The following is a 115,343-nucleotide window of genomic DNA, read 5'->3' as shown; positions in this document are numbered from 1 at the left end:
TTGTACCGTTCGCCAAAGCCCGTCATCGCGGCGATTAATGGTCATGCGGTGGGGGCGGGGCTGACGATTGCACTGGTGTGCGATTATCGAATTGCAGCGGATGGCGAACACTTTGCGTACGGCTTGACCGAAGCCCGGGCCGGGATTCCTTTTCCAGCTTGTCCGGCGGTGGTGGTGAAGTCCGAGCTCGCACCTCAGGATCTGCGCTACCTGACGTTGTACAGTAAGAACGTCAGTGCCCAAAAAATCCACAGTATGAGAGTTGTAGACGAGATTGTCCCCCATGAGCAGGTCCTGGCGCGAGCCATGGAGGTGGCAGAAGACATGGCCAGCATTCCCGCCGATTCCTATGCCATGGTGAAAGGACAGCTCCGTGGCGATGCCATCCAAGCAATGAACGACATTGTGGAGAACAACAGCGACCCCATGATGAGTAAGTGGGTCAGTGACAGCGGCATGGATGCGGCGGACTCTGTGCTCAGCCAGAAGCCTCAGGTTTGATTGGCTAGTGCGTCTTGAAAACCCTTTATGAGACGCCGTCCTCTCCTGAAGACTGGTTGTCGATAATCGGTAGGGTTTCACCGTTTCCAGTGAGTCTCAGTTGGAAGTATGTGAGTTTCATGGCATGAGATTGGCTGTGACCTGTGAGGGCGCGGCTCTTTGCTTGTGAAGCCGCTTTTTGGCCGTTTGCCCCATTTATCAGTCCCCTTCTTAACGGTAGTTTTCCTTAAATTTATCTCGAAGAGAGGATGTTATGAGAAAAGCTGTACTGCTTGTATTGTGTTTTTTAACGGTTTGTTCTGTGTCAACCGTATGGGCGGATAGTAGAAAGCCTGAACTCAATATCGATCTTTCAACAGTAAAGAGCGCTTCAATAAAGGTGATTGAGAAAGATTATACGCCACCATCTGATCCGGTTTTTGATAGCAAGATGGTCACCGGTGACTCGGTTTCATTGTCTTGGTTAGAGAGCGAGGATGATCATTCGAACGGTAAGGATATCAGCTATCTTATTTACTTATTCGAAGATGGAGATGATGTAAATTTTGATTCCAAGGAAGACTTTAGAACTAAGGGTGAGGTCAGAGCGTATCTGGAAGATTTGCCTGAAAAAACAAGGTTCAATGTGTACATTCTTTCAGAAGATGAATTTGGAAATCGTTCAAACCCGGTTGGGCCGGCGTCGGTGGAAACAGGAGTGGCGCATGATAAAGTCACAATAAGCGAGTCCGAGACGGTATACAACCTTACCCAGATGGGTGTTGGTCATTATATCAGTGACAATAAAGTGTACATTGATGCTGATGAGCTAAATATAACACTCATGGTGGGTGATTATCTGATTAGCTATTCAGAGTATGAGGTTTTTTATCTAAAAGTAGTTGATGTTTCCATGAAAAATGGTCGGTATGAAATTCACACTGAAGATGTTTCCCCATTTGAATTTTTAACTCCAGGTAGAATTTCGATAGGATTTCTCGATGATCACAATCCCTATCCGTCAAAATCAACTGAAAAGACATTCGGCGGTGAGGCTGATGAAGACCTCGATGGGCGAGTTTACTATGGTCGAGAACGAGTTTGCCTATAAATGAGTGATTTGCCTTTGTTTTGTGTTTTTATCAAACACCGGAAGGCCGGCCGCTACGCATCCGGCTCCCGTAATTTTCTAAATGTAGAAGGCGTCTGCCCGGTGGTGCGCCGAAACTGTCGCGTGAACGCGCTCTGATCTCCGTAGCCGCAGTCCATCGCAATGTCGGCAATGGAGTGGTCGCTGTTGAGCAGTAAGCGGCTGGCGTGATCGATACGAATCTTGAGAAGCCATTGCCCGGTGGGCAGGTCGTAGAGCTTCTTCATTCGGCGGTCGAGTTGGTAGATTGACATGCCCGCTACATCGGCCAGTTCCTGTAAGCTGGGAGGGTTGGCGATGCGGTCCTGGGCGTATTCGACGACTTCTGAAATGCGATCAAAATCCTCACTGGTGACATCGGGGAGTTTCAGATCTCGGGATACGCCGACCAGCCCAACAATCTCATTGTTTTTGCCCAGAAGAGGGCGTTTTCCGGTCAGACACCAGCCGACCTCTCGATTCTGATACACGTGCAATTCCAGCTCATCAATCAGGTGTTGGCCGGACTGCAAGACCTTCTGATCCTGCTCCTCATAACCTTTGCCTAAGTGGCTGCCCAGTATCTCCGAGGGGCTGCAACCGATGAGTTCGGCTTTGCTCTTGCGACCGCTTCTCTCGACCAGGGTCTGGTTGACACTGACGTAGCAGCCGGCCTTATTTTTGACAAAAAATACAACATTGGGGATGAGGTCGAACATTTCCTCCGCGGGGAATGGTTCGGCTAGTTCTGCGTATAGCTCGCTTGCTGGGTTGATATCACTCATTTTTAAATTGTGCCAAAAATCAAGTTTGTATTATAGTCATGGTAAAGACAGGATTGGGTTGAATTTATAGCATACGCATATCTTCTGCCCATAGTGAACCCCAAGAGAGAGAATTCTATGTCTGCTATGCAATCTGTATTTACTGGCTGTATTCCAGCCCTGATGACCCCCTGTGATGCCCAGGGCACTCCGGATTTTGCGGCTATGGCTCGCAAAGGTAAGGAGCTGATTGAGGCGGGTATGAGCGCGGTGGTCTACTGCGGCTCAATGGGAGACTGGCCTTTGCTCAGCGACGAGCAACGTATGCAGGGTGTTGAGGCTCTGGTGAATGCTGGTGTGCCGACCATTGTGGGTACAGGTGCCCAGAGCCCGATGCGTGCTGTGGCGTTGGCGGCCCATGCCGAAAAGGTGGGGGCGGCTGGTTTGATGGTGATTCCGCGTGTTTTGTCCCGTGGTATTTCCCCAACGGCTCAACGGGCGCATTTTGCGGCCATTCTTGAGGCGGCGCCGAGCTTGCCTTCGGTTATTTACAACAGCCCATATTACGGCTACGAAACCAAGGCTGATTTGTTCTTCGATCTGCGCAAAGATCACAGCAACTTGGTTGGCTTTAAGGAGTTCGGCGGTGCCGATTCCCTGAGCTATGCCGCTGAGCATATCACCAGTGGTGCTGAAGATCTGACCCTGATGGTGGGTGTGGATACTCAGGTTGTGCATGGTTTCGTTCGTTGTGGGGCTGGTGGCGCCATCACAGGCGTGGGTAACGCCTTCCCGAAAGAGGTGCTGCGTTTGGTTGAGTTGTCTGAGCAGGCGGCGAAAGGGGATGCCACGGCTTATCGTTTGGCTAATGAACTCAATGACGCCATGGCAGTATTGTCCAAGATCGATGAGGGGACTGATCTGGTCTTGTTCTACAAGCAGTTAATGGTGTTGGAAGGCAATGCGGAGTATGAGCACCAACTCAACCCAAGCGACCGTTTAAGCGCTAGCCAAAAAACCTTCCTCGAGGAACAGTGGCAGCAGTTCCGCAACTGGTGGGCCAGCTGGCCCGGCGCTAACTAAGCGTAACGTTGTGAAGACGCCAGGCAATTGCCTGGCGTTTTTGTTTGTGTGGTGTTTGCTTTTCTCCGTTCTCCTTTTCTCTTCTTTCTTCTCTTTTCGCTTCACTCCACTCCCTTTGGAATCTGCCTTGTTGTCGTGGCGTTATCTGTCTGCTTTTTAAAAATCCGCCTGTCGTTGCTTTTAAGCCGGTCATAAATCTGCCAGCAACGTGTCAACTGGTGAGGACTTTAAAGATAATCCGTTGGTCAGAGTAGGGCGCAATGGCGCGTAATAATTTATTTTGGACACACTATGAAACGACACGATACATGGTGATACAAAAGCTTGAATAATGAACAAAACATGATGGTTTTATGGCAATTTTTTAATGAGGGTAAATTTTTTTGTTTATCTTGTTGGCTTACTTTTTTCGTGTCCTAAATGATTGAAATACTTTTTAAGTTTTGTATCGGTTTGTATGTGATTAGTGGTCCTGCCAGAAGGATCGGCTGTACACTTCGCTTGTCAAGATAGTGTCATAATTTGCGTGCTAGAGTGGTGTTTTGGTGAAAGCCAAAAGTGATATAAAAGTTTGGAAGGGCAATGGATAAGTTTTTACAGCGTATTCAAGAGCAACGTTTTGATTCGGGATACTCACTGCTCGGTCTGTTTCTTCTGGTCTTTATTACCTATTCGAGTCAAGCCGTACTTCAGGCTTTTAATGCCGACGATATTATCCAATCACAGTATCCTTCAGATGCTTTGACGTTTCTGGCGCAAGGCCGGTGGGGATACTATCTTGTTTATGCCAAACTCCAACAGGCGTTGCCTTCGCCACTTGTGAGCACTTTTTTGGGGTGTTGCTTGCTGATAGCCAGTGCCTATTTAGCTGCAAGCTTGCTGGGTTTCAAGAAGCAATATCAATTGTACTTGTTTGTGTTGATTGGCAGTGTTTCTCTCTACTACGGAAAATTGTTTTCTTTCGACAGTACCCGCCTGGCCTATCCCTTGGGGAATTTTTTTGCAGTGCTGGGTTTGGTCGCTTGTGTTCGAGGTAGTCGCTCTCTGTTATTGGTGGGCTTGCTGTCGATGTCGATCGCACCTGCATTTTATCCGGCATCAACTGAGTTGGCGGCCACGCTGTTTTTGGCGTTGTTTTTAGTGTCTCTGTCGAGAGGCTTTGAGCCGGTCTCATTTAAGCGTCTGCTGCTTGTTGGTGGCGCACTGCTGGCGTCTTTGCTTGTTTATCTGTTGCTCACCAAAGGTTTGTACCGTGTTACCGGTTGGGTGATGGGGTCGCGAGCCGACATTGATCTGTTGGCGATGTTTAGTCGTTACAATGAGGTCCTGTGTTTGTTCAGTGAACACTCCTGGCCATTTCATTCGTTCGAGCAATGTCAGAAGCCTCAGTTTAAAGGGCATTTGGGGAAATTCGAAAAAGTCAGTATGGCCGCTGTTTTTTTGGCATTTAATGCTGCGTTTATTGTTCGTTATTGGTGTCGTTCCCAAGGAATGTACATTGTCTTGTTCCTGGCCGTTCAGCTGCTGATGTTATTGGCGCCTTTTGCGCTTATTTTCGCCAGCAAAAACTCTGTGTTCCCGATTCGTTCGCTTTACAGCGTGCCCTATATCTACGGGTTTTACCTGGTTGCTTTATTGGGTGAGTTGTTGGGATACCAAAAACGGATACTTAATGGGGTGGCTTTGGTGTTTATGTTGGTGGGTTGCACGTGGGTTTTGAGTGCGATGATTGATGTCTCCAATAAATCGTTTCGGGATTATAAAACCAGTCAGCGAAATTTGTTCGCGGTGAATCGAGTTATTCTCGATATTGAGCGGGTGCTCAGTGCCGAAGGTCGTGGAAGAGAAACCTATGTGCCGATGGTGCTTGTGAACGACAAGCCCAGACTCGGCGGAGTCTTGCATATCCCTTGGTCGCGGGAGCGGGTTTACCATTTACTCGACCCAAGGTATCAGGCGGCATCGGGAGCAGAACGAAAGCGCGTGTTAAAAGCGATTTCCGAAAAGCCGGTTTGGCCAGCAGAAGGTTCTATTTATATGGATCAAAATACTTTAGTGGTGGTGATCAGTCGATGAGCAAACAACAACTCATTTCAATCGTAGCGCCGGCTTATAATGAAGAAGAGGTTTTGCCGGAGTTTGTGAAGCGAACAACGAGCGTTCTGGAGGCCATGAGCGATTTCGATTATGAAATCGTTCTGGTAAACGATGGCAGTAAAGATCGAACTCTTGAGGCTATTAAGCAGCTGAAACTCAGCTACCCGAAGATTACTCTGGTGAATTTGAGCCGGAACTTCGGGAAGGAGATCGCCATGACGGCTGGACTGGCGGAATCCCGAGGGGATGCTCTGATCGTGATCGATACGGATTTGCAAGATCCTCCGGAACTGATTCCCGAACTGGTGGCCAAATGGCAGGGCGGTTTCGATATGGTGTACGCCAAGCGTAAATCCCGAGAAGGGGAAAGCTGGTTGAAAAAAGCCACCGCAGCAGCGTTCTACAAGTTTATGCAAAATATTGGGAGCACGCCGATTCCGCCCAATGTCGGGGATTTTCGGCTGATCAGCCGCCGGGTAAGCGAGGCCTTGTTGCAGCTACCGGAAAAGCATCGTTTTATGAAGGGCCTGTTTGCGTGGGTGGGTTACCCGCAAACCGAGGTGCTTTATGATCGTGATGCTCGCTTCGCAGGTGATACCAAGTGGAACTACTGGAAGCTTTGGAATTTTGCGATTGAGGGGCTGACATCGTTTACCATTGCTCCCTTAAAGATAGCCAGCTATATTGGCGTGCTTACGGCGTTCTCGGCCTTCCTGTACGGCTTGTTTATTCTGGTAAAAGCCTTGATCTGGGGAGACGATGTACAAGGCTTTCCAACCATTATGATCTCGATGTTGTTTTTGGGCGGCGTGCAGTTACTGGTGTTGGGGGTCATTGGTGAATACCTTGGCCGTGCGTTTAATGAAGTGAAGCAGCGCCCCTTATATTTTATTGAATCTGTTGATCCGGCCGGGGTTGGCCGTGTTGTTGAAAAAGAGGCCTTAGGTGAGTCACGCGAATGTAAACCTGAAGAGCGAGCTGCTTAGGATTCTTAAATTTTCCTTTGTGGGGCTTGCGAACACTGCACTGGACTATCTGGTTTTTGTTGCGTGTTTCTACGGCTTGGGTTTTCCCATTCTGCTGGCAAATGTTTGTGCATTCAGCCTGGCGGTTTGCCTGAGCTTCTATTTGAATTCCCGATTTACCTTTGCCGATATGTCGAAGGGAAGGTCCACAGCTCGTTTGGTCAAGTTCTTTGTGGTCGCCTGTACCGCGTTTGTGGTGGCCACTGCCGCGGTTTATTTTCTTTCGGCGTATATGCCCGTCTACCTCGCTAAAATTGCCTCTATTGTGGTGTCCCTTGGTCTGAACTACGGCTTGTCTCGTGTGCTGGTGTTTAGCCGGGGCAATTGATTTTCAGCTTCCGTCTGGCCAGCCTTTCCTGAACGTGATACAACGGTGCTGAGTGCGGTGGCCCTGTGGGCGGCCAGGATTGAAGATCAGTTGGATGACTCTTAATGAACCCAAAGCTTTCTGCTGTTTTACAGGAACGGCCTGAGTTGGAACTGGCCATTGAGGTGAGTGTCTCAGGGCAGTTCTGCGAACTTTTCGGTCGCGATGGAAAGTTACTTCGGCGTTACGCTGTTTCAACAGCGGCCGCTGGGGTGAACGCAAACGAGGGCAGCTTTGGTACGCCTCCCGGTTTGCATCGCATTGCTGAACGTATTGGCGAGGGCGTCGACAAAGGTATGTGTTTTGTTGGGCGGGTGCCCACAGGTGAAATGGCGGATATCGAAGGCTCACCCCCCGATTGCCGCACCGAAGGCGATTTTATTCTCAGTCGTATTTTATGGCTGGAAGGTTTAGAGCCTGGATTAAATCATGGTGAGGGTATCGATTCCCGTCAGCGTTATATTTACTTTCACGGTACCAATGAGGAATACCTGATTGGCAAAGAGGCCTCCCACGGTTGCATTCGGATGAATAACGACGATGTGATCGAGTTGTTTGATCAGGTTGTTGTAGGGACACCCGTATACATTGCCCCGTAGATGAAGGGGACTTCCATAAAAAAGGCGCTCCGGGTGAGCGCCTTTTTTAGATCCTGTGCAGACGTTTAGTTATCTATGCCGCTGGAGCGATATAAATGGTTGATGCTTTCTCTGGCTTTTGGTCATCGTGATCGTCATCCGTGGAGTGAGTGTCCTGCTTAGGCATACGGCGCAGGATTTCTGCGATCACATCGCTATTGTTACGGGTTTTGATAAAGTAGCTGCTCTTGTTTAATTGAATCAGCAGGCCTTTGCTGAAGATGCCCCAATGAAAGATACGACAAGGGAAAGCTTTCCAACTGAATAAGGTTTGGAACAGGTGCTTTTCTTCCACACTGTGAATGTCTTCATAGCGGTAGACATTACTGCGGTAACTTAGGCATTTCACTCGCCAGTGATCTTCTGCGAGCATCAGTTTTCTTGGGACTCTCGCTGGAATATTCAAAATAACAATGGTGGCCAGTGCAGCCAATAACATATCCCAGGCGGTATTGAGCCAGTAGGAATCTACGCTAGACACCAAATGCAGTTGTACATATTGCGCACTGACCGCCATGGCTTGTATCAGTAGAAAGCTGGCGCAGACAAAAGCAATAAAAGCCACAATACTGACTGCTGGGCCGTACAGGACTTTACGAACATAGAGATGTTGATGTAAATCCAACGGCTTGATCAGAAAGTGTCTACCTAAGCTGAAACTCAACAGAATGGTGGCGATCATAATGCCGATGCTGGCGATGGGCCATATCGGGCTGGGGCGCTGGGTTCGGGTAATGCTGAGATCTTCTTGAATGTTGGTTTGCATCCAGTTGGCCAGCTCTTGAGGCGTAGCGGCTTTGGCAAATTGATAGAGGTCGGGAATAGAATCGCCAATCAGGTTTCGGTCATAAAAAATGGAAGATACCCAACTGCTGATGCTCCAAGCCGTTTGATGATCGAGTAACAGGGCATCCATAACTTTTTTGCGCAGGGTTTCAAATTGTGCTTCTGGCATGCGGCCATCGCGCAGCTGCTGGTAGACCTTTTCAATATACGCAAGCGCTTCGACCTCGAAGTCCGGATCAAAGTTGCCGTTGCTGATCAAGCGGCCGTGACCCTGAACAATGTGAAAGCTGACACCAACCCCATAAGTCGCCTGGCGATTTTTGCGCAGTTCGGTATTCAAATCGTTGTGGAGCAGGGCGCGCAAAAACCAAAGCCATTGCACATCGTTGCGATCCAGGTCGGGAATATAGTGTCGCAGCTCATGCACATGGCCGCGGCGGTTTGAAAAGGTAAATTGGCGGCGTTCACCGAAATTGGGTTTGGCGGCGGCGTAGGTTTGGATGTGTTCGCCGTGGGGGGCTACTTTAGCAAAATGCTCATCGATGTAAGCTTTCAGTGCGTCACGAGGAAAATTGCCGGCCAGCATGATGGTCATGTTTTGTGGACCATAGTAACGATCGTAAAACGCCTGGATGTCTTTGGTTTCTGTCGCGTTGACATCATCCCAGGTACCGATGAGGCGCTGGTGGGGAATGTCGAGCCCCAGCATTTGTGTCCATTCGTCTTTCTGGCGTGACCAGTCTGGATTGATAAACCAGCGATTGATCATTTCCAGTGGGGTTTCCGGTTTCAGGTCGCGTTCGAGAATAACGGCTCGGCGTTCTTCATTCACATGCTCATCGATAAACTGATGGTCGAAGAGCAGTTGCCCAAACCAGTCGATACCGAATTCCCATTCCTGGTCGGGCAGCTCCAGCCAGTAATCGGTGCGCTTGACGGTGGTGCTGGCATTGTTTTGTCCGCCCCGCTCATCCACCAGTTTTTCAAATTCGGCCTTGCTGTAGCCTTTGGAGCCGGTAAAGAGCATATGCTCGGTGAAGTGTGCCAGGCCGGTTCGGTTTTCTGGGTCGTGCCAGCCGCCCACGGGCAGGGTCATGCGGAAGGTAACCAGTTCGGACTTGGGCATTGCCTTGAAGTAGACCTGCAATCCGTTGGGGTAACGCCAGCTCTCTATATTGGCGAATGGGCTTTCTGTGTCTTCCAGATTGTGGGTGAGTGTCTGTGCCTCGCTTAAATCTGTGCTGCTGGCCTGAGAGGTGGGAGTGTCGGCAAAGGCCGGCAAGCACAACGCGAGCAACAGCCCCAACAGACCGTCGAAGTATCGCTTTGCGGAAAATGATGAATGGCTAGAGCTATTGGGGCGCATATCCTTATAAAACCTTAATTCGACTTCCACGATAGAGTGTATAGAGCGATATAGTTGCTTATTTGACCTTCTATGCGCCAATAGTTGCAAATCCAACCGCCAAAAGCTCTAAGACTAAAGTGCTAGCTTTGCCTTGGCCATTACCCTTGGTCGAATTTAATAAGCATTTGCTTAATAAATGTACAGTTAAAGTTTGAATCCTGAGGTTTTGTTGCCTGTGATCTTTTGCAGGTCGGCACTGAGTTTGTCGACGTATTGCTGATAAGGGCGGCTCTGCTCTAGGCCATTGGGCAGGTTTTGCAGGCATTGCACCATGAGTTGGTAGGCCTCAACGATGAGTCGTTTATCCTGACACTCTTTATGGAAGTTCTTTAACAGCAAGGCGGCTTGCTTATGGTCGCCCATTTCCTGCAGGTGTTCGGCGAGTTGGAGACGCAAGCTCATTTTCTGGGGGCGGTAGTCAGGAATCAGTGTTTTGATTTGCTGAAAACGACTGCCAATTTTGTAGTGCTGTTCGGTGGCAAACAATTGGGCGAAGTAATCTTCCGAGAATTTGGCCAGACCGTTGAGGTTTCGGGTTTCCAATAACAAATTCAGCAGTCGATCTGCCAGCTCTCGGTCTTTGGGAGTACGACTCAATTGCGCCTGCATGAGATGACTGGCACCCTGGTAATCGCCATCTTTGAGCAACATACCCAATTTTGCATTCAGGCGTTGATGATCGCTTCGTTGGTTCTTTTTGTCTTCCTGCTCCTGTGCTGTGATGCCGAGCTTGTCTTGGTATTGAAAGACGACATAGCCCATTAAATGAAACATGACCACGGAGTAGTAATTGGAAATCAGAGTGGAGCTGATTTGTCCTACGGTTGAGAATTGTTCGCCAATCATCCAGTGGATCAGACCTACTGAGCTCATCATCATGAACAATAAAATCAGCAGTATGAAATACGCTGGGCCGATAGCGCCCATAAGCTCAAGATGACGGCCCGGGTTAATAGCCTGACTGAAATCTTTATTAATCGCCAAAATCATAAACGCCGCAGGGAGAGCGGCGGTGATAAAAATTACCCAGAGAATCGCGGCGGTGGCGCCCAGAAAGTGTGCGAGAGCAATGGTGCTGCCGACAGATAACAGCAACAGGCCGATGATCTGCAACAGGATTTGCAAGCCGCCACTGCTGGCTTTGCTGATATCAGGTGCCGTCATATCGCCATGGGCCGTTTGTTCGAGGCAGAAGAAACAGTATTTATATAAGAAGGCGAGGGCAATCAAACTGACAAACGGAACGTATAAGCCAATCAAACTGATGACTGCAACAATGAGTAACGCCGTGATCGATTCTTTACCCAGTGCGTATTGAAATGCTTTGCCGATTCGTCGCCAGAAAGGCTCGGCAGTATGGGCAGAGCCTAATGACGTTAAAACACCTTTACACAAAAAACACTGAGACGAATGGTCATCAAAACTGTCGCTGTCATTGCTGCAACTCCGGCAGGCATGGTAGTGACACTGCTCACAGTAAAAGGCGGCGGGTTCACAAGGGTGATATCGACAATAACTCATAAGCTGCGCTGCAGTTGTTGTTCAAGGGCTTGTTCAAATTTCTGGGCTTTGCCCGGGTTTTCACATTGGTGATAAAACACCGCAAGACGACCGAGCAGCTTGGTGAGCATCGGCTCTTTACTGTCGTTCTTAAACAGCTCGATCGCGATGAGTTCGGCATTATCGTTGTACTCGGCATCCAACAGTCGCATGGCAAACTGGCTGCGAGACAATTCATCCATTTGGTGGCGTTCCTTATCGCTGAGTCGTTTCCATAATGTGAGTTGTCGGCTGAGAAGTTCCGGGTCGCGCTGGCTGCGTTTCAGGTAGTCGATATTGGCGTTGAGCCAGGCCGGGTCTTTATTGAGTGACATTAAATTAATGGCAATGAAGTCGCTTTCCGCGCAGGTGCCGTGTTCTTTTTGATGCTCAATAACGGCTTTGTGTGCCGCACGGAATTGAATGGCTTCTATTTTTTGCAGGATTGCTTGCAGGCTTTCCCGACGTGGGTCCTGACCGGGTTCTTCCTCCAGGAACTCCTCGTCGATGCTTTCCGGCTTTTGCCATTGGATCAGCGCCAATAGGGCCGCGCCACAAATAAAGCCACCGACATGCGCCATATACGCGACCTGGCTGTTGTCCGAGAAAAAGTACTGCAGTAGTTCTTTGGCAATATACAGTGGCAGAATATACAGCGCTGCGGCTCGAAAATAGCCGATGAAAACAAGTACCCAGTAAAAGAACTCGATTTTTTTTAACCGAAACAGCATGAGGTACATGGCCATGACTCCGGAAATTGCGCCGGATGCCCCAACCAGTGGAACGCCGCCACGGCTGGAGATCACTTCAATACCACTGTAAATCAAACCCGCACCGACACCGCTGACGATATACAACAACAGAAAGCGCAGTGGCCCCAATGCCGCTTCGACTGCAAAGCCACAAATAAACAGGAATAACATATTGCCCAGTAAATGCAGGATGTCGCCATGCAAAAACTGATGGCTGAATACTGTAATCAAGCTGCTGTGTTGTGGAATCAAGCCAAGTTCAATACTGCTGATGCCAGCAATGTTGCGTTCAATGTTCGGGCGCAATTGATCCCAACTGGCTATTTTGTCTTTGGGAATCCATTCGTGGCGGTGCTTGCTGAGATAGGCCAGGAAGTCGCGATCCAGCAATATCACCTGGCTAAGGTTTTCCGGGTCTTTGTCGAATTCGTCACTCAGTTGGTCATACAGCTCTGGGTCGCCTTGCAATATGCCGTTCTGTTTACGGTAGTTCAGGTACGCGGCGGCTTCAAACTGAGCAAACTCATTACGTTCGTAGAGTTCATAGGCGCGCAGGTATTTACTTTGATCGCCGCTTTGATAAAACGCGAAGACGGCGATGTTGATCAAGATGAGGGCTATAACGGCTATTGGGGGGCGGCGCCAGTCAATCGGTTTCTCTGTTGGGATTATTATCATGGCTCGTTTGCTTTTGCTGTGTCCGTCATGGCAAAAGCGCTAGCTTAGCAAGCCATTGACTAAGAAACAAAGTGCAATAAAGGACGATGTTAATCAGCCGGCATTTTAAGCATGAGCGGGAATTGAAGGGAGGGGGTTTACCGTAGAATAGTACTCGAGAATTATCGGGTTGAGCGGGTGCTTAGCAGGTATTGCTTCGGGAATACCTGCTGGTTTGAGTGGGCGATGTTTATTTACATCCGTGTTTCTCTTTCTTTATAGGAGACAGAATTAAAAATCGTCGAAACCGGTAAAGCTGTCGGGCTCGATAGAGGCCAGGGGGTTTCCGCCGTCCATGGGGACCATTACTTCGTCACCGACATAGCTGTCTTCCTGGCTCATTTCATAGCCGGCTGCGGCATCTTCCGGTGCTTCGGCCGGGCCTACCGGCAATTGCTGCCAAGAATCCATATCGTATTCACCCAGTCCGCCGTCGGCGTACTGTATTTCGATGGTTGCCGCGTGTTCATCAATGGCTACCACTTCAAAAATCTGTCCCAAGGCTAGGTCGTTATACCAATCACCAATGATTGGGAGTTGATTTGCCATTGTATATTACCTCCGAACGTACATATTTCTTGCGATTGCTAACGGTTATGGGTAACAAAGCTTTGCTTGATCAAATTCTTATTGCTTGATGCGCAAAATACCACGGTGGGGCGGCTTGTACAGTGTTTGAGGTCATGACTTTAAGCGCCATATTTTGATCTTAATCATGGCATTTGTGATGGCTTGCTCTAATTGATTCATTTTGTTGAAGTTTTAATTGCGGGAAAAAATCGGGCCAACAGTGTTTAAAAATTAACGTTCTATGCAGGAATCTGTACATAATAAGATTGTCTAAAAAATAGGCATTTTGACGTGTGGCGGTTCAAGGGAAATTAAGAATTGCACTTGTGCGCAAGGCGTTTCCTGCGCAACGCGGAGCCCTTGACAAGGGCAGGGCAGCTCAGTATTTTCGACTCCTTGTCTGTCGAAAAACTGGAAAGGCTGAATGGCCCAAAAAGAAACCGTAGAACGCATTCTCGATGCCGCGAGCGTTCTATTTGCCGAGCGGGGCTATGCGGAAACCTCTCTGCGCACCATAACAACAGCCGCTGGCGTCAATCTGGCTTCTGTGAATTATCATTTTGGTTCTAAAAAAGCACTGATCCAGGCGGTCTTTGCGCGTATTTTGGATCCCTTCTGCAAGCAACTGGCCTGCAATCTCGAGGAACTTCAAGGCAATGATCAGGTTGAGGTGGAAGCCCTGTTTCGCTGCTTGTTTAGCACTCTGATGCAGACGGTTGCCGCGAAACCTGGCCTGAATCAGGCGGAGCAGGTGTTGGAGTTACAACGCTTTATGCGGCTGCTGGGGATGGCCTATACCCAATCACAGGGGCATCTGCGCCGGTTTATTGTCAGTCAGTATGGTGATCTGTATCGGCGTTTCCTGAACCTACTGCGTGAAACCCTTCCGGGAATGAATCCGGTGGACTTTTACTGGCAACTCTATTTCCTGCTGGGAGCGACCGTGTTTACACTTTCCAGTATCGATTCCATTCAAGGCATTATTGAAGACAACTTTGCGGAGCACAGTGGCGTTGAACGCGCACTTGAATTGTTAATTCCTACCTTAACCCGAATGATGCAAATTCCGGCTTCACCCGCAAGCCCGGAGGGCATAGCCCCTTAATTCGGTCTACCTATTTTAATGAGATGTTGATTTGACGAAAGCAGCAATGGGCCCCGGTCCTTTAATGATGGATGTCGCCGGACTGGCGCTGACGCAAGAAGATATTCACTTCCTGCAACAGCCCTGTGTTGGCGGCCTGATTTTATTCAAGCGTAATTACGCTGACCGCGCACAACTGTGTCGTCTTGTGGAAAGCATTCGCGAACAGCGACCGGATATTATTATCGCCGTGGACCAGGAAGGTGGGCGCGTTCAGCGTCTGCAAGACGATGGTTTCAATCGTTTGCCACCCATGCAGAGTTTGCGTGACCGCGCACGTTCCTCCGATCATATTGAGCAAGAAGCGGAACAATTGGCGTACCTGATGGCCAGTGAAGTTTTGGCTTGCGGCATCGATATCAGCTTTGCGCCCGTGTTGGATGTGGATGACTGTTTTTCGAGCATCATTGGTGATCGCTCTTTTTCGGATAATCCCGACGAAGTAATCCGTTTGGCGGGTGCCTTTATGCGAGGTATGTCGGCGGCGGGAATGGCGACCACCGGTAAGCATTTTCCGGGACACGGTGCGGTCCAGGAGGACAGCCACTTGACCCTTCCTGTGGACGATCGCCCTTGGGCCGACATCGCTGAGCGCGATTTGGCGCCATTCAAGACGCTGCTAAAACAGCTGGATGCGGTGATGCCTGCCCATATTATTTTCAGTCAGGTCGACGATCAGCCTGTGGGCTTTTCAAAACATTGGCTGCAGCAACGACTGCGCCAGGATCTGGGCTTCGATGGGGTGATTTTCAGCGATGATCTGAGTATGGAAGGGGCTGTGCAGGCGGGCAGTTATGCCGATCGTGCCCACGCTGCGTTGGATGCCGGCTGTGACATGGTACTGGTTTGTAATAATCGGGAGGGTGCCCTGGAGGTTGCCCGCTCTCTGGAAAGCTACGAGTTTAGCGATAAGAGCCGGGCACGCTTGCAGAGAATGCTGGCTCGTCGTCAGTGGCAATGGAATGATTTGAAAGCGGATAAACAATGGCAAGCTGGTGTCAAAGTTGCCGAAGCGCTGTTGGCGTAAGCGGCCGAGTCATCGTCTAAGTACACGGCATTTATCACTATTTAACTCGGGCCCAGGCGAGTGGCCCGAGACAAGACCACATCAAAGGATTAAAGGCTAATGATTCACTCTGCAGTATCCGTCCCGGATTGGCTGTCTGAAATTACCGGGCGGGAGAACACTTGGATTGTTGAAGTATTTATTATTGTTCTCGCGACTCTGTTGGTCGCTTTTGTGGCCCGCATCATTTTCAACCGCCTGATGGCCCAGGCGGCTAAGAGTAAAAACCTGTGGGATGATGCGCTTATCGAAGCTGCGCAGAAACCTGTACGCTGGTTGATTTGGCTGATTGGCTTGTGCTGGGCGATGGAGATTTCTGCCAATCAGTCCGAAGTGAATTTACTGCAAGCGGTCGGCCCAATTCGTGAGGTCGGTGTGGTTGCGGTCATCGCTTGGTTTTTGGTGCGCTTTATCAGTCGTGCCGAGAAAAATCTGACCGATCCGGAATACACACATCAACCTCTCGACCAAACCACCGTTACTGCCATGGGTAAGTTGCTGCGGGTGTCGGTGATCATCACGTCGGTGTTGGTTGTGTTGCAAACCTTGGGTTACAGCGTGTCAGGTGTGTTAGCGTTCGGCGGTATTGGCGGTCTGGCGGTTGGTTTTGCTGCAAAAGATCTTCTGGCCAACTTTTTTGGTGGTTTGATGATTTACATGGATCGCCCCTTTAAGGTGGGTGATTGGGTGCGTTCACCGGACAAAAACATTGAAGGCACAGTGGAAGACATTGGCTGGCGCCTGACGCGCATACGCACTTTTGATAAGCGTCCACTGTATGTGCCCAATTCTACGTTTACCCAGATCTCTTTGGAAAACCCATCGCGCATGTTGAATCGTCGAATCTATGAAACGATAGGGATTCGTTATGACGACGCGGCCAAGGTTACGGTCATCGTAAATGATGTAAAAGCGATGCTGGAGAGTCACGATGAGATCGATCACGATCAAACATTGATGGTGAATTTCAATGCCTTTGCGCCATCGTCTCTGGACTTCTTTGTTTACACCTTCACCAAGACGGTGAATTGGGCGCACTATCATGAAGTTAAGCAGGATGTGCTGCTGAAAATTCTCGATATTATTGCGGACCATGGCGCGGAGTGTGCTTACCCAACCTCAACCATTCATTTAAATGCCATTAGTGCGGAGCCTCCGGTAGGACAGTCTTGATATGAAACTGGTGGATAAAAAGCTGCAGGCGGTTTGGGATAACGCAGAATGCTTGCACAGTGCCGAGGCTCTTGAACAAGGTGTGCAGAGTATGGCCTCGCGTATTCGAAAGACGCTGCACGATCAGAACCCCTTGTTGCTGTGTATTATGAATGGTGGTCTGGTGACTTGTGGGCAGCTGCTGCCGTTGCTGGATTTCCAATTGCAGTTGGAATACGTGAATGCAGCTTCGGGACCGAGTGGCACCCAGGAAACCCGTTGGCCTGCGTTGTCGCAAATTTCAATCGAAGGGCGCAGTGTTCTCTTGCTGGATGATATTTTTGATCTTGGTAACAGTCTGCATTCATTGCAGGAATACTGTGTGGAGCAGGGTGCCAGTCGCGTTATGACTGGGGTTTTGGTTGAGAAGCGCCACTCGCGTGATAAAAAAGACATCGCCATCGACTTTCACGCGGTAACCGTGGGGGATCGATTTATTTTTGGGGCGGGCTTGGACTATCAGGGTTATTTGCGCAACGCCCCTGGTATTTACGCCGTCGCTAAAAGCAAATAAAACCTCGTCTGAATTTCCCTCTGGCAATACACGTAGGTATACCTGTGAGTTTGAATATTGATGCTGAGTTGCTGGCGGCCTGCCGCCAGCAAACCGTACAAAAACCGGAAACCCTGTCCTTGGCTGTCATTGGAGGTTCCGGTCTCGATAATTACCCAGGGGCGGAAACCGTCGCGGAAATCAGCGTGCAGACACCCTATGCCGAAGCGCCCTTGAAGGTTAAGCAAATACGTTTAGCGAAGGCGGGCGGCGCCATTATTTACTTTCTTCCTCGGCATGGCGTCAGCCACACTGTGGCGCCTCATTTAATTAATTACCGTGCGAACATCTGGGCGCTGAAAGCCTTGCAAGTCGAGGAAATAATCGCGGTCAATGCGGTCGGTGGTATTTCAGACGCACTGCCTCCTGGACGCCTGGCGTTGCTCAATGATGTTATTGACTATAGCCATGGACGCGAGGGGACCTTTTTCGATGGGGTTCACTATCCTCTCGATCATATTGATTGTTCTCAATTGTTTCATCGAGGCTTGAATCAGAGTCTGGCCGAGATCAGCGGCCTGTCAACCGACAATTGTTATGCCTGCACTCAGGGGCCCCGTATCGAAACACCGGCTGAAATTCAACGACTCAAACGAGATGGTTGCGATGTGGTGGGTATGACGACGATGCCGGAAGCGGCGCTTGCCGCTGAAGCTGAAATTCCTTACGCCGCGATTGCGATGATCGTGAATTGGGCGTCAGGTCTCAGCGATGAAATGATCACCATGGAAGACATCTATTCACAGTTAATTTCCTGCACTGAGGAAGCTCGCGACATTATTCAGTCCCATTGCGTTAAGTCGCTGAGTTATAGGGCAAAACACCAATAATGAGTACTAGACAATCAATAATAAATAAACTAAAAAGTACTAGTCGCCACAATCCTTGTGGATTTTTACGGGATTTTGGCGCCAGACGGAAGTGTTATCGCCGCCGCAGGGTTGTTTAAGCTCCGTCTTGGCTTGATGTACGATCAGCGTAAAGCTGGCAATGCCAAGGGATACGGCGGAGGTAAAAAGCTAGTTATTATTAGTTTAAAGGAAGGGTGGTTAGGAATGTCTGATCGTGCAAATGGTGTAGTCAAGTGGTTTAACAATGCACGGGGCTATGGCTTTATTACAAGGGGAGAAGGTAGTGACGATGTGTTTGTGCACTACCGGAGTATTCGTGGCGAAGGGTATCGATCTCTAGCTGAAGGTCAAAAAGTGGAATTTGATCTTCAAGATGGCGACAAGGGACTTCAAGCCGAAGACGTTGTTTGCCTCTAAGAATCTCCAGCGGATTCACATCGCGCTATGATCCGCCTCGGCAGTTCATAGCGCTCGAAACGGAGTAAGGCTCTACGCCGGATTCAATGCGGTGGCCGTGGTTTGATCTGCCGCGTTTGGATTGGTTGTAGGTTGCTCAGTGGGTATTGCTTGTTCTGTGGGAATTGCCTGCTCGGCCGGAAGGCTGGGAAGTAGGCTGTTGTCGTAAGGCCAGACAGGCGCGTCAATCGGCGTGAGCTGAATCAGCAAACCGAAAGCTGGGTGGTCAATGTAGTGGATTTCGCCACTGCGCATACGGCGTTTTTGTTTGAGCTGTTCAATACTGCGCACAATGTAGTTATTGCTGGGGTTGCTTGCGTACACACTATCGTTTTGATCTTGCCTGCCGAACTCATTCGTTTCCGGTAAACGATTTTCAATGACGGCTTCTCGAAATGGGGAAGGGCGCTCCGGCAGACTCAACCAGCGACCATAATCTTCTTCCTGAGCAAAACCAAACTGACTCAGCCAGATGTTGGTGTCTATGTGTAGATAGCGAGAGCGGCTCAGCTGAATATAACCTTCCAGTTCCTGTTGCTCACCAAAACGTTCCCCACCGTGAATGACGATATTGTGCTGCTTTTGTTGAGGAGGCAGTTGCAGGTTCCAGCGCTTATGGAACAACACGCGTTGATTCTTGCTGCGTGCCAGACTGCCGGCTTGAGCGTTTAAACCCTGCTCCGCTTTGGGGCTGCTGACCACAAAGCGGCCAGGGATCAATTCTTTTTTGACGACGGGCTCTTGGCTGAGAGCGGTGTTATTCAGCGCGGGATTGTCGGCCACAGAGTTGGCTTGCGCGTCAAGTGTTTGGGCGGCGTTGTTCGGGCCTGCACTCATATCCGCAACCGTTTCAGCGTCGAGAACGGTCATGCTGTTTTTCGGGTAGCTGAGGGCTAAGCGTTCCATATTCAAGGGAAGCTCGTTCTGATTGATTTGCAGGCGCTTAAAGGCGATGACTTCAACGGCATACCAGTGCTCCTGCTCGGTCTCTGCACTTTGGGCAAGCGTCACCTCAGCCAGGCTGAACGCCAAGAGGCAACTTAGGGCTTTGCGGGTTAGCTTCATTGAATGTCATCCTTAGGGATCGTTAATCGTTAGCTTATGACCTTAATCCGGTCGATCAGTTTCGAGTTCGGCGCTTATTACGCCGGCTTCCCACTCAAACTGCTAAGTAACTGTTCTATGGTGTTGATTCGAGTTTCTGTATTGTCCAAGTCCAGGCTGAACCGTAACTGATTGGCCCCATTGAGTTTAAACTTCTGAGGCTGCTGTTGCACCATGTTCACGATGGTAATGGGGTCAACTTGGGTCTGGCTCGCAAATTCGACCAATCCACCTTGACTGCCGGCTTCCAGTTTTTCAATGCCGAGGTCGGTGGCTTTTAACTTCAACTCTGTGACTCGGAACAGATTTTTGATGGCATCCGGTAACAGGCCAAAGCGGTCGATCATTTCAACTTGCAGTTCGCGCAATTGCGCACTGTTTTCCGCACTGGCGATACGTTTGTATAAAATCAAACGGCTGTGTGTGTCAGGCAAATAGTCTTCGGGAATCAGTGCCGGCACGCGGAGGTTGACGTCAACTTGGGTGTCCAAAGGATCTTCAATGTTGGCGGTCTCGCCGCGTTGAATGGCTTTGACAGCACGATCGAGCATATCCATATACAGGGTAAAGCCCACCGCATGCATCTGACCACTTTGATCGTCACCGAGGAGTTCACCCGCGCCGCGAATTTCCAGATCGTGTGTGGCCAGGGTGAAGCCGGCACCCAAATCCTGGGCGTTGGCAATGGCTTCAAGACGTTTTTGAGCGTCTCGGGTCATCGCCTTTTTATTGGGTGTCAGGAGATAGGCATAGGCCTGGTGGTGGGAGCGACCCACGCGGCCACGCAGCTGGTGTAATTGTGCAAGGCCAAATTTGTCGGCACGATCAATGATAATGGTGTTGGCATTGGGGACATCAATGCCGGTTTCAATAATCGTGGTACACAGTAAGACGTTAAAGCGCTTGTGATAAAAGTCGCTCATGACTTGTTCGAGTTGACGTTCGCGCATCTGTCCGTGGCCGATAGCAATGCGAGCTTCGGGAACCGCGGCGGCGAGATCATCAGCGACTTTCTCGATGGTTTTCACTTCGTTATGCAGATAATAGACTTGGCCGCCACGCAGCAATTCTCGAAGAATCGCTTCTTTTACCAAACCTGAATCGCTCTCTCGCACAAAGGTTTTGACCGACAGTCGTTTAGCGGGAGGCGTGGCGATGATGCTCAGGTCGCGGATGCCTGACATGGCCATGTTCAAGGTACGAGGGATGGGTGTGGCGGTCATGGTCAGGATGTCCACCTCGGAGCGCAGGGATTTGAGTTGCTCTTTCTGGCGCACGCCAAAGCGGTGTTCTTCGTCAATAATCAACAGGCCCAGTGATTTGTAGTTCAAGCCGGCTTGCAGAATTTTGTGGGTGCCGATTAAGATATCGACATTGCCATCGGCCAGTTTCTTTTCGACATCCTGGGTTTCTTTGCCGCTGCGAAAACGAGAGATCACTTCGATGTTCACCGGCCAATCGGCAAATCGGTCTTTAAAATTTTCATAATGTTGTTGGGCGAGCAGGGTGGTGGGCACCAGCATAGCCACCTGTTTGCCAGAATGAACAGCGAGAAAAGCAGCGCGCATTGCGACTTCGGTTTTACCGAAGCCTACGTCACCACAAACCAATCGGTCCATGGCTTTTTCTTGGGTCATATCGCTGAATACTGCTTCGATGGCCGCAATCTGATCAGGTGTTTCTTCAAAAGGGAAGCCTGCCGCGAAATCGTCAAAGGCGTCTTTCGGGTCGCGGAATTTAAAACCTTTACGGGCGGCACGGCGTGCGTATATGTCCAGTAGTTCGGCGGCCACGTCGCGGACTTTTTCGGCCGCTTTGCGTTTGGCTTTCTGCCACTGCTCGCTGCCCAGTCGGTGCAACGGCGCCAGAGATTCTTCGGCACCATTGTAGCGAGCAATGAGATGCAGATTGGCTACGGGCACATAGAGCTTGGCTTCGTCGGCGTATTCCAGCATCAGGAATTCATCGCTTTGACCATCGGTGTGAATGGTTTGCAAACCACGATAGCGACCCACACCATGATCGATATGCACCACCGGCGCGCCAATGTTCAGCTCGGCCAGGTTTTTGACAACAAAATCGCTGTGCTCGGTTTGCGCTTTGCGACGTCGTCGGGTTTGTTGAACACGTTGGCCAAACAGTTGGGACTCGCAGATGACGCTGACGTTTTCCTGGCCCAGCACAAGGCCGCGATCCAGTGGTGAAACGATAATGGCGAGATCGGCGTCGCTGTCGACAAATTCCTGCCAGCTTGCCATCTCTTCAGGCTGTAATCGGTTTTTGCGAAGCAGATCCAGTAACGATTCTCGGCGCCCGGCAGACTCGGCACTGAACAGTACACGATTATCGTCTTGCAATAAAAACGCTTCCAGGGCGGTGAGTGGGTTTTCCGCTTTGGCATTGACCGGCAACTCAGGTGGCTGGCGGCAGGCGAATTCAATACTGCTTGATGATTGTTTGTCAGGGTTCAATTCAATGCGAGGGTAGTTTTTTAATTCCGCAAACAATTCCCCAGCACTTAAAAACAGCCGTTGTGGGTTCAATAAAGGGCGTTCAATGTCTCCCCGACGACTCTCATAGCGGTCGCTGATGTCACGCCAGAAGTTTTCACTGGCTTGGTGGCAGGGGCCACTGAGTAAACAGAGGGTGTTGTCCGGCAGGTAGTCGAACAGACTGGCACACTCATCAAAAAACAGAGGCAGATAGTATTCAATACCGGCGGGGGCAATGCCCGCGGCAATGTCTTGATAAATACTGCAGGCTTTGGGGTCGCTATCGCTGAATTCTTCCGTCCAACGTTGGCGGAATTGGCGTAATGAGGCGGCGTCAACAGGAAACTCCTTGGCGGCCAGCAGCTCAACTTTTTCAACTCGATCCTGGCTGCGTTGGGTTTCCGGATCAAAGCTGCGCAGTGAGTCCACTTCGTCATCGAAGAGATCGATACGGTAGGGAACCGGTGAACCCATGGGAAAGATGTCCAATAGCGAGCCCCGTACGGCGAACTCACCGTGCTCGTACACGGTATCCACGCAAAGGTAGCCAGCTTCCTGCAAGAGCTTACGCTGCTGTTCAATGTCAAAGCGTTGCCCGACTTTTATATAGAGGCTGGAGGCGCTTACAAAGCTGGTCGGAGCCAAACGATGCATCAGGGTCGGCATGGCGCAGAGAACAATGCCTTTTTGCAATTGTGGCAGGCGGTAGAGGGCGCTCAGACGCTCGGAAATAATATCCTGATGCGGGGAAAAGTTGTCGTAAGGCAAGGTTTCCCAGTCGCCGAAGTGAATGATGGTTTGTGTAGGCGCGTAGAACGCGATCTCGGCTTCCAGCTGTGCGGCTTCGGCACCACTGTGGCAAATAACCAGAAGGGGGCCACGGTGTTGTTCCGCGCAGCGGCTGATGGCCAGTGCGCCTGCTGAACCGTGCAGGCCCTGCCAATAGAGGCTCTGGGTCTTGCTTGCCTCGATAGGGGGGTGTAGGGGGCTGATGCGTTGGTTCATGCTGGTATCTCTTAACATTCGCTCGCTGCTGACATTGTATTCCCTGCGTGCGCGGTTTGACCTTGGGTGTTTAGAAGGCGCTCGCAAGGCATCGTGGCGCGCTATTGTAACCAGTTTATGAAAAGGGACCAGAGTATCCATTAGAATTATGGCCAGCATTCGCCATTGTCCCTTGCGGAAGAAGCATTGAATCACGATAATAGCGCCCACTCACGAGCCCAGCTGCTGGGGGTGGGACGCCAAAGGATTGGATGTGGCAACTTTGTTCAACCGTCACTGGCGCTGAATGCGCTGGTTCAACTAAAGGTAAGTACCGTGAATCGACCTAAGCCGGACGACTACTTTAAAGATTGGAAAGAGCGCGAAGCGCTGGCCGAGGCCATGATCCCAATGATCGGCCGTTTAAACCGTGAAAAGAACATCGGCATTTATATGTATGGCCGCTCTTTGGTAAACCGCTCTGTCATCGACATCATGAAGTCGCACCGTTTTGTGCGTCAGGTTGAATCCAACGAATTGTCTGAATTTGAAAGCTTCCCGATCCTGGAAGCCGTTTGCGCTATGAATCTGGGCCCTGCCCACATTGATCTGGGTAAGATCACTGTCGCCTACATGAAAGAAGGTGGCCCAATGGAGCAGGGCGTTAGCGCTGCTGATTTTGTTGCGCAGGAATTGTCTGGTCTGGTGGGTTCCAATGAAAAGCCTTTGCCTGAATCACAAGACGTTGTGCTATACGGTTTCGGCCGTATTGGCCGCTTAGTAGCACGTTTGCTGGTCGAAAAGGCCGGCAGTGGTGATGTGATGCGTTTGCGCGCGATCGTTGTGCGTAAGGGCAGTTCTCCCAACGACCTGGTTAAGCGTGCCAGCCTGTTGCGTCGTGACTCGGTTCACGGTTCTTTCAAAGGCACCATCCGTGTTGACGAAGAGAATAAGTCTCTGGTTCTTAACGGTAACGAAGTTAAGGTGATCTACGCTAATTCCCCAAGCGAAGTGGATTACACCGAGTATGGCATCAACAATGCGATCGTGGTTGATAATACCGGGGTATGGCGTGATGAAGATGGTCTGGGTCAGCACGTTGCTTGTAAAGGTGCTTCCAAGGTTATCCTGACCGCACCGGGTAAAGGCAACATCAAGAACATCGTATACGGCATCAATAACCACGATATCAAGCCTGAAGACAAGATTCTGTCTGCGGCTTCCTGTACGACCAATGCCATTGTGCCGGTTCTGAAATCCATGATGGACGGCTTCGGTGTGAAGCACGGCCACGTTGAAACGGTACACGCCTACACCAATGACCAAAACTTGATTGATAACTACCACAAAGGCGATCGTCGCGGTCGTTCGGCGGCACTGAACATGGTGATCACCGAAACTGGTGCGGCAAAAGCGGTTGCCAAGGCGTTGCCAGAATTGGCGGGTAAATTAACCGGTAATGCGATTCGTGTTCCTACGCCGAATGTGTCCATGGCTATTCTGAATCTCCAGCTGGAAAAAGAAACCACGGCTGAAGAGGTGAATGCCCATATGCGTGAAGCGGCGCTGCACTCGCGTTTGCAGCAGCAAATCGACTACACCAACTCACCTGAAGTGGTGTCGACTGATTTTGTCGGCTCACGTCATGCTTCTGTCTTCGATTCAGAAGCCACGATTGTTGATGGTAAGAGTGCGGTGTTGTACTGCTGGTACGACAACGAGTTCGGTTACAGCTGTCAGGTATTGCGTTGCCTGGAAGATATGGCTGGGGTGAACTACAACATGTACCCTAGAACCTGATCTCTCAGGTAATGTAAAAACCGGGGCATGCCCCGGTTTTTTTATGCCTGTAGATAGCTGTTGCTCACCGGGCAGGCGAGTGGTGAAAGGCTTCGTGGCTTTTGTTTGGGTGAATAATGACCGCTTTGTCGAAAATTCGACATTTCCCAGCTATCCCCTTCTTTTTTACTTAAAAAAAGGCGAAAACTTTGCTCTTAAGCTGGCAAGCTACTCGTGGCCTCTTTATAATTGCGCCGTTTTAGTTCTATGCAGCTAAAACCCGCTGAAAAATCAGTATCTTGCTCTGGGAAAATGATGCTTTAGGTGTCATTTTGCTGAAAATGCAAGCATCTCGTGCGAAATATGAGGTTTCTACTAAACTGGTAAGGATTCAATTTGCCCAGCTATGGGAGTTCGCGGGCAATTAGGATGAGATCCTAAGGTATTGGCAAATGTTGGAAGTGGGCTTGAGACCAGACCAAACCGACATTGGTTCCTTAAATTACCGGATTAAATAGAGATTCCACGAGAATAAAAAGAAAGAGTTCGCGACGACAACAAAAGCAACAGTCGCCCAGACCGTCTGAAACAGCCGGTTTGAAACAGAATTTAAAGCAGCAGCCGTTTGATGTAGTAGCCCAGTAGGCTTTTAGTGCTTTTACGTAAAGCATCTTCACTATCACAGACGCGCTTGCCGCCGGTTTGCTTAACGCGCAAACCTTATGCTCAGGGACTGTACGGGTGCCGGGCACAGAATACATAGGCTGAGTTGCGGTCGATGCTTAAAAGGTGTCGCATAAGACGACTTGGCCTATCCACTTTTCTTTTAAGTGATTAGGCAGAGACGTATGATAAATATCCGTCGGGGACTCGATCTACCCATAACTGGGGCTCCCGAGCAGACCATCCATGATGGTCCGTCTATTCGCTCTGTCGCCGTAATTGGACCTGACTATCATGGTATGAAACCCACCATGGCAGTCGCGGTTGGCGACAAAGTGAAGCTTGGGCAGCTGTTATTCACCGATAAAAAGACCGAAGGCGTGCGCTACACAGCGCCGGCTGCTGGTACCGTGGCCGCGATTAATCGCGGAGCACAGCGTATGTTGCAGTCGGTGGTGATCGATGTAGAAGGCGATGAAGCAGAAAGCTTCGCCAGCTACAGCGTTGAGCAATTGTCTTCCCTGACTGAAGAACAGGTGAAAGATAACCTGAACGACAGTGGTCTTTGGGTGGCACTGCGCACCCGTCCATACAGTAAAGTACCTGCATTGGACAGCGCACCCAATTCCATCTTCGTAACGGCTATGGATACTTCTCCATTGTCCGCAAACCCGGAGGTTATCATTCGCTCTCAGCGCGATGATTTCGTTAACGGTTTGACCGTGCTGTCGCGTTTGACCGCAGGCAAGGTTTACGTGTGTAAGGCTTCCGGTGCGGATGTACTGACCGGCAACAGCAGTCGTGTTGAAAGCCATGAATTCTCCGGTGTACACCCCGCGGGTAACGCCGGTACGCACATTCACTTCCTTGATCCGGTGAGCGCCACCAAAACGGTGTGGACGATCGGTTATCAGGACGTTGTTGCCGTAGGTAAGTTGTTCACTTCCGGCCAGATCAGCACCGATCGTGTGATTGCCTTGGCGGGCCCAGGTATTGAGCAGCCACGTTTGATTCGCACCCGTTTGGGCGCCAATACAGACGAGTTGACGGCTGGCCAATTGAAAGCCGGTGAGCAGCGTGTGGTTTCCGGTGGTGTATTCGGCGGTCGAACAGCACGTGGTGCCTACGCCTATTTGGGGCGTTACGCGAACCAGATTGCCGCTTTGCAGGAAGGTGATGGCGAGCGCGAATTCATGCATTACCTTCGCGCCGGTGTGAATAAGCATTCCACTTTGGCGTTGTATATCTCTAATCTGATGAAGGGCAAGTTGTTTGACTTCACCACGTCAGCAAATGGCTCTGAGCGTGCCATGGTGCCTGTTGGTGCGTATGAAAACATCATGCCTCTGGATATCTTGCCGACCCAATTGCTGCGAGCCCTGATTGTGGGTGATACCGATATGGCGCAGAAGCTGGGTGCTTTGGAGCTGGATGAGGAAGACTTGGCGCTGTGTACCTATGTGTGCCCAGGTAAGTACGAGTATGGCCCCATCTTGCGTGACAACTTAACGCTGATTGAGAAGGAGGGTTAAGTATGTTGAAAAAGCTATTAGACGGCATGTCCCCCCATGTACATCCGGGTGGCAAGTACGAAAAGTGGTACGCCCTCTGGGAAGCGGTTGATACCGGCTTCTTCAAACCCAAAGACGTAACCAAAACGACGGCTCACGTGCGTGATCATATCGATCTGAAACGCATCATGATCACCGTATGGATCTGTACCTTCCCAGCGATGATTTGGGGAATGTACAACGTTGGCTTCCAGGCTAACACCATTATGGCCGATATGGGCATTACGGAAGTTGAGGGTTGGCGCGGTGCCTTGATCGCGTTGTTCGCCAGTCACGATGCCGCGAGCATCTGGGACAATTTGGTGCACGGTGCGGCTTACTACTTGCCTATCTACATGACGGTGTTCGTTGTGGGTGGTTTCTGGGAGGTACTGTTCGCAATGGTGCGCAAGCACGAAGTGAACGAAGGCTTCTTCGTAACCTCGGTATTGTTCTCACTGACCTGTCCTCCAAGTTTGCCATTGTGGCAGGCCGCTTTGGGCATCAGCTTTGGTGTGGTTATCGCCAAAGAAGTCTTCGGTGGTACGGGTAAAAACTTCCTTAACCCAGCTCTCGCGGGTCGTGCTTTCCTGTTCTTCGCTTACCCTTCTTATATGTCGGGCGACGCGGTTTGGGTTTCCGTTGACGGTTACACCGGCGCAACTGCACTGTCTGTCATGGCGAGCGGCGGCGTTGAGACTGTTGTAAACAACGGCCTGAGCTGGATGGACGCATTCCTGGGTAAGATGCAGGGTTCCATTGGTGAAACCTCGACCTTGGCCTTGATCATTGGCGGTGGTGCGTTGCTGGTGATGCGAATTGCCGCATGGCGAATCGTGGCGGGTGTGTTGGTTGGCTCATTGATCATGACCATGATCTTTAATGCGATCGGCTCCGACAGCAACCAGATGATGAATGTGCCGTGGCACTGGCATGTGGTCGTCGGTGGCTTTGCCTTTGGTTTGTTCTTTATGGCAACCGACCCGGTATCCGCATCCATGACTAACACTGGTAAGTGGATCTTCGGTGCATTGATTGGTGTGATGGTGATTCTGATTCGTGTGGCAAACCCTGCTTTCCCTGAAGGCATGATGTTGGCCATCCTGTTCTCCAACCTGTTTGCGCCTCTGATCGATCACTTTGTGGTGCAGGCAAATGTTAAGCGGAGGTTGGCACGTGGCTAATAACGATACTATTAAGAAGACGCTTATTGTTGCACTGTCCTTGTGTATTGTTTGTTCGATCGTTGTATCGACAGCGGCGGTGGTATTAAAGCCATCTCAGGATGCCAATAAGCAATTGGACTTCAACAAAAACATTTTAGCGGCAGCCGGTTTGTTAACCGATGGCGCCGATGTTAATGAGTTGATGAAAAAAGTAACGCCTAAGCTGGTTGATCTGAGCACAGGCAAGTTCGTTTCTGCTGACGATGTTGAAGGCATTGTGAGTGTTGATGCTTACGACCAGAACAAAGCTGCGAAAGACCCGGCTCTGTCTGAAGCTCTGAGCGGTGACAACGATCCTGCAAAAATCTTGCGCAAAGAAAAATACGCCAAGGTTTACATGATCAATGGCGACGGCGGTCAGCTGGAAACCATCGTACTGCCAGTGAAGGGCTACGGATTGTGGGGCCAGTTGTATGGCTTCATGGCTCTGGGTTCTGATTTGAATACTGTCGTCGGTGTGGGCTTCTACGACCACAAAGAAACTCCGGGACTGGGCGGCGAAGTTGACAATCCAAACTGGAAAGCCAGTTGGGTTGGCAAAAAAATGTACACCAGTACTGGCGATGTTGCGCTGAGAATTCTGAAGGGTAAAGCACCTTCCGGTTCTGAAAGTGAAATCGACGGTCTTTCCGGTGCCACTCTAACCACTCGCGGTTTGGACAATCTCTACCGCTACTGGTTGGGTGAAAGTGGTTATCGTCCGCTGTTAAACAATTTGCAAAAAGGGGAGGCCTAAGCCATGAAAGCAAAAGAGCTTTTATTTACCCCAATTATCCAGAATAACCCTATTGCTCTGCAGATCCTGGGTATCTGTTCAGCCTTGGCGGTTACGGGTAGTTTGAAAGTAACGCTGGTTATGTGTGTGGCTTTGACCACCGTAACGGCGTTTTCTAACTTGTTTGTGTCTTTGGTGCGTAACCACATTCCAAACAACATTCGAATCATCGTGCAAATGACCATTATTGCTTCTTTGGTAATCGTGGTTGATCAGGTGCTAAAAGCCGTCGCGTATGACGTGTCCAAGCAGCTGTCTGTATTCGTTGGTTTGATCATCACTAACTGTATTGTGATGGGTCGCGCTGAGGCCTTTGCCATGAAAAATGGTGCAGGCGCGAGCTTCCTGGACGGCTTGGGTAACGGTTTGGGCTATTCGGCTCTGCTGATTGCCATCGCTATCCCGCGTGAGCTGTTCGGCGCTGGTAAGCTACTGGGCTTCGAAATTCTGCCATTGGCCACCGAAGGTGGTTGGTACGTTTCAAATGGCCTGTTGCTGTTACCACCGTCCTCATTCTTCATTATCGGTCTGATCATTTGGGGTATCCGTGCTTATGATAAAGCGCAGGTAGAAGAGCCCGACTTTAAGATTTCGCCGAACACGAAGCCTGCGGAGGCCTAATCATGGAACATTTTATCAGTTTGTTTGTTCGCTCGATTTTTATCGAGAACATGGCTTTGGCGGCGTTCCTGGGGATGTGTACCTTCCTGGCGATCTCCAAAAAGGTTGAAGCAGCGATTGGTCTCGGTGTTGCGGTTATCGTTGTACTGGCGATTACTGTACCGGTTAACAACATCCTTTATACCTACTTGCTGTCTGAAGGCGGCCTGTCCTGGTTGGGCGAAGACTACGCCAGTGTCGACCTGAACTTCCTGAGCTTGATCACCTTTATCGGTGTGATTGCGGCGATGGTTCAGATTCTGGAAATGGTGTTGGATAAATTCTTCCCGGCGCTGTACAACGCATTGGGTGTATTCCTGCCACTGATTACGGTGAACTGCGCCATCATGGGTGCAAACCTGTATATGGTTGAGCGTAGCTACAACTTCAGTGAATCCGTTGTATTTGGTGTTGGTTCTGGTGTGGGCTGGGCGTTAGCGATTGCTGCCCTGGCTGGTATTCGCGAGAAAATGAAATACTCCGACGTGCCCGATGGTCTACAAGGCTTGGGTATTACCTTTATCACCGTTGGTTTGATGTCGTTGGGCTTTATGTCCTTCGGCGGTATCAGCTTGTAAGGAGCAGCCAGTATGAATCTGACTATTATACTTGGCGTTGTGATGTTCACCGTGATTGTTATCGCGTTGGTGTTCATCATTCTTGGCGCCCGCGCGAAGCTGGTAAATTCCGGCGATGTAAACATTGAAATTAACGGCGAAAAAACCCTGACAGTGCCAGCGGGCGGCAAATTGCTGCAGACCTTGGCCGGCAACGGTTTGTTCCTGCCGTCTGCCTGTGGTGGCGGTGGTACTTGTGCACAGTGTAAGTGTGTGGTGAATTCCGGTGGTGGCTCTATGTTGCCAACCGAAGAATCACACTTCACCAAGCGTGATGCCGCGGAAGGCTGGCGTTTGTCCTGCCAAACTCCGGTTAAGCAGGACATGGTTATTGAAGTGCCCGAAGATGTGTTTGGTGTGAAGCAGTGGGAATGTACTGTGGAATCCAACCCGAACATGGCGACCTTTATTAAGGAATTGACCTTGAAGTTGCCAGAAGGCGAAAACGTAGACTTCCGTGCCGGTGGTTACGTTCAGCTGGAATGCCCGCCACATCACGTGAAATTTTCTGACTTCGAGATCGAAGACGAATACCGCGGTGACTGGGAGCATTTTGGTTTCTTCAATCTGGAATCCAAAGTGGATGAGCCGGTAATCCGCGCTTACTCCATGGCGAACTACCCAGAAGAGAAAGGCGTTGTGAAGTTCAATATTCGTATTGCAACTCCACCGCCACGTACCGAAGGTTTGCCACCAGGTCAAATGTCTTCCTACGTGTTCAGCCTGAAGCCAGGCGACACCATTACTGTGTACGGTCCATTTGGTGAGTTCTTCGCTAAAGATACCGAAAACGAAATGGTGTTCATCGGTGGTGGTGCGGGTATGGCGCCCATGCGCTCTCACATCTTTGACCAGCTCAAGCGTTTGAAATCCAAGCGTAAGATGAGCTTCTGGTACGGTGCGCGTTCATTGCGTGAGATGTTCTACGACGATGAATACGACATGCTGGCCAATGAAAATGAAAACTTCGAATGGCATGTGGCCTTGTCTGATCCTCAGCCGGAAGACAATTGGGATGGCCTGACGGGCTTCATTCACAATGTGCTTTACGAGCAGTATTTGAAGGATCATCCCGCTCCAGAAGATTGTGAGTACTACATGTGTGGGCCTCCAATGATGAACGCAGCGGTGATTGCCATGCTGAAAGATTTGGGCGTTGAGGATGAGAACATCCTGCTTGATGACTTCGGTGGTTAATCGATGATGGCATTATCCAATGTGGTAAATGCCTACAGGAAGAGGCCAGCATTGCTGGCCTTCTTCTGTTTGGGCTCTGCGCTTTTTCTGTCGTCTTGTGGCCAGAAAAATGAGCCTTGGCGTTACAGTGGTCCAACAATGGGCACTCAGTATCACGTGACTGTGGTACCGAAAGAATCATTGCGGTGTACTCAGGCAGAGATGGACGAGCGTATTCGCCAGAGCCTGGAGCAGACAAACCAGCAAATGTCCCACTATCTCGACAATAGTGAGTTGAATGAATTAAGCCGCTTGTCCGTAGGTGAAAGTGTTACTATCTCTGCGGATATGGAAAAGGTTTTGCGCCTCAGTGAACAGCTGTACACGCTGAGTGATGGTGCTTTTGATATTACCGTTGGCCCTTTGGTGAATCTATGGGGTTTTGGGCCGAAGTCTTCACCGGAAGACGCCGTTCCCAGTGAGGAACAAATTCGCGAGGCTATGGCCCTTGGCGGTGGCGACAGTCTGAAGCTAAGCGGTAGCCAGTTCAGCAAGAGCAAGGCCGTTGAACTGAATTTGTCTGCTGTAGCTAAAGGTTATGGGGCTGACAAGGTGGCTGAGGTTTTGGATGCCTGTGGTTCTCAAGATTATTTGGTGGAAGTGGGTGGCGAGTTGTTCCTGAAGGGATTAAGTCCACGGGGCAGCACCTGGAAAATTGCCATTGAAAGGCCAGGCAACAGTCTGGCCGGGCAAAGCATGCAACGCTTGTTGGAAGTGAGCAACAAAGGCGTAGCAACGTCTGGTGATTACCGAAACTATTTTGAAAAAGACGGTGTGCGTTATTCCCACACCATTGACCCGAGAACCGGCAAACCCATCACTCATGCTTTGGCGTCTGTTACGGTTTTGGCGCCGAGCTCAGCTGAGGCCGATGCCTGGGCGACGGTGATTACCGTGGTTGGGCCGGAAGAGGGAATGCGCTTGGCCGAGCAGGAACAACTGCCGGTGTTTATGTTGGTGAAAACCAAAAGCGGATTCAAAGAACGTTATTCCAGCGCCTTTGCGACCTATGTCCAATAGCGCGACAGCCCACGTTATGGTGGGATAGAAAATGAGGTGAACTATGATTTACTTAGTGGCATTTGGTGCGATAACCCTGTTGGTTATGATGATGTCTATCGGGGTTCTGATGGGACGTAAACCCATTTCAGGTTCCTGTGGTGGCGTTGGCGACGCTCTGAACGATCCAAACTACGTTTGTGATATCTGTGGCGGTGACGAAAGTAAATGCGAAGAGCAAAAAATGGGCAAAGACGAGAGCGATGCCCCCAAAGGTGATTTGTCCTACGACGCGATGAAGAAATAAGGCGTACTTTGACGGACAGTCAGGAGCGCTCTGACGATATTCAGAATCAGTACTTCAGAATCAGTGGCCGGCAATGATGGCGACTGATGCGCTTCCTTTGGCAACATTGAGAAAGACACGAAGTTAGACAGCAGTAACGGAATAGAGAGGTTGTAATCGGCAATGAGCGATTACCATTATGATGTATTAGTCATCGGCACAGGTCCTGCTGGTGAAGGCGCTGCGATGGCAGCGGTTAAGCAGGGCATGCGCGTTGGCGCCATTGAAAATCGCGGTGTTGTCGGGGGCAACTGTTCCCACAAGGGCACCATTCCTTCCAAGGCTCTACGTCATGTAGTGAAACAAATTATTCGTTTTAATCAGAATAATTTGTTCCACCATATGGGAGAGTCTACCCGTGTGAGTTACCCAAAAGTTCTGAAGTCCGCCAAGACCGTGATTCCAAAGCAGGTGGATTTGCACACCGGGTTTTATAATCGCAATCGTGTTTATCTGCATATTGGTGAAGCGAGTTTCAGTGACGACAACGAAGTTCGCGTGCGCTTGCCGGACGGTGCGGTGGAAACGATTCGCGCCAAACATATTGTGGTGGCAACCGGTTCTCGCCCTTATCGTCCAGCGGATGTGAATTTCAATCACCCTCGTGTCTATGACAGCGATACCATTTTGGAAATGAACCACACTCCACGTCATATTGTGATTTATGGCGCGGGTGTCATTGGCAGTGAGTATGCCTCTATCTTTGCGGGCCTCGGTATTAAAGTCGATCTCATCAACAGTCGCGAACGTTTGCTGTCGTTCCTGGATGATGAAATTTCCGATGCTTTGAGTTACCACCTGCGCGACAGCGGTGTGACGGTTCGACATTTGGAGGAGTATGAGAAAGTTGAGGCCAACGAACGCAGCGTCACTTTGCATTTGAAGTCCGGCAAACGTCTGCGCGCCGATGCCTTGCTGTGGTGTAATGGTCGCACAGGTAATACCGATAATTTGAATCTGGATGCTGTCGGCCTTGAGGCGGATCACCGTGGCCAATTGAAAGTGAATGATCGTTATCAAACTGATGTCGAATACGTTTACGCCGCGGGTGACGTGATCGGTTGGCCGAGCCTGGCCAGCGCGTCCTACGACCAGGGGCGTGAAATTGCCATGGCGATCAACGGTGAAGAGTGTCGCTTTGTAACTGATGCGCCGACGGGTATTTATACACTTCCTGAGATCAGTTCACTGGGCAAAACCGAACGTGAATTGACGGAGGCTCGTGTTCCATACGAAGTTGGGCGTGCGTTCTTTAAAAACACTGCGCGAGCGCAAATTTCCGGTGAAGATGTGGGCATGTTGAAACTGCTTTTCCATATCGATACTCATGAAATTCTGGGAATTCACTGCTTCGGGGCCGAAGCCTCGGAGATTATTCACATTGGCCAAGCCATTATGAACCAGGAAGGCGAAGCCAATAACATTAACTATTTTGTGAACACGACGTTCAACTACCCAACCATGGCTGAAGCTTATCGTACTGCGGCTCTTGAGGGCTTGAACCGGGTGAATCGTCTGTAATAGATGTTACTGACCTCTGAACACGCAATGCGTTGCGGTTCTAATGATTGGAAAAAGGCGCCCCATGCTCATGGGGCGCCTTTTTTTATGAGAGTTAACATTGCTTTGCCGCAAAGCCGGTACTTTTATGATCTCATCAAGCATAGGTATACTTAGGGCAGTGCACTATTTTCAATACCTCAGGCAAGAGAGTGTTTATCCATGGAACCTGAAATTCTTGAGCGTCGTCTAAAGTTTTACTACGTCACCGTGATTATCAGTGTGTTTTCGGCTTTTCTGAGTTTTGCTTACAATGCTTGGCGCCTGGAAGTCAGCGAGGACAACAGCACGGTGCGGACGGCCTCTTTTCAAGTGTTTCTGCAGTTGGCTGAGCTCGAGCAAGGAATCTATCGTTTGCATTACGATGGTGACCAAAAGGGGGGCAGCCCGCGAAAAGGCTGGGTGTCTGTCGCCTTGATTCGTGATCTGAGCATGTTAATCGGACCGGATGTGGCAAAAGAATCTGAAACGTTGCACAACAATTGGTCCAAACGTTGGGCGTTAATCGAGACCGAACGTGAGGCGGTGAATGAGACGGTAGAAGATATCGATCGAGTTCGCTCACTGATCACCAAACACCTCGCAGAACTGGATTGATATCTCCACAATTTCTGCTTATTTACGCCGCCTGCACAGGAGAAATGTGCAGAAAAATTGAAGTTTTTCAATTTCAGAAACTCCCGTCATCGTAAGCGATCATAATGGCTAATCATTTATGGGAGGCCTTATGATCCAGCACACTCAAGCACCGAGTATTTCCAAAGCCATTCACCGTCCAGTTGTTTTGCTGTCACTATTATTTCTAGTAGCCTGCAGCAGTCAACCAAAAGGTCCTGACGCCAGCGAGCGGCTGGTAACACACATCAGTGAGGACGGTTCCAAACGTTTTCAGTACGTCATGATCATGCAAAGGAAAAAAGGTTCCGGTCGTGGCGGTTTCAAAGGCAGTGGTAAGGGGATGGGCGGCCGAGGTTCAAAATCCGGCGGTAAAAACCGTACCGACATGATTGCAAAGATGCAGGAAAAAATGAAAGCCCGTGGCCTTGATGCAATGGAAGCCAAACTGGATGAAGCCGAGTTCTGTCAGGACGGCTATATGGTGTTGAATGAGCAGTTTACGATGGCCAAATTGAAAATTAACGGCGAATGTAAGGACTCGGCGACAGAAAAAGACAGAGAGAACTTCCCCAATATATCCGAACATTTTGAACACAGCCATTCGGGCTATTCCATGCCCAGCAGTTTACCTGACTCGCCCTAGGGAGCTCAGTTTGGTGAAAGTCCCTATTTATTCCCCTGGGGCTTTCATCTTTTTTTGATTTATCAGGATAGGCTGGCGCTGATGTATTCACACAGTCGTTGAGCTGCTTCGCTGTGTTCATTGGTTTGCTTAACCATACTGATACCAATCTTACCGAGCTTGGGTAGGCGGGTTGAGTTGGTGATCACCTTTAAACCTTCGGGCACACTGCTCTTGGCTAAAACCGTTACTCCGAGACCTTCTTCAATTGCCGCTTGAATGCCCGAGAGGCTTGGGTTGGTGTAGCTGATTTTCCAGGGGAGGGCGGCTTCGGCCAACATGGTGCTGGCCCGGTTGCGATAAATACAGCCTTCAGGCGCGACAATCAACGGCAATACAGAGCGCATATGGCAGTCGTGGCTGTGGCTGCTGACCCAGACCAGCTCATCCTCCTTGATCAAGGCGCTGCCGGCTTTTTGTGGGTCGTCGTGGAGTACCAGCATCAAGTCATATTGCTTTTGCCCACTGGCATTGAGCAGATTTCGGCTCAGGTCACTCATCACTTCGAGATTCACATTGGGGTAGGTATTGGCGAATCGGCTGAGCACTTTGGGGAGCAGGGTGGTAGCAAACTCACTGGGAATGCCGAGCTTCAATTGGCCACTCACGCTGGTGGCGCCAAAGCTGGCAACGGCTTCATCGTTGAGTGCAAGAATGCGTTTAGCGTAGTAGAACAGTTGCTCGCCAAGCTTGGTGAGCTCGATATTCTGACCGTTTCGGGAAATCAGCTTTTGATCGAGCATCTCTTCTAAGCGCTTGATTTGCAAGCTAATTGCGGGCTGGGAACGCCCTAGAAGATCACCGGCCTGAGTGAAACTGCCCAGTTCGACAATGGTGACAAATGCTCTTAATACCTCAATAGGCAGGTTTTTCATGGTGGTTTCTCCTGCGAAAACGATGAGCTGAATGACCCTTCGGCTATTAGCTATTGTTATGAAGGCATTATAACTATTAATTTAACAAATCGTTAAGCCCTGATTAGTATCAAATCAAACTCCTGTCCGAACTAAGAATTGAGAGAACGCGATGTTTGATTATAACGATAAAATTTCCAGTTTTGATCCTGATCTGTGGGCGGCCCTTGAAGCAGAGGATCGTCGTCAAGAAGAACATATTGAGCTGATTGCTTCTGAAAACTACACCAGTACTCGAGTGATGGAAGCTCAGGGCGCTCAGCTGACCAACAAGTACGCGGAAGGGTATCCTGGTAAGCGTTACTACGGTGGTTGTGAGCATGCCGACGTCGTCGAGCAGCTGGCCATTGATCGTGCCAAAGCTCTATTCGACGCAGACTACGCAAACGTTCAGCCTCATTCCGGGTCCCAGGCCAATGCTGCGGTTTACATGGCTTTGTTGCAGCCAGGCGATACCATTTTGGGCCTGTCTCTGGATCACGGTGGACACCTGACACACGGTGCCAAGCCTAACTTTTCTGGCAAAATTTATAATGCTGTCCAATACGGTTTGAATCCAGAAACGGGTGAGGTGGACTACGATCAGGTCGAAGCCCTGGCTTTAGAGCACAAACCTAAAATGATAGTCGCGGGTTTCTCGGCGTATTCCCTGGTGATGGATTGGCAGCGTTTCCGAGACATCGCAGACAAAGTCGGTGCCTACTTGTTTGTTGATATGGCCCACGTTGCGGGTCTCGTCGCGGCGGGTTTGTATCCGAACCCAGTTCCTGTCGCTGACATTGTTACAACCACAACTCACAAAACCTTGCGCGGCCCGCGTGGTGGTTTAATTGTAGCGCGCTCAAACCCTGAACTTGAGAAGAAACTAAATTCAATGATTTTCCCAGGTATTCAGGGTGGCCCCTTGATGCATGTTATTGCCGCAAAAGCTGTGGCGTTCAAAGAGGCATTGTCCCCAGAATTTACCGAGTATCAGCAGCAGGTTGTTAGCAACGCCAAAGCTATGGCGGCTGCCTTCCAGGCCCGTGGTTATAAAGTTGTTTCCGAGGGTACTGAAAACCATTTGTTCCTGTTGGATCTGATCGATAAAGGCATCACCGGTAAAGCAGCGGACGCTGCATTGGGTGAAGCCAATATTACCGTCAACAAAAATACGGTTCCGAATGATCCACAGTCTCCTTTTGTCACCAGTGGTATTCGCCTGGGTACGCCAGCGGTAACCAGTCGTGGATTTAAAGAAGCGCAGGTTGCTGAGCTGGCAAACTGGATGTGCGATGTGCTGGACGATATTGACAACCGTCAGGTGATCGAGCTTGTGAAGGAAAAAGTATTGCAGTTGTGTGCGCAATTCCCAGTGTATGTGAATAAATAAGCACCTTACTGGGTGATTGATTATGGCAGTCAGTATTTTTGATTTATTTAAAATCGGTATTGGTCCTTCCAGTTCTCATACGGTCGGGCCTATGAAAGCGGCGCAGCAATTTGTTGCGCAGCTGCACAACGACGGACGTTTGCAAGATGTCGTTCGGGTTAAATCCGAGATGTACGGTTCTCTCGGCGCAACCGGAATAGGTCACGGTACACCCAAGGCGGTGTTGCTTGGCCTGGAAGGTGAATTGCCGGAGACGGTCGTAGTGGCGAGCATTCCTGCTCGGGTCAATGCGATTCGTGAGCAACAGACGCTGAAGCTTGCGGGTGTGCATTCAGTAAATTACCACGACAACACCGATTTGATTCTTAATCGCCGGGAAGAGTTACCGTTTCATTCTAATGGCATGAAGTTCACCGCTTATGGTTCGGGTGGCCAGCTTATCGAAGAGCGCTGTTTCTATTCTGTGGGTGGTGGTTTCGTTGTTGATGAAGACGAAGCCGGTAACGATGTACTGGTAGAAGACGCCACTGAGTTAGCTCTGCCGTTCTCAAGCGGTACGGAACTGCTGGAAATCTGTGCTCGAGAAGGGCTCCGAATTTCAGATGTCATGTGGGCCAATGAAACGGCTTGGCGCAATCGTGAAGAGACGCAAACTTATTTAGGCAATATCTGGCGCACTATGCAGGAATGCATCTCCAATGGTATTGCCGCCGAAGGCATCTTGCCGGGTGGATTAAAAGTTAAGCGTCGGGCGCGTGAGTTGTATCAGCAGTTACTGCAGCGTCCGGAAGCATCTTTGCAAGATCCCTTGACCATTCTCGACTGGGTCACGCTGTACGCACTTGCGGTCAATGAAGAAAACGCGGCTGGCGGACGTATTGTTACCGCACCGACCAATGGTGCCGCGGGTATTGTCCCCGCGGTACTGAATTATTACCGCCGTTTTGTTCCCGGTGCTAACGAGGAAGGGGTTGAACGCTTTCTTCTCACGGCGGCAGCAGTGGGCATTTTGTACAAGAAAAATGCGTCCATCAGTGGAGCAGAAGTGGGGTGCCAGGGTGAAGTCGGTTCCGCTTGTTCCATGGCGGCCGCAGGTTTGGCCGAGGTATTGGGGGCAACGCCCCAGCAGGTTGAAAACGCCGCAGAAATCGCTATGGAACACAATTTGGGGCTGACTTGTGACCCGATTGGCGGTCTCGTTCAGGTCCCTTGTATCGAACGCAATGCCATGGCCGCCGTGAAAGCAATTCATGCTGCGCGCATGGCCATTCGTGGCGATGGCTCGCATTTTGTGTCCCTGGATAAAGTGATTCGAACCATGCGGGATACCGGGCGCGATATGCAGGCGAAATACAAAGAAACAGCACGCGGTGGCTTGGCCATCAATGTGGTGGAAGTTCCGGTCAACATTGTTGAATGCTGAGTGAGACTCGGACCTGAATTTCCAATAATAACGATTGAGATAGAGACACTTTCCGATGAGCGAAACGATTCTGAAAACACCATTGTACGATTTACATGTTGAACTTGGCGGCCGAATGGTGCCTTTTGCGGGCTACAGCATGCCAGTTCAGTATCCGTTGGGTATTAAAGGTGAGCATCTTCACTGCCGTGACAATGCCGGTTTGTTTGATGTTTCTCATATGGGGCAACTGGTTATTCGAGGCGAGGGTCTGGCCCAGGCTTTGGAAAAATTGATTCCTGTCGACCTGGAAGCGTTGGCAAAAAACCAACAGACCTACGCGGTGTTGACCAATGAAGAGGGCGGTATTCTGGATGATCTGATCATCTGTAAATGGGATGAAGACTGTTTCTTTCTGGTTGTCAATGCCGCTTGCAAAGAACAGGACATTGCTCACCTCCAGCGTCATTTGGAAGGTTTCGAATTCGATATTTTTGATGATCGTGCTCTGTTGGCATTACAGGGCCTGAAAGCGGCTGATGTGATGAAGCGCTTTGCAGCGCAGGCCTGTGAGTTGACCTTTATGAACGGCTGCCACTGTGAATTTGATGGCATTCCCGTTTATATCACGCGTTCGGGTTATACCGGTGAAGACGGTTTCGAAATTTCCGTGGCAAATGATTCCGCTGAAGCCTTGGCAAAACGTTTACTGGATTGCGACGAAGTTCAACCCATTGGCTTGGGCGCACGAGACTCACTGCGTTTGGAAGCCGGCCTGTGTCTGTATGGCCACGATATGAACACCCAAACCAGCCCTATTGAAGCATCCCTAATCTGGAGCATCAGTAAAAGCCGCCGCCGCGATGGCGCTAAGGCTGCGGGCTTTCTCGGCGCCGAGCGTGTGCTGACGGATATAGAACAGGGCGTATCCCGCAAGCGCGTTGGCTTCCTGGTGGAAGGCCGTTTGCCCGTGCGTGAGGGTGCGGGCATTTTTAATGAAGAAGGCCATCAAGTGGGTGAAATTACCAGTGGAGGCTTTGGCCCGAGTATCAATGCGCCGGTCGCGATGGGGTATGTGCCTCTGTCCCTGGCTAAGCCGGATACCAAACTGATCGCAAAAGTTCGCAATAAGGACATTGTAATTACTGTAGCGAAAACACCTTTTGTACCGCAGCGATATTTTCGTGGTTAACCCCAGCTGCAGTTAATTTTTACGATAACACTAACAATATTTTAATGGTGATGATGATGAGCGATTTGAAATTTACCAAAGACCATGAGTGGCTGCTGATTTCCGGTTCACAGGCGACGGTTGGTATTACCGAGTTTGCCCAGGAGCAGTTGGGCGATGTGGTTTTTGTTGAGCTGCCTGACGTGGGCTCAGAGTACAGCCAGGGTGATGAAGTGGCCGTTATTGAATCTGTGAAGGCTGCCGGTGAAATTGTGGCGCCCCTGGCGGGCACCGTTGTGGAAGTTAATGAGGAACTGGCCGATAACCCGGAGTTGGTGAATGAATCGCCGTTGCAGGACGGTTGGTTTGTCAAAATGCAACTCAGCGACGGTGTCGATCTTTCTGAGTTGATGAGCGAGAGCGAATACCAGGAGTTCACGGCCGAGTAATCGCTGCTGATTTCTGTGCATGCAAGGTTTCCGCGATGGCCTTTGGCGGTTTCAATCTTGTTGAGGTTTGTCTTTCTGGAACGTTTCCCTTTCTGCAAGGAGAGGGGACGTGGAGTCCATTATGTTGCAATCAAAAAAAACCATTAAAGAACTCGAAAATTCAGCGGAATTTATTTCGCGCCATATTGGCGTCAATAGTGACGACCAAAAGCAGATGTTGGCGTACTTGGGTTACGATTCCATGGCGGCTTTTATCCAAGCGGTTGTGCCGGATAACATCCGTTCTAACGGCTTGCCAGGATTGGCCGGGCCAAGCAGTGAATCAGCCGCTTTGGCTGAGTTGAAATCGGTCGCGAATAAAAATCAAGGGTTTCGATCCTTAATCGGCCAGGGCTATTACGACAGTCAACTGCCGAGCGTAATCCTGCGTAATCTGCTGGAAAACCCAGCTTGGTATACGGCTTATACGCCGTATCAGCCGGAAATTTCCCAGGGTCGATTGGAAGCTCTATTTAATTTCCAGACGCTTATTACCGAATTAACAGGCATGGAAATCGCCAACGCATCCATGTTGGATGAAGCCACGGCAGCAGCGGAAGCGATGACATTGTGTCAGCGTATGTCCAAGTCCAAATCCCGTCGTTTTCTGGTGGATGAAGAGTGTTTGCCCCAGACCATTGATATTTTGCAAACTCGCGCTGAGCCCTTGGATATTGAATTGCTGATTGGCGACCCGCTAGAGCTGGGCGCCCATGAAGATGTGTTTGGTGTGTTGTTACAGTACCCAGCAGCAAATGGTGATTTGAGGGATTATTCGAGCCTGATCGACAGTATTCATGAGGCGAAAGGTTTGGTCGCCTTTGCAGCGGACCCGCTCAGTTTAATGTTGTTGAAATCTCCAGGTGAGTTGGGGGCCGATGTCGTGATTGGCTCGGCTCAACGTTTTGGTGTGCCTTTGGGCTTTGGTGGGCCGCATGCGGCCTATATGGCCACCAAGCAGGCATTCAAACGTTCACTGCCGGGGCGTTTGGTGGGTAATTCCGTCGACAGCAATGGTAAGCCAGCTTATCGTCTTGCTTTGCAAACCCGAGAGCAGCATATTCGCCGCGAAAAAGCCACTTCGAATATTTGTACCGCCCAGGTTTTATTGGCGGTGATCGCCAGTATGTATGCGGCGTATCATGGCCCGTCGGGCTTGCGTAAAATTGCAGAGCGAGTTCACCGCTTAAGTACGGTTTTTGCTCTGGGTTTACGCCAACTGGGTTTTGAAGTTAAAAATAAATCCTGGTTCGATACTATTACGGTGTTGAGTAATGGCAGTACAGAAGAGATTGTTCAACGTGCTCGGGATGAGGGGATTAACCTGCGCTTGATTGATGGTCAGCAGCTGGGTTTATCATTTGATGAGTTGAGCAGTCGTAAGGAAGTCTGCAAACTTTGGAAAATTTTCAATCCTGATGTGGATGTGGATTTTGACGAGCTTGATGCGCAATCCTCCTATGTGATCCCGGGTAACCTCCTGCGCAATGACGCTATTTTAAGTCAGGAAGCGTTTAATTCTTATCACAGCGAAACCCAAATGCTGCGTTATCTGCGCGAGCTTTCCGACCGAGACATCGCACTGGATCGTGCAATGATCCCATTGGGTTCTTGTACGATGAAGCTGAATGCCAGCAGTGAAATGTTGCCGATCAGTTGGCCTGAATTTGCCAATGTGCATCCTTTTGTGCCGCTGGATCAAGCTGAAGGCTATCTGCAAATGATCGGTGAGCTGGAAGATATGCTCTGTGAAATTACGGGTTACGATGCAGTGTCTCTGCAACCAAATTCTGGTGCTCAAGGTGAGTACGCAGGTTTGCTGGCGGTGCGTGCCTACCACGAAAGCCGTGGCGAAGGTCAACGCGATGTCTGTTTGATTCCGAGTTCCGCGCATGGCACCAACCCGGCATCTGCACAAATGTGTGGTATGAAAGTGGTCGTGGTGAAATGCGATGACAACGGCAATATCGACATGGTGGATTTGCAGGAAAAAGCTGAGCGTCACAGCGATGATCTGGCTGCAATCATGGTGACTTATCCTTCAACCCACGGTGTGTTTGAAGAGAGCATTGTGGAAGTGGCGGAGCTGATTCATCGCCACGGCGGTCAGGTGTATGTTGACGGCGCCAACCTTAACGCCATGGTGGGTTTGTGTCAGCCGGGTAAATTTGGTGGTGATGTTTCTCATTTGAATTTGCACAAAACGTTCTGTATTCCACACGGTGGCGGTGGTCCCGGTGTTGGTCCTATCGGTGTACGTGAACATTTGGAACCGTTCCTGCCCGGTCATCGTTCGCTGTCGGGCAATGCCCAAGGCGCAGCGGTTTCAGCCGCACCTTGGGGCAGTGCCAGTATTCTGCCCATTACCTGGATGTACATTCGCATGATGGGGGCCAGCGGTTTGCAGCAGGCCACAGAAGCGGCCATTCTCAACGCGAACTACTTGAGCAAGCGTTTGGCAGAACATTATCCGATTCTGTACACCGGCCGAAACGGTTTGGTTGCCCACGAATGCATCGTGGACCTGCGACCGATTAAAGAAAGCTCTGGTATCAGTGTTGACGATATTGCCAAGCGTTTGATCGATTATGGTTTCCACGCACCTACCATGTCCTTCCCGGTGTCCGGTACTTTGATGATCGAACCCACGGAAAGTGAATCAAAGTGGGAACTGGATCGTTTCTGCGAGGCCATGAGCCGGATTCGAGAAGAAATTCACGCCGTAGAAGATGGGGTGTACAGCCTGGAGGACAATCCTCTGGTCAATGCGCCTCATACCGCTGAATCCATGTTGCTGGGTGAATGGCAGCATAGCTATTCACAGGGGCTTGCGGCCTATCCGGTCGATTCATTGTTGCGACAGAAATACTGGCCGCCGGTGGGCCGTGTCGACAATGTTTACGGCGATAAGCATTTGGTTTGTTCCTGCCCGCCGATGAGCGATTACGAGTAAATCAATAAGCGATTGGCACAGACGCCGAGACCTTCTGAGGTCTTGGCGTTTCATCACAGGAGTCTGTGACAATGACGAACACCCGTTCAATACCAGTAAAACGCAGCGAACGCCACAGAGCTGGTGAGAAGCATCGCGATGCGGCAAAGCTGGAACGCATTCCGGTTAAAGTTATTCCGACGGAGGACATACCCCGTAAGCCGGAATGGCTGCGCAGTAAATTGCCGGCCTCGGCCGAGGTCACTCGAATTAAAAAACTGCTGCGGAAAAACAGTCTCTCCAGTGTCTGTGAAGAAGCCTCGTGCCCCAATTTGGGGGAGTGTTTTTCCAATGGCACCGCCACCTTCATGATCATGGGCGATATCTGTACTCGACGTTGTCCTTTCTGCGACGTTGGGCATGGTAAGCCTAAACCTCTGGATCCGGATGAGCCAGGACAGCTGGCGCGTGCAGTTGCGGATATGGCCTTACGGTATGTGGTGATTACCTCGGTTGACCGGGATGATTTGCGAGACGGCGGAGCAGGGCACTTCAGTGAATGCATCGAGCAGATTCGTCGAGCGGTCGACGGCATTCAGGTCGAAATCCTGACGCCGGATTTTCGTGGGCGAATGGCGGTGGCGCTGGATAGACTGTTGGCTACACCGCCCGATGTGTTTAACCACAACCTGGAAACGGTTCCGCGTTTGTATCGCCAGTCCCGTCCGGGCGCGAATTATCAATGGTCGCTTGATTTACTGAAACGCTTCAAAGAGGCCGCGCCTTCTGTACTTAGTAAGTCCGGATTAATGGTGGGGCTCGGTGAAGAAAAAGAGGAAATTTTTCAAGTGATGCAGGATATGCGTGACCACGATGTGGATATGCTCACCATTGGGCAGTATATGCAACCGAGCCGAGATCATTTACCCGTGCAGCGATTTGTGCATCCCGATGAGTTTGCTGAATACGAAAAATTCGGAATGGGTATTGGTTTTAAGCATGTTGCTTCCGGCCCCTTGGTACGATCGTCCTATCACGCGGATAGGCAAGCCAAGTCTGGCAAGGTCATCGACTTCTGATTGTCAGTTTTTTAAGCAAAGCCGCCGACTCGAGATGAGAACGCGGCTTTTTTCTTAGATTGATTTGGTATTAAGAGGGGCTTCCCACCTCTTCGAACCTGGTTTTTAAGGGTTTTTTGGGGAGAAAAGCGCAAATTATTTTCTCGAATGCGTGTTTTCAGAGTGAAATATTGCTTCTAGTAGGAAAGTTATCACGAAATTATCACGGCCTAGTCCCTAACGCTTAACGCATTTAAAAAGTAAATGTGGGCATATTGATTATTAATTTCTACGCCAAAACTTTCTGCGCTAGGATCATATTTCCTCCGAATGACTGCGCATTGAGTGAATCAATTGCAGAATAATTAAATAATGAAGCGATGATGAGGAATTATCGATGGAAATAATAAGCGGTATCGTAAGTACGATTAATGGAGTAGTTTGGGGGCCATATATGTTGGCACTCTTGCTCGGGACGGGCGTCTTTCTCACAGTGGGCTTGAACGTTATGCCCATTCGAAAAATTCCCACGGGCTTTCGTCTGTTGTGGGGTGGTCGTCGCAGCGACCGTTCTGACGCAGGTGAATTATCACCTTTTAATGCTTTGATGACTTCTCTTTCGGCCACCGTGGGTACCGGTAATATTGCCGGTGTTGCAACGGCTGTTGTTCTGGGTGGTCCAGGTGCATTGTTCTGGATGTGGATCACCGCTCTGGTGGGGATGGCAACCAAGTACTCCGAGGCTGTTCTGGCCGTTAAATATCGTGAAGTGGATGAAGAGGGCAATCACTCAGGTGGTCCGATGTACTACATTCGAAACGGTCTGGGTAAAAAGTGGGGCTGGTTAGCCGGTGCTTTTGCCTTCTTCGGTGCTTTCGCCGCCTTTGGTATCGGCAACACCGTACAAAGTAACTCCGTAGCCGATGGCCTGAACAGTGCCTTTGGTGTGCCTAACTGGGTAAGTGGCCTGGTGCTGTTTGTACTGGTGGGTGCGGTTGTTCTGGGTGGTGTAAAGCGTGTCGGTGAAGTTGCCGGTAAGTTGGTCCCACTGATGGGTATTGGTTACTTCATTTGCGGTTTGATTGTGTTGTTTGTTAACGCCGCTGAAATTCCTGCTGCCTTTGCACTGATTGTTGATTCAGCCTTTAACGGCCATGCGGCAACAGGTGGATTCGCAGGTGCTGCCATGGTAGCGGCTATTCGCTTTGGTGTTGCTCGTGGCGTGTTCTCTAATGAAGCAGGTTTGGGCAGTGCGGCGATTGCTCACGCTCACGCTAAAACCAAAGATCCTGTGAAGCAGGGTATGGTGGCTATGTTAGGTACCTTCATCGATACCATCATTGTATGTAGCGTAACGGGTCTGGCGATTGTGTCGACGGGCGTATGGCAAACCGGAGTGAAAGGTGCACCGTTGACCGCCGCAGCATTTGAAGCGAGCTTGCCGGGTGTCGGTGAGTATATGGTAGCGATCAGCCTGGCGATCTTTGCTTTCACCACCATTCTCGGTTGGAGTGTTTACGGTGAGCGTTGTGTCGAGTACTTGTTCGGCAAAGGCGCGATCAAACCATTCCGTTTTATTTGGGTGCTGGTTGTTCCTGTCGGTACTGTGGTTGGTCTGGACTTTGTCTGGCTGTTGGCTGACACCTTCAATGCGCTTATGGCCCTGCCAAACCTGGTAGCTCTACTGCTACTCAGTCCCGTGGTATTCAAGCTGACACGCGAGTATTTCGATAAAAACAAAAACGAAAGCAGTGCAGCCGAGGCCTAAGCCTCAATAAAAAACTCACTATAAAAGACAAGCGGATTTGCCAGCTTTCGAGCTGGCAAGGGGCTCTCTCGGCCTGAAAAAAGCCGCACTACAGGAAAACTTGAGGTAAATCATGAAAACAACTCTGAAAAAAGCCGTTTTATTTTCGTCGCTGGCTTCTATCGCATTTGCAAACTCTGCACTTGCGGACGATGCAAAGATGAAAGCCCTGGAGGACCGTATTGCCCAGCTGGAAAATATGCTGAAACAACAGATGGAAACCCAGAAAAAGCAGTCGGCTAAATTGCAATCGGTCGTTGTGAATGTGGAAGACGTAGAGCAGATGGCCAAAGCCGCCAAGCTGGCTTCGGTTGAAGCGAAGCCGAGTGCATCGAAGTACGGTTTGAATATTTATGGTAGCTTGCGTCCACGTTTAACCTTGCGCGATGAAGGTGATCAGAGCAGCACCGACATCACCGATGCGCTATCCCGTATCGGTATCAAAGGCAGTAAAAAAATCTCGTCCAACCTGACCGCATTTTATCGTGGTGAGTGGGATGTGGATATTGAAGCGAACGGCAACTTTGGTGATGCTCGCCTGGCGTATGTCGGTTTGGAAGGTGACTTTGGCCGCGTAGCGATCGGTAAACAGTGGAGCCCACATTACAATATCGTGGCCGAGCGTTCTGATATCTTCAACCACCGGTCCAGCCCATTTGGTTACGACACGGTTGCACCGTTTCGCACGGCAGAGTTGTTGAGTTACAGCTATTCAAAAGGCGGCCTGCGCATTGATAGCGGTATTCAAATTAATGGTAATCCGGCGATTGCAGGCAACACCGGTGACACGTCCCAGGTATCTGCTCCCAGTCATGTGGATTCCGGGTCCTTTGGTCTGAGCTATGACTTCGGCCAAGCGTATATTGGTGCATCTTTCTTGCAGCAGAAAGGCGACAACGATTACGAGCGTGATTTACTGGGTGTTGCCGGTAGTGTGAATGCGACAGATGATTTGTACTTGGCGTTTACCTACCAGGATATTTCCGTTTCCGAACTCGCGACACCGGAGTTGGATCAGTATACCTATGACCTGGTGGCGTCCTACGCTCTGGGCGAAGGGTATAAATTGAAAGCGGGTGTTTTCGGCTTTGATGATGACATCAGCTCTGCTGATTCCGATACTCACGACGGCTACAACCTGACCTTGGAAAAACAGTTCTCTGACGTGCGTCTGTTTGCCGAGTGGTTAACCCGCGATTTCGATCATAAAGATAAGCGCAATACCTTGAGTGTTGGTGTGCGTTACGACTTTGATCTGGCCCTGTGATGGGTTTGTGTTTCAACCCTTGATGTAGCAGCTCGGGCCAAAATCGTCTTCAAGGTTTTGGCCCATTTCCCCCGTAAGATATGGTTTCGCAGTATGAAACCTGTTCTCGCACCGAGCAACCCATCCTGCGGAGGGTTGCCCATTCTTTCCGGCTCTTCGTGGCCGGTTTTTTTGTTTTTCTCCCGAAACTCGTGTTTGTGCCGTTTTTGTCATTACGCCGTGCTGGCAGAGTCATGGAGCTTAATTCGTTCGTTATTTAATCTGACCCCACATTAAAACGATAATAATCTGGAGTCACATGATGCACGATACATTCAATAGCCTTATAGAAAGCAGGGTAAAACCCCAGTTTGCCAAATCGATAAACCCGGCACCTCTTTCGATGGCGATCAGTCTGGCCTTGGCGGCGACATTGTCGCCGCCTGTTTTCGCCCAAGGCGCCCTGGAAGAAGTGGTGGTTACGGCACAAAAGCGCGAAGAGAGTTTGCAGGATACTCCGATTGCGGTGTCGGCTTTCACTTCGCTTGCCATTGAAAACAAGGGCATTGATAACATTGCTCAAGTTGCAAACTTTGCCCCCAATCTGGTGTTTGATACAACCTCACCGGTCAGTGGTTTGTCATCGGGTGCCGTCGTGTATATCCGAGGCATTGGAAATACAGACTTCAGTTTGACCACCGATCCGGGTGTTGGTACCTATGTTGATGGTGTGTACATGTCACGCTCTGCAGGTGGCGTGTTGGATGTGCTGGATGTTGAACGAATTGAAGTGTTACGTGGTCCGCAGGGCACGTTGTTTGGACGCAATACCATCGGTGGTGCGATCAGTATCACCTCACGTAAGCCCGCGGATGAGTTCCAGGGCAAGTTGGAGCTAACTGCCGGGAATGACCGTCGTCAGGATGTACGCGCGGCAATTGACATTCCTTTCAGTGATTCTCTACGCAGCAGCTGGGCGTTTTCCAGCAAAAAGCGCGATGGCTATGTGTCGCGTGTTAACGTCGGTGACGAGCTGGGTGATGAAGAAAAACTGTCGTTCCGAGGCAATATCATTTATGAACTGAATGAACAGTGGGACTTCGCCCTGAATCTTGATTCCACAAACATTAACGAAGCGAGCGCAGCCTCTTCATTGGTTGGGTTTACACCGGGTGCGGGTACGGTTGGCTATTCACTGGCGAACTTCGGTGATATCCCTACCGGGTTGGCGGATCTGGCCCAGTTTATTCCTGGACGCGCATCGGATATCACATTTGCTACCGGTAAATCAGGTACCAAGCTATCCATTGATGGTTTCGCTTTTGTTGCGAACTACCATGCGGAAAGCTTTGACTTGAAATATACCTATGCCGACCGGGAAACCGAAGGCGAGTTTAATCGCGACCCCGATAACTCTCCCCATGCAATTACTGAAACCCGTAACCCGAATTATCAGCATGAACAGAGCAGTCATGAGTTACAGATAACGGGCAGTTTATTTGATGACCAGCTGCGATATGTGGGTGGCTTGTATTATTTTGAAGAGCAGGGCACTGATGATGTATTTGTCGATGTATTTTTGCCAACGCCGGATTTGAGCGCAGGCTTCCCGGCGACGATTAATAATTACGCCGATGTTGATAACAGTTCCGAAGCGGCGTATCTGCAACTGACTTGGCAGCTGAGCGATGTTTGGAGTGTCACAGGTGGTTTAAGACACACGCGTGATGAAAAATTCTTCCGCTACACGCAATACATTGGTGCCGACGATCAAGGGAATGGTTATCCCTTTTTTCCGGGCGCTGTGAATGAACATGGTGTCTTTACTCCCGGTCTCGCGCCCTTGGTTGGCAATGGCAGCGGTCAGGTCAGCGATGCGTTCGAACAAACCAGCTATAAACTGGGTGTCGACGCAAGCCTTGAGGATGGGACTCTGCTGTATTACAGCTTTTCCCAAGGTTTTAAGAGTGGTGGTTTTGTGCTGCGTTATGTTGAGGCCGTTGACAATGTGCGCACCTTCGAGCCTGAAACGCTGGACAGTCATGAAATCGGTGTGAAATGGCAGGGGTGGGATGATCGCCTGCGTGTCAATGCTGCCGCTTATTGGTCGGATTATGAAGACGTACAGGTGACCTTCTTTGACAATCTAGGCGGCCCAGTAACTGCCAACGCAGGTGTGGTTGACATCAAAGGTCTTGAGCTGGAAGTGAGCGCCATTTTGTTTGAAAACCTGCAGATGGATTTGGCTTACGGTTACACCGACGCAAGTTACGACGCGATCAACCCTATCGAAGGCCTGTCTCTGAGCATTGATGAAAATGCAAAGCTGGTGAACACACCCGAGCATTCATTTAATTTGGGTTTTGAGTACGTAGTGCCATTGGAATCCAATGAGTTGGCGTTTCGTGTGGACTACCGTTACACCGATGAAATCCATAACGATTCCCAAAACTCCCGCTTTCTGTTTGAACAGGCGTATGAGCTTTGGAATGCATCTGTGCGCTATAGCATAGATGAATCCATTGATTTGATGCTGTTTGCAAAAAATTTGAAAGATGAACGCTATATCGAAAGTGGCGATTCCAATTTTGGTCTGGGTTTTCATGAAGCGAATTTTAATCGCCCGAGAGAGTACGGCCTGACGTTTCGGTATCGATTCTGAGTGGCACACAATTCGTAGTTAAACAAAGGCCAGGGCTGGCCTTTAGTAAGGAGTAGATGATGAGCAATACCTTTAAAGCGGCGGCGGTTCAGGCGGCGCCAGAATTCATGAATATTGATGCCGGCGTAGACAAAGCCATTGCCTTGATCGAGCAGGCGGCAGGCCAGGGCGCGTCCATTATTGCTTTCCCGGAATGCTGGTTGCCGGGTTATCCGTGGTGGCTGTGGTTGTCCTGTACCGCACATAATATGAAGTATTTTCAGGCCTACCATGAGAACTGTATTGAAATTGGCGACCGTCATTGCGAACGTTTGACGCAGGCAGCGCGAGAAAACAACATTATGGTATCTATAGGCTTCAGCGAGCGTGACCACGGCTCACTGTACATAGCGCAAATGCTGATCGGGCGAGAGGGTGACCTATTGCAGGCTCGCCGAAAACTCAAGCCTACTCATATGGAACGTACAGTCTTCGGTGAAGGTGACGGCAGTGACCTGGATGTCATTGATTGTGATATCGCTCGAGTGGGGCAGCTGTGTTGCTGGGAACATTTACAACCACTAAGCAAGTACGCCATGTATGGTATGCATGAACAATTGCATATCGCCTCTTGGCCAAGTTTCAGTTGTTACCCTGAGGCCTATGCCCTGGGAGCGGAGCTGAACAATGCACTGTCTCAGGTGTACGCCGCAGAGGGGCAATGCTATGTCCTGGCACCTTGCGGTGTTGTCTCAGAAGCGATGATCGAGATGCTGGTCGAAAACGATGAGCAGGCCGCTTTGATTTCCACCGGGGGCGGTGCTGCGCAAATCTTCGGTCCGGATGGTCGCCCGCTGTGTACGCCATTGGGCTCGGAGGAAGAAGGTTTATTAATCGCCGATATTGATATCGCTGCTATCGCTGTTTCAAAAAGTTTTGCGGATCCTGTTGGGCACTATGCCCGCCCGGATGTGACGCGGCTGGTTTTGAATCGTCAGGCAATGACACCCGTGGCGGACTCCTTGACTGAGTGCGTTGTCAGCGAGGACGATCAGGCTGTCCATCATGAGGATGATGAATAGCTGCGGTGTGTCGGCGCCGTACCGTTCATGTGAAAGACAATTGCTTTTGCCCGAGAATCGGGCAAAGTTGAGCGTTACTGCTGGATCAAACTTAAAGGCGAAAAAAAATGAAAAATAATATGCCCCCCAATTGGCAACCGCCGGCGCCTGCTTGGCAAGCTTTGTGGAAAGACACAACCGCCTTGCGTGTTGCGTATTTTGCGGTTCAGGCGAGCACTCCTGCGCTCTTGGATGTATGGCAGCAGCAAACGCTTATCGCCGACCAGTTTCCTCTCCCTGTTGGGCCCCTGTTGGTGGAAAGGGGCCATTTTGTGGATGCGGCTGGACAGGACAATTTCCTGTTAATCAGTTACTGGCGCGAAACTGAGTATGAGCGCTGGTGGAGCGTGGCGAGTGATCGTTGGTATCAGCTGGCAGAAACCACCGAGCAGGGCCTATGGCGAGAAACCATGAGTCTGCCCCATGAGCATTTTGAAACTCTACTGTCGAGCCCGGATACCCATGGCGTGGCCAGCAGCGGAGATGATCTAGAAGGGCCCATACTGGAACACGGATACCCAGGTGGTATGCGAGACCGGATTGCCTGTTGTGCTCTTGGTGATGTGAGGGGTGGAGCGGCACCTCGCGCGCTCAGTGAGGCGCAGCACGAGTCCATTGTCCGAATACCGGCGCCATCTAATTTGTGCATGATTCGCTCCGGGCAGGACTGGGGCCATTGTAATGAAGAGCAGGCCAATGACTATCTCCGCAACGTGCATCCGGTCTTGCAGAAAGGAATGGACTACCTGCGTGATCAAGGTGAGGAATGCGCTTGTTACAGTATGCGCCTGGTGAATGTGCTTGATGAGCACTGGCAAGCAACACAACAGACTTTTGGTCTGGGTTATGCAAAGGATATTTTTGCTTTTGAGGAATGGGCCAAGAGCCATCCTACGCATTTGGATATTTTTGGAAAGTTTATGGTCATGGCCGAGAAGTACGGCGAAACGCTTCAGCTCCAGCTTTGGCATGAGGTGGCTGTTTGTCCTGACGGTGGCGGAGAATTCGAGTACATACAATGCCATGACAAAACAGGCATTTTACCCTTTGTTTCCGGGGTCTAAGTTTGTACACTGGTTTTAACCCGTGAATACGAGGCGCTTATGAGCTTTCTTTTGCAGCATGGTTATACTCGTTCCACCCTGGATATTCCCACTGCCGATCGTGAGGAATACTGGTGCGATGCAATCTGCCAGGAGTACGTCAAACTGGATTGCAACGTGGGCTCCGAAGATGCCTTTCAGGGCTCTGTGCGTGGCGGTGTTGGTTTGGCTAAACTGCGATTTTCTGAAGTTCTGGCCGATCCTCAGCATGTCAAGCGTGATAAAAAACTGATCGCCCATTCTGCCGAAGAAGATTTCCTGATCAGTTTTCAGTTGAGTCAGGAGGGGTTTGTCCGGCAGGGAGGAAGAGAAGCTCACCTGACGCGTGGCAGTTTTTCTTTGTACGACAGTACTGAGCCCTACACGCTGTCTTTTAACAAACCTTTCCATCAGCTGATTATTCAAATGCCGAAAGATGTGCTGCGCCAGCACCTTTTGGAACCCGAACGTTATACGGCCGTTTCTATTGATGGACAACAGGGCATCGGTGCGGTGTTGTCCAATTTTATTTTGTCGCTTGCTCAAGAACTCAATACTGTGCCTGATATGTGTGAGGACTTAAGTGATAATTTACTGAATATGATTGCAATGGCTTACAGTTCGTCGGTGCGTTTTACTCAGGCGGCGGACAACCGTCTTGTGCAGGAAGGTCTGCGAAAAAAAGTACTGAGGTTTATTGAAAACAACCTGGCAGAACCCGATTTGAATAATCAAAAAATTGCGGATTCTCAAGGAATTTCTTTGCGTTACTTGCAGAAATTATTTGAAAGCCAGGAACAAAGTCTGCACCAGCTGGTGTTGGATAAACGCTTACAGAAAGCCCAGAATATTCTGCTCGATAAACAACAGAGTTTATCGAGCATCGAGCAGATTGCCTATCGCTGTGGTTTCAACAGTTACGCGCATTTTTCTCGCAGCTTTAAAAAGCACTTTGGCGTTTCCCCCAGTGAGTTGCGGGACTAAAGTTACTCGCTGGCACTGTTCTTTTGGGGCTTGGGTTTGCGAACGGCGTGAATCACATAGTCGCCTTCCAGGTACACGACAAACCCATCATAGTGCCACTGGCTGATCGGAGGAGAGCCAACTGGACCGTTGGTTTGCAAGGGCTCGCCGAACTGACTGAGTAACTGTTTGCTGCTGAGTCCTCGATTGGGTAGTTCAACGCTGTTTTCACCCTGGCTGCCAACCGGGATACGAATCTCTTCACTGTGTGTGTAAAGACTGGTCGCGCTGGCACTTGCAAAAAAGACAACGCTTACAAGGCCTTTTATAAGCACGCTGTTGTTCATGGTGTTAACCTTCCTTCCTTAAATTCCGAATGTTGCCGATGGCAATAATATCAGCATCGCCGGGAGCTTAACATTGTTTGGAAAGAACTGATATTCAGACTAAAGCCTTAAACCGAATATCAAGAGGCGGTCAGTAAACGACGCTAGAATGGCGCTGGGGTGGGGTATTCACTGTGGTGATTCTTCGATACCGTGTTTGCGACGATGACTCTGCATTTGTTTTTTGAACACGCGGCGGGTGAGCAGCTTTTGTTGTTCAGCATCGAGATCACAAAACGCGATGGCAATTTGATAACCGCTGGGAACTGCGGGCAAGCTGCGAACAATGCGCCCGTAGAGATAGAGATGCCAGGCGTCTTCTTCCAGGCCCAGTGTGACCGCGACATAGTCACCTACGTTGAGCGCGCTGGCATGTTGAAAGGCCAATCCGCCTTCGCTCAGGTTCAGCTGGACGGTGTGTTGTGCGTTTTGTTCCTGGCACAGCTGCTGGGCGATCAGCTGAGTTTTGCGATTGAGCAGAGACAGGTAAATCGCGATACTTCGATGGTCTTTGGCGATGTCGCGTAGCAGAACCTGGCCTTCTTCCTCCAGTTTGTTTAACTCCTTGAGCAGGGTTCGTTCGCTGGGCTGCGCAAACAATTCGCAGGCTTGCTGCTGGCGAAGGGTTTTGGGGTCCACTGGCTTGAACTCAAAATACAGCTGATCATCCACCCGATAGTGGCAGCGCCGATCGTGGCCGTTGGGCGGTCGATGGCTTACTCCTTGAGGCTTAGTGGTTGCTTGAGGCTTAGCGGTTGCTTGAGTCATAGGACTGATTCATATAGCTGATACAGATGATTGATACGGACCTTGGATCCAGTGCATTGACGAATACCGGTTTACCTCCTCAAGTCTAGCAGTTGCTCAGCGAGATGCTTTGTCTCTTAAATCATTGTTGGAGGCTTTTGGATCGGCGGCGATCAAGGAAGTCGGTGGGTTGTTGGTATTTTGAGCAGGGGCCTCTGGGGGAGAGTCCGCCCGGGAGTCGTGCTTGTTAAAATAAGCTATTAATTTATAAAGGAATTCGGTTTAATAGCGCCATGTCAAATCTTGCGCGATTTATAGGGCTGCGGTACACCAGAGCCAAAAGCAGCCACCAGTTTCTTTCCTTTGTCAGCGGTTTTTCTTTCCTGGGCATGATGCTTGGGGTGATGGCGTTGGTGGTCGTGCTTTCCGTTATGAACGGTTTCGACCGGGAACTGAAACAACGCCTGCTGGCGGTCATTCCTCACGGCTTTATATCGACGACGGCCCACACCACCGATTGGCCAGCCCTGGCTGATTCGGCCAAGCAACACCCTAATGTTGTTGGGGCTGCCCCCTATATAGAAGGCTTTGCCTTGCTGTCTAATGGAGGCTTGAATATGGATTCGAGCCTGATTGCCATTGACCCAGATCGTGAGCGTGAAGTTTCGATCATCGATCAACATATTATTGCCGGCGAGATGGCGGCGTTGAAGCCGGGTGAGTATGGAATGGTTATCGGGCGAATTCTCGCCCAGCGGCTGCGAGTTCGAGTGGGCGACAAAATCACATTGACCTTACCGGAAGTCAGCATTACGCCGGCAGGTGCGTTCCCGCGCAGCAAGCGTTTTACCGTGGTAGCCGTATTTAAGGTGGGAGCCCAGGTGGATCAATCATTGGCGATGATTCATCTGCGGGATGGCCAAAAACTCTTCAAATTGGGGGATAAGGTGCACGGTGTACGCGTGGCCTTTGAGGATATCTATCAGGCTGAAACGGGCCTGAAAGACATTCAGCAATTTCTCGATATGGAAACGGAAGTAAAGAGCTGGGCGCAAACCCAGGGCAGCTTGTTCCAGGCAATGAAAATGGAAAAGATCATGATTGCCATCATGCTCTTTCTGATCGTGGCGGTGGCGGCGTTCAATGTGATTACCTCGCTGGTATTGATGGTTGCCGATAAGCGCGGAGATATCGCCGTGCTTCGCACCATGGGAATGACAGAGCGTCAGGTGATGACCGTGTTTGTGACCCAGGGGATGGCACTGGGTGGCATGGGGATTCTGTTAGGGCTGTTATTAGGTTTGCCCCTGGCGTATTGGATTGGTGATTTGAGTCAGTGGCTGGAATCTCTGAGTGGGCAGCAGTTGTTTGACCCGAATATTTATTTTATTGCTGAACTGCCATCAGAGTTGCGCCTCAAAGATACCTTGGTGGTCAGTGGCATCGCCTTTTTAATTACCTTGTTGGCCACTTTGTACCCGGCGTACCGGGCCAGTCGTATCGAACCCGCTGAAGCCCTTCGTTATGAATAGGCGGCTATCAATAAGGATAAGGACAGAGTAACTATGACCTCCGTTTTGCAATGCGTGGATTTATGCAAGTCTTACGACGAAGGCCCTGAGCCGGTGCATGTCCTTGAAAACATCCATTTCAGTTTGCAGACGGCTGAGCGTGTGGCCATCGTTGGTGCTTCCGGTTCCGGCAAGTCAACCTTGCTGAACCTTTTGGGTGGCTTGGATCAACCAAGCCGTGGGGAAGTACGATTAAGCGACCAGGCATTCTCAAGTTTGAGCCCCAATGCTCGTGGACAAATGCGCAATCGTCATATGGGGTTTGTGTATCAGTTTCACCATTTGTTGCCCGAATTCAGTGCGCTGGAAAACGTTGCCATGCCGCTCATGATTTCCGGCCAAAGTCTGTCAAAGGCAAAAGGGCCTGCCGCGGATATGCTGGACAAAGTGGGTTTGTCCGAACGAATGACTCACCGGCCGAGTGCTTTATCTGGTGGGGAACGGCAGCGTGTCGCTATTGCTCGGGCTTTAGTCAATCGACCTGAGTGTGTGTTAATGGATGAGCCAACGGGCAATCTCGATGCTGAAACGGCCGCGGAAATTGAATCCCTCATGGAACATCTCAATAAGCAGTTGGGCATCAGTTTTGTGCTGGTTACTCACGATCAAGCGTTGGCAAGCCGGATGGATCGAGTATTGAAACTGGAGCGGCGCCAACTGCAACGGGTTGAGACTTTATGATTCGACATTACGCGCCGCTGATAGGCCTGCGCTACGGTGGCAGTCGACGTCGAGGTGCGGGCTCACTCTCCGGGTCGATTTTAGTCAGTTTTATTTCTCGCCTCTCCATGGCTGCCATGATTTTAGGTGTTGCGGTTTTGATTGTGGTGCTGTCCCTCATGAATGGGTTTGAGGCTGAATTACGTCAGCGAATTTTAGGTCTGGTGCCTCAAGTATCAGTGTATCAGCGCGGTGGTATTGAAGATTGGCAAGCACTTGCGGAGCAGTTAAAGGACAAACCTGAAGTGAAGGCGATTGCCCCGTTTGTGGAAATGCAAGGCTTGGCTAACCGTAAAGGCCAAACACAGCCGATTGTTGTGTACGGAATTGAGCCTGAACAGGAATTAACGGTGTCGGTGATTGGGGATTTTATTGCGCCCGAGCGTTTGGCGGAATTATCTCAGCCGGCAGATTCGCCCAAAGTGTTGATCGGTTCTGCACTGGCCGAAAAATTGAAGCTGGAAAAAGGGCAGAGTTTTCGCTTGGTGATTCCGGCGGAGCGACGTGGTCGCGGCGCAAAGATTAAAGTGTTGCGAGTATTGGATACCGTGCATACCGGGACAGAATTGGATCAACATTTGATCCTGGCCGGTTTGCGACAAGCCGCCGCGTTGTCAGCAACACCTGAGCGCGTAACCGGTCTGCGCCTATCGCTGAGTGATTTGGATCTGGCGCCTCAGGTGCGTTTGTTTTTAAGCCAAGAGCTGGGTTATAGCTATTATGTTTCCGACTGGACCCACACCAAGGGGAATCTTTATCACGGTGTGAAAATGTCGAAACGTCTGGTGGGTTTGATTCTGATGTTGATCATTGCCATTGCCGCGTTCAACGTGGTGTCGACTCTGGTAATGGTGGTAATTGAAAAGCAGGGCAGTATTGCCATCTTGAGAACCATGGGGGCGAGCACAGCCGGAATCATGACGATTTTTGTGATTCAGGGGGCGTTGATTGGTTTGGTCGGGGCTGGGTTCGGGGCCTTGCTGGGTTCGGGGCTGGCAGTTGTGTTGCCGGATATGGTTGCCGGCCTGGAGACACTGCTGGGCTTTCAGTTTCTGCAGTCGGATGTGTATCCGATCAGCTACGTTCCCTCGGATTTACGCCTGGAGGATGTGCTGGTGATCAGCCTAAGCGCATTGTCGATGAGTTTGCTGGCGTCCCTCTATCCAGCTTGGCGTGCGGCGAATATCGGTCCTGCCAAAGTTCTGCGCTACGAATAGCATTTCGGGTTTTGCTCTATCTACCTTTCTATTGATGGCCGGTCGGATCAGGGCTTTTTAGCCTGACGTCTGGCGAGCTTTCGCTTTTCCCAATTGCTGACCACATGCCAGCGCCAAAAGCCCTGTATAAACAGATAGCCCAGGCAGCCAAACAGAACGGCGCAGAATAGTGAGCCCGTCAGCAGGGGTATCCAGAGTTTCGGAAACTCTTCACAAACCCAGGCCCAAGAGAGCTCAATACTGAACTCCAGCTCAGGTGCCTGCAGCATCCAGACACCGAGTCGGTAACAGGCGTAGAAAATGGGGGGGATCGTGATGGGGTTACTGATCCATACCAGGCCAACGGAAATTGGGAGGTTGCTGCGAAGGAAGAATGCCATGAGTGCGGCCATCACCATTTGTCCGGGAAGGGGCACAAAGGTGCAAAACAAGCCCACAAAAAAGGCCACCGACACGGAGTGACGATTCAGATGGAATAGGTTGGGGTCATCCAACAGGGAACCAAGTAAATGGAGACCGGGTTGCCGCTTGATCTTATCTGGATCGGGAATCCATCGCTTTAACAACTTCTTTGGCATTCGGTCTGGCGGCCCTGTACATGGCTTATAGAGAGAAGCCGGAATTATGCCTTTTAATTGTTACAACCACTAGAGTCTGTTGACACTTAGTCTCCTCTGGAAAGCTGATTTGGCTTTTTGCAGGGGTATTTTTATAGCGTTGAGTCATATTGTCGACAAAAGTATAGCGGGGGTGGCCTTGACAGGGGGTATCTTGGCCAATAAACTACTTTTTCATTAAAGATTGTCAACAATCTTTATGTTTCAGGGCAAAGCAAAGCTGTATGCTTTCATCAGGAAGCTGCTTTTCTGGCACATTTGTCCAATAGTTGATCAATTGACGGGGTCGCCCTTGGAATCCATTCCGCTTCGCACCATCGCTGACAAGGTCTTTCAAGATCTGGTGACCGCTATTGTTGAAGGCAGCATTCCCGCCGGCAGTAAAATCTCTGAGCCTGAACTGGCAAAATCCCATGGTATCTCCCGAGGACCTCTGCGCGAGGCTATCGCTCGTTTAGAAGCCTGTGGCTTGCTGATACGAAAGCCCAATGTGGGTGCGCGGGTTGTGACTTTGTCTGCCCAGGACATGATTGAAATTTCAGAAGTCCGTGAGCCTCTGGAAGGAATGGCGTGTCGTCTGGCTGCGGAACACCGCAGTGATGAGGACCTGGCTGAGCTCCGACGCTTACTGGATCAGCACATGAGTATGGACGCCCTGCAGAAAGGGCAGTCCTACTATCAGAAAGAAGGGGATCTGGATTTCCACTATAAGATCGTACAGTGCTGCAAAAATCAGAAGTTGATCGGTCTGCTGTGTGATGATCTTTACCACCTTGTGCGCATGTACCGTTATCAATACGGCATGTCCAGCCCCAGGGCACATCGTGCCTTTCGTGAACATACCCAGATTATCGATGCCATCGAAGATCGTGATGGTGAACTGGCTGAGTTTTTAATGCGTCGGCACATTCGTGCCTCGCGCAACAATATTCAAGCACGCCTGCTGCAAGAAGCAGAGGCGCAAGCAAATACTTAACTGGAGGATACTATGAGCGAACGCCTCTCACCGGGTGCGAAATTTCGCAAAGCCCTAATTGACAATAAGCCACTGCAGGTTGTGGGTACGATTAATGCCTATACTGCGATGATGGCTCAACAAAATGGCCACCAGGCTATCTACCTTTCGGGTGGTGGTGTCGCGAACGCCTCTTACGGTCTGCCGGATTTAGGCATGACTTCCCTGAACGATGTGCTGGTTGATGTTTCCCGTATTACCTCAGCTTGTGATTTGCCTCTCCTGGTTGATATTGATACCGGCTGGGGTGGCGCGTTCAACATCGCCAAAACCATTCGTGATATGGAAAAAGCCGGTGCGGCTGCCGTACACATTGAGGATCAGGTCGCACAAAAGCGTTGTGGTCATCGCCCAAATAAAGAAATTGTATCTACCGAGGAAATGGTTGATCGCATTAAAGCGGCTGTTGATGCGCGCACCGATCCGGATTTCTTTATCATGGCTCGCACCGATTCCTTTGCGCAAGAAGGTCTGGAAAAAGCCATCGAACGTGCTAAAGCCTATGTAGCCGCCGGAGCTGACGGTATTTTCGCCGAAGCGGTGAAAACCGAAGAGCATTACCGTGCTTTTTCTGACGCTTTGGATGTACCTATTCTGGCGAACATGACCGAATTTGGTCAGACCGAACTGTGGAGTCGCGAACAGCTGGGCGAGTGGGGCGCTGGTATTATCTTGTACCCTCTGTCGGCATTCCGAGCGATGAACAAGGCTGCTGAGGCGGTTTACCGGGCTCTGTTGGAAGATGGCCATCAGCGCAATGTAATCGACACCATGCAAACTCGCATGGAGTTGTACGATTATCTCGGTTATCACGATTATGAGCAGAAGTTGGATGCTCTTTTTGCGGAAGGCAAAAATAAATAAGCAACATCCATCAATTGATACAAGATGAAGGCCATTTGTCATATTTGGCCTTTAGTTTAGACACGACAGCAAGCGAATTAAAAAACCAAAGTCTGGGAGAAATAAAATGGCTAAAGTACTCAGTGGTGCAGGCCTGCGAGGCCAGGTGGCCGGTAAAACCGCATTGTCTACCGTAGGCAAATCCGGTTCTGGCTTAACTTACCGTGGTTATGATGTAAAAGATCTGGCTGAAAAATGTGAGTTCGAAGAGGTTGCTCACCTGATCTTGAAAGGCAATCTGCCCAACCAGGCTGAACTGGATGCCTACAAAACCAAATTAAAAAGCCTGCGCGGTTTGCCAGCGCCCTTGAAAACCGTGTTGGAAAATATCCCTAAAGACGCCCATCCGATGGATGTTATGCGTACGGGTGTTTCTATGCTGGGTAATCTGGAAACCGAAATGAGTTTTGACGAGCAGGGTGATCAGGCCGATCGTATTCTGGCAACCCTGAGCTCCATGATTTGTTACTGGTATCGCTTCAGCCACGATGGCGTCAAAATTGAAACCGAAACAGATGACGACACTATTGGGGCTCACTTCCTGCATATGTTACGCGGTGAAAAACCCAATGAGTTGCATGAGCGTGTAATGAATGTCTCCTTGATTCTGTACGCAGAGCATGAGTTTAATGCTTCTACATTTACCGCTCGTGTTTGTGCGTCGACTCTGTCCGATATGCACAGTTGTGTAACGGGTGCGATTGGTTCACTCCGTGGTCCCCTGCATGGTGGTGCCAACGAAGCGGCGATGGAAATGATCGAGAACTGGAGTTCTGCGGATGAAGCCGAACGTGAAATGATGGGCATGCTGGAACGCAAAGAAAAGATCATGGGCTTTGGTCATGCAATCTATTCCGAGTCTGATCCACGTAACGCCATTATTAAAGAATGGTCTGAGAAATTGGCCAATGAGGTGGGCGACACGGTTCTGTATCCGGTTTCCGTACGTTGTGAGGAAGTGATGTGGCGCGAGAAGAAGTTGTTCTGTAATGCCGACTTCTTCCATGCGTCTGCGTATCACTTTATGGACATTCCAACCAAATTGTTTACTCCGATTTTTGTGGTATCCCGGGTAACGGGTTGGGCTGCCCACGTTATGGAACAACGTGCAGATAACCGTATTATTCGCCCGTCGGCAGAATACACCGGTGAAGAGCTGCGCCCTGTGCCATCAATCACTGAGCGTTAATGGTTTGAGGTTTTACCCAATGGCCGCTGGCTTCTTGCGGTCGTTGGGCTTTGTTGCAACGGCTCGTCGACTTTGATGTTCTGCGTCAAGATGGCGAGGATGAGTGCAACTGTCTCGAAGTCAATCTAGAAAAAATTCTGTTACAGGTGTTATATGAACACTGAATTCCGTAAACCTTTACCGGGCAGCGATATCGATTTTTTTGATACTCGTGCGGCGGTTGAGGCGATTAAGCCTGGTGCCTACGATAAATTAAATTACACCTCCAAGGTGTTGGCTGAGCAATTGGTTCGCCGTTGCGAGCCCGAAACATTGAATGACTGTTTGACGCAAATTATTGAACATCGTCGTGATCTGGATTTTCCTTGGTATCCGGCTCGAGTCGTATGCCACGATATTCTCGGTCAGACGGCGTTGGTCGATCTTGCCGGCTTGCGCGATGCAATTGCTGAGCAGGGTGGTGATCCTTCCAAAGTGAACCCGGTAGTTCCTACTCAATTGATTGTGGATCACTCTTTGGCGGTAGAGGCGCCGGGTTTTGACCCAGACGCTTTTGAAAAGAACCGGGCGATTGAAGATCGTCGTAATGAAGACCGTTTTCACTTCATCGAGTGGACCAAAACCGCATTTAAAAATGTGGATGTGATTCCGGCCGGTAACGGCATCATGCACCAGATCAATCTGGAAAAAATGTCACCGGTTATTCAAAACCGTGACGGTGTAGCGTATCCCGATACCTGTGTAGGTACGGATTCTCACACCCCTCATGTGGATGCATTGGGTGTGATCGCCATCGGTGTGGGGGGGTTGGAAGCAGAAACGGTTATGTTGGGTCGCCCCTCCATGATGCGCCTTCCGGACATTGTGGGTGTGAAGCTGACGGGCCAGCGCAAGCCCGGTATCACGGCGACTGATATTGTATTGGCGATTACTGAATTCCTGCGTCAGGAGCGCGTCGTTTCGGCTTATTTGGAATTCTTCGGCGACGGTGCAGCGGGCTTAACTATTGGTGATCGTGCGACCATTTCCAATATGACTCCGGAGTACGGTGCCTCAGCTGGTATGTTCTATATCGATGAGCAAACCATTGATTATCTGAAGCTGACCGGGCGTGAACCCGAACAGGTGGCGCTGGTAGAAAATTACGCCAAGCAAACCGGTTTGTGGGCCGATCATATGGTCGAGGCTGAGTACGAGCGCGTACTTGAGTTTGATCTTTCCAGTGTGGGTCGCAATATGGCGGGACCCTCGAACCCCCATCGTCGTTTGCCCACATCAGCGTTGGCTGAGCGTGGTATTGCGGTGGACTTGGACAAGGCCAAAGCAGAGGAAGCCGAGGGCAAAATGCCGGATGGCGCTGTAATTATTGCCGCGATCACCAGTTGTACTAATACCTCCAACCCTCGTAACGTGGTTGCGGCGGGTTTGTTAGCACGCAAAGCGAATGAACTCGGATTGATTCGTAAGCCCTGGGTGAAGTCCTCCTTTGCTCCCGGTTCGAAAGTGGCGAAGCTGTACTTGGAAGAAGCGGGTTTGTTGCCAGAGTTGGAAAAGTTGGGCTTTGGTATTGTGGCCTATGCCTGTACGACCTGTAATGGTATGTCGGGTGCACTTGATCCAGCGATTCAGCAGGAAGTGATTGATCGCGACTTGTATTCTACGGCGGTGCTTTCTGGAAACCGTAACTTTGACGGCCGAATTCACCCTTACGCCAAACAAGCGTTCTTGGCATCCCCACCTTTGGTGGTGGCCTACGCGATTGCCGGAACCGTGCGTTTTGATATTGAGCAAGATGTTCTGGGGCAGGATGCAAATGGAAACGATATCTGTTTGAAGGACATCTGGCCGTCCGATGAAGAAATCGATGCGATCGTGAACAAACACGTAAAACCTGAACAATTCCAGCAGGTTTATATCCCGATGTTTGATCTGGGTGCTGTGGAAGAAGCCGAGTCTCCTCTGTACGACTGGCGTCCGCAAAGCACTTATATCCGCCGACCTCCCTATTGGGAAGGAGCGCTGGCGGGGGAACGTACCTTAACAGGTATGCGTCCTTTGGCGGTGCTTGGTGACAATATCACGACGGATCATTTGTCGCCTTCAAACGCCATTTTGGCCAGCAGTGCGGCGGGTGAGTATCTCGCAAAGATGGGCTTACCAGAAGAGGATTTCAACTCTTATGCTACCCACCGTGGTGATCATCTGACCGCGCAACGCGCGACCTTTGCCAACCCGAAATTGTTGAACGAAATGTGTCGTGACGATAACGGTGAGGTTGTTCAGGGTTCTGTAGCGCGTGTTGAGCCTGAGGGGCAGCAAACCCGTATGTGGGAAGCCATCGAAACTTATATGGATCGCGGTCAGAATCTGATTATTGTGGCCGGCGCTGATTACGGCCAGGGTTCTTCCCGTGACTGGGCGGCGAAAGGTGTTCGCCTGGCAGGTGTTGAAGCTATTGTGGCAGAAGGCTTTGAGCGCATTCACCGTACTAACTTGGTTGGTATGGGTGTTTTGCCGCTTGAGTTTAAAGCGGGTGACACCCGTGAGACCTATGGCATTGATGGTACCGAGACTTTTGATGTGATTGGTGTTCCCGCGCCGCGTGCAGATTTAACGTTGGTGATTAATCGCAGCAGCGGTGAGCGCGTTGAAGTGCCGGTAACGTGTCGCCTGGATACCGCAGCGGAAGTGCATGTGTACGAAGCCGGTGGTGTGTTACAGCGCTTCGCAAAAGATTTTCTTGAAGGCAATGCCTAAGCCTTAGTTTGAAAATCTTATCCCGCCCGGTGTTGTATGCGCACCATTGGGCGGGAGTTTACTTGTCCTGCTTAAACGGGACCATCATATTGAATAAATGTTGATAGGATTTGAGTTATGGCTTTTGCTCCTCAGATGAAAATTCCAGCCACTTATATTCGTGGCGGCACCAGTAAAGGGGTGTTTTTTAAGCGTGACGAACTGCCAGAAGCCTGTCAGCAAGCGGGTGCCGCTCGCGATGCTATGTTATTGCGAGTCATCGGCAGTCCAGACCCTTATGCGAAACAAATTGACGGGATGGGCGGTGCGACTTCCAGTACCTCCAAAACCGTTATTCTCGATAAAAGTAGCCAGGCGGATCATGATGTGGATTATCTGTTTGGTCAGGTCGCCATCGATAAAGCGTTTGTTGATTGGAGTGGCAACTGCGGTAATTTGACCGCAGCAGTTGGTGCTTTTGCGATCAGCAAGGGCATGGTCGATGCGGAGCGCGTTCCTGAAAATGGTATTTGCACTGTGCGTATTTGGCAGGTGAATATCCAGAAGACCATTGTGGCTCACGTACCTGTTTGCAATGGCGAGGTTCAGGAAATGGGTGATTTTGAATTGGATGGCGTTACTTTTCCCGCCGCCGAAGTAGGCATTGAATTTATGGATCCTGCCGATGGTGGGGGGTCGATGTTTCCGACCGGGAATCTTGTGGATGCTCTGGAGGTTCCAGGCGTCGGGACGCTCGATGCAACCATGATCAATGCCGGTATTCCCACTATTTTTGTGAAGGCTGATGCCATTGCCTATACCGGCACAGAATTGCAGGAAGACATTAATGGTGACCGTGCGGCGTTGGAAAAATTTGAAGCCATCCGTGCCCATGGTGCTATTGCGATGGGATTGATTGAGGACGTCAGTGAAGCGGCAGCGCGTCAACATACGCCCAAAATAGCATTTGTTGCGCCCGCAACGACGTACACCTCGTCAAGTGGTAAAGAGGTTCGTGCAGAAGACATCGATCTTTGTGTGCGCGCACTGTCTATGGGCAAACTCCACCACGCCATGATGGGCACGGCGGCAGTTGCCATTGGTACTGCGGCGGCTATTCCGGGAACACTTGTGAACACGGCGGCTGGCGGGGGTGAGCGCCAAGCCGTTCGCTTTGGTCATCCCTCGGGTACCTTGCGTGTGGGTGCAGAGGCTAAGCTGATTGATGGCGAATGGACGGCAACCAAGGCGATTATGAGTCGCAGTGCTCGCGTGTTGATGGAAGGTTGGGTACGGATTCCAGCTGACACCTTTTAATCATACTCCGGAGTTGCGACGCGAGTGTCAACTCCGGTTCCGGTCGGATCCTCTTCTGGATGTTTCGTGTTTGAATCTTTACTGACATTGATTGCTGCAACGGCGCTTCTCTTGGGTTCGCCAGGTCCCGCGCCAATGGCGCTCGCGGCGGTAGGGGCGGGCTTTCCATTGCGTCAGGGTGTGGCGTTTCTCGCGGGCATTCTCTGTGGTCTGGTGTGGGTCATGTCTTTTGCCGCGTTGCTACTTAAAGGACTGCTGACAATCCATGATAAGTTCATGGTGTTTATGCAAGTGATTGCGGCACTGTATATGATCTTTCTGGCGTACAACATTGCGACCGCGTCTGGCGGTTTGAATGAATCTTCTCATACTTCGGCGCCGGGGTTTTGGCAGGGCTTCGTTTTCAATTTGATCAACCCGAAAGCCTACGCCGCTTTTGTCGCGCTGTTTTCCAGTTTTCTTTTGCCACTCGAAAACTCCCTGCATGCCTTATTGCTGACGGCGGTTTGCTGCTTTGTGGTAGCGGTCTTGGTGGACGGGGCCTGGTTGTTGGCAGGGAGATGGTTGCAAGGGATTTTTTCAAAGCCTCGACAGGGACGCTGTCTGCGAGTGTTGTTTGCCTCGTTAATGTTGACCACCTTATTGATCGCCGCAATTCAATCACATTAACGGAATTCGATCGCGCGAAGCCACCTAAGATGGCCGCGAGGATTAACCTTAAGCAATGGACGCCTGTTGGTAATGGAAGATCGCAATTAATTGAGCCAAGCAGGCATGCCATTTGGCTAATATGATATCCATCTGTTGACCGCTTAGGCGTAATGACTGGATTGCTGATTCTGTACAGCGCCGAAGTGTTCCAGACTGCGAATAGCCGCCTGCTCACCATTTTGTTGCAAGTTTTTTGTAAAGTGCTTCGCCGCTTCCTCAAGTGTTGCGATCAGTGTATCGAACGCCGCTTGCCGCTCGCCTCGATCGCCTGGCAGGGAGGAGGGGTCTTGCAGACTCCAATGCACACTGTGACCCTGTTGCAGCCAGCTTGGGCAAGCTTCCTGTGCGGCTGAGTTGCACACCGTGACCGCCAAATGGCAAGGCCATTGTTCAAAATCGTTCCAAGATTGGCTGTTCAAACCCTCCCGCGAAATCTTGTGTCGTTCCAGTGCGTCCAGCGATTCCGGGTGGACGATGCCGGCAGGCTGGCTGCCGGCGGAACGAACCACCAACGAGCTGTTGCTGAGGTTGGCTTGTTGACGAAACACAGCTTCGGCGAGAATGCTGCGACAGCGGTTGTGCGTGCAGATAAATAAAATATTCATTGTCAGGATACTGACGCTAGCCAAGAGCCTTGTCCAGCGCTGTATAAAATTGTGATAAAAAGATGAGGGCGCTTCGAGAATTACCGAGAGTGTGGATTCCACACGCTTATAAAGTGATCGTTTTTTCTGTGTGGATTCAAAGAGAATGGATGGGAAGCGGGTCTCGCGTTAAGCGCCTTGTGGTCACTCGGCGACAATCGGGCTAAAATAGCGAAGATATTTAAGGCCGATGACATCATGCCCCTGGAAAGACAAGAAGAACGCAAAACCAAGCTGGCTCCGAGGCGACAGCCGATTCAAGAGCGAGCCAAGCAGAAAACCCAGCAGATTCTCGACGCGACCGCTCGCTTGCTGGATGATGTTGGTTTTGATGATTTGACGACCATCCTGATCGCCAAAGATCTGGGGATTTCCGTAGGGGCCCTATACCATTACTTTCCGAACAAACACGCCATCCTCTATGCCTTGGGTGAGCGTTGGCTCAATCGCATGACGGAAGCTCTGGAGGCCACTGAACGCCTGGATATTGAATCCATGAGTTTGGAGAGCTTCGTGTCTTGTCAGCTGGATTTGATGTTGGATGTGTACCGCGAACAAAGGGCCATCTTGCCGCTAGCCCAGGCTTTGTGGGCCATTCCGGAATTGCGGGAATTGGATGCCCAGCACGACGATGTGGTCATCCGTCATTTTATGAACATGTATAAGCGTCAGGGCTTCACTCAATCAGATGATGAATTGGGGCGAATTGCTCGCTTACAACTCGAAACCAGTCACGCCCTTCTGTTGAGTGTGGTTGATCAGAGTGAAGAGCGGTCCGAGAAAAGTCTGCAGGACTTGAAAGCCTTGTGTTGCCATCTGCTCAATCGGCATCAGTCATAGCCGGGTTATTATCTTTCCGGCACCGATGTAACTGCCGCAGCAGCCTGAGGCTGTGGCGAGGAACGAGTTTTAGGGAGAGCCTATTATGCCAAGCGCGTTTGGCGATAAGCTGGTCATTGCCATTTCTTCACGAGCCTTATTCGATTTAAGTGATAGCCATACGGTCTTTGAGCGAGATGGTCTGGAGGCCTTTGCCGATTACCAGCGCCAGCACGAAGAAGATATTCTGGCGCCCGGGGAAGCCTTTCCACTGGTAAAAAAACTGTTGGCGCTCAATGCCGACAAAACTCGGGTAGAAGTGATCCTGCTGTCTCGCAACAGTGCTGATACCGGTCTGAGGGTGTTTAATTCCATCGAGCACTATGAACTGGGTATTACCCGGGCCGCATTTTGTGGCGGAGAGAGCCCTTATCGCTATGTGTCAGCCTTTGGTTGCCACCTGTTCTTGTCCACCCATGCGGAAGACGTGCGCCAGGCACTGGATGCCGGTGTGGCCGCAGCGACATTAATGCTGGCCGGCTCGCGTCAGGACAATGATGAGGAGCTGCGTTTCGCCTTCGATGGTGATGCGGTTCTGTTCTCGGATGAATCTGAGCGCATCTATAAACAGGAAGGTTTGGAAGCCTTCGCCGAAAACGAAAAGAGCAAAGCCAAAACCCCGCTGAGTGGCGGACCTTTCAAGAACTTTCTCAAAGCTTTACAACGCCTTCAGGCGGATTTCCCCGATGGTGACTGCCCGCTGAGAACTGCATTGGTAACGGCCCGTTCTGCACCGGCCCATGAACGGGTGATTCGAACCCTGCGTCAGTGGGGTATTCGCCTGGACGAATCCCTCTTTCTGGGAGGGTTGGATAAAGGTGAGTTCCTGCGCTCCTATGGCGCGGACGTGTTTTTTGACGATCAGCAAAGTCACTGTCGTTCGGCCAGCCAGCACGTGGCGACGGGGCATGTGCCTCACGGTGTTGCCAACGAGCCCAAAGGCTAGGTAGCGTGCATCGCCCAAACCAGGGGACTGAAGGCTAAGAGTTACCTAGGATCATAAGAAGGCGAATTTCACACCCAATAGCATCAGCAGCGAAGCCAGGGCGGGCTGAAGGATGCTATTCGGCAGCTGAGCAGAGACTTTACTGCCGAAATGAATTGCTGGCAGGGAACCCGCGAGCAAACATGCCAGCAAGACAAAATCCACATTACCCAAGAAGAACAGGTGGCCCAGGCCCGCAATTAGGGTCAGAGGGACGGCATGGGCGATATCCGTACCCACCACCTCAGTCGCTTTGAGTTTCGGATAAAGCACCAGGAGCAGAGCCGCACAAAAGGCGCCAGCACCTACGGAAGACAGAGTAACCAGAACACCCAGAATCACACCACTGAATACGGTAATCAGGCGACCGTGACGATGAACCTTACCCATAAAGCCGTCGTCGTTCTGGCTGGCCAGCTGGATGCGCTTTTTAAAGAGAATGACCGCTGAGGTCACAATCAGCATCAAGCCGAGGCTGTGGGTGAGCAGGCCTTGATAGTCGGTGGCTCCCTGAAAGAAGGTTTGCAGCAGTAATGCTGTCACCAGTGAGGCTGGGATACTGCCGGCAGCCAGAGCGTAAACCAAAGACCAACGGATGTTACCGAGCTTGTGATGGCTGCGCACGCCACTGGCTTTAGTGACAGCGGCAAACAGCAGGTCGGTTCCGATTGCGACATTATAAGGAATGCCAAACAGGATCAGCAGAGGCGTCATGAGTGAGCCGCCGCCAACACCGGTTACCCCGACGGCAAAGCCGACGCCAGCACCAGCAAATATGTATGTTAAGGCATCCATATAAACAATAAGTAGGAGGTTGGTGAATTTTTATATCTAAAAATGCAATTAGTGCTGGCAAATATACGGATTAGACTCTATTCTGGAAAAGAATATTTACTTATATTTTTATAAGTAAATACATGGAGGGAAGCTTGGCGTACAAAGCTTCATTTCCGGGCGCCACTGGCGCTCCTGGTCTTGCCATGACCTTTACACTGGGGAGAATGCTATGAAACTGCAGCAGTTGCGTTATATCTGGGAAGTTGCTCATCACGACCTTAACGTATCAGCCACCGCCCAGAGCCTCTATACATCGCAACCCGGGATCAGTAAGCAAATTCGTCTTTTGGAAGATGAATTGGGCGTGGAAGTGTTTTCCCGCAGTGGTAAGCATCTGACTCGGATTACCCCAGCTGGCGAAGCCATCCTCAATACCGCCGGTGAAATTCTCCGCAAAGTCGAGAGCATTAAGCAGGTCGCTCAGGAGTTCAGTGATGAGCGCAAGGGCAGTTTGTCCATTGCGACCACCCATACTCAGGCTCGTTATGCTTTACCGAAGGTGATCGGCGAGTTTATCCAGGAATACCCGGATGTCTCCTTGCATATGCATCAAGGTACGCCGATGCAGATTTCTGAAATGGCGGCCGACGGAACCGTTGACTTCGCCATTGCTACCGAAGCCATGGAGCTGTTCAGCGATTTGGTGATGATGCCTTGTTATCGTTGGAATCGCTCGATCGTGGTACCGAAAGACCACCCACTTTGTCAGGTTTCCAAACTCACCTTGGAAGATGTTGCTCATCATCCGATTGTGACCTACGTGTTTGGTTTCACAGGGCGTTCCAAGTTGGATGAGGCTTTTGTCGAGCGCGGTTTGGCTCCGAAAGTGGTCTTTACTGCCGCGGATGCCGATGTGATTAAAAGCTACGTTCGTCTAGGCTTGGGTATCGGAATTATTGCGCATATGGCCTACGACGAAACTCTGGATAGCGATTTGGTTGCCCTGGATGCCAGCCACCTGTTCCAGTCGAGTACCACTAAAATCGGTGTGCGTCGCGGCACTTTCTTGCGTGGTTTCATGTACGAGTTTATCCAGAAGTTCGCCCCCCATTTGGATCGCGATCTGGTGGCTGATGCGATTTCGCGCAGCAGTAAAGCGGAAGTGGACGAGCTTTTCTCTTCTATTGAAATGCCGGTTTATTGAGTCAATCGGCATTACCAAACCAAGGTGGGTGATATAAGGAAAACCTTGGTTTGTTATAGCACGCTTCTTCATAGTGGCAATCGGCGTTAAACAGCGCGCCTTCGTCTTCTTCGCTGGCATGACCTGTTTTTCCAACCGAATAAATTTCACTGCCGTCTTTACTCAGCTTCAGTGCTTCGCCACTGAACGGATCAATAGCTTCTATCTCCCCAAGGTGTTTTTTCACATCCTCAAGGCTTTTGGCTTTCCCGGAATGGTTTACGCGCGCGTGATTGGCCGCAAGAATCATTTTGTTTGCTTCAATCTGCAAACGGTTCAAACAGTGTCTTAATTGGTAGGTGTTGAAGGCGCCAGTATCCCTTGAGCGGTTAGCTAACCCTATAGCATTCGGTGTGATTAGGTCTGCTAGTGTGTATTCCGGTGAGGGCGGGCTGGTGTTCGTATCCGATATGTTTTGACACCCATTCAGCGCTAACTCTTTTACTGAAAATAAATATTTGGCGTACGCTGAGATTTCGGTGTTTCTGTGATAGTAAAAGTTAGGAAAGGTTGCAAACAAAAAATTTACTGTATTTTCAATAAGGGGTAAATCTTCCCGACCAAAGCTGTTGCTGATAACCGTGCTATCATTAAATTCGTCTTCTTCAGGAGCAAAGAATATCCGCCAGCGTTCCATCAGCGTATCTTTGTGTACGTTGAGGATTAGATTTTCAGAATAGAGATATTCTCCAGCCGCTATTTGACTATAATGATGATCGGCATTGTTCGAAAGTTCATCAAGAATATTTAAAGCACTTTGATAGGTATGTCGAGGAATTTCCAGTTCCTGAAATAACTTCGCTTGCCATGATAGTGCAGTTTGTTGGATTCGTTCGCCTACCATGAAAGATATTAATGAATGACTGGCCTCTGTTTTCATCAGTTGGCCGAATTTAATGGCAGCATTCGATTCCGCTATTGCTTCTGCGGTTTCATTGTCCCTCGCGTGTTGCATCGATTTGAGGACCAAGAGCTTTCCAATATCGATGAGTTCCATGTAGTCGATATTTATTATGAGGCTTGAGTAGTCAAGATTGAGGTCAAAGTGTTTGGCATGAGACGCGGTAATGGCTAGGTCGATAGTTTTTTTCTGACGCTTTAGCAAGTCTTTTACCCATTGGTCATCCCATAGGTTTTCAATAAATTGTCGACTTGGCTGCACATTACTTTTAAGCAAAAGATCATCATCCCATTTGACGGGCCAATGTTCTTCATCTAAATGTCGCTGTAGTTTTTCCTTCTCACACGAACTTGAAAAGGTTTCATAATCTTCATCTTGAGTAAACGCAATATACTGAAAGCCATTCTCTGACTCAGGAACTCGCTCTACAAGTGCGGATAAACCCTGATCGTCAATGGTTTTATCGTCTTGAGAGCCAAAATAAATAAAAATGCTGAGTAGCAAAAAGAGGGTGACGAGGGAATAGATTGCGTTCCTTGCCATTGATCAATCTCCATAACACCTCAAAAGTGGGCCGCTAGAGTATCCAAGTCAATAGCTGTGATCAAGTGTGCCTGACAGAAATGCGATACTAGTCCACCAGGCGCATTAAGCACTCTTGCGCGGCGGCGGCAACCAGTGTGCCATCCTCGCGATAAATCTTACCGAAGTTCAGGCCTCTGGCACCGCCTGTGCGGGGGCTGTCCAATTCATAATAGTGCCACTGACTGGCGTCGATTTGGCCGTAAAACCACAGGGCGTGGTCCAGGCTGGCGCTTTGCAATTTAGGGTTGTAATAAGAGATGCCGTGGGGCAGGAGTGAGGTGTCCAGCAAATAGCTGTCGGACATATACGACAGTAATGCTTGATTGAGAATAGGGTCGTCCACTTTGCCACTGGCTCGCATCCACACCCCAACTCGTGCTGGCATGGGTTCAGGTTTGAGGTGGTCGAAGGGATTGGTACTGCGGTATTCAATTTCCAGTGTGCGCTTGTCGGGGTCTAAACCTTTCGCCTCACAATACTCGATTTGTCGCTCATGTTCGGTTTGCAAACCATCAAACCCCACATCAGCCTCAAATTCGCATTGCTGTTCTAAACCTTGCTCGGGTATTTGAAACGAGAGGGATGAAATCAAAATGGCTTTGCCAGCTTGTGATGCGGTAACCCGGCGTGTGCAGAAACCGCGACCATCGCGCACCAGCTCGACGTGGAAATCGATATCGATGTTGACCTGGCCAGGGCGAATAAAATAAGCGTGTTGAGAGTGGACTTCAAAATCGGAGCTAACGGTTTGATGAGCAGCATACAGTGCTTGCGCTAATACTTGGCCACCATAGACGCGGCCCCATGCGGTGGGCATATTATGCCCGCGAAAAAGCCTGTCTTCTTTCTGTTCCAGTTTCAGAACCTGCAACAGAGTTTTGAAGTCCTGCGCTTTTTTCTCCGCAAAGAGCTCGCTCATGGGTTTTCCTTTTCGCTAGGTAGCGAGATTCAAGGTGTGTTCAATATTCATTCAGCAACATTTATTCAATAATGCTGACCGCAATACGACGTAAGGCGGGATCAATACTTTCAACCTTAACTCTAAGGGATTGGCCCAGTTGATAAACAGTGTCACCGCGGACGAGTTTTAGGCGACGATGGTCGAGCTCCCAAGGGTTTTCTTTGTTTTGCAGGAGCGCAAAGCCTTCAATGCCCGTTTCATCAAAGCGTAAGCCAACGCCTTGGCCATTGACCAGGGCGATGCTGGCTTGATGTTCGCTACCGATTTTATCGGCCATGTATTGCACGTGCAGCCACTGCTCCATTTGACGCACGGCTTGGCGGCCCGCCATCAGCTGGGCCTGAATCCCCTCGACTTTTTCAGCATTGAGTGGTGCGGGTGCTTTGTCGTTTTGGATTGCCGCTTTTAACAGGAGGTGGTTGTAGTAGTCCTGATAGCGTCGAATAGGTGAGGTAATTGTGGCGTAGGCCTCAAGGCCGAGGCCAAGGTGCGGCGCCTTACCAATATGTAATTGACTGGCTTGCAACAGGCGCTTGCAGGTCAACAGCAGCTGTGGATCGGCTTCGTTCAGTGTTTGCATCAATTTGCGATAACCTTCCAGCGTTTCCAGCTTAAGCTCGGCAAGCGCTGGATGGTCTTCCTGCAACACTTCGATAAGGGTTTTGAGTTTGTCTTCTTTGATTCCCGCATGATGGGAGAAAAGGGCATCGATGCCTTTGTCGGTAAAAAACTCGGCAGCGCAGATATTACAAGCCAACATGGCTTCTTCGACCATCAAATGCGCTTCGCTTTTCTCGCGCTTATGGATAGTCGCGATTTTACCTTGCTCATTGAGTTCAAGGTCGTAGTCGGCTTTGTCTTCCATCACCAAAGCATTGGCTAAACGGTAAGCTTGGCGCTTTTGTGCCAGTTCCTGCAGTGCTTTCAGGCTGTTGGATTGCTCAGGGCTCAGTTCCAATTCAGCGCCAGCTAACCAGGCGCTCACATTCTCATAGCTCAGCTTTTGCTGGGATTGAATATTGCAGAGTTCAAAGTTGTGCGTGGTAATCGCTCCGCTACCGTCCACTTTGATATGGCACAGCAGGGCGGGGCGTGATTCCCCTGCAAGCAATGAATAACGGTTTTGAGACAGGCTGGGAGGCAGCATATGGCGGCTCTGACCAGGCAAATACACCGTTTGGGCACGATTAAGTGCAGCTTGACCCAGAGCTGAGTCGGGGGCCACTTCAATGCTTGGGTCCGCAATGGCAACACTCAGGGTAAAGCCGTCACCCTCACGGCTAACGGCAATGGCATCGTCCATGTCCAGCGTGCTTTCTGAATCGATGGTCACGAAGGGCAGTACGCTGCTGTCTGGGTAACTGGGCAATGCTGCCGAGGCCAGCTCATCAGCCTGTTCCTGAGCGCCTTTGCCCAACTTGCCCGGAAGCATATGCTTGCTGGCCATATACAGACCTTCGATACCCGCTGTCTGCTCATTGCCAAGGCGTTCCAGCACCTTAACTTGGGCTTTTCCATCTTTGTGGAACGGGTGTTGGCTGATTCGACAGCGCAATAAGTCGCCGGCCTTCAACCCTTTACGCTGGTTGGGCGGAATAAATAACCAACGGTTGAACTGGGGGAGGTCCGGCTGGACAAAGTGACCCTGGCCACGAATAACGTAATGGCCAACAAAGTCTTTCAATGGGCTTTCAATCAGCTTTTCCAGTTCGGCCTGGGGTTTGCCGCCTTTGCCTTCAACAACATTGATGCGGACTCGATCTCCGGGAAAGAGACGGTTCATATCGTTAGGCGTGATAAATGCTTCACGACCGTCATCCAGACTGGCAAAACCAAATTTGCCGTTACTGCCGCGAACTGTGCCTTTGGCGATGTCTTTTGTCGCGCGAATATCTTTCTTCAGTTGGCTCAACTGGGTGAGCGCATCATTGTTTAGCATGTAAGGCCCTTATAACGAGGGAAGTGTGAACTAAAAAGGGCGAGATTATATCAGCTCCTGCGCGTTTGGTGAGCTTGTCTTGGCACCTAAAAACGTGACCGATTGTCCGTTCCATAGATCGATTCTCCATTAATGCTTTTGTGAGCGAATCAGGCCGTTATATCCCCAGGTATATTTTGGTGCATAGACATGCACCACTTTTTAACCGAAAAGCGCAATTTGCTCAAAAAGTGGGCGCTTTTGGGGTGGTTTGTTGCAATTTTAGTCAAGTCCATGCGGATCGTAAGGATTGGGCTCAAAGCCACGCACCATAAGGGGGCTGGTTTTTGCGAGTCGCTTAGCTACTCTTTTTTAATAGGTTTCCGAAAAAATTACTAAACCTTTTGTACTAAGTTGTCGATGTAACAAGTGGCGCCTAATTATTCTTTGGCGGCCGAGTGACCAAGCACAATCAGACAGATCGAGAATTGACACATGAAAGTAAGAACCAGGGTTTCGTTATTCGCTTTGGCCCTCTCTCTGCTACCGCTGCTCGCAGTTACCGTAGTATTGGGGTGGTTTTCATACTCCTCAGCGCAAGAAGCGCTGAATAAACAACTTGAAAGTAAGTTGGTCTCACGCCGGGAAGCGAAAAAAACTGAACTGGAATCCTATTTTCAGACGGTCAATGACCAACTCCTCAGTCAGGCCCAGAGTAATATGCTGGTGTCTGCGGCCAGTGACTTCAGTCAGGCATTTGCTGAACAGAGTTTTGCCCCAAGTGGGGATTTTGACTCTGGCGCCCTGGCGTCATTTACGCCAGAGGCGAGGGAGTCTCTGGATGGCTATTATCGAAACGACTACGGCAGTCGTTATTCAGAGAAAAATACCGGGCAAAAAGTCGATGTTGATGCCATCGTGGACTCATTGGGTGAGCGCGCGAAGTGGTTTCAGTATTACTACATCAGTGACAATGAAGAAGCCTTAGGTGAAAAGGACAATATGCTGGCTTCCTCTCTGGGGGGCAGCTATGACCAGGTCCATGAAAACTATCACTTGGCTATTCAGGCTTTTCTGAAGCGCTTTGGCTTTTACGATATTTTCATTGTTGATCCCAATACGGGTGATGTTGTGTATTCCGTATACAAAGAACTGGACTACGCGACGAATCTCGAGTCGGGCCCATACCGTAATTCGGGCCTTGCCGATGCTTATCGTGCGGCTAAAGACTTGGGGGACAGTCGAGAGGTCGCAGTGGTCGACTTCAAGCCCTATATGCCAAGTTACAACGACAATGCGGCCTTTGCGGCGACCCCCATTCTGAATAACGATGGAGCCCAGGTTGGTATCCTGATTTATCAGATGGCGCTGGATCGCATCAATCAACTGATGACCTTAAACCAGGAATGGGAAAAGCAGGGCTATGGTGAATCTGCCGAACTGTATCTGGTGGGGCATGATCAGCATATGCGTTCTGACAGTCGAGTCTTCGTCGAGAACCCTACTGATTTCAAACAGTGGGGCTACAACAGCAGTTTCGGCAAAGCCGCGACGGATACGGTTCTTGCGAAGGGGACAACCATAGGTGCGGTGCCTGTGAATACTGAGGCTGGTCAAGGCATCTCCGCAGGCCGTACCGGTGTTTCCCATTACAGCAACTACATGGGACAACTCGTTATTGGTGCCTATGCACCGTTGGAAATTAACGGTTTGAAATGGGGTATTGTGGCGGAAATTTATGAAGGTGAAGCCTTTGGCCCAGTTCAATCCCTGGGACAATTGATCGCTATCTATGGTGGTCTGACCTTTGTCGCTGTATTGGTCATCGCTATTGCGGTTGGTCTGTGGTTCGCGCACAGCTTATCTCGTCCGATCTCCTACCTGAGTGAGCGGGTTTCTGAAATCTCAGAGAACAATGATCTGACGCGGGTTCTCACCGAAAGCGGCGACGAAGAAGTGATTCAAGCGGCCAGCAGCGTGAATGCTCTGATACGCCGCCTGCGCGAAAACTTCCTTCAGATTACGTCATCATCCACACAGTTGGCTCAAAGTGCGGATGGTATGTCTGACTTGATGAACACCAATCTGCAGGAAATTGATTCGCAAAACCGAGAGTGTATGAAAGTGGCACAATCGGCGACTCAACTGGAGCAAGCTGCCCATGAGGTGGCCCGTAATGCCAGCGAAACAGCGGTGCAAACTCGTGAAGCGAATACCATTTCCACTCGGTTGGCGGAAATGGTGGAACGTTCCGTTGCTTCGACTCAATCGGTGGCCGGAGAGATTGGCAGTGCCAATGAGGCGATGGAAACCCTGGCGGAGCGCACCAGTGATATTGGTTCGGTTTTGGACGTGATTCAGGAGATTGCTGAACAAACCAATTTACTGGCATTGAACGCCGCTATTGAAGCGGCACGAGCGGGAGAGCAGGGGCGTGGGTTTGCGGTAGTTGCTGACGAAGTGCGCAATCTGGCGCGTCGAACCCAAGACGCGACAGGGGAAATTTCTTCCATGATCGAAGGCCTCCAAACCGATTCCGGTGTTGCGGTGAACGCTATGCGCTCGGGCTTGGAGAAGGTGAAATCCAACGTGGCCGAAGCCGAGTCTTCAAAAGAAGCGCTCTCGGAAACCATGGACATTATGCGTAAGATTTCCCTGATGAACGAGCAGGTGGCCACGGCGGCTGAAGAGCAGACGGAAGTGATTAAAGAAATTACCGGCAGTACGCAGGATTTAAGTAATCTCTCAGACAGCAGTACAGAACGCAGTCACGAACTCGACAGCATCAGTACACAGCTGAGTGATTTGGCGGGTAATTTAAAAACCATGGTATCGGCTTATAAGGTCAACTGATTTGGCCTGTGGAACCCGGTATGCCTACCGGGTTCCAGTTTTCCTTTTCTTTAACGTTCTTTTCCTACGGTATCCCTTTCTCTTTCTTTTTCTCTTCTGCTGCATCTTACCTCGTGTTGCCTAAAGGACGGCGGTTTCTCGGAGAGTCTAAACACGACATAAGCTGTGTTTGATATTGCATAAAGTCTTACAGACAGTGATTTTCATTGGGCTTATAATCGGGTCCTTTATGAGCCATCACATTATGTGGCGGCGTATAACAATAAGAAGAGCCCTGAACAATGAATGTGAGTTTGATTCCTGCGGATGCCCATTTTGCCGTTGCTGCGGCTTTGTTCGCGATTGCCCTGTTTGGATTTTGGGCCGAGAAACAAGCTTGGGGACGAGTACTGACCGGGGCCGTTTGGGTATTGCTGACGGCGATACTCGTGTCGAATGTTGGCATTATTCCCAAGTCCGCAGATTTCTATGGTCTGGTGTTTAGCTATTTTGTACCGGTGTTGATTCCCTTATTTTTATTGCGTGCGGATGTTCGCAAAATTATTGCGGAGTCCGGTCGGGTAGGTTTGGGCTTTTTACTGGCGGCGATGGGCAGCGCTATTGGCGCAATGGTTGGTGTTCATTTATTGGATCTTGGCGCAAAAGAAGCGGAGCTTGGCGGTATCTTTACAGCGACCTATGTGGGGGGCTCGGTGAATTATGCCGCACTGATTCAGGCTACGGGGTTTGATGATGCGAATGTGATATCGGCAGCCACTGCGGTGGACAGTTTGATGAGTGCCTTGTTTCTGGCGGTGATCGCCATCATGCCTGCATCAAGCTGGTTGATGGGGCGTTTTGCCCAACGCGATCACAGCCAGGCTGAACCTGGTGCACCAACTGAATCGCTTGACGACAGTGATGAGCCTGGAATATCCGCTTTTTCATTGTGTGCGGCGCTGGTATTCAGTATTTCTGTTGTGGCCTTATCCGATGCATTGATTTTGTTGTTGCAGAGCTTATGGGATGGCAGCGATTTCAAACCGCTGCGCTACATCTTCATCACTTTATTGTCTGTGTTACCCGCAACCTTCGCTCCTAAAACGATGCAGTCACTGCGTGGCGGTGAAGAAATAGGCTTAATTTTGGCCTTTGTGTTTTTTGCTGCCATTTGTGCGGGCGCAGATGTCTTTGCCTTGCTCGGGACTGCACCCATTTTGCTTGCTTTTGTGGTGATTCTGTTGCTGATTCACGGTGCTGTGGTGTTCATCGGTGCCTGGTGTATTAATAAGGGCCTACGTGTTGTCGGTGGACGAGGCGATGCTGCTCAACTGTCTTTGCCAGAATTAATCATTGCTTCGAACGCCGCGATACTCGGGGCGACAACGGCGCCAGCTTTGGCGATGGCTCGAGGTTGGCCGGCCTTGGTGACTCCCGGTATTTTAGTGGGGGTGGCTGGTTATATTATTGGTACACCACTGGGTATCTTGGTCGTGACCCTGTTATCCCGTTAATCTTTTTTGTATCGACTTTACCGCCGCTGTTCCGCAGATTCGCTGGCATAAAAAAGCCCCGGTGGGTTTCGGGGCTTTTGTGTTCTTCGCTTGTACCTTGATGAACGTGGGAGGCCAACGTTCTGAAGGGCGTAAACTTGGAAGACTTAATACTGAGAGGCGGGCAGGTGAACCACCAGGCCATCCATGTCTTCAGTCACCACGAGCTGGCAACTTAAACGACTGTTGTCTTTGGGCTCAACTACAGCTTCCAGTAGATCTTGCTCGGCACTTTCTATCGCGGGCATTTTGTCTTGCCAGGCGGCATCGACGTAGCAGTGGCAGGTCGCGCAGGCACAAGCACCGCCACATTCGGCCAGTATGCCATCGATCATGTTGTCTATCGCACCTTGCATGACATTGCTGCCGACTTCGACTTCGGCTTCAAACTGGTTGCCACTGGCGTCGACATAATTAATTAAAGGCATGGGTTTCCTCTTCAGTATTGGCTAATCATTCACGTCTATTGGTATTCGCCCTTTTATCAAACGGCAGGGCTTAAACCGGCTGTAGCCTAAGCCAACAGCGATTTTAAATCAAAGTCTGGGTCGCAAACGTGTCCAGGACTGGGATTGATGCCCTTGGTGAGCAACTGTTTGGCCTGCATGAATTCCTTGGCTTGATTGATACAGTCGGCGGCTAAAAGTTGATCACCTTTGAAATACCAGACACTGAAGGAGCGACTGTTTTTATCACCACGGACAAGCACGGTATCGTACCCCATATTAAAGCCAGCAATTTGCAATTTGATATCGTATTGATCTGACCAGAACCAAGGGTGGCTGTGGTTGTCAATTTGTTTACCGCAAATGCTGGCGGCCGCAGTTTTGGCTTGCTCGGTGGCATTGGGCACGCTTTCGAGTCGTACACGGCTGCCAATTAGGGCGTGTGGGTAAGAGCTGCAATCACCGGCGGCAACAATGTCGGGATCACTGCTTTGAGCGTAAGCGTCAACAGCGATACCGTTATCAATGTCTAATCCGGCGGCTTCGGCCAGCTCAGTATTTGGCACAATACCAGCGCCGATAATCACGACATCGGCATCGAGAATTTCACCGTTGCTGCATTGAACGGCATTGACCTTGCCATCACCGAGAATGGCGTCAACACCCATGCCGGTTTGAATATTGACTCCGGCTTCAGAATGAACACGATGGTAAAAGTCGGAAATAACAGGAGCGGTAACGCGTTGGAGGATACGGTCCATCATTTCCAGCACGGTGACATTGACACCCAGTTTATTTAAGGCGGCGGCGGTCTCCAGACCGATATACCCCCCGCCGATGATTACCACTCTGGCAGAGGATGGGTCGCCTTTCAAATCACCTCGAATACCTTCGATATCGGCAACGGTTCGTAAATAATGTACGCCGTTGAGTTCAACGCCGGGCAGGGGAATTTGACGCGGGCGAGAACCTGTGCAGAGTGCCAGCTTTTCGTATTCCAGCGTATCGCCGTTGTCGAGCTGAATGGTTTTCTGCGCTCGATCAATATGCTTTACCCGTTGCCCTAAGATAAACTCCGCATCAATTTTATCGTAAGCGGCCAATGGGCGAATGAGTATTTGATCTAATGTCTTTTCGCCGCTGAGGAAGGTTTTGGATAAGGGCGGTCGATGATACGGCGCGTGAGGCTCATCACCGATGATGATGATACGACCTTCCCATCCTTCCTGGCGTAGGCTGGGGGCGAGTTGGGCGGCAGCGTGGGATGCACCGATAATAATACAGTTGCCTTGCATATGTTCTTTAGGACCTTAGCTCAATCGGAAGGGTGACTACCCGCTCGGGGCAGTCACAGTGTAGGTTAAGCCACCGAGCATTGGCAGTGACAAATTCCAGCAAAAGTGTTAACCGTCAGTACCTGAGCGTTGTTGGTTATGAAAGCGCTGACGGTACGCCCGTGGCGTTAATCCGGTTTTACGTTGAAACAATCGGCTGAAGGAGCTGAGATCTGTGTAGCCGACTTGCAGCATGACACTTTCCACGGGCAGGCCGCTGTTTTCCAACATGCGCTTGGCGGTATCAATCCGCAGGTTCTGCAAGTATCGGTTGGGTGTTTCATCCAATACCTGTTTAAATCGGCGAATCAAGGTACGGGTGCTCACGGCCAGCTCATCGGCCAACTGATTCAGTGAAAAACGCTCTTTCATATTCCGTTGCAACCAGGCTTGGGCTTTACTCACGAGTGGGTCGTTATGCTCAAGCTGGTTTTCCAGGGTCAGGAAAGCCGTTTGTTCCACTTCATTGGTATTGAGCAGGGTGGCCTTGGCACACTGATTGGCGATGCTCTTACCCATAAAGCGTTCGATTAAACGCAGCGTCATGAGCTGTTCGGAATTTGCGGCGGCACCGGTCATTACGCGCTGGTGTTCCACATAAAGCTGACGGATGTTCAATTCGATATTCGGGTAACGTTGGCGGAATTTTTTCTCCAACCACCAGCTGGTGGTTGCCGTGCCGCCGTTGAGCAGGCCTGTCTCAGCAATCACAAAGCTGCTGGTGCAGTGGCCCATAATGGTTTTGCCCTTGCCGTGCTGGACTCTCAGCCAGTCGACCAAAGGAGCCATTTGTTTTAGTTTGCGAGCAAAGAGCAGTTCGCCTTCGTAAAAGAGCGATGGAACGACAATGACCTGGCAGTCGTCCGCGAGGCTGTAATCCCCATCGACATTGAAACTCAGTCCACCGATAGAGGTTACGCCCTGGCCGTCAGCTGACAGCACCTTGGTGGCGAATTGTCCTTCAGTATCCCCGTGTTGTTTGCGCCAGTAAGCATTGGCGATATGCAGGTTGTCCTGCACTTTGGCGAGGCTTGATGTGTAGCAACCGTCGTAAGCAATCAGAGCAATATTTGGCATGGCTGTTTCTGCTGTCTATTGGTTATTTTTGCCAGAGTGGGCATTGTAACCACTCTGATTCCCGGTGTGTTGGTCATTATTGGCCAGTAACTTGTCCGTCATGGACACAAGAAAGTTCGCATAGTCATCGGTGCTGGTATCGTTCTGTTTATACTTCCAGGATTTCAAATACCAGTCTTGAATCAAGGCAAGCAGGGCGGAAGCAGTAAGTTCAGTATTGCTGCACTGCATTTCCCCGGCACTAATGCCTTCCTCAATCAGTTCCTTCAGTTTGGCGGTATCCACTAAATCAAACAGCTTGGCTTGATCGCGTTGTTGTCGAGCCATGGATTTCGATTCCATATACACGAAGCGATACCAGGGTCGGAACAAGCTTCCCATATAGATATAGATACGCAGGCGTGTCGCCAGTCTTTGCCGTGGGCTGCCATTTTCGAGATTCAGTGAATAGGCCAGGGGAGCCAGGCGCTGACTGAGAAAGTCATTGACCATTTGCGCGAGCTTGTCCTTGCTGCGGATATAGTTGTACAGGCCGCCCATACTGATGCCGGTTGCCTGGCTCAGATCCCGGAGGCTCATCGCATCGAATCCGCCTTTACTGGCGAGTTCGAAGGTGGCGTCGAAAATGGTTTTCAGGTTTTTGATGGCAGCGCTTTCGCGTTTCACCTTAATGTCTTCACGAAACGCATTGAAAAATTCGCAGTAAACCGAATCACGACAGACCGGAAGGCAATGCTTAAAGCTACTAAAGCATTGTTCTTGAGGCCAATTGGTCTGTGTGCTGCTGTTACTCATTATCAATGTGTCTCTTCTATTAGGGCTAGCGCCTTGGATTGGCCGTTACATGCGGCTCTTTTGGGTCACTCTTTGTCCTGAATCGACCTCAGCTCATACGGCTGAAAGTGCAAATAAGGACAGTTTCTGCGCCGTGGCTGCCGAAACTTGACCAAAGTTTTCACAAGTCTTGACTGAAACCTCACTATCTAGGATAAATAGCGAACGCTCGCTCTTTTTTAAGAACCATAACCAATTTGTGCGGCGCCCGCAACGGTCAATCCCTTGCAGTCGGTCGCCACAGCAGCGAGCATTTTTCAATTCATTCACAACGAGGCTCAGTATGTCCACGCCCATCAATACCGCCATTACCCTTAAACAACGCCCTAATGGCGAGGTTCGCGACGAAGATTTTGAGGTCAGGCAAAACGCCTTGCCCGAGTTGCAGGAAGGTGAATTCCTCATTGAAAACAAATACTTATCCTTAGACCCCTATATGCGTCCTCGAATGAACGATATGGAAGGTTATATGGACCCTGTGGGTATTGGTGAAGTGATGGTAGGTGAGGCGGTCGGTGAAGTGATCGCATCAAAAACCGAGGCTTATCAAGTCGGCGATGTGGTCACGGCGTATACCGGATGGCAAACCCATTACATTGCTAAAGCCGATGAACCGATGATTTACAAGGTGGATGCGAAGGGGTTACCCCTGTCGGTTTTCCTGGGGGCAGCTGGTATGCCTGGACGCACCGGCTACTTTGGTTTGACCGAAGTAGGCAAGCCGAAAGAGGGCGAAACCTTGGTGGTGTCGGCTGCTTCAGGTGCGGTGGGTTCTCTCGTGGGTCAGGTTGCTAAATCCATGGGGTTGCGCGTGGTGGGCGTCGCAGGTGGCGAAGAGAAGTGTCGGTACGTCACCGAAGGACTGGGCTTTGATGCTTGCGTGGATTATAAAGCAGACAATCTGGATGCCGATTTGAGTGCAGCCTGCCCGAATGGTATCGATATTTATTTTGAAAATGTCGGTGGAGCAGTAACCCGTGCGGTAGCGAAGCTCTTGAATAAAGGTTCACGTGTGCCGGTTTGTGGTTATGTATCGGCCTATAACTCTGAAGATATTGCAAAGGTTGAAACGCCTTTCCACGTTTTTGGCGCGATGCCAGAGCCACCGGAGCACCGCTTCTTTCTGGTAACAGAATGGCAGGAACAGCATGGCGAGGCTACGGCTTTATTGGCCAATAAAATCAAGGCGGGTGACATTCAATATCGCGAATCTGTGGCGGAAGGCATTGAGAATGCCATTGAGGCCTTCCGTGGGATGCTCAAAGGCAAAAATTTTGGTAAGCAGGTTGTTAAACTGACCTGATGTCGCAATAGCAATTAAAAGACAAATAACACGCATGGAGTGAATCATGAATATTGACTTTACCCAGGAAGAGCTGGACTTCCAACAGGAGGTGCGCCAGTTTTTTGCGGAGCACTATCCGAAAGATATTCAGGAAAAAGTAAAGAACAATATCCACCCGACGAAAGATGATTTTATTCGTTGGCAGAAAATATTGAACGACAAGGGTTGGCTAGCTGAAAACTGGCCGGTGGAATATGGTGGCACAGGTTGGACACCGACCCAAAAGTACATTGTTCAGCAGGAAAAAGCGCGCGCTCATGTATTAGGTACGATTCCATTCGGTGTGACGATGGTCGCTCCGGTCATTTACACCTACGGTAATGAAGAGCAAAAGAAGCGTTTTCTGCCCGATATTCTCGAATCCAATGTTTGGTGGTGTCAGGGTTATTCTGAGCCTGGCGCGGGTTCTGATCTGGCTGCCTTGAAAACCAGCGCCGTTCGCGATGGTGATGATTACGTCATCAACGGAACCAAAACCTGGACAACGTTAGGTCATTGGGCGGAGTGGATGTTTTGTCTGGTGCGCACAGATCCTGATGCACCAAAGAAGCAGCAGGGTATCAGCTTTATTCTGATTGATATGTCGAGCCCAGGTATTACCGTTTCTCCAATTTTAACTCTAGACGAAGAGCGTGAAGTAAACGAAGTTCACTTTGACAATGTGCGGGTTCCAGCGGTTAACCTGATCGGTGAAGAAAACAAAGGTTGGACCTACGCCAAGCTTCTTCTAACCCATGAACGCACTAGTATTGCCAATGTACAGAATTCCAAAGTGCGTTTGGAAAGTGTAAAGAGCCTAGCGAAAGAAACGCCTGCTCACGATGGTGAAGGTGCGCTGTGGGAAGACGAACTGTTCCGCACAAAAGTGGCCAATGTAGAACTGGATTTGACTGCGCTGGAGTACACGGAATTGCGAACACTTGCCGCTGTTGCTTCCGGAGGTGCGCCTGGACCGGAGTCGTCCATCCTTAAAATTAAGGGTACAGAGGTGATGCAGGCCATTGACGAGTTGTTTGTAGAGCTTGCCGGCTATCATGCTGTGCCGTTTACTCGTGCCCAATATCATGATGGTTTTGAGGGAGAGCGAATCGGTGACTGGTTCGAGACCAATACGGGCCCTCATTACTTCAATAACCGTAAACAGTCGATTTTTGGCGGCACCAACGAAATTCAAAAAGGCATTATTTGTAAGGCCGTGTTGGGTCTGTAAGGAGAAGAACATGGACTTTTCATTAAGCGAAGAACAACAGCTGTTAAAAGACAGCATCGAGAAATTCGTCAGCAGCGATTACGATTTCGAAGCGCGCCGGGATTTGGTTAACTCCGATTTGGGTTACAGCGAAGCGCACTGGAATATGTTTGCCGAACTTGGTTGGTTGGGCATGGGGTTCAGTGAAGAAGACGGCGGTTACGGTGGTAGCGCCAGTGATATCATGGTGATCATGCAAGCCTTTGGTAAAGGACTAGTGATTGAGCCCTTCCTGGCCAATTGCATACTCGCTGGTGGTGCGATATCTGAGTTGGCCTCCGCTTCGCAAAAGGACAGCTTATTGGCGTCGATTATTGGTGGCGAGCAACAAATGGCTTTGGCTTATGCGGAAAAGCAAGCGCGCTATAATATCGCAAATTGCTTGAGTCGTGCGGAGAAAAACGGCGACGGTTATGTCTTGAATGGTGCGAAGATCGCTGTGTTAAATGGCGGGAATGCCGATACCATTTTGGTGCTGGCGCGTACTTCTGGCGATCAGAATGACAAGGCCGGATTGTCCTTGTTCGCGGTGCCTTCAAATACAGAAGGTCTCGAGCGAGCCCGTTACACAACCGTAGACGGTTTTACGGGAGCCGACATCAAACTGAGCAATGTATCCTTGCCAGCAAGTGCCTTGGTTGGAGAAGAGGGCGCTGCGTTTGAAGCGTTGGAGCGGGTAATGGATCGAGCGTGTATTGCTGTCTGTGCTGAGGCTCTGGGCAATATGGAGACCTTGCTGATCAAGACGGTTGAATACAGTAAAACCCGTAAGCAGTTTGGTTTTACTCTGTCTTTCTTCCAGGCCTTGCAGCACCGCATGGCTGAAATGTTCATTGAATGTCAGCAGGCTCAGTCTATGTTATTGATGGCAGCGATGAAATTTGATGCCAGCGCAGAAGATGCCAGCACGGCGGTGTCTGCGGCCAAGGCACGTATTGGTCAAGCGGCGAAACGAGTCGGTCAGGAGGCCGTGCAATTACACGGTGGCATGGGGGTTACTGACGAGTTGGATGTCGGTCACTATTTCAAACGCCTAACAATCATTGATGCGCTGTTTGGTAATTCGGATTATCACTTGAAGCGCTACACCGCAGCGATGGGATAATTACCGAGTTAATCTCGATGTTGAAAACGGGGCTTAGGCCCCGTTTTTTGTGTACACTCAATTTCTGGCCAATGGCGTATTCCACATTCGGAGAAAACGATGAAATCGTTGAAAGCATGCTTTGTGATAGTCTCTCTCGTCTTCAGTTTTGCCGCGCGTGCAGAGTATTTTCATTCCAATGGTGTCGACATTTTTTACAGTGATTCGAAAGGGAAGGGCGAGCCTCTGGTGTTGATTCATGGATTTTCCATGGATTCCTCCATGTGGCATGACACGGATATCGCCACAAAGCTTGCAGGCAAATTTCGTGTCATCACGCTCGACTGTCGCGGACACGGTAAGAGCGGAAAGCCTGAAAATACGGCTGCCTATGGGCCGCAAGTGGGCTTGGATGTTATTAAGCTCCTCGACCATCTAGGTATTGAGCATGCGCATATGGCGGGATACTCCATGGGAGCTTTTGTCCTAGGCAGATTGTTGGTGACGCATCCTCACCGCCTACAAACAGCGGTGCTGGTTTCAGGCGGCTTTCCAAGTGATTCGGAAGAGGAGCTGGCCTTTCAGCAAGATGTGGCGAGAGATATGGAAGCCCATGGTGAAAAAGCCCTGGCGGCGGTCGCCCGAGCTTGGAAGGAAGATGCCGTCAGTGATGCCCAAATTGAACGCATTCAGGTCGCGGTTCAGGGAGTCTTCGGCAGTAAGGAAATAGATGAGCACTTTGATACGATAAAGACTAGGTTGGAGTTGCCGGAAAAGGCTCGTCCCGTCATTGTAATTCCTGGCGCTGATCACGACAGTCAAAACGCTGCCGTCTTACAGCCAGAGTTTATTGAGATTGTCAGCGCCTTCGCAGGTCGGACTTCATTGCACGTGCGTGACTGATCTGAAGTGATCATCGGGCGTAACGATCGAAATCTATGGTTTACATCTACAGGCGAAGCCTGCGGAAGTCTATGTGTTCAAGTGCTTAGGTGAAGGCACTTATTTTCCTATTTGTTTGACATCCATGTCATGACTTCTTCCGTCGTGTATCCCTGTGTCTGCCGTGTCGCCTCCTTGACGCGGTCCTTCGCTATCCAATCCTTTTTCCGTCGTCCCTTTTGGCCTTCCTGTCGCCTACGTAACGTTCCCTGTATTCCTTGCTCCTCGTCTTTCCCTGACTTTCCTATGAATCCTTGCGTGAACTGCTCCTTGTAAGTACCTTCACCTAAATACTCTGCTTCCGAATGTCCTGTTTTGTTCTCCCGTTACGTTCAATTTAAACCTTAAATCGACTGATCAGCCGGCTGGCTTGTTCAGTTAAAGCCTGGGTTTTGTGACTACTCTGTGTGGTTCTTTCGGAGCCTGCTGAGGTATTGGCAAGCTGCTGCTGGATATGATCGACTGAATCTTGAACGGAGAGAATAGTGTTGTTCTGCTCTTCGCTGGCTTTGGCTATGGCTTGGTTTTTTCCACTGATTTCACTGATGGCCGCTGTAATTCTTTCCAGAGATAACCCCGCACTGTTTGCGTTTTCCGCCGAAGCGATGGCCTGTTCTGCACTTTGAGTCATTGAACCAGCGGCTTTTTGTGCACCGTGTTGAAGTTTTTCAATCATCGATTGAATTTCTTGAGTCGAGTCTTGGGTTCTCTGCGCAAGCTGTCGAACCTCATCAGCAACGACAGCAAACCCTTTGCCTTGCTCTCCAGCTCGGGCCGATTCAATGGCCGCGTTCAATGCAAGCAAATTGGTCTGGTCGGCTATACCGCGAATGACATCAATGACAGACCCTATTTCATTGGTATTAGTGGCAAGCTCTGATACGGCATCGGCAGCCGCACGAATGTTCTGTGAAAGCAGTTGAATATCGTCGATTGACGTATTCACCACATTAATCGCCTGTTTGGCTTCTTCATTCGACTCCTGAGCATCGGTGGCTGCTGATTGTGCATCGCTGGCAATGGCTTGCACGGTGGGTACCAGGTGATCGATATCGGTGTGCAGTTTTCCCAACATTTGTTGTTGGTGGTGAACGGCTTGGTCAGTGTCCTGTGCTGTGTTACTCAGCTGCTGTGATGAATCACTGATGTCTCCGAAAGTGCTGTGTAATTCTTGAACCAAACCCTGAATATGATTGGCAAAAACATTGAAGGCTTGGGCAAGATCACTGATTTCGCTTTTTCCTCGATGGCTCAAACGTTGTGTCAGATCGCCTTCACCTTCACTGATGTCGGACATAGCCTGAGCTGCCTTTTTCAAAGGGTTGAGCACATGTTGCATGGTGAAGTAAAGAATGACAGCGACAATAGCCCATATAGAAAAACTGAATGCACTGGAGATATTTCTCCAAAGATGCGCTTCGGCTTTACTGCTTTCCAATGTCTCCGTTGTACGGCGATCCAATTCGCCAAAAAATTCTGTGACAGGTGCCATGATTCTATCGACTTCACGGTGGTAGTTGTCATCAAATAGAATTCGGCTGGCAAAGGAGCGCACTGACTCGCCGTCACCCGCCAGAAAGGGGCCTTGTGCAATGAGGTTCTGTTCGATGGAATCCATGGCCTGAGTTTCAGTGGCAATCAAGTCATTGGAAAACTGCCCGGCTCGTGCGAGAAGATCCAGTTCTGTTCTGGTAAACCCCAGTGATTTCATCAGCTCGGTTTGGGCAATAGGTTCACCGGGCTTCAGTTCATGATGTACAGTTTCAGGCCTTGGCGTTTTTCCTGAGCGCCAGTCTACAATTTCCCAATAGGCATCTTTGTATCGATCTTCGCCGGTGACAACATAGCTTCTGCCCAAACGAGTGAGGTCTTGGGAGGTTTGGCGAAATTCATCCGCCAGTTGAAAGGAGAGATAACGGAGTTGTGCTTCCTCGGCGAGTTGCAGTTCCTTGTTCTCAGCAAACTTCAACGCAAAGAGGTTGAGGAGCAGTATGAGCATTGCCAAGATTGACAGAATGCTGAGTTTCACTCGAATAGACATAACAAGTCCGTTTGTTTTTTAGCCAACTGTGTCAATAAGTATCGGGATAGGTGAAAGAATGTTTAGTCAACAATAGGATTAATTGTCGTTTAAGTCGCCTGTATCACTAGAAATAGGGGAGTGTCTTTGTCAAAGACTATGAGATTGCTTGTGACTAATAGTGTGGGCTTAATACAAGTGGCTTGAATTTGGCATGAGTAGACAAAAACTTGTTCGAAAAAGTTATATCTGTCCTCAAGAGTTTGAGAGAAGGTGGGTAAAAGCGTAGACAAATAGGGCGGAAAGAAAGCACCGTGATCAATTAAAAATTTGGAAGCCGTTAAGTGAATTAGACTTTCCGGTTTACGACGCTTAATGTGCTTGACGTATCACCATTCAATCTACAGGAGAAGATTCTCGTCAATGGTAAAAAATTCACTGGCCGAATCGATTAGGCTATCCGCTGTCAGCGCGGGTACACCATAGACATCGGCTTTGACTGCGTGCTTACGCTTAATGTTTTCGAGCAGTAAATCAAAGTCCCCATCGCCCGAAAGAAGAATAACTCGGTCGACGTGTTCCGCAGCTTCAAGGACGTCAATAGTAATACCAACATCCCAATCGCCTTTGGCTGAACCGTCCGCGCGGCTGATAAAAGGTTTGAGTTTTACGGTGAAGCCGATGTGTTTCAGGGCATTTTGAAATTTAAGTTGCCCTTCATCGCCACGATGAGTGGCGTACGCATTCGCGTGCACAATATCGCATTCTGAAGCGACACATTGCCAGAACTTTCGATAATTGAATTGACGCTGATAGGCCTGACGACAGGTGTAGTAAATATTTTGGACATCGACAAAAATGGCGGCCTTCATTATCTCTACACCTGTGACATATTAAGATCTTGCGCGGTTTACATTACCTGAGCGCGGTTTTCGAGCTTGAGTGCTTCCATTGCTTTTGGTGTTGTCGGACCTATTGGTTGAAGAGGAGCGTTTTGGTTTGGCCCAAACATTATTCGAACGATCGCTCTTGGCGCCCTCATTGCTTTTGGGCTTGCTCTGCTTTCCTGAAGCGGGCCGTTTGCGAGCCGCTTCATGATTTCCTTCGCTTTTTTTCCGGTTCGCGCCGTTACCGCTTTGTGGTTTTCTCTTTCCTGATTTTGTTTGGTTATTGGCTTCCTGCTTGGGAGCCTTAGGCTTTTTAGGCTTCTTTGGTTTGGCCGGCTTATCGCTTAAGCGTGTTTCAGCTAGGGCAATGCTCGGTTCGAAACCTTCTTGAAGTTTTCTTGGCAACAAGGTTTTGGTCAGGTTTTCAATGTCGTTCAGCAACTTAATTTCTTCAGAACATACCAGAGAAATAGCTTGACCCGTAGCACCAGCACGGCCGGTGCGTCCAATTCTATGGACATAGTCTTCGGCGACATTGGGTAGATCAAAGTTGACTACTTGAGGCAGTTGTTCGATATCCAGGCCTCGCGCCGCAATATCCGTCGCTACCAGAGCACGAATTCGGCCTGTTTTAAAGTCGGCCAGTGCTTTTGTGCGAGCTCCCTGGCTTTTATTGCCATGGATTGCTGCGCTGCTGATGCCTCGCGCGGTCAGCTGCTTGCACAATCGATTTGCGCCGTGTTTGGTGCGAGAGAAGACCAGAACCTGCTGCCAATTATTATCGCTGATCAGCTTACTCAGCAACTTGGACTTCTGGTTTTTATCGACAGGGTAAATCCATTGTTCGACGGTGTTGGCAGTACTGTTAGCCGGCGTGACTGAGATTTCGACCGGTTGATGAACCAAGCCTTTTGCCAGAGCGCGAATGTCGTCAGAAAAAGTTGCTGAGAAGAGCAAATTTTGGCGCTTCTTGGGCAAGAGCTTCAAGATACGCTTGATGTCGTGAATAAAACCCATATCCAACATACGATCGGCTTCATCCAACACCAAAACTTCTAGCTGATCAAACGCAACGGCATTCTGATTGTATAGATCCAGCAGCCGTCCAGGAGTGGCGACGAGAATGTCTGCGCCTTTGCGCAGTTTTTGCATCTGCGGATTGATTTTCACTCCACCGTAAACGACGGTAGAACGTAAGGGCAGTTCACTGCTATAAGTTGCAACGCTGTCGCCAACCTGGGCAGCGAGTTCACGGGTTGGGGTTAAAACAAGAGCTCTGGCCTGATTGCTTCGGGCGCTTTCACCGTTTTTAAGGCGTTCCAGCAGAGGCAGGGTGAAGCCCGCCGTTTTACCCGTTCCTGTCTGGGCGGCCGCCATCACATCGCGGCCTTCTAATATTGCAGGAATAGACTGTGCTTGAATCGGAGAGGGCTCGCTATAGCCCTGTTTGGCTACAGCACTTAAAATCGGGGCACTCAGGCCCAGTGTGTCAAAACTCATATAACGTGAAACTCAATCATTGGCGCCAAATTTGGCAAGCGCGCAGCTTACAGGAAATGGCAGGGCGGGACTATGAATAATTCTGAATCCTGCGGCTAAGTCCTGCTAACTGGGCGGCAACTGGGCCAGTTGTTTCGCAACAGCCAGTAATTCGACCAGAACTTGGAGCAGAAGATGGATAAGGGAAGCAGTCAATCCGACAGCATGCGAGCACTTCAGGCGCTCTTTGAGCTGTTCGGCCTGAATACAGATGAGCTGACGCGGGTGGATTTGGGGTCACAGTCTCCACTGCTCAGTAGTGCGTTTAAAGTGAGTAATGCGGCTCAGGTGAGTATTGCCGCCAGCGCGCTCATGGCGGATCGTGTTTATCGCCAACGGCTTGTTGTTCAAGACAAAGAATCTCCGGTTGCACCGCCCACCGTACACACTGTAAAGGTCCCGCTAAATGCCGCTGAAGCGGAGTGCACAGCGATGTTCACCCTCAATGGCAGAGCCCCTGAGACTTGGGCCAAATATTCGGGTGTCTACCGATGTCGGGATGGATATATACGCGCCCATGCCAATTTTGATCACCATAGAGATGCCTTTTTGAGGCTGATTGGCTGCGATGAAGGCGCGTTCTTACCCAGAGAGCATATTGAGCAGCGTGTTCTTGAATGTTCTGCTGCTGAACTGGAGGAGCTGGCCGTGGACGCAGGCGCAATTATTGCGAAAATGCGCAGCCCTGAGGAATGGGCAGAGCACCCACAGGCCAAAGCCATGGCTCAGCTCCCGGTGTTGGAGATTGAAAAGATCAATGCGTGTGAGCCTGTTCCCTTGCCGTCAGCGGGTATAAACAAGCGGGCAAGGCCTCTTGACGACATTCGAGTGCTGGATTTGACCCGGATTTTGGCCGGACCTGTTTGTACACGAACCCTGGCGGCCTATGGCGCCTCGGTCTTAACGGTCAATAGTCCGAATCTGCCCAATATCGAACACATAATCGATACCGGGCGAGGTAAGCGTTCCTGTCATTTGGACTTTCAGCTTAAGGAAGACAAAGAAACATTCAAGCAATTGTTGAGTTCCACGGATGTCTTTGTTCAGAGCTACCGACCGGGTAGCCTTGCCCAATTAGGGCTGGACGCAGATTCCCTTGCTGCGATCAAACCCGGATTGGTTTACTGCGAGCTTTCTGCATTTGGGCACCTCGGACCCTGGTCGAATAAACGAGGTTTCGACTCGATTGTTCAAACGGCGTCTGGTTTGAATTGGGTGGAAGCCGAGGCGTATCGCTTGGCACAGGCAAACGAAGAGAATGAGAAGCTTGCTGAAATAACTCCCCGGGCTTTTCCAGTGCAGATACTGGATTTCGCTACCGGCTTCCTAATGGCCTTTGGGAGTCAATTAGCCCTGCTGAAAAGAGCGGAAGAAGGGGGGAGCTGGCGAGTGCGCTGTTCGCTGCTGCAAACAGCAAATTGGTTGCGGGGGTTGGGGCAGCGGCCCTTTCCAATCCATGATGTCTCAACGAGTGTCGATTTCAGTACTTTTCTGAAGCCCTATCCGTCGCATTATGGTCATTTAATGGCGATGCCACATGCAGCGGAATTCTCAAATACCTTTGTTGATTTTAAACAGGCGTCTGCGAAACCAGGGACACATCGTGCGATCTGGGACGAATAGGCAATCATAGTTCGGGTAGAGTTCTTTCCTTTGTTTCCTGCAACTGTTTCCTGCAACGCTTTGATATCTGCACAGTATTCAGCTGTCGGTCTGGCAATCCGATGTGGGATGCCAATGAGATCACCTGACGGCTGTCATATTCTTTCTGTCGAAGCGTTTCAGTGACGGCTTGATTGTTGGCGGCAGATTTTGCTCTCTTTCCATATGTTGAATGTCATGAATTACTGAGCAAGAACCTGGCCTTACAGAGCTTACCTGGGTGGGTAAGCCCTGAAGACCCGTTTCAGAGGAAAGGGAAATGTCAGAACAAAGGCGCCGACTTGAAAAAGTTTATCTTAAGAAGCATTGTTCTGAGGTGTTAAAAAGCGATCAGTGGAAAAGAAGCCACCGCCATAAATAACGATGTGCGCGAGCAGAATTCCCCAAATCATATGTAGGTATAAGGCCGCCGGTGCGATTTCGGCCAAGCTGATCACGGCAACAATATTGACGACGCTGAGGCCCAGTGCTGCGAATCGGCTGGCTAGGCCAAGTGCCAGCAAGATAGGTAAAACCAATTCTCCCGCGGTGCCAAGATAAGCGGCGAGTTCGAAAGGTAGAAAAGGAACCTGATATTCTTCTTCGAAAAGAAACAGTGTAGTGTCCCAGTCCTGAATTTTTAACCAGCCAGCCACAAAAAACACTTTAGCGATATACAACCTTGATAACAGTGTCGCCAGTGGGTGTAAAAGTTCGATTTTGCTTGATATACGATGATAGGGTGTATAAATAGCGTGAAGCATTGTGCTCATATTATTTTCTCCTGTTGTCTCGAAGACTGCTTTTCTGAATGTGTTGTCTTGAAGTTGTTACTCATACTGCTGTGATTACACTGGGCAGATTGCTGATAGTTGCTTAATCCAGTTGTGCTCAACCGCTTTTGCAAACCATTGAACAAAGTCAAAATCGGCGTGTTGATCCAGAAGCCGTTCAACGTTCACGCCCTGGGTTATAGCTTCTAAGCAACGAAATTCGCTTTCACTTATTCGTTGCAGTGTTGGTTTGTTGTGCATTTGATGGAGCAGTAAAAAACACTCGTTAGGGTGTTCCCGAATGGCATCGGCTAAGGCTTTGGAATCTAGATTTTCGATGTGATCGAGGGACTTGTGGGCGAGCCAAATCTGATCAATGGGCATCTCGCTGTAGTAGAGCGAAATATCAGCATTCAGTGTTATCCAAACATTGGCCAAATCTTGAGTTTCCAGCAACTTTAGGCTGCTGAATTCGAGATTTGAAGGCTTATGACGTGCAAGCCGATGTAATTGCCATTCGAGCTGAGCCATATCGCTGAGATAAGGGTGTTCTTGAGCCAGCTGAGTGTGTTGAATCAGTCCGCTCAGTTGTTCTCCCCAGTCCGCCCAGTCTCCACTGTTGGGAAGTTCCTGTTGTAACAGGCGTTGCGCTAAAGCAATTATCGTCTCCTGACCCAGCAGTTTTTCCAGTACGGGATAGCTGATGCTTAGGGCACGGGCCGCCGTGAACAACAAATTGTTTTGGTAGATTTTCACCCCTTCGCTGTTCGCGTTTTTCAGGCAAAAGATCCTTTCAACTATTGAGGCTTGGCGTTGTACCAGTTCGGATTGTTGGTTAGCTGACGCTATGGGTTCCATGGCCTTGTCCTCAGCTTGAGATAGCTATTGCAGTGCTTTCTTCGGCAATTATTCGCTTGGCGAACTGAGCTTCTTGTAGCAGTTCATGCCATTGCGGCAAATCGTTATCCCATTCGATCAGTGTCGTTATTGGGCCAAAACGCTGAATGGCATATCGATACAGGGCCCAGCATTCTTCAGAAACCGCCCGACTATGATCATCGATAATCAACTTGCCATCACTGGCAGGTGTATAGCCCGCCAAATGAATCTCACCGACGAGTTTGGTTGGAATCTGGTCCAGCCAGTGCTTGCAGACAAGCAGAGCCGGCCCTTCGGAAAAATTGTGGGCATTGACCAGAAGATTGTTTAAATCCAATAACAAGCCGCAACCTGTTCGATACGCCAGTTCTTTTAGAAACTCGGTCTCCTGAAATTCTCCTGGTCCCAGATCGATGTATGCTGACAGGTTTTCGACCAGTATTTGGCGTCCCAATATGTGTTGAGCACGCTCGACATTGTTGGTCATGACTTCCAAGCCGATCTTGGTAAACTCGATAGGCAGCAAGTCGCCGGCGTGAACGTTCTTACCTTGATACTGACTCCAGGCGAAACTTGCATGATCGGAAATCAACAATGGATTGGTTCGTGTTGCCAGCCTGGAGAGGCGTTCCAGATAATCTGTGTTTATCCCTTTCGCAGAACCCAGCCCCATTGATGTAGAGTGCAAGCTGATGGCGTAGCGGCTGGAAATTTCCTCGAGAATGCTTGGTAGTATTCCACCTTCGGAGAAAAAATTCTCTGCGTGAATTTCAAGAAAATCGACGGCATCTGTTTCAGCTATTGCATTATGGTAGTGCGGGTGACGGAGTCCCACGCCAACCCAGCCGAGTGAATGGCTCTCAGCGTGTTTGTGATGGGCATTGACTTCGACTGCTTGACTGTGGGACATAATGGATTCCTCGTATTTCACACTGTGGTGACTTAAGCCTTGGCTTTTGCCTCTTGGGCCTCTTTGTAGCGTTTCTTGGCTTCAGCTTTTAACATGCCACCCACGCTCTCACAGCTACCCTTGGCAACAAGCTTCCACTCGCCGGGGTCGTTATCGACCGTTGACTGACCTGCGCAGGAATGGGTGCCGGCCAGGTTGCCACAATCGTTTTGACCGGCTTGCGCAATGCCATAGCACTTTTCTTTTCCCGCTGCATGCGTCGGTGCCACGACGGCTGTTGCCAATGCAAGGGCCAGAGCTGCGCTGGCGATTTTTTGTTTCTGATTCATATGCGTATCCTCATACAGTTGTGCATGTTTTTGCACCAGATGTTTGGAACTTTTCAGTCCGGTGTGTTGCTTAGGTGATGATCGAGCCACTGACTCAAATCTTTGTATCCTGTTGCTCCGGAACGTGCGTCGATAATGCCTCCACGAGCAAGAAGCACGAATGACGGTACAGCCCGAATTCCAAATTCCTTGACTAGGGTTTGCTGCTGATCTGCGTCGACTTTGATGACTGTCATCGTGTCAGAGTAGACTTCTTCAACAAGCTCAAGTACCGGTGCCATTGCTTGACAGGGGCCACACCACCGCGCGCTGAACCACAGCAGTACCAGTGGTGTGGTCGAGTCGTGCCCGTTTTTGCTGATTTCGATCACGTGCTCGCTCATGACAGAGGTCAGTCTTCGGCGTTCACGGCTTCAACAGACAGATCCTCAATACCATTCCAGATTCGATCAGCCGTTTTCAGGTTGCCGGGTACGTCTTGTAGCCACTTCTTCTGAACATTTTTGTTCAGATTCAGGTAGAGCTTGTTGTCTTCGATGTAAAACGCAGATGGATCAACATTCAGCTTTTTATTCAATGCAACACCCATAGCACAGAAACCACCGTACTGCGGTGCATAGTGTTCGGCATTCGCTTTAAACAAATCGCGGTTTTTCTCGCTGGAAAAACGATAAATGGCGCCGTCATGAGTAGCGGTGTACTTTGCTGAGCCTTCTACTGGCTTGTTATTGGTGAAGTAAGCAACCGGATCATAACCGTGAATAGCCACATCATTGACACCGGTATTCACAGATGAAGCCAGACTAAGGCTGCTTAACAGCATGGCGCTGGCCGCGGTAGCAATTTTTAATACATTGGTAATTTTCATTGTCATTTCCTTCGTTTGAAATAGTGAGTAGTATTAAACTGGAGCACTTACTGACGTTGTCTGACAAACATGTTTGTTTGAGATTGCGTATTCAAACTCTGTCTCGGCGCCCTTGTTGAGTAGATTACGCAGTTAGGTGATGATGAAAGCCACCGCAACGCCAGAAAAATGCGCAAATCGTCCAAATACGGCAAATTGTCCAAAAAAGGGGGACTGAGTGGATTCGCTGAGTGAGTTACTGCAAGACCTTGACCTCAATGCCGAGGTGTTTTTCAGTGGCAGTCTTTGTGGCTTGCAAGCCTTTGATGCTCAGGAGAAGGCCGGGCAACTGCATTTCTTGAAATCCGGTACTATGGTTTTCATGACCGATCAGGGGCATCGGGTGGTACTGAATCGAGCTTCGGTGATTTTTCTCCCAGAGGGAGGTAACCATCACATTCGGGTGGAAGATTCCCAAGAGGCCGAATTGGTGTGTGCATCGATTAAATTTCAAGCCCACCAAAAAGCCGCATTGGTCGACAATTTACCCAAGTTCCTGTTTATTGATGTTGAGGAAGATCCTGAGGTCAGCCATACCGCCAAGTTAATTTTCAATGAGGCATTTGCGGAAAATCAAGGGCGCCAGCTGGTAATTAATCGTCTTTGCGATGTGTTTATGGTTCAGATATTACGGTATGTAATGATGCGCGGTACCTTGGAACTCTCGCTCCTCGCTGGTAGTGCTCATCCCGCGTTGGCTCCCTTGATCAAGTCTCTTCAGGAGAGCCCTGAAAGCGATTGGACGGTAGAAAGCATGGCTGAGAGCGTTGCTATGTCGCGTTCCAAGTTTGCGGCCTTGTTTAAAGAAACCCTTGGCAAGGCACCCATGGATTACCTAACCGACTTGCGTTTGGGGATGGCACAAGGTTTGTTGCAGAAGAACCGCCCAGTTGGATTGGTCGCGAATGAAGTTGGTTATGACAATGCCTCATCCTTGGCACGAGTGTTTAAAAAACGCTTGGGAAAAACCCCAAAACAGTGGTTAAAAGAACGCTTGTTGCCCTAGTAATTTGGCTATTTGGTTCTGTGGTAAGCCTCTATCTCGGTGGTGTCAGTCCTGAGGCGTTTGAAGCTGCCTCATAATGAGTGCTGAAAGTGTCATGAAAAGTCGGGGCAGTCCATTTTTCCATTGGCGAAAATTAATAGGGTGCTGCGAATGAGCACCCCACTATTTAAGAGTTTTTGAGAAATTCTAATACAGTATTAACGCTCTTTTTCTGAGCCAACTTTCGATTAACACCCGCCTTATCTTCACACAGGGGAATGCCGTGTACGTTGATCTTAAGTTGACAGGAATCTTGAAAGACGAAATGTCCTTCTTGGCCGTTCAGTGTTTCCAGTTTTGAGTGCGGAATGTTTTGTTGGTAGAAAGCGGCGTGATGTTCGATTGGCAGGAAGTCGCCATTTTTTAAGCCAAACACAAGTACTTTGCTGTCCATGATTTTTAAGCTTTCTGCTTTGGTGATATGGCCTGCCGCCGGGTCCAGTGCAATGACTCGTGTGATACGTTTATCTTTAAAGGAGCCGTAGGCTTCTCGAGGTAAATCAGGCAAATGACGTTCTTGAGTATAACGACAGCTTAAATCAATCTTGGCGTGCTTCTCACAGTGCTTTCGAGCCAAGTCGTACTGGTACTTTGCACCTGCAAGGCTCAACACGGTAGAGCCGCCCGATGAAAATCCGACGGCCAGCACATCACTTAGATTCAGAGCTTTATCAAAGGGTGATTGCTTAGCCAATTGATTTAAGGCAACGCTGATGTCTTTAGGTCGTTCCCAGAGTTTGAGTGCGGCAGCAGGGTTAATGTTTTCTTGGCCATACACCCAGGATTCACCAAAATGATTGACACCAATAACGACGTAACCGCGTGCTGCCAGGGGGTAGGCAATCCAGTTCATTGATCGAACCGAGCCCATCGCTCCGTGGCTCATGACGACGACATTCGGGCTTTCAGTGTTGCTGTCCACACATTTCAGCACGCTTTGACAGTCGGCTTTTGCGGCGTACCAAATGTTCAATTTTATCGGGCGCTCGCGTTCAGAGTCATACAGATCCATTTCAAATTGGGCGATGGATTTGCCAAAACCAGCGCCGCTGAGTAGGGCGCCTAGAATGAATGATAGGGTGATGGCGACGTTTTTCATAATATGGCCTACGAGGTTTAACTGATTAGATGGTGTATAGGCTACTGGAATCAGGAGTGCTTGAGACTTGTCGATTGTCAGGAATTACAGATGACAAATGTCAGAAAAGGCACAAGGAAAGAAAAGAAGGCAGCTACAGTGTGTGATGGGGCTGTAGCTGCCTTAGGGGGAAGTGGGGGGTTAGCTGGCGGAAGCGGTCAGAATTTTAAGGGTTTGCCCATCTTTCAGGTTTTCCGCCCCGCGTACGATAATGGTGTCACCGGCTTGAAGCTCTCCACTGACGCTGATTTGGTTGCCTTGGCCGGCTCCGGGTTTCACTTCAACTCGCTGGGCTTTACCGTCGACACCTACTCGGAAGACGTAAACAGCCTGCTCCCGTAATACCAGGGCATCGCGAGGAACGCTGAGTTGCTGCTTGCTGGCGGCCTGTGCCAGCTCTACAGTGACGGCTTCGCCAATCAGCCATTCCTGATTTTCCAGCTCCAGACGGAGTTCCATCATCCGGGAACGTTCATCTCCAACCGGCACTGCACCGCGAATTTCGGTGCTGATTTCCTGGTTGTCACGGTGTACAGCCACCATGGTGCCTGGCTGATTAAAACGGGCGACTCGCAGGGGGGCGTTCACGCTGATTTCTAATTGCTCTGTGTCGACCAGGCGCAGCAATGGGCTGCCTACCTGAGTCAGCTCACCCAGATTCATTTCTCTGCGGGCGATGACGCCGCTGAAGGGCGCGACGACTTGGCTGCGTTCCAGTTGATACTGGGCGCGCTCGGCATTGATTTTGGCAATGGCAAGGTCTTGCTGAAGAATGCCTATGCGAGATTCAACTTGATCCAGCTCATTTTTCGCCACGCTGTTGTTTTGCAAAAGTTTGCTGAGGCGCTGTTGCTGGCGGTGCTGGTAGGTCATATCGGCTTCGATACGTTTGATCTGAGCTTGGTCATTACGCAACTGAAGTTTCAGCAGGTGATCGTCAATGCGAGCAATCGTCTGGCCCTTTTTAACGTGTTCACCGACCTCAGCCAGCCATTCCAGGCGGCCACTTATTTCAGCGGACAGGAGGGCATCTCGAAGGCTGATGACGGTGCCGGGTAAGCGGGCCAGGTTATCATTCTGGCTGAGTGTAACCTCGGCGGTTTCGACTGCTGGGGTTGGACCTTGGGCGAAGCTGCTGTGGGGGAACACGGCGCTGCTGAAAATCAAACCTGCGCAAATCATTTGTGTTAACTGTTTCATCGCACTGTCTCTTGTACGTGTGAATGTATAAATCGGTTTGCTGGTGGTATGGATACCCACCGAGAGCAAAGATTTACGGCGCTATTGTTTTGGGTTCTGTGTTTGTTGCTTTGCTATCGTGATGCTCAAGCGGAATAGTCGTTTCTTGTTTTTTACCCATGCGTAAAAAGCAGGGCAGTAGGATCAATGTGAAGAGGGTACTGACGCACATGCCGCCGACAATAACCGCTGCCAGACCGCGATAGATCACGCTGCTGGCGCCGGGCATCAGTAACAGAGGCAACATACCGAAGACACTCGTGGCCGTGCTCATAAAGATCGGGCGCAGGCGAGTCATCAAGGCTGATTTCACGGCGTCATCTCGACTCATGCCTTCGCGCTCGGCGCTTCGGGTTTGATGAACCAGAAGAATCGCATTGTTGACCACCAGCCCCAGGAGAATCACAAAACCAATCATGGTCAACAGGTCAAGAGGCTGGAATGTAAACAAATTGAGTATCTGCAAGGCGAAGATCCCGCCTGCCATCGCCAAAGGCATCGCCAAGACCACCAGCATGCTGTCCTTGGCAGAGCGGAACAGGGCGGCCATGAGTAAAAACAGTACCAGTAAAGCAATGGCAAAGTTACTGGCCATGGAATTTACGGCGCGCTCCAGGGCGTTGGCACTGCCGCCGTAGAGGATACTGGCATCTGCTGGGAGCTCGGCTCTCAATAGAGGTTCAACATCGCGTTTGATCACCTCCATAATGTGTTCCAGAGACATCCCTTCAGGTGGGCGGATGAAAATACTGATGGTGCGGCGGCGATCAATGCGTCGAAGTTGCTGTGGGCCCACTGTACGATCAATGGATACCAGTTCCCCCAGAGGGACAATATTTCCGGCGGGGGTAGCCATTGGCGTTGTCGCCAGTGCTTCGGGTGAGGCCCAAGGTTGGGCGCGCAAGATAATATCCAAGCGTTTTTCACCATTAAAGTGTTCGCCAACATAGAGCCCATTGCCCATGGAGCGCACAATTTGCGCGATATCGCTTCGGCTCCAACCGGCTTCCGCAATTTTTCGATCGTCGGGTTGCAGGCGCAGTTCTGGTTCCGTTTGTTCAAGGCTGGGGTTTACACGGACGTCTTGAATTTTAAGGATTTCACGAAGTTTTTTCTGGCCCAAGGCCGCAGCGCGCGCCAAGGCGTCACGATCTTTTGCTTGCAAATGAATGTCGACACTGCGATCGCCGCCAAAACCACCAAAAAGATTGCCTTGGGCGGGGTAAGCACGCAGGTCAGGCAGGTCGGTAAAAATCTCTTCACGCATGATTTTTTCAAGTACTTTCACTTGTGACTGATCTTTCACTCGCGCGCCCATCGTGCCGCCGAAGCTGCCAAAGGTCAGGATGTAATAGTTTTTCAGGGCGGGTTCGCGCTCGCCTTTCATAAAGGGCTTCATGCGCTCATCCAAAACTTGAATATACTCTTTGGCGACGGTGTCTTTATTAATGCCGGGCGGCAACCGGAAGAACGCATCAACGGCATCACGTTTAACCGGTGGCAGGTAGTCCATTTCCGGCAGCAATACATAACTGCTGGCCACGGGTATACAGATTAATGTGACCGCGACAATGGCGCGTTTCTTGGCGGTACTGGTCAAGGCCATGACGCCACCGCTGATTTTTTGCCACAAGCCCAAATTGTGATCGGTAAGTTGCTGATCTTGTAGCCAATATTTTGCGGCCAAAGGCAGAATACTCACAGCGATAAACAAAGACATAACAACCGCAATGGCAATCGTAATGGCGAGATCGGAGAATAATTGGCCTTCCACTTCTTTCATGAACATGACGGGAAGAAAAATCGCAACGGTCGTGGCTGTTGAGGCCAGCAGAGCCCCCCACACTTGTTCGGCACCTTCCAGCGAAGCGTCGTCGTCACTCAGCCCCTTTTCACGAAGGCGCACAATGTTCTCGAGGACCACGATCGCAGCATCCAGCACCATTCCCACTGCAAAAGCCAAACCAGCCAATGAGATAATATTTAAGCTGCGACCGGTCAACTTGAGCATGATGAAGGTAGCGAGCAACGACGTGGGGATGGCAATAGCCACAATTAAAGTCGCTCGCAATCGACGCAAGAACCACCACAGGATGCCGACAGCCAACATGATGCCGAGCACTATGTTGCTCGTAACCAGAGTAATCGCGCGATAGATAAATACACTGGCGTCAAAGGACTGAACCATCACCAGCCCTTTTTCAGAAAGGCGTTCTTCGTTTAGCCTTTCAACGGTCTCTTTAACCGCTACGAGGGTTTGCAGAGCATTGGCACTGTTTTCTTTATCAATGCGAATGGAAATGGCGGGGTTACCGTTTTGAGTATTGTGTAACAACGTTTCTTCACGAGTGACGCTGACATCGGCGATGTCCCCGAGTTTGATCGGGCGACCATCGCGCCATTCCAATACCAGTTCCTTCAATTCCCAAGGCTCATAGCGGCCGGTGAAGCGCAGTGTATATTGACGACGACCTACGTCGACAAAACCTCCGCTGACGTCATTCGCACGCCCCAAACGGGCCGCCGCCGTACTTAACGGAATCCCCAGTTCCGCAGCGCGGTAGGGATCGAATGAAATGACCAGCTCTTCGGGAGTTGCTGAGGAATCCTGGGCGGTTACGCGAGCAACGCCAGGTACGGCTTCGATGGCTGGGCGAATGACGTCTTCAGCAAACGACTGGTAGTCATGAATGTTGCCCGCAGTACCGGGAAGTTGTTGCAGGAAGAAATAGGTCAATGCAGGGGTGTCACCACCACGGCCCCGTCCCAGTGTAACAACCGGTTGTGAAGCGTCACGGGGTAATGGGTCGAGTCGATTCATACGCGCAATCACTTCCATCAGGCTGCGCTGCATATCGGTTTCCAAACCAAATTCCATTTCGATAAAAGCATTGCCTTTGTTCGCGAAAGCGCGCATCTCTTTCATGCCTGGCAGGCCACGTAAAACTGATTCAATGGGTTCTACGATTTCAGATTCGACTTCTCGTGGAGAGGCCGCTCGCCAACTGGTTTGAACGGTGATCGCCGGATTTTGAATGTCGGGAAACAGCTGTACTGGCAGTTTACTTAAACTGTAGATGCCGAAGAGCAAAACCATCGCCAAAATAACAAGGACGGCCGCTGGATTTTTTAAGGCGTTGGAAGTCAGCTTCACAAGCGTCTCCAAAAATAAATAGATTAAGGGCACTTCATTGATAGTTACTTTAGCAGTACCTATTGTTGGGATTAAGCCTGCTTCGGTAGAGCGGTTAGGCCTTGCGGTAATCAGCAAAACGGCTCGTTTCAGGTGCTTAGAGGTGAGACGAAAGGAAAGGTTAAAGCGTTATAAATGCTTGCTGCTGAAAATAAACGGATCTGAACCTAAAAGGGGAAACGTGGCCGTAGTGATAAGGCTACTGACAAAAAAATGGCGCCAACGGCGCCATAAGTGATTTTCATTGGGGGTATTCAGTTGCCAAACAGTTGTTTTATTTTATCGCGATAACTGCGACTTACTTTCAGCTGGCTGCCATTCTCAAGGCTGAGCATGTATTCACCGTTATTCAGGGTCTGGGCGCTTTTAATGCAGCGAGCATTCACAATGGTAGAGCGATGGATACGCAAGAAAAGATCCGGGTTCAGTAAGGTTTGCAGATCTTTCATCGTTTTACGCATGATGTGCGTGTTGCCCATGGCGTGTACGCACATGTAATCACCGGCGGCATCGATCCATTCAATTTCAGAGGTTTTAACGCGCTGAATTTCGCTGCCATCTTTGATGTTGATGGTGTCAGGATAGGTGGTGCCATTGCTTTCAATGAGAGCTTCCACGTCATTGCTGCCCGTGTATTCCATCAGCAGTTTCATTAGCTTTTCTTTGCTGTCGGCGTTTTGCTGTTGCTGGATGTGTTGCTGCGCGCGCTCGATGGCTTCTTTCAAGCGTTCATCGTCGATGGGTTTTAAGACATAATCGACCGCATGGACTTTAAACGCATCAATCGCGTACTGATCGAAGGCGGTCACGAAAATAATCAACGGCAGGTTGTCGCCTTGCAGCCGAGAGACCACATCAAAACCACTCATGCCGGGCATTTGGATATCCAGAAATACCAGATCGGGTTGCTTGCTGGAAATGGCGGCGATAGCTTCTTCGCCGTTACTGCATTGGGTCAGGACCTCAATGTCTGAAAATTCTTCCAGGCGTAGCTGCAGACCGCGACGCGCCAGTTGTTCGTCGTCTACAATAATCGCGCTGAGTTTACTCATAAATCCTTCCTGTTTCTTGCTCTTTACTGCTGGCCCAAAACCGTTTCAAATTCAGCTTTGTTTATCGGCACGTTCCAGAGGAATTCGAATATTAATCGTTAATCCGTGTGGATCTGTATGGCTGAGGCGGAACGATTGTTCGCTGCCATAGAGTTCTTGCAGGCGTTCACGACTGTTTGTCAGGCCTACACCGCTGCCGGAACGACTTTGTGGGTTCTGCAGGCTGTCCATACCTGGACCGTCATCGATTACGGCCAGCAGGAGGTCATTGCCGAAGGTTTTGGCCTCGATGGCAATGGTGCCGCCATTAACCGCTTGGGCGATGGCATATTTGATTGCATTCTCTACCAGAGGCTGCAGCAGCAGGCTGGGCATCAAGGCCGTTTTGGCATTGTTATCGATGTCGAATTTGAGCTTCAGACGTTCGTCAAAACGAACTTTTTCGATATCCAGATACAGCCTCAACGCTTCTACTTCTTCATCAACAGTGACTTTTTGCATGGGGTCATTGTCGAGCGAATAGCGCAGGAAGCGGCTTAGGCGAGTGACCATCGTATTGGCCAGCTGCGTATCTTTGTCCAGGATCAGCGTAGAAATCGCATTCAATGTATTAAACAAGAAGTGAGGATTGAGCTGATAGCGCAACATTTTGAGTTGAGCTTGATGAGCCATTGATAGGGCCTTCAGGCCGCGTTGGCGCTCTTCCTGAAGCAGCATATAGTATTTAATGCCGAAATAGAGACCGCTCCAAACCAGGATGACCCAGCTGGCGGTGGTGGCACCATCGAAGTAGGCCAGTAGTCGCTCAATGCCCTCATAATCATTGTATTTGGGATTCCGGCGCTCGGGGAACATGTTGTAGAAGACCCAGCTCCGCGAGGCCATCCAAACGCAACCGGCGATATAGGAAGCAACCACCACTGCGATGAGTCGGCGTACAGCGCTCATTTCCCACATGTACCGGTAGAGTGCCCGCAGGGGAAGGGTTATCAGCATACCAATGGTGCTGACCACAGGCAGGTAAGCAAGGTAGTCAAGGGGGAGCTTGCCCCAGAACAAAACGCCCAGGTAAAAGGAAACCCCCCAAGCCGTCCAACCGGCGAATTGCAGGGCCCAAAATAAATAGCGCTTGTCTTGTAAGAGTTTTGTTAATTTCATGATCTCATTATAACGGTCATCGCCTGAAACAGGTTTTTCTTCATCGTGGCTTTTGCTCAATTGGGCGCTAAAATAGCCGCCTTGACGATAGCGCCACCAATCCTGACTGTTGAATTTTACCTGTAAAGTAATGGGTTTTTTCAAGGTGGCTTGTTAAGCTATGGACTAAACTATAAAGAAACTATTACAACGAATTTGATGAGTGATCTCACATAAGGCATCTAGTGTATGAATTGTGAACAGGATCTGGGCGCAGCAATGAAAGCGGGTATGCGACGCCTGGCCTCGGGTGTGGCGGTAATTACCTGTCGCGACCCACAGCACGGCCGCCTCGCAATGACGGCTTCTTCCGTAACGTCTGTCTCTGACAGCCCAGCGTCGCTGTTGGTCTGCGTGAATAAAGCGACCACCATGGCGACGACGTTAACGCCAGGAACGGCCTTTGTGGTCAACATTCTCAGTGCGGATCAGCAGGATATCTCTAACGCTTGTGCGGGTGGAGAGCAAGGGGAAGGGCGCTTCAATCTGGGCGAATGGCAGGATAATGGACAACAAGTACCGATGCTTGGTGGTTCACAGGTATGTTTTAGCTGCAAGGTTGATCAGGTTCACTCGTATGGTACACACGATATTGTTATTGGACAGATTGAGCAGGTTTGTCTGGATAATGAGCAATTTTCGCCCCTGATCTACGGTGACGGTGGCTATTTGTAAGCTCTGGGGCCTATCTTAAAAAAATCTATAAAAATCCTTGACTTAGAAAAGCGATTCGGTAGAATGCGCAGCTCTTCGGCAAGGGTGGTTAGCTCAGCTGGGAGAGCATCGCCCTTACAAGGCGAGGGTCACAGGTTCGATCCCTGTACCACCCACCAATCTTTAGCGCGTGAACTTCAGATTGGAACCACTGCTGATATTTTGCGGACCGGTAGTTCAGTTGGTTAGAATACCGGCCTGTCACGCCGGGGGTCGCGGGTTCGAGTCCCGTCCGGTCCGCCACTATTCCAAAAAAAGGCTGCAAGCAATTGCGGCCTTTTTTATTGCCTAAAAGAAACCCCCAGACCGGATGGGTGAGAACTCGCGTGGTTTGACCGCATCGCCCTGAGCGATTTTGGATTGCGACGTCAGGAGCAAGCCGAAGGGACATGTGCAGGCGCAAATGACCAGTCCCGTCCGCCACTATTCTAAAAAGGTTGCAAGTAATTGCGGCCTTTTTTATTGTCTGAACCCCGTCTTGTTACCTAACAATTTGTTTGAATTAAAACACGACATTTCTTTTTCTGCCGTACCGTGAATGAGCCTAGGTGTAGTCACGAAACCGACATAAAAAATTCATCTTAGCGCCATACTGCCATTCTATGCTTTAACTGTGATATAGCCGCCAACGAATAGGCAATAGAAAACCGTATGCAAGACTATTTGGAAGAATTACTCGAGTATTTGCTCGGCGATGAATACGAAGACGATGACGTGGACGATTTTTGCGAGTTTTAATGGCTCGCCGTTCTTTCCCGTTGCATCCTCTCTTTGCGGTACTCTCAACATTCGAGCGTTTGAGTGATTCTCACTCTGGGCTTTCTGTTTATCTCCGAACATTGCAATCAAATCTCCTGCTTCAGCGTTAAGGAATACACAAGGTGTGAAACCTTGTTTTCATAAACGACTGGAGGATCGAGGAATGAAGCGCGAAACATCAAAGGTGAATCCATTAAATGCCGCATTGGCCATATTAAGTGTCGGTGCTGCATCGACGGCGTTGGCCGTTCCTGATCAGCCCAAGGTTTGGGAAAAGTGTGCTGGAGTGGCCTTGGCGGGCAAAAATGATTGTGGTTCTCTGGATGGGAAACATGGTTGTGCTGGGCAAGCAACGGTGGATCATTCTCCAAACGAATGGGTGTATGTGCCCGAAGGTACTTGCGAAAAAATAGGAGGAAGGGTCGCCAAACTTAAGCCGGCTAAGACGTCCTAATTTCAATGTTGCCTTCCCAAGCCAGCATTGCGCTGCGTCATCAGTATATGGATGCTTTGATCGAGCAGGACGTTCGATTACCCTGGATGGAAGTTCTGGCGGATAACTTCTTGAACATTGATAACCTGCATTTTTATCGAGCGGAGCCGTTGTTTCAGCACTGTCCTTTGAGCTTACATTGCATTGGAATGAATCTTGGGGCAATGGAGGCATTGAACGAGGAATACCTGCATGCGGTAAAGCTGCTGGCGGATAGGCTTGACGCAAAACAGGTTTCAGATCATGTTTGTTTTCATTCGCTTGAGGGGGCGCATAGCTATGACTTGTTGCCGATAGCTTATCATCCAGAGAATGTTCGCTACTTGGCTGGGCGCTTGTCTTATGTGCAGCGATTTTTGGGTAGGCCGTTCTGTGTGGAAAATATTTCCAGTTACTTGTTTCACCGGCAATCTGTCTTGTCTGAAGGTCAGTTTTTAGCGGGACTTGCGGAGCTTTCGGGGTGTGGCATTCTGTTGGATGTGAACAATTTGTACGTCAACGGTTTGAACCTGAGTAATGACCCGGAAGCGGCAAAGGACTATGCCTTACAGCAAATGGCCGAATTGAATGCCGAACAGGTGTGGCAAATTCACATTGCCGGGCATCAGCGCACATCGTGGGGTGCCATCGATCATCACGGTGCAGCTTTACATGAAGATGTTTTAACGTTGCTGTTCGAGGCGACTCGTCTGTACGGCAGGAAACCTGTGTTGCTTGAATGGGATCATAACATTCCTCCTCTGGAACGAGTTCTTGATGAGCTGAATGTCGTGAGCACTGTACTTTCAGCGGTTGAGCGGGAGCCGCTTGGAGTAGAATAAATGTTTGAAGTTGAAGCGTCACCTATGTTTATCCAAGGGTTGCATGAGGAACAGCGGTGTTTGTTAGATGATATTCGCATGAGCCGCAGAAAGGGAGAGGCGTTTTGTCAAACCACCCAGGCGGCCTGGTATGTTCCTCAACACCTTCCAGAGACGGGTGCCCATTCTGTTTACCAAAATAACTTTCGAGGTGCATTAACTCGAAGCGTCTATGGCAGCTTTCCACTGTCCAGTCGACATATGCCGTCAGATCTTTTTAATGATCTCGTCAATGATTACTCGGAACAAAAGGCTTGCGAGACGGGCGATATTGAATCATGGCCTTCGTTATTCGTGGACTTTGTGGCGTCAAAAATATCTCAGAACAAGTACTCGGGCCGATTGCCGAGTTACCTTCCCGATTGCCTGCGATTGGAGTGGGCGATTGACTGCGCGACTCGGGCATCGATACAAGCAGGCGATAGACTGACGTTAAACAAACTTCAACAGCTTAGTGCGGCCGATCAACTTGAGAGCGCAACTTTATCCGTTAATAAAAGCTTGCAGTTGCTGAAGTTACCTGCAGGCATGCTCGAGCTTTGGCGCGGGCTTAAAAATAAAGCATTACAACTTGATGATAGTTTTTGGCGAATTCCACTGGGCCAAGCCATCGAAATCATTCGCCGTGAACATGTATCTGCACTGGACGGAGATGAACCTCCCATCGCGCTGGGCAGAAACGTGGATATTGCCGCGGGGTATTATGCAGTTCATATTATGATCGATGATAGCGTTGACGGCAGGCGTATCGGGGACTCATGCATGTTGTCTATAGAGCCCTTACATTCTCTGGTTTATGCTGTATTGAATGCTTTGCCGGACACTTTCTGTCTTGAGCAGCTGTCCTCGCGTTGCGAAAACGTTCTCAAGGAACAAGATGCGGAGATGGCTCTTGAAGTGTTCATCGCGTCGGTGTTGAGTCTGATGTGTGAGCGAAAATACCTGTGCTTGAATGCGAGTGGCGGTGGATGTGAAGGGGCTCTAACGTGATTAATGAGCAGCAGTTAAATCGTCTTTATCGATACGCTTTGTCGCTTTGTTCTGAGCCTGATGGAGCCTATGATTTAGTGCATGGCGCCATCGGGCGTTTCATCGAACCTCCTGTGCCTGACATACCAGATCCGATGCCGTATCTGATGCGCAGCGTACGCAATGCCTTTATTGACCAGCAGCGCCACCGTCAGCGATATCAGCACCAAGTGTTTGATGAGGAGTATGTCGCTCAAGACTACGATATGAAGGTATTGGAATCCCTGCTTGTTGATGAGCATCTTCTCGGACAGCTGCTTGATCTGCTCAGCTCGGAGGAGCGCGAAATGTTGTTTCTGTGGGCCGTCGAGGGGTACAGCACTCAAGAGGTTGCTGATTTATTGAATATGCCGAAGGGGAGCTTGTTGTCTAAAATTCATCGCCTGCGGAAACGTCTGCTCGCAAGCGGGCTTGTGAACGAGCATATTCAAGGGGAGGGCGGACGCTATGCCTAAATCACTGAAAGCAGAGTTACGGTCTCATTTTGAATCACCCGGCCTATCACCCGAGCAACTTAATGCATTGAAGCAGTTGCAAAGCAATCATGTCGATGAAGGCTTGTCTAATGAAACGAATAACTTAAGTTCAGAACTTAAAGTTGAACCTTCGAAAGTTCGGGCCAGCTCAAGCTTTTCATTTACGGTATCTTTTCGGGCGGTTGCGGCTTCATTCCTGTTGCTGGCCCTATTGAGTCTAGGGTGGTGGTATCAGTCTTCTATGGACAGTGGGCCCTGGCCAAAGGCCAATGCCATCGCGGCAGAAGTGGTCTACAACCATCTGAAGCAGCGACCACTGGATTTTCCTGATCATGAATTGACTGTTTTAAATCGTCGTTTTTCCCAGTTGGATTTTCGTTTGCAACGTTCTTCACTCAGTGATGACTTTCAACTGGCAGGGGGGCGTTACTGTTCTCTACTGTCGATTCCCGCGGCACAGCTGCGCAGTGTGAAAAATGCAGCGGGCGTCTATGAAACCTTGTATCAGGTGGACTACCGGGAAAATGTCTTTGGACCACTGCCCATTCTTGCCGATGGCCAGGCTGCAATTGTGAACTACCACAAAGGTGTGGCTGTTGAAATCTGGGTGGACAAGGGGATACTTTTTGCTCGAACCCTGGGCGAAGAAGGAAGGTAACCCACACAATCAAAATATGACGAGCTGAGTGCCATTAGAAAGAGCTTCGAATTAGAACAAGGCTCCCATTGAATTAATGCTTTTTTTCATACCCCATACGCTAGAATTTAAGGGAGGCTCGGTTTAGACTGGCGTCTAGTCAATAAAGACATATATGGATGATGTCTTCTTACTCGAATCGCTGTGTGAACTATTAGCCCTTGGAGGGCTTTTGCGGAGTTGATTTCGATGAGAGCCTAGGGAGAGTGATCGATGGGCGAAATCAGACCCGAGCAATATCAACTGGTTTTTTTCTTTGAAGGGACAGACGTCAGCCGGCAAATGCTGGTGGAAGAGTTTGAATCTGTCCTTGATGGCTTTGTGCCACTGGTGGATTACAGTGGCCGAAAATGCCAGTGTGCCTTTTTGTTGGTCAACCCTGACTTCAGTGTGGATGCTGCGGTTTTTTTCCACCTGATCTTTGACTTGTCTGGTCGCCCGGATCTTCATTGGAATACCCCCATCAAGCAACTTGCCTGTCAGGCGGATACAACACATTCTCTCAGTGAACATATTCGTATTGCCAGTTATTCAAATTGCAGCATTGCCTGGCATCAACAAAAGTTGTGGGAACCCTTTGCCGAGCAAGTCGACGCGATGGTCCAGAGCGTACAACAGAATCAGCTGGGTTTGGGCGAACTTGACCGGCATCAGACGTTCACCAGTGAAATCCCGGCACTGCAGATTAATGACAGCGCTCAGCCTGTGGTGCTGACTAATCTGGCCGATTACGTTGGCGGCGATGCGTTTGACGAGAGCATGCTTGAAAAGCAGCGTAAGAAATACGAGCAGCAGTTGAACTTGAGGAGCTTAGAGCTTGGTAAGCTGCGGGATCAGCACAATGAATTGTTGATGCAGCTGAAATCCCTGGAAGGGCGCTTTGAAAAACGTGTTTATGAACAGGTTCAATCTCATCTCAGTAAACGCGATGAGCATTGGCAAGATAAGATGCGAAAAGCGAAACAGTATATTTTGCAACAGGCGCAAATTATCAAGGAAAAGGACGCTGAAATTTGTGAGCTTCAAGCGTCACGCCCTACCGGCTCGTCTACAGGGCATTCAAGCCAAGCTGCTGAGCAGCCTGAAAATAATCGTGCCATGCTAACCTTGATGCGGGCGCAAGAGATTCAGTTGCAAGTCAGCCACCCTGGGGTTGGGAACATACATATTCCCTATGATGATGTGATTGAATACCTGGCAGCTCCGATGGTGTATGTGGCGCAGCTTTGTGGTGTTCGGCCGGAAGACTATGCCGCCTGGATACAGCACCGGAAGAACCCTTGTTGCCAGGGATTTGCAGAGGACGGTAGAGCCTGTCGAGTGAAGATCACCCTCATAAGTGACCTGAATAAATTTGAACCCGGATACAGCGATTTTTGTCATCAACATCGGATGTCAGACCTAAGCAGTGAGTCGCTTGCCTGATTGAGAAATGCCGTTACACTAAGCCTTCTTTGTAATGGCCCCCGTATGATCAATATTTTATCTCCATTGGAATTTCCCAAGTCACTCCTGCGTGCAAAGCTAGAGAAAATGCTTGAATGTGCGCGAGCTCAGGAAGTGCAGGATCTGGTGCTTGCCCAGGGTAAGACTCTGGCGCTCTGGCGCCTTGACCAAGTGTGTCCGGTAGCGAGTGGAAATAAATTTTTCAAGCAAGCTCTGTATTGGCAAGCCGCAGAAGCTTATCCCAACATGCCCGTGCTAAGTTTTGGTGGCGCTTACTCCAATCACTTATATGCATTGGCGGCGGAAGCCCGGCGGCGAGAGCGACGATTGATTGCGGTTGTTCGAGGCTTGCACGAAGGCGAACTTAATCCTTGCCTGTCCGATATCGCAAACATGGGTTCTGATATTCATTTTGTCAGTCGTCAGGATTACCGCCGCAAAGAAGAGGCAGCTTATTTGCAAACATTGGCGCAGCAATGGGGGCCTTTTGTTCATGTGCCCGAAGGTGGTGGTGGCTTAATGGGCGCATTCGGTGCTCAAGCCATTGGATTAGCCGCCGCCGAAAGCCCGGTCGACACCATTGTATTGGCCGTTGGCACCGGCAGTACTGCGGCAGGTGTTCTGGCAGGGCTTGATTTGGCCTGCCGTCGCCTGATACGAATGGGCGGCGAGCCCTTGTTAAAACGCGTGTTGTTGGTACCAGTACTTAATCTCGAGTGTCGGCCTGGACAGAAATCTGTTTTTGAAGACATACAGGCCTTGAGGCTACAAATGGCATCGATCAACACTGAACTTTGGGAACTGGATGCCGAGATTGAAACAGACAAGTGGATCACGTGGGAATGTTGTGATGGTTTTCAGTTCGGTGGATACGGAAAATTCCCTTTATCTTTAACTCAGTTTCTGTCGTCCTTTGAGGAAAGGTTTTCTGTACGTCTTGATCCTGTCTATACCGCGAAAGCCATGGCTTTCGCGTGCCAGCTCCTGGCGGGAGGTGAATTCCCCGAGCTTGATGAAGACCTTATACCTAATCCAATACCCAGTTCATATGAGAGTGAGCAGGTATTGTTTATCCACAGTGGCGGATTACAGGGGCGACGGGGTTTCGGCTTGTTGTAAGGCGATGTCCAGCCAAGAGTCGGGAACCACAAACACTCTAAGTTCAGGTGCTTTTGAGTAAGTACTAGGAATATCGTTTGGTCCTAAAACCAGAGGCAGTGGCCGTATCATTGTGGGGCGCTTTTTTTTACCCGGTTTTGAATGCTCGTCCAACAGCT

At 50.1% G+C, this 115,343-nt stretch carries 101 protein-coding genes and 2 tRNA genes (2 of these 103 running past the window's edge); 67 read left to right on the top strand and 36 right to left on the bottom strand.

Annotation, left to right across the window (positions count from 1 at the left end):
• On the top strand, positions 1 to 501 hold the 3' portion of the coding sequence (locus ABWW03_RS11200; RefSeq protein WP_353408384.1) for an enoyl-CoA hydratase/isomerase family protein. It extends 261 nt beyond the left edge of the window; only the last 501 of its 762 coding nucleotides appear in the window; the start codon falls outside the window, past its left edge; its stop codon occupies positions 499 to 501.
• Positions 502 to 754: 253 nt separating this feature from the next.
• Complete coding sequence (locus ABWW03_RS11195) at positions 755 to 1,591, top strand: fibronectin type III domain-containing protein (protein WP_353408382.1); 837 nt, start codon at positions 755 to 757, stop codon at positions 1,589 to 1,591.
• Positions 1,592 to 1,644: 53 nt separating this feature from the next.
• Here the strand turns inward: ABWW03_RS11195 and ABWW03_RS11190 are convergent, their stop codons facing one another.
• The gene (locus tag ABWW03_RS11190) at positions 1,645 to 2,328 is read right to left on the bottom strand and encodes an AraC family transcriptional regulator (protein WP_353408380.1); all 684 of its coding nucleotides are present in this window, start codon (positions 2,326 to 2,328) and stop codon (positions 1,645 to 1,647) included.
• Positions 2,329 to 2,511: 183 nt separating this feature from the next.
• Here ABWW03_RS11190 and ABWW03_RS11185 point away from each other — a divergent pair, with 183 nt between their 5' ends.
• Positions 2,512 to 3,456, top strand: coding sequence for a dihydrodipicolinate synthase family protein (locus tag ABWW03_RS11185; RefSeq protein ID WP_353408378.1), 945 nt, complete (start codon positions 2,512 to 2,514; stop codon positions 3,454 to 3,456).
• On the opposite strand, the gene ABWW03_RS11180 is transcribed toward ABWW03_RS11185, so the two are convergent.
• The gene (locus ABWW03_RS11180; RefSeq protein WP_353408376.1) at positions 3,449 to 3,649 is read right to left on the bottom strand and encodes a hypothetical protein; all 201 of its coding nucleotides are present in this window, start codon (positions 3,647 to 3,649) and stop codon (positions 3,449 to 3,451) included. The genes ABWW03_RS11185 and ABWW03_RS11180 overlap by 8 nt on opposite strands.
• Before the next feature lie 389 nt (positions 3,650 to 4,038).
• Here ABWW03_RS11180 and ABWW03_RS11175 point away from each other — a divergent pair, with 389 nt between their 5' ends.
• The 4 genes from ABWW03_RS11175 to ABWW03_RS11160 all read left to right on the top strand — a co-directional run bounded on the left by ABWW03_RS11175 (position 4,039) and on the right by ABWW03_RS11160 (position 7,544).
• Positions 4,039 to 5,532 (top strand): glucosyltransferase domain-containing protein, encoded by a 1,494-nt coding sequence (locus ABWW03_RS11175; protein WP_353408374.1) that lies wholly within the window; start codon positions 4,039 to 4,041, stop codon positions 5,530 to 5,532.
• Entirely contained in the window at positions 5,529 to 6,539 is a 1,011-nt protein-coding gene (locus ABWW03_RS11170; RefSeq protein ID WP_353408372.1) for a glycosyltransferase family 2 protein, read from the top strand. The genes ABWW03_RS11175 and ABWW03_RS11170 overlap by 4 nt, the downstream gene beginning before the upstream one ends.
• Positions 6,499 to 6,906, top strand: a complete 408-nt coding sequence (locus tag ABWW03_RS11165) for a GtrA family protein (protein WP_353408370.1) — start codon at positions 6,499 to 6,501, stop codon at positions 6,904 to 6,906. The genes ABWW03_RS11170 and ABWW03_RS11165 overlap by 41 nt, the downstream gene beginning before the upstream one ends.
• A gap of 104 nt (positions 6,907 to 7,010) precedes the next feature.
• Positions 7,011 to 7,544, top strand: a complete 534-nt coding sequence (locus ABWW03_RS11160) for a L,D-transpeptidase (RefSeq protein ID WP_353408368.1) — start codon at positions 7,011 to 7,013, stop codon at positions 7,542 to 7,544.
• Between the two features lie 73 nt (positions 7,545 to 7,617).
• Here ABWW03_RS11160 and ABWW03_RS11155 read toward each other — a convergent pair whose 3' ends face one another.
• The 4 genes from ABWW03_RS11155 to ABWW03_RS11140 all read right to left on the bottom strand — a co-directional run bounded on the left by ABWW03_RS11155 (position 7,618) and on the right by ABWW03_RS11140 (position 13,334).
• Positions 7,618 to 9,735 (bottom strand): M16 family metallopeptidase, encoded by a 2,118-nt coding sequence (locus tag ABWW03_RS11155; RefSeq protein WP_353408366.1) that lies wholly within the window; start codon positions 9,733 to 9,735, stop codon positions 7,618 to 7,620.
• 186 nt (positions 9,736 to 9,921) lie between these two features.
• Positions 9,922 to 11,298 carry a hypothetical protein gene (locus ABWW03_RS11150; RefSeq protein WP_353408364.1) on the bottom strand — a complete coding sequence of 459 codons (1,377 nt, stop codon included), beginning with the start codon at positions 11,296 to 11,298 and terminating at the stop codon, positions 9,922 to 9,924.
• The gene (locus ABWW03_RS11145) at positions 11,295 to 12,746 is read right to left on the bottom strand and encodes a rhomboid family intramembrane serine protease (protein WP_353408362.1); all 1,452 of its coding nucleotides are present in this window, start codon (positions 12,744 to 12,746) and stop codon (positions 11,295 to 11,297) included. The genes ABWW03_RS11150 and ABWW03_RS11145 overlap by 4 nt, the downstream gene beginning before the upstream one ends.
• A gap of 270 nt (positions 12,747 to 13,016) precedes the next feature.
• Entirely contained in the window at positions 13,017 to 13,334 is a 318-nt protein-coding gene (locus tag ABWW03_RS11140) for a DUF6763 family protein (protein WP_353408361.1), read from the bottom strand.
• A gap of 445 nt (positions 13,335 to 13,779) precedes the next feature.
• Between ABWW03_RS11140 and ABWW03_RS11135 the strand changes: the two genes are divergently transcribed.
• The 6 genes from ABWW03_RS11135 to ABWW03_RS11110 all read left to right on the top strand — a co-directional run bounded on the left by ABWW03_RS11135 (position 13,780) and on the right by ABWW03_RS11110 (position 18,598).
• Positions 13,780 to 14,460: a TetR/AcrR family transcriptional regulator gene (locus ABWW03_RS11135; protein ID WP_353408359.1), complete on the top strand. Its 681-nt coding sequence runs from the start codon at positions 13,780 to 13,782 to the stop codon at positions 14,458 to 14,460.
• 31 nt (positions 14,461 to 14,491) lie between these two features.
• The gene (gene nagZ, locus ABWW03_RS11130; RefSeq protein ID WP_353408357.1) at positions 14,492 to 15,526 is read left to right on the top strand and encodes a beta-N-acetylhexosaminidase; all 1,035 of its coding nucleotides are present in this window, start codon (positions 14,492 to 14,494) and stop codon (positions 15,524 to 15,526) included.
• A 99-nt stretch (positions 15,527 to 15,625) separates the two neighbouring features.
• Positions 15,626 to 16,738 (top strand): mechanosensitive ion channel family protein, encoded by a 1,113-nt coding sequence (locus tag ABWW03_RS11125; protein WP_353408355.1) that lies wholly within the window; start codon positions 15,626 to 15,628, stop codon positions 16,736 to 16,738.
• 1 nt (position 16,739) lies between these two features.
• Positions 16,740 to 17,291: a hypoxanthine-guanine phosphoribosyltransferase gene (locus ABWW03_RS11120; protein ID WP_353408354.1), complete on the top strand. Its 552-nt coding sequence runs from the start codon at positions 16,740 to 16,742 to the stop codon at positions 17,289 to 17,291.
• A 44-nt stretch (positions 17,292 to 17,335) separates the two neighbouring features.
• Positions 17,336 to 18,160, top strand: a complete 825-nt coding sequence (locus ABWW03_RS11115; protein ID WP_353408352.1) for an S-methyl-5'-thioinosine phosphorylase — start codon at positions 17,336 to 17,338, stop codon at positions 18,158 to 18,160.
• Positions 18,161 to 18,385: 225 nt separating this feature from the next.
• Complete coding sequence (locus ABWW03_RS11110) at positions 18,386 to 18,598, top strand: cold-shock protein (protein WP_166844650.1); 213 nt, start codon at positions 18,386 to 18,388, stop codon at positions 18,596 to 18,598.
• 72 nt (positions 18,599 to 18,670) lie between these two features.
• Here ABWW03_RS11110 and ABWW03_RS11105 read toward each other — a convergent pair whose 3' ends face one another.
• Together ABWW03_RS11105 and mfd are read right to left on the bottom strand one after the other, a co-directional pair.
• The gene (locus tag ABWW03_RS11105; RefSeq protein ID WP_353408350.1) at positions 18,671 to 19,702 is read right to left on the bottom strand and encodes a CsiV family protein; all 1,032 of its coding nucleotides are present in this window, start codon (positions 19,700 to 19,702) and stop codon (positions 18,671 to 18,673) included.
• Positions 19,703 to 19,779: 77 nt separating this feature from the next.
• Positions 19,780 to 23,238, bottom strand: coding sequence for a transcription-repair coupling factor (gene mfd / locus ABWW03_RS11100; RefSeq protein ID WP_353408349.1), 3,459 nt, complete (start codon positions 23,236 to 23,238; stop codon positions 19,780 to 19,782).
• Positions 23,239 to 23,619: 381 nt separating this feature from the next.
• Between mfd and ABWW03_RS11095 the strand changes: the two genes are divergently transcribed.
• From ABWW03_RS11095 to ABWW03_RS11040, 12 genes are all read left to right on the top strand, one after another.
• A complete protein-coding gene (locus ABWW03_RS11095; RefSeq protein WP_435372755.1) occupies positions 23,620 to 25,017 on the top strand; it encodes a glyceraldehyde-3-phosphate dehydrogenase in 1,398 nt (465 codons plus the stop codon).
• A gap of 827 nt (positions 25,018 to 25,844) precedes the next feature.
• Positions 25,845 to 27,191, top strand: coding sequence for a Na(+)-translocating NADH-quinone reductase subunit A (locus ABWW03_RS11090; RefSeq protein ID WP_353408345.1), 1,347 nt, complete (start codon positions 25,845 to 25,847; stop codon positions 27,189 to 27,191).
• Positions 27,192 to 27,193: 2 nt separating this feature from the next.
• Positions 27,194 to 28,393, top strand: coding sequence for an NADH:ubiquinone reductase (Na(+)-transporting) subunit B (locus ABWW03_RS11085; protein ID WP_353408343.1), 1,200 nt, complete (start codon positions 27,194 to 27,196; stop codon positions 28,391 to 28,393).
• Complete coding sequence (locus ABWW03_RS11080) at positions 28,386 to 29,171, top strand: Na(+)-translocating NADH-quinone reductase subunit C (protein ID WP_353408341.1); 786 nt, start codon at positions 28,386 to 28,388, stop codon at positions 29,169 to 29,171. The genes ABWW03_RS11085 and ABWW03_RS11080 overlap by 8 nt, the downstream gene beginning before the upstream one ends.
• Before the next feature lie 3 nt (positions 29,172 to 29,174).
• Positions 29,175 to 29,831, top strand: coding sequence for an NADH:ubiquinone reductase (Na(+)-transporting) subunit D (locus ABWW03_RS11075; protein WP_166844663.1), 657 nt, complete (start codon positions 29,175 to 29,177; stop codon positions 29,829 to 29,831).
• 2 nt (positions 29,832 to 29,833) lie between these two features.
• Positions 29,834 to 30,448 carry an NADH:ubiquinone reductase (Na(+)-transporting) subunit E gene (gene nqrE / locus ABWW03_RS11070; RefSeq protein WP_166844665.1) on the top strand — a complete coding sequence of 205 codons (615 nt, stop codon included), beginning with the start codon at positions 29,834 to 29,836 and terminating at the stop codon, positions 30,446 to 30,448.
• Positions 30,449 to 30,460: 12 nt separating this feature from the next.
• Positions 30,461 to 31,684: an NADH:ubiquinone reductase (Na(+)-transporting) subunit F gene (gene nqrF, locus ABWW03_RS11065; RefSeq protein WP_353408339.1), complete on the top strand. Its 1,224-nt coding sequence runs from the start codon at positions 30,461 to 30,463 to the stop codon at positions 31,682 to 31,684.
• A 3-nt stretch (positions 31,685 to 31,687) separates the two neighbouring features.
• Positions 31,688 to 32,743 carry an FAD:protein FMN transferase gene (locus ABWW03_RS11060; RefSeq protein WP_353408337.1) on the top strand — a complete coding sequence of 352 codons (1,056 nt, stop codon included), beginning with the start codon at positions 31,688 to 31,690 and terminating at the stop codon, positions 32,741 to 32,743.
• A 43-nt stretch (positions 32,744 to 32,786) separates the two neighbouring features.
• Positions 32,787 to 33,029: a (Na+)-NQR maturation NqrM gene (nqrM, locus tag ABWW03_RS11055; RefSeq protein WP_353408335.1), complete on the top strand. Its 243-nt coding sequence runs from the start codon at positions 32,787 to 32,789 to the stop codon at positions 33,027 to 33,029.
• Between the two features lie 162 nt (positions 33,030 to 33,191).
• On the top strand, positions 33,192 to 34,589 hold the full coding sequence (sthA, locus tag ABWW03_RS11050; protein WP_353408334.1) for a Si-specific NAD(P)(+) transhydrogenase: 1,398 nt from the start codon (positions 33,192 to 33,194) through the stop codon (positions 34,587 to 34,589).
• 201 nt (positions 34,590 to 34,790) lie between these two features.
• Positions 34,791 to 35,225 carry a hypothetical protein gene (locus tag ABWW03_RS11045; protein ID WP_353408332.1) on the top strand — a complete coding sequence of 145 codons (435 nt, stop codon included), beginning with the start codon at positions 34,791 to 34,793 and terminating at the stop codon, positions 35,223 to 35,225.
• Positions 35,226 to 35,355: 130 nt separating this feature from the next.
• Positions 35,356 to 35,889: a hypothetical protein gene (locus tag ABWW03_RS11040; RefSeq protein WP_353408330.1), complete on the top strand. Its 534-nt coding sequence runs from the start codon at positions 35,356 to 35,358 to the stop codon at positions 35,887 to 35,889.
• A 62-nt stretch (positions 35,890 to 35,951) separates the two neighbouring features.
• Here the strand turns inward: ABWW03_RS11040 and ABWW03_RS11035 are convergent, their stop codons facing one another.
• A complete protein-coding gene (locus ABWW03_RS11035) occupies positions 35,952 to 36,803 on the bottom strand; it encodes a LysR family transcriptional regulator (RefSeq protein WP_353408328.1) in 852 nt (283 codons plus the stop codon).
• A 151-nt stretch (positions 36,804 to 36,954) separates the two neighbouring features.
• Here ABWW03_RS11035 and glyA point away from each other — a divergent pair, with 151 nt between their 5' ends.
• The 12 genes from glyA (at position 36,955) to ABWW03_RS10975 (ending at position 54,146) form a co-directional block, all read left to right on the top strand.
• A complete protein-coding gene (gene glyA / locus ABWW03_RS11030; RefSeq protein WP_353408326.1) occupies positions 36,955 to 38,214 on the top strand; it encodes a serine hydroxymethyltransferase in 1,260 nt (419 codons plus the stop codon).
• Between the two features lie 22 nt (positions 38,215 to 38,236).
• A complete protein-coding gene (locus ABWW03_RS11025; protein WP_353408324.1) occupies positions 38,237 to 39,637 on the top strand; it encodes an L-serine ammonia-lyase in 1,401 nt (466 codons plus the stop codon).
• Between the two features lie 55 nt (positions 39,638 to 39,692).
• A complete protein-coding gene (gene gcvT / locus ABWW03_RS11020) occupies positions 39,693 to 40,808 on the top strand; it encodes a glycine cleavage system aminomethyltransferase GcvT (protein ID WP_353408323.1) in 1,116 nt (371 codons plus the stop codon).
• Positions 40,809 to 40,864: 56 nt separating this feature from the next.
• Entirely contained in the window at positions 40,865 to 41,236 is a 372-nt protein-coding gene (gene gcvH, locus ABWW03_RS11015; protein WP_353408322.1) for a glycine cleavage system protein GcvH, read from the top strand.
• Positions 41,237 to 41,357: 121 nt separating this feature from the next.
• Positions 41,358 to 44,228 carry an aminomethyl-transferring glycine dehydrogenase gene (gcvP, locus tag ABWW03_RS11010; protein ID WP_353408321.1) on the top strand — a complete coding sequence of 957 codons (2,871 nt, stop codon included), beginning with the start codon at positions 41,358 to 41,360 and terminating at the stop codon, positions 44,226 to 44,228.
• 71 nt (positions 44,229 to 44,299) lie between these two features.
• Positions 44,300 to 45,286, top strand: a complete 987-nt coding sequence (gene lipA / locus ABWW03_RS11005) for a lipoyl synthase (RefSeq protein WP_353408319.1) — start codon at positions 44,300 to 44,302, stop codon at positions 45,284 to 45,286.
• Between the two features lie 376 nt (positions 45,287 to 45,662).
• Complete coding sequence (locus tag ABWW03_RS11000; RefSeq protein ID WP_353408318.1) at positions 45,663 to 47,033, top strand: alanine/glycine:cation symporter family protein; 1,371 nt, start codon at positions 45,663 to 45,665, stop codon at positions 47,031 to 47,033.
• A 112-nt stretch (positions 47,034 to 47,145) separates the two neighbouring features.
• The gene (locus ABWW03_RS10995; RefSeq protein WP_353408316.1) at positions 47,146 to 48,339 is read left to right on the top strand and encodes a porin; all 1,194 of its coding nucleotides are present in this window, start codon (positions 47,146 to 47,148) and stop codon (positions 48,337 to 48,339) included.
• 298 nt (positions 48,340 to 48,637) lie between these two features.
• Positions 48,638 to 50,980 carry a TonB-dependent receptor gene (locus tag ABWW03_RS10990; protein ID WP_353408315.1) on the top strand — a complete coding sequence of 781 codons (2,343 nt, stop codon included), beginning with the start codon at positions 48,638 to 48,640 and terminating at the stop codon, positions 50,978 to 50,980.
• A gap of 59 nt (positions 50,981 to 51,039) precedes the next feature.
• Positions 51,040 to 52,041 carry a carbon-nitrogen hydrolase family protein gene (locus ABWW03_RS10985; RefSeq protein ID WP_353408313.1) on the top strand — a complete coding sequence of 334 codons (1,002 nt, stop codon included), beginning with the start codon at positions 51,040 to 51,042 and terminating at the stop codon, positions 52,039 to 52,041.
• 107 nt (positions 52,042 to 52,148) lie between these two features.
• On the top strand, positions 52,149 to 53,144 hold the full coding sequence (locus tag ABWW03_RS10980; RefSeq protein ID WP_353408311.1) for a phenylacetaldoxime dehydratase family protein: 996 nt from the start codon (positions 52,149 to 52,151) through the stop codon (positions 53,142 to 53,144).
• A gap of 39 nt (positions 53,145 to 53,183) precedes the next feature.
• Positions 53,184 to 54,146: a helix-turn-helix domain-containing protein gene (locus ABWW03_RS10975; protein WP_353408309.1), complete on the top strand. Its 963-nt coding sequence runs from the start codon at positions 53,184 to 53,186 to the stop codon at positions 54,144 to 54,146.
• A 2-nt stretch (positions 54,147 to 54,148) separates the two neighbouring features.
• On the opposite strand, the gene ABWW03_RS10970 is transcribed toward ABWW03_RS10975, so the two are convergent.
• Entirely contained in the window at positions 54,149 to 54,472 is a 324-nt protein-coding gene (locus ABWW03_RS10970; RefSeq protein WP_353408307.1) for a hypothetical protein, read from the bottom strand.
• A gap of 168 nt (positions 54,473 to 54,640) precedes the next feature.
• Positions 54,641 to 55,279, bottom strand: a complete 639-nt coding sequence (locus ABWW03_RS10965) for a PilZ domain-containing protein (RefSeq protein WP_353408306.1) — start codon at positions 55,277 to 55,279, stop codon at positions 54,641 to 54,643.
• A gap of 272 nt (positions 55,280 to 55,551) precedes the next feature.
• On the opposite strand from ABWW03_RS10965, the gene ABWW03_RS10960 reads away from it, so the two are divergent.
• The 3 genes from ABWW03_RS10960 to ABWW03_RS10950 are packed head-to-tail and all read left to right on the top strand — an operon-like array spanning position 55,552 to position 58,766.
• A complete protein-coding gene (locus ABWW03_RS10960) occupies positions 55,552 to 56,790 on the top strand; it encodes a lipoprotein-releasing ABC transporter permease subunit (protein WP_353408304.1) in 1,239 nt (412 codons plus the stop codon).
• A 33-nt stretch (positions 56,791 to 56,823) separates the two neighbouring features.
• Positions 56,824 to 57,510, top strand: coding sequence for a lipoprotein-releasing ABC transporter ATP-binding protein LolD (gene lolD / locus ABWW03_RS10955; RefSeq protein WP_353408302.1), 687 nt, complete (start codon positions 56,824 to 56,826; stop codon positions 57,508 to 57,510).
• Positions 57,507 to 58,766: a lipoprotein-releasing ABC transporter permease subunit gene (locus tag ABWW03_RS10950; protein ID WP_353408300.1), complete on the top strand. Its 1,260-nt coding sequence runs from the start codon at positions 57,507 to 57,509 to the stop codon at positions 58,764 to 58,766. The genes lolD and ABWW03_RS10950 overlap by 4 nt, the downstream gene beginning before the upstream one ends.
• A gap of 47 nt (positions 58,767 to 58,813) precedes the next feature.
• Here ABWW03_RS10950 and ABWW03_RS10945 read toward each other — a convergent pair whose 3' ends face one another.
• Positions 58,814 to 59,344, bottom strand: a complete 531-nt coding sequence (locus ABWW03_RS10945) for a DUF2062 domain-containing protein (protein WP_353408298.1) — start codon at positions 59,342 to 59,344, stop codon at positions 58,814 to 58,816.
• A gap of 331 nt (positions 59,345 to 59,675) precedes the next feature.
• Between ABWW03_RS10945 and ABWW03_RS10940 the strand changes: the two genes are divergently transcribed.
• The 6 genes from ABWW03_RS10940 to ABWW03_RS10915 all read left to right on the top strand — a co-directional run bounded on the left by ABWW03_RS10940 (position 59,676) and on the right by ABWW03_RS10915 (position 67,212).
• Positions 59,676 to 60,359, top strand: coding sequence for a GntR family transcriptional regulator (locus ABWW03_RS10940; RefSeq protein WP_353408296.1), 684 nt, complete (start codon positions 59,676 to 59,678; stop codon positions 60,357 to 60,359).
• 12 nt (positions 60,360 to 60,371) lie between these two features.
• On the top strand, positions 60,372 to 61,262 hold the full coding sequence (gene prpB / locus ABWW03_RS10935) for a methylisocitrate lyase (protein ID WP_353408294.1): 891 nt from the start codon (positions 60,372 to 60,374) through the stop codon (positions 61,260 to 61,262).
• Positions 61,263 to 61,368: 106 nt separating this feature from the next.
• Complete coding sequence (prpC, locus tag ABWW03_RS10930) at positions 61,369 to 62,490, top strand: bifunctional 2-methylcitrate synthase/citrate synthase (RefSeq protein WP_353408293.1); 1,122 nt, start codon at positions 61,369 to 61,371, stop codon at positions 62,488 to 62,490.
• A 153-nt stretch (positions 62,491 to 62,643) separates the two neighbouring features.
• Positions 62,644 to 65,247 carry a Fe/S-dependent 2-methylisocitrate dehydratase AcnD gene (gene acnD / locus ABWW03_RS10925; RefSeq protein WP_353408291.1) on the top strand — a complete coding sequence of 868 codons (2,604 nt, stop codon included), beginning with the start codon at positions 62,644 to 62,646 and terminating at the stop codon, positions 65,245 to 65,247.
• Between the two features lie 117 nt (positions 65,248 to 65,364).
• Entirely contained in the window at positions 65,365 to 66,543 is a 1,179-nt protein-coding gene (gene prpF / locus ABWW03_RS10920) for a 2-methylaconitate cis-trans isomerase PrpF (protein WP_353408289.1), read from the top strand.
• A 66-nt stretch (positions 66,544 to 66,609) separates the two neighbouring features.
• Positions 66,610 to 67,212 (top strand): LysE family translocator, encoded by a 603-nt coding sequence (locus ABWW03_RS10915; RefSeq protein WP_353408287.1) that lies wholly within the window; start codon positions 66,610 to 66,612, stop codon positions 67,210 to 67,212.
• 143 nt (positions 67,213 to 67,355) lie between these two features.
• Here ABWW03_RS10915 and ABWW03_RS10910 read toward each other — a convergent pair whose 3' ends face one another.
• On the bottom strand, positions 67,356 to 67,859 hold the full coding sequence (locus ABWW03_RS10910) for an arsenate reductase ArsC (protein WP_353408285.1): 504 nt from the start codon (positions 67,857 to 67,859) through the stop codon (positions 67,356 to 67,358).
• 237 nt (positions 67,860 to 68,096) lie between these two features.
• Here ABWW03_RS10910 and ABWW03_RS10905 point away from each other — a divergent pair, with 237 nt between their 5' ends.
• Positions 68,097 to 68,738 carry a TetR/AcrR family transcriptional regulator gene (locus ABWW03_RS10905; protein WP_353408283.1) on the top strand — a complete coding sequence of 214 codons (642 nt, stop codon included), beginning with the start codon at positions 68,097 to 68,099 and terminating at the stop codon, positions 68,736 to 68,738.
• 85 nt (positions 68,739 to 68,823) lie between these two features.
• Positions 68,824 to 69,723, top strand: coding sequence for a 5'-nucleotidase (locus ABWW03_RS10900; protein ID WP_353408281.1), 900 nt, complete (start codon positions 68,824 to 68,826; stop codon positions 69,721 to 69,723).
• A 51-nt stretch (positions 69,724 to 69,774) separates the two neighbouring features.
• On the opposite strand, the gene ABWW03_RS10895 is transcribed toward ABWW03_RS10900, so the two are convergent.
• Positions 69,775 to 70,557 (bottom strand): sulfite exporter TauE/SafE family protein, encoded by a 783-nt coding sequence (locus ABWW03_RS10895; RefSeq protein WP_353408279.1) that lies wholly within the window; start codon positions 70,555 to 70,557, stop codon positions 69,775 to 69,777.
• A gap of 211 nt (positions 70,558 to 70,768) precedes the next feature.
• Here ABWW03_RS10895 and cysB point away from each other — a divergent pair, with 211 nt between their 5' ends.
• The gene (cysB, locus tag ABWW03_RS10890; protein ID WP_353408277.1) at positions 70,769 to 71,743 is read left to right on the top strand and encodes an HTH-type transcriptional regulator CysB; all 975 of its coding nucleotides are present in this window, start codon (positions 70,769 to 70,771) and stop codon (positions 71,741 to 71,743) included.
• 1 nt (position 71,744) lies between these two features.
• On the opposite strand, the gene ABWW03_RS10885 is transcribed toward cysB, so the two are convergent.
• The 3 genes from ABWW03_RS10885 to ABWW03_RS10875 form a co-directional block, all read right to left on the bottom strand.
• Positions 71,745 to 73,226 (bottom strand): hypothetical protein, encoded by a 1,482-nt coding sequence (locus ABWW03_RS10885; protein ID WP_353408275.1) that lies wholly within the window; start codon positions 73,224 to 73,226, stop codon positions 71,745 to 71,747.
• Positions 73,227 to 73,314: 88 nt separating this feature from the next.
• On the bottom strand, positions 73,315 to 74,187 hold the full coding sequence (locus tag ABWW03_RS10880; protein ID WP_353408273.1) for an acyl-CoA thioesterase: 873 nt from the start codon (positions 74,185 to 74,187) through the stop codon (positions 73,315 to 73,317).
• A 61-nt stretch (positions 74,188 to 74,248) separates the two neighbouring features.
• The gene (locus tag ABWW03_RS10875; protein ID WP_353408271.1) at positions 74,249 to 76,168 is read right to left on the bottom strand and encodes a VacB/RNase II family 3'-5' exoribonuclease; all 1,920 of its coding nucleotides are present in this window, start codon (positions 76,166 to 76,168) and stop codon (positions 74,249 to 74,251) included.
• A gap of 474 nt (positions 76,169 to 76,642) precedes the next feature.
• On the opposite strand from ABWW03_RS10875, the gene ABWW03_RS10870 reads away from it, so the two are divergent.
• Both ABWW03_RS10870 and ABWW03_RS10865 read left to right on the top strand, forming a co-directional pair.
• Positions 76,643 to 79,000 (top strand): methyl-accepting chemotaxis protein, encoded by a 2,358-nt coding sequence (locus tag ABWW03_RS10870; RefSeq protein ID WP_353408269.1) that lies wholly within the window; start codon positions 76,643 to 76,645, stop codon positions 78,998 to 79,000.
• 281 nt (positions 79,001 to 79,281) lie between these two features.
• The gene (locus ABWW03_RS10865) at positions 79,282 to 80,493 is read left to right on the top strand and encodes a DUF819 domain-containing protein (protein WP_353408267.1); all 1,212 of its coding nucleotides are present in this window, start codon (positions 79,282 to 79,284) and stop codon (positions 80,491 to 80,493) included.
• Positions 80,494 to 80,639: 146 nt separating this feature from the next.
• On the opposite strand, the gene ABWW03_RS10860 is transcribed toward ABWW03_RS10865, so the two are convergent.
• From ABWW03_RS10860 to ABWW03_RS10845, 4 genes are all read right to left on the bottom strand, one after another.
• Positions 80,640 to 80,960, bottom strand: a complete 321-nt coding sequence (locus ABWW03_RS10860; RefSeq protein WP_353408265.1) for a 2Fe-2S iron-sulfur cluster-binding protein — start codon at positions 80,958 to 80,960, stop codon at positions 80,640 to 80,642.
• 86 nt (positions 80,961 to 81,046) lie between these two features.
• A complete protein-coding gene (locus ABWW03_RS10855; RefSeq protein ID WP_353408263.1) occupies positions 81,047 to 82,273 on the bottom strand; it encodes an NAD(P)/FAD-dependent oxidoreductase in 1,227 nt (408 codons plus the stop codon).
• Between the two features lie 108 nt (positions 82,274 to 82,381).
• Positions 82,382 to 83,389, bottom strand: coding sequence for a GlxA family transcriptional regulator (locus ABWW03_RS10850; protein WP_353408261.1), 1,008 nt, complete (start codon positions 83,387 to 83,389; stop codon positions 82,382 to 82,384).
• Between the two features lie 15 nt (positions 83,390 to 83,404).
• The gene (locus ABWW03_RS10845; protein WP_353408259.1) at positions 83,405 to 84,184 is read right to left on the bottom strand and encodes a TetR/AcrR family transcriptional regulator; all 780 of its coding nucleotides are present in this window, start codon (positions 84,182 to 84,184) and stop codon (positions 83,405 to 83,407) included.
• A gap of 322 nt (positions 84,185 to 84,506) precedes the next feature.
• Between ABWW03_RS10845 and ABWW03_RS10840 the strand changes: the two genes are divergently transcribed.
• The 4 genes from ABWW03_RS10840 (at position 84,507) to ABWW03_RS10825 (ending at position 88,804) form a co-directional block, all read left to right on the top strand.
• Positions 84,507 to 85,526: an NADP-dependent oxidoreductase gene (locus tag ABWW03_RS10840; RefSeq protein WP_353408257.1), complete on the top strand. Its 1,020-nt coding sequence runs from the start codon at positions 84,507 to 84,509 to the stop codon at positions 85,524 to 85,526.
• Positions 85,527 to 85,572: 46 nt separating this feature from the next.
• The gene (locus ABWW03_RS10835) at positions 85,573 to 86,778 is read left to right on the top strand and encodes an acyl-CoA dehydrogenase family protein (protein WP_353408255.1); all 1,206 of its coding nucleotides are present in this window, start codon (positions 85,573 to 85,575) and stop codon (positions 86,776 to 86,778) included.
• A 10-nt stretch (positions 86,779 to 86,788) separates the two neighbouring features.
• Positions 86,789 to 87,922 carry an acyl-CoA dehydrogenase family protein gene (locus tag ABWW03_RS10830; RefSeq protein ID WP_353408253.1) on the top strand — a complete coding sequence of 378 codons (1,134 nt, stop codon included), beginning with the start codon at positions 86,789 to 86,791 and terminating at the stop codon, positions 87,920 to 87,922.
• A gap of 99 nt (positions 87,923 to 88,021) precedes the next feature.
• Positions 88,022 to 88,804: an alpha/beta fold hydrolase gene (locus ABWW03_RS10825; protein ID WP_353408251.1), complete on the top strand. Its 783-nt coding sequence runs from the start codon at positions 88,022 to 88,024 to the stop codon at positions 88,802 to 88,804.
• Between the two features lie 376 nt (positions 88,805 to 89,180).
• Here the strand turns inward: ABWW03_RS10825 and ABWW03_RS10820 are convergent, their stop codons facing one another.
• The 3 genes from ABWW03_RS10820 to ABWW03_RS10810 form a co-directional block, all read right to left on the bottom strand.
• Positions 89,181 to 90,884: a methyl-accepting chemotaxis protein gene (locus ABWW03_RS10820; protein ID WP_353408249.1), complete on the bottom strand. Its 1,704-nt coding sequence runs from the start codon at positions 90,882 to 90,884 to the stop codon at positions 89,181 to 89,183.
• Positions 90,885 to 91,264: 380 nt separating this feature from the next.
• Positions 91,265 to 91,735: an NYN domain-containing protein gene (locus tag ABWW03_RS10815; protein ID WP_353408247.1), complete on the bottom strand. Its 471-nt coding sequence runs from the start codon at positions 91,733 to 91,735 to the stop codon at positions 91,265 to 91,267.
• A 21-nt stretch (positions 91,736 to 91,756) separates the two neighbouring features.
• Positions 91,757 to 93,250: a DEAD/DEAH box helicase gene (locus ABWW03_RS10810; protein ID WP_353408245.1), complete on the bottom strand. Its 1,494-nt coding sequence runs from the start codon at positions 93,248 to 93,250 to the stop codon at positions 91,757 to 91,759.
• Positions 93,251 to 93,424: 174 nt separating this feature from the next.
• Here ABWW03_RS10810 and ABWW03_RS10805 point away from each other — a divergent pair, with 174 nt between their 5' ends.
• Positions 93,425 to 94,912, top strand: a complete 1,488-nt coding sequence (locus tag ABWW03_RS10805) for a CoA transferase (protein WP_353408243.1) — start codon at positions 93,425 to 93,427, stop codon at positions 94,910 to 94,912.
• Positions 94,913 to 95,247: 335 nt separating this feature from the next.
• On the opposite strand, the gene ABWW03_RS10800 is transcribed toward ABWW03_RS10805, so the two are convergent.
• The 6 genes from ABWW03_RS10800 to ABWW03_RS10775 all read right to left on the bottom strand — a co-directional run bounded on the left by ABWW03_RS10800 (position 95,248) and on the right by ABWW03_RS10775 (position 98,689).
• The gene (locus ABWW03_RS10800) at positions 95,248 to 95,703 is read right to left on the bottom strand and encodes a DoxX family protein (RefSeq protein WP_353408241.1); all 456 of its coding nucleotides are present in this window, start codon (positions 95,701 to 95,703) and stop codon (positions 95,248 to 95,250) included.
• 75 nt (positions 95,704 to 95,778) lie between these two features.
• A complete protein-coding gene (locus ABWW03_RS10795) occupies positions 95,779 to 96,561 on the bottom strand; it encodes an HvfC/BufC family peptide modification chaperone (protein WP_353408239.1) in 783 nt (260 codons plus the stop codon).
• A gap of 10 nt (positions 96,562 to 96,571) precedes the next feature.
• Positions 96,572 to 97,492, bottom strand: a complete 921-nt coding sequence (locus ABWW03_RS10790; protein ID WP_353408237.1) for a DUF692 domain-containing protein — start codon at positions 97,490 to 97,492, stop codon at positions 96,572 to 96,574.
• Positions 97,493 to 97,524: 32 nt separating this feature from the next.
• Complete coding sequence (locus ABWW03_RS10785; RefSeq protein WP_353408235.1) at positions 97,525 to 97,821, bottom strand: BufA1 family periplasmic bufferin-type metallophore; 297 nt, start codon at positions 97,819 to 97,821, stop codon at positions 97,525 to 97,527.
• A gap of 53 nt (positions 97,822 to 97,874) precedes the next feature.
• Positions 97,875 to 98,204: a thioredoxin family protein gene (locus tag ABWW03_RS10780; RefSeq protein WP_353408233.1), complete on the bottom strand. Its 330-nt coding sequence runs from the start codon at positions 98,202 to 98,204 to the stop codon at positions 97,875 to 97,877.
• 8 nt (positions 98,205 to 98,212) lie between these two features.
• Positions 98,213 to 98,689: a YHS domain-containing (seleno)protein gene (locus ABWW03_RS10775; RefSeq protein ID WP_353408231.1), complete on the bottom strand. Its 477-nt coding sequence runs from the start codon at positions 98,687 to 98,689 to the stop codon at positions 98,213 to 98,215.
• Positions 98,690 to 98,906: 217 nt separating this feature from the next.
• On the opposite strand from ABWW03_RS10775, the gene ABWW03_RS10770 reads away from it, so the two are divergent.
• Positions 98,907 to 99,734 carry an AraC family transcriptional regulator gene (locus ABWW03_RS10770; protein WP_353408229.1) on the top strand — a complete coding sequence of 276 codons (828 nt, stop codon included), beginning with the start codon at positions 98,907 to 98,909 and terminating at the stop codon, positions 99,732 to 99,734.
• 166 nt (positions 99,735 to 99,900) lie between these two features.
• Here ABWW03_RS10770 and ABWW03_RS10765 read toward each other — a convergent pair whose 3' ends face one another.
• From ABWW03_RS10765 to ABWW03_RS10745, 5 genes are all read right to left on the bottom strand, one after another.
• Entirely contained in the window at positions 99,901 to 100,872 is a 972-nt protein-coding gene (locus ABWW03_RS10765; RefSeq protein WP_353408227.1) for an alpha/beta hydrolase family protein, read from the bottom strand.
• Positions 100,873 to 101,052: 180 nt separating this feature from the next.
• The gene (locus tag ABWW03_RS10760) at positions 101,053 to 102,111 is read right to left on the bottom strand and encodes an efflux RND transporter periplasmic adaptor subunit (RefSeq protein ID WP_353408225.1); all 1,059 of its coding nucleotides are present in this window, start codon (positions 102,109 to 102,111) and stop codon (positions 101,053 to 101,055) included.
• A 73-nt stretch (positions 102,112 to 102,184) separates the two neighbouring features.
• Positions 102,185 to 105,304 (bottom strand): efflux RND transporter permease subunit, encoded by a 3,120-nt coding sequence (locus ABWW03_RS10755; protein ID WP_353408223.1) that lies wholly within the window; start codon positions 105,302 to 105,304, stop codon positions 102,185 to 102,187.
• A 293-nt stretch (positions 105,305 to 105,597) separates the two neighbouring features.
• Entirely contained in the window at positions 105,598 to 106,395 is a 798-nt protein-coding gene (locus ABWW03_RS10750) for a LytR/AlgR family response regulator transcription factor (protein ID WP_353408221.1), read from the bottom strand.
• Between the two features lie 51 nt (positions 106,396 to 106,446).
• Positions 106,447 to 107,697, bottom strand: coding sequence for a sensor histidine kinase (locus tag ABWW03_RS10745; RefSeq protein ID WP_353408219.1), 1,251 nt, complete (start codon positions 107,695 to 107,697; stop codon positions 106,447 to 106,449).
• Between the two features lie 84 nt (positions 107,698 to 107,781).
• Between ABWW03_RS10745 and ABWW03_RS10740 the strand changes: the two genes are divergently transcribed.
• From ABWW03_RS10740 to ABWW03_RS10695, 10 genes are all read left to right on the top strand, one after another.
• Entirely contained in the window at positions 107,782 to 108,267 is a 486-nt protein-coding gene (locus tag ABWW03_RS10740) for a flavin reductase family protein (protein ID WP_353408217.1), read from the top strand.
• 82 nt (positions 108,268 to 108,349) lie between these two features.
• Positions 108,350 to 108,425 (top strand) — tRNA-Val (locus ABWW03_RS10735).
• Positions 108,426 to 108,472: 47 nt separating this feature from the next.
• A tRNA-Asp gene (locus tag ABWW03_RS10730) sits at positions 108,473 to 108,549 on the top strand.
• A gap of 679 nt (positions 108,550 to 109,228) precedes the next feature.
• The gene (locus ABWW03_RS10725; RefSeq protein ID WP_353408215.1) at positions 109,229 to 109,519 is read left to right on the top strand and encodes a BufA1 family periplasmic bufferin-type metallophore; all 291 of its coding nucleotides are present in this window, start codon (positions 109,229 to 109,231) and stop codon (positions 109,517 to 109,519) included.
• Positions 109,520 to 109,524: 5 nt separating this feature from the next.
• Complete coding sequence (locus ABWW03_RS10720) at positions 109,525 to 110,379, top strand: DUF692 domain-containing protein (RefSeq protein ID WP_353408213.1); 855 nt, start codon at positions 109,525 to 109,527, stop codon at positions 110,377 to 110,379.
• Positions 110,380 to 111,408, top strand: coding sequence for an HvfC/BufC family peptide modification chaperone (locus tag ABWW03_RS10715; protein ID WP_353408211.1), 1,029 nt, complete (start codon positions 110,380 to 110,382; stop codon positions 111,406 to 111,408).
• A complete protein-coding gene (locus tag ABWW03_RS10710; RefSeq protein ID WP_353408209.1) occupies positions 111,405 to 111,902 on the top strand; it encodes an RNA polymerase sigma factor in 498 nt (165 codons plus the stop codon). The genes ABWW03_RS10715 and ABWW03_RS10710 overlap by 4 nt, the downstream gene beginning before the upstream one ends.
• Positions 111,895 to 112,581, top strand: coding sequence for a hypothetical protein (locus tag ABWW03_RS10705; RefSeq protein WP_353408207.1), 687 nt, complete (start codon positions 111,895 to 111,897; stop codon positions 112,579 to 112,581). Before ABWW03_RS10710 ends, ABWW03_RS10705 begins: the two co-directional genes overlap by 8 nt.
• Positions 112,582 to 112,833: 252 nt before the next feature.
• A complete protein-coding gene (locus ABWW03_RS10700; RefSeq protein WP_353408205.1) occupies positions 112,834 to 114,045 on the top strand; it encodes a hypothetical protein in 1,212 nt (403 codons plus the stop codon).
• A 45-nt stretch (positions 114,046 to 114,090) separates the two neighbouring features.
• Positions 114,091 to 115,185 (top strand): hypothetical protein, encoded by a 1,095-nt coding sequence (locus ABWW03_RS10695; RefSeq protein WP_353408203.1) that lies wholly within the window; start codon positions 114,091 to 114,093, stop codon positions 115,183 to 115,185.
• Here the strand turns inward: ABWW03_RS10695 and ABWW03_RS10690 are convergent.
• A protein-coding gene (locus tag ABWW03_RS10690; protein ID WP_353408201.1) for a DUF1853 family protein crosses the window boundary here: on the bottom strand, positions 115,153 to 115,343 show its 3' end. 952 nt of this gene lie beyond the right edge of the window; the window shows 191 of its 1,143 coding nt (coding positions 953–1,143); its start codon lies beyond the right edge, outside the window; the stop codon is at positions 115,153 to 115,155. The two genes, ABWW03_RS10695 and ABWW03_RS10690, sit on opposite strands and share 33 nt — an antisense overlap.

It is taken from the genome of Pseudoteredinibacter isoporae, from assembly GCF_040372805.1.
GTDB lineage: Bacteria > Pseudomonadota > Gammaproteobacteria > Pseudomonadales > Cellvibrionaceae > Pseudoteredinibacter > Pseudoteredinibacter isoporae_A.
This window is presented reverse-complemented; position numbering and strand designations above follow the sequence as displayed.

Coding starts and splice junctions, on each gene's coding strand:
- ABWW03_RS11035 (WP_353408328.1), bottom strand. CDS start 36,803: ATGAAAAACCTGCCTATTGAGGTATTAAGAGCATTTGTCACCATTGTC.
- gcvH (WP_353408322.1), top strand. CDS start 40,865: ATGAGCGATTTGAAATTTACCAAAGACCATGAGTGGCTGCTGATTTCC.
- ABWW03_RS11120 (WP_353408354.1), top strand. CDS start 16,740: ATGAAACTGGTGGATAAAAAGCTGCAGGCGGTTTGGGATAACGCAGAA.
- gcvT (WP_353408323.1), top strand. CDS start 39,693: ATGAGCGAAACGATTCTGAAAACACCATTGTACGATTTACATGTTGAA.
- ABWW03_RS10695 (WP_353408203.1), top strand. CDS start 114,091: ATGATCAATATTTTATCTCCATTGGAATTTCCCAAGTCACTCCTGCGT.
- ABWW03_RS10720 (WP_353408213.1), top strand. CDS start 109,525: ATGTTGCCTTCCCAAGCCAGCATTGCGCTGCGTCATCAGTATATGGAT.
- ABWW03_RS10795 (WP_353408239.1), bottom strand. CDS start 96,561: ATGGAACCCATAGCGTCAGCTAACCAACAATCCGAACTGGTACAACGC.
- nqrF (WP_353408339.1), top strand. CDS start 30,461: ATGAATCTGACTATTATACTTGGCGTTGTGATGTTCACCGTGATTGTT.
- ABWW03_RS11180 (WP_353408376.1), bottom strand. CDS start 3,649: ATGACCGGCTTAAAAGCAACGACAGGCGGATTTTTAAAAAGCAGACAG.
- ABWW03_RS10775 (WP_353408231.1), bottom strand. CDS start 98,689: ATGAAAATTACCAATGTATTAAAAATTGCTACCGCGGCCAGCGCCATG.
- ABWW03_RS10965 (WP_353408306.1), bottom strand. CDS start 55,279: ATGACTCAAGCAACCGCTAAGCCTCAAGCAACCACTAAGCCTCAAGGA.
- ABWW03_RS11125 (WP_353408355.1), top strand. CDS start 15,626: ATGATTCACTCTGCAGTATCCGTCCCGGATTGGCTGTCTGAAATTACC.
- ABWW03_RS10960 (WP_353408304.1), top strand. CDS start 55,552: ATGTCAAATCTTGCGCGATTTATAGGGCTGCGGTACACCAGAGCCAAA.
- ABWW03_RS10900 (WP_353408281.1), top strand. CDS start 68,824: ATGCCAAGCGCGTTTGGCGATAAGCTGGTCATTGCCATTTCTTCACGA.
- ABWW03_RS10715 (WP_353408211.1), top strand. CDS start 110,380: ATGTTTGAAGTTGAAGCGTCACCTATGTTTATCCAAGGGTTGCATGAG.
- ABWW03_RS10850 (WP_353408261.1), bottom strand. CDS start 83,389: ATGCCAAATATTGCTCTGATTGCTTACGACGGTTGCTACACATCAAGC.
- ABWW03_RS10975 (WP_353408309.1), top strand. CDS start 53,184: ATGAGCTTTCTTTTGCAGCATGGTTATACTCGTTCCACCCTGGATATT.
- ABWW03_RS10995 (WP_353408316.1), top strand. CDS start 47,146: ATGAAAACAACTCTGAAAAAAGCCGTTTTATTTTCGTCGCTGGCTTCT.
- ABWW03_RS11040 (WP_353408330.1), top strand. CDS start 35,356: ATGATCCAGCACACTCAAGCACCGAGTATTTCCAAAGCCATTCACCGT.
- sthA (WP_353408334.1), top strand. CDS start 33,192: ATGAGCGATTACCATTATGATGTATTAGTCATCGGCACAGGTCCTGCT.
- ABWW03_RS11185 (WP_353408378.1), top strand. CDS start 2,512: ATGTCTGCTATGCAATCTGTATTTACTGGCTGTATTCCAGCCCTGATG.
- ABWW03_RS10810 (WP_353408245.1), bottom strand. CDS start 93,250: ATGAGTTTTGACACACTGGGCCTGAGTGCCCCGATTTTAAGTGCTGTA.
- glyA (WP_353408326.1), top strand. CDS start 36,955: ATGTTTGATTATAACGATAAAATTTCCAGTTTTGATCCTGATCTGTGG.
- ABWW03_RS10865 (WP_353408267.1), top strand. CDS start 79,282: ATGAATGTGAGTTTGATTCCTGCGGATGCCCATTTTGCCGTTGCTGCG.
- ABWW03_RS10800 (WP_353408241.1), bottom strand. CDS start 95,703: ATGAGCACAATGCTTCACGCTATTTATACACCCTATCATCGTATATCA.
- nqrM (WP_353408335.1), top strand. CDS start 32,787: ATGATTTACTTAGTGGCATTTGGTGCGATAACCCTGTTGGTTATGATG.
- ABWW03_RS10830 (WP_353408253.1), top strand. CDS start 86,789: ATGGACTTTTCATTAAGCGAAGAACAACAGCTGTTAAAAGACAGCATC.
- ABWW03_RS10790 (WP_353408237.1), bottom strand. CDS start 97,492: ATGTCCCACAGTCAAGCAGTCGAAGTCAATGCCCATCACAAACACGCT.
- ABWW03_RS11150 (WP_353408364.1), bottom strand. CDS start 11,298: ATGAGTTATTGTCGATATCACCCTTGTGAACCCGCCGCCTTTTACTGT.
- ABWW03_RS10990 (WP_353408315.1), top strand. CDS start 48,638: ATGATGCACGATACATTCAATAGCCTTATAGAAAGCAGGGTAAAACCC.
- ABWW03_RS10910 (WP_353408285.1), bottom strand. CDS start 67,859: ATGAATATTTTATTTATCTGCACGCACAACCGCTGTCGCAGCATTCTC.
- ABWW03_RS11025 (WP_353408324.1), top strand. CDS start 38,237: ATGGCAGTCAGTATTTTTGATTTATTTAAAATCGGTATTGGTCCTTCC.
- ABWW03_RS11045 (WP_353408332.1), top strand. CDS start 34,791: ATGGAACCTGAAATTCTTGAGCGTCGTCTAAAGTTTTACTACGTCACC.
- ABWW03_RS10785 (WP_353408235.1), bottom strand. CDS start 97,821: ATGAATCAGAAACAAAAAATCGCCAGCGCAGCTCTGGCCCTTGCATTG.
- ABWW03_RS10880 (WP_353408273.1), bottom strand. CDS start 74,187: ATGAGCGAGCTCTTTGCGGAGAAAAAAGCGCAGGACTTCAAAACTCTG.
- ABWW03_RS11135 (WP_353408359.1), top strand. CDS start 13,780: ATGGCCCAAAAAGAAACCGTAGAACGCATTCTCGATGCCGCGAGCGTT.
- ABWW03_RS10700 (WP_353408205.1), top strand. CDS start 112,834: ATGGGCGAAATCAGACCCGAGCAATATCAACTGGTTTTTTTCTTTGAA.
- lipA (WP_353408319.1), top strand. CDS start 44,300: ATGACGAACACCCGTTCAATACCAGTAAAACGCAGCGAACGCCACAGA.
- ABWW03_RS10905 (WP_353408283.1), top strand. CDS start 68,097: ATGCCCCTGGAAAGACAAGAAGAACGCAAAACCAAGCTGGCTCCGAGG.
- ABWW03_RS11060 (WP_353408337.1), top strand. CDS start 31,688: ATGATGGCATTATCCAATGTGGTAAATGCCTACAGGAAGAGGCCAGCA.
- ABWW03_RS10945 (WP_353408298.1), bottom strand. CDS start 59,344: ATGCCAAAGAAGTTGTTAAAGCGATGGATTCCCGATCCAGATAAGATC.
- cysB (WP_353408277.1), top strand. CDS start 70,769: ATGAAACTGCAGCAGTTGCGTTATATCTGGGAAGTTGCTCATCACGAC.
- ABWW03_RS10895 (WP_353408279.1), bottom strand. CDS start 70,557: ATGGATGCCTTAACATACATATTTGCTGGTGCTGGCGTCGGCTTTGCC.
- ABWW03_RS10815 (WP_353408247.1), bottom strand. CDS start 91,735: ATGAAGGCCGCCATTTTTGTCGATGTCCAAAATATTTACTACACCTGT.
- ABWW03_RS11075 (WP_166844663.1), top strand. CDS start 29,175: ATGAAAGCAAAAGAGCTTTTATTTACCCCAATTATCCAGAATAACCCT.
- prpB (WP_353408294.1), top strand. CDS start 60,372: ATGAGCGAACGCCTCTCACCGGGTGCGAAATTTCGCAAAGCCCTAATT.
- ABWW03_RS11095 (WP_435372755.1), top strand. CDS start 23,620: ATGATCCCAATGATCGGCCGTTTAAACCGTGAAAAGAACATCGGCATT.
- ABWW03_RS11160 (WP_353408368.1), top strand. CDS start 7,011: ATGAACCCAAAGCTTTCTGCTGTTTTACAGGAACGGCCTGAGTTGGAA.
- ABWW03_RS11000 (WP_353408318.1), top strand. CDS start 45,663: ATGGAAATAATAAGCGGTATCGTAAGTACGATTAATGGAGTAGTTTGG.
- gcvP (WP_353408321.1), top strand. CDS start 41,358: ATGTTGCAATCAAAAAAAACCATTAAAGAACTCGAAAATTCAGCGGAA.
- ABWW03_RS10950 (WP_353408300.1), top strand. CDS start 57,507: ATGATTCGACATTACGCGCCGCTGATAGGCCTGCGCTACGGTGGCAGT.
- ABWW03_RS10840 (WP_353408257.1), top strand. CDS start 84,507: ATGTCCACGCCCATCAATACCGCCATTACCCTTAAACAACGCCCTAAT.
- ABWW03_RS11090 (WP_353408345.1), top strand. CDS start 25,845: ATGATAAATATCCGTCGGGGACTCGATCTACCCATAACTGGGGCTCCC.
- ABWW03_RS10725 (WP_353408215.1), top strand. CDS start 109,229: ATGAAGCGCGAAACATCAAAGGTGAATCCATTAAATGCCGCATTGGCC.
- mfd (WP_353408349.1), bottom strand. CDS start 23,238: ATGAACCAACGCATCAGCCCCCTACACCCCCCTATCGAGGCAAGCAAG.
- ABWW03_RS11105 (WP_353408350.1), bottom strand. CDS start 19,702: ATGAAGCTAACCCGCAAAGCCCTAAGTTGCCTCTTGGCGTTCAGCCTG.
- ABWW03_RS10780 (WP_353408233.1), bottom strand. CDS start 98,204: ATGAGCGAGCACGTGATCGAAATCAGCAAAAACGGGCACGACTCGACC.
- ABWW03_RS11140 (WP_353408361.1), bottom strand. CDS start 13,334: ATGGCAAATCAACTCCCAATCATTGGTGATTGGTATAACGACCTAGCC.
- ABWW03_RS10705 (WP_353408207.1), top strand. CDS start 111,895: ATGCCTAAATCACTGAAAGCAGAGTTACGGTCTCATTTTGAATCACCC.
- prpC (WP_353408293.1), top strand. CDS start 61,369: ATGGCTAAAGTACTCAGTGGTGCAGGCCTGCGAGGCCAGGTGGCCGGT.
- ABWW03_RS10845 (WP_353408259.1), bottom strand. CDS start 84,184: ATGAGTAACAGCAGCACACAGACCAATTGGCCTCAAGAACAATGCTTT.
- acnD (WP_353408291.1), top strand. CDS start 62,644: ATGAACACTGAATTCCGTAAACCTTTACCGGGCAGCGATATCGATTTT.
- ABWW03_RS10885 (WP_353408275.1), bottom strand. CDS start 73,226: ATGGCAAGGAACGCAATCTATTCCCTCGTCACCCTCTTTTTGCTACTC.
- ABWW03_RS10835 (WP_353408255.1), top strand. CDS start 85,573: ATGAATATTGACTTTACCCAGGAAGAGCTGGACTTCCAACAGGAGGTG.
- ABWW03_RS11155 (WP_353408366.1), bottom strand. CDS start 9,735: ATGCGCCCCAATAGCTCTAGCCATTCATCATTTTCCGCAAAGCGATAC.
- lolD (WP_353408302.1), top strand. CDS start 56,824: ATGACCTCCGTTTTGCAATGCGTGGATTTATGCAAGTCTTACGACGAA.
- ABWW03_RS10740 (WP_353408217.1), top strand. CDS start 107,782: ATGAATTGTGAACAGGATCTGGGCGCAGCAATGAAAGCGGGTATGCGA.
- ABWW03_RS11170 (WP_353408372.1), top strand. CDS start 5,529: ATGAGCAAACAACAACTCATTTCAATCGTAGCGCCGGCTTATAATGAA.
- nqrE (WP_166844665.1), top strand. CDS start 29,834: ATGGAACATTTTATCAGTTTGTTTGTTCGCTCGATTTTTATCGAGAAC.
- ABWW03_RS10875 (WP_353408271.1), bottom strand. CDS start 76,168: ATGCTAAACAATGATGCGCTCACCCAGTTGAGCCAACTGAAGAAAGAT.
- ABWW03_RS10985 (WP_353408313.1), top strand. CDS start 51,040: ATGAGCAATACCTTTAAAGCGGCGGCGGTTCAGGCGGCGCCAGAATTC.
- ABWW03_RS10860 (WP_353408265.1), bottom strand. CDS start 80,960: ATGCCTTTAATTAATTATGTCGACGCCAGTGGCAACCAGTTTGAAGCC.
- ABWW03_RS11195 (WP_353408382.1), top strand. CDS start 755: ATGAGAAAAGCTGTACTGCTTGTATTGTGTTTTTTAACGGTTTGTTCT.
- ABWW03_RS10870 (WP_353408269.1), top strand. CDS start 76,643: ATGAAAGTAAGAACCAGGGTTTCGTTATTCGCTTTGGCCCTCTCTCTG.
- ABWW03_RS11085 (WP_353408343.1), top strand. CDS start 27,194: ATGTTGAAAAAGCTATTAGACGGCATGTCCCCCCATGTACATCCGGGT.
- ABWW03_RS10970 (WP_353408307.1), bottom strand. CDS start 54,472: ATGAACAACAGCGTGCTTATAAAAGGCCTTGTAAGCGTTGTCTTTTTT.
- ABWW03_RS11110 (WP_166844650.1), top strand. CDS start 18,386: ATGTCTGATCGTGCAAATGGTGTAGTCAAGTGGTTTAACAATGCACGG.
- ABWW03_RS10760 (WP_353408225.1), bottom strand. CDS start 102,111: ATGAAACAGTTAACACAAATGATTTGCGCAGGTTTGATTTTCAGCAGC.
- ABWW03_RS10825 (WP_353408251.1), top strand. CDS start 88,022: ATGAAATCGTTGAAAGCATGCTTTGTGATAGTCTCTCTCGTCTTCAGT.
- ABWW03_RS10820 (WP_353408249.1), bottom strand. CDS start 90,884: ATGTCTATTCGAGTGAAACTCAGCATTCTGTCAATCTTGGCAATGCTC.
- ABWW03_RS11190 (WP_353408380.1), bottom strand. CDS start 2,328: ATGTTCGACCTCATCCCCAATGTTGTATTTTTTGTCAAAAATAAGGCC.
- ABWW03_RS10980 (WP_353408311.1), top strand. CDS start 52,149: ATGAAAAATAATATGCCCCCCAATTGGCAACCGCCGGCGCCTGCTTGG.
- ABWW03_RS10765 (WP_353408227.1), bottom strand. CDS start 100,872: ATGAAAAACGTCGCCATCACCCTATCATTCATTCTAGGCGCCCTACTC.
- ABWW03_RS11145 (WP_353408362.1), bottom strand. CDS start 12,746: ATGATAATAATCCCAACAGAGAAACCGATTGACTGGCGCCGCCCCCCA.
- ABWW03_RS10855 (WP_353408263.1), bottom strand. CDS start 82,273: ATGCAAGGCAACTGTATTATTATCGGTGCATCCCACGCTGCCGCCCAA.
- prpF (WP_353408289.1), top strand. CDS start 65,365: ATGGCTTTTGCTCCTCAGATGAAAATTCCAGCCACTTATATTCGTGGC.
- ABWW03_RS10805 (WP_353408243.1), top strand. CDS start 93,425: ATGGATAAGGGAAGCAGTCAATCCGACAGCATGCGAGCACTTCAGGCG.
- ABWW03_RS11175 (WP_353408374.1), top strand. CDS start 4,039: ATGGATAAGTTTTTACAGCGTATTCAAGAGCAACGTTTTGATTCGGGA.
- ABWW03_RS10750 (WP_353408221.1), bottom strand. CDS start 106,395: ATGAGTAAACTCAGCGCGATTATTGTAGACGACGAACAACTGGCGCGT.